This window comes from Amycolatopsis sp. NPDC114484 (genome assembly GCF_055633755.1).
In genome coordinates this window covers 55,953-149,039 of record NZ_JBVKDQ010000002.1, presented here as the reverse complement: position 1 = coordinate 149,039, position 93,087 = coordinate 55,953, and the positions used below count along the sequence as shown (strand labels likewise).

Annotated in this window: 88 protein-coding genes and 3 pseudogenes (1 of these 91 cut by a window edge); 47 read left to right on the top strand and 44 right to left on the bottom strand. The window is 70.3% G+C overall.

All coding sequences use genetic code 11. The features are described 5' to 3' along the window. Positions 1-113: 113 nt before the first annotated feature. Positions 114-1,364 (bottom strand): MFS transporter, encoded by a 1,251-nt coding sequence (locus ACZ7SW_RS06540; protein WP_470229388.1) that lies wholly within the window; start codon positions 1,362-1,364, stop codon positions 114-116. 237 nt (positions 1,365-1,601) lie between these two features. Between ACZ7SW_RS06540 and ACZ7SW_RS06535 the strand changes: the two genes are divergently transcribed. Then, on the top strand, positions 1,602-2,774 hold the full coding sequence (locus ACZ7SW_RS06535; protein WP_470229387.1) for a serine/threonine-protein kinase: 1,173 nt from the start codon (positions 1,602-1,604) through the stop codon (positions 2,772-2,774). A 72-nt stretch (positions 2,775-2,846) separates the two neighbouring features. On the opposite strand, the gene ACZ7SW_RS06530 is transcribed toward ACZ7SW_RS06535, so the two are convergent. The 3 genes from ACZ7SW_RS06530 to ACZ7SW_RS06520 all read right to left on the bottom strand — a co-directional run bounded on the left by ACZ7SW_RS06530 (position 2,847) and on the right by ACZ7SW_RS06520 (position 6,578). Continuing rightward, entirely contained in the window at positions 2,847-4,898 is a 2,052-nt protein-coding gene (locus tag ACZ7SW_RS06530; RefSeq protein ID WP_470229386.1) for a M3 family metallopeptidase, read from the bottom strand. Positions 4,899-4,989: 91 nt separating this feature from the next. Continuing rightward, positions 4,990-5,706 (bottom strand): histidine phosphatase family protein, encoded by a 717-nt coding sequence (locus ACZ7SW_RS06525; RefSeq protein ID WP_470229385.1) that lies wholly within the window; start codon positions 5,704-5,706, stop codon positions 4,990-4,992. Positions 5,707-5,735: 29 nt separating this feature from the next. After that, a complete protein-coding gene (locus ACZ7SW_RS06520; protein ID WP_470229384.1) occupies positions 5,736-6,578 on the bottom strand; it encodes an undecaprenyl-diphosphate phosphatase in 843 nt (280 codons plus the stop codon). Positions 6,579-6,739: 161 nt separating this feature from the next. Here ACZ7SW_RS06520 and ACZ7SW_RS06515 point away from each other — a divergent pair, with 161 nt between their 5' ends. From ACZ7SW_RS06515 to ACZ7SW_RS06500, 4 genes are all read left to right on the top strand, one after another. Beyond that, on the top strand, positions 6,740-7,702 hold the full coding sequence (locus ACZ7SW_RS06515; protein WP_470229383.1) for an aldo/keto reductase: 963 nt from the start codon (positions 6,740-6,742) through the stop codon (positions 7,700-7,702). Between the two features lie 98 nt (positions 7,703-7,800). Beyond that, on the top strand, positions 7,801-8,814 hold the full coding sequence (locus tag ACZ7SW_RS06510) for a YncE family protein (RefSeq protein ID WP_470229382.1): 1,014 nt from the start codon (positions 7,801-7,803) through the stop codon (positions 8,812-8,814). Further along, complete coding sequence (locus ACZ7SW_RS06505; protein ID WP_470229381.1) at positions 8,811-9,035, top strand: DUF5703 family protein; 225 nt, start codon at positions 8,811-8,813, stop codon at positions 9,033-9,035. Before ACZ7SW_RS06510 ends, ACZ7SW_RS06505 begins: the two co-directional genes overlap by 4 nt. Positions 9,036-9,053: 18 nt before the next feature. Next, the gene (locus ACZ7SW_RS06500; RefSeq protein ID WP_470229380.1) at positions 9,054-9,635 is read left to right on the top strand and encodes a dihydrofolate reductase family protein; all 582 of its coding nucleotides are present in this window, start codon (positions 9,054-9,056) and stop codon (positions 9,633-9,635) included. A 63-nt stretch (positions 9,636-9,698) separates the two neighbouring features. On the opposite strand, the gene ACZ7SW_RS06495 is transcribed toward ACZ7SW_RS06500, so the two are convergent. The 4 genes from ACZ7SW_RS06495 to ACZ7SW_RS06480 are packed head-to-tail and all read right to left on the bottom strand — an operon-like array spanning position 9,699 to position 13,270. After that, the gene (locus ACZ7SW_RS06495; RefSeq protein WP_470229379.1) at positions 9,699-10,427 is read right to left on the bottom strand and encodes an SRPBCC family protein; all 729 of its coding nucleotides are present in this window, start codon (positions 10,425-10,427) and stop codon (positions 9,699-9,701) included. Further along, on the bottom strand, positions 10,420-11,022 hold the full coding sequence (locus ACZ7SW_RS06490) for a winged helix-turn-helix domain-containing protein (RefSeq protein ID WP_470229378.1): 603 nt from the start codon (positions 11,020-11,022) through the stop codon (positions 10,420-10,422). The genes ACZ7SW_RS06495 and ACZ7SW_RS06490 overlap by 8 nt, the downstream gene beginning before the upstream one ends. A gap of 32 nt (positions 11,023-11,054) precedes the next feature. After that, positions 11,055-11,948, bottom strand: coding sequence for an alpha/beta fold hydrolase (locus ACZ7SW_RS06485; protein WP_470229377.1), 894 nt, complete (start codon positions 11,946-11,948; stop codon positions 11,055-11,057). After that, the gene (locus ACZ7SW_RS06480; protein WP_470229376.1) at positions 11,948-13,270 is read right to left on the bottom strand and encodes a M20/M25/M40 family metallo-hydrolase; all 1,323 of its coding nucleotides are present in this window, start codon (positions 13,268-13,270) and stop codon (positions 11,948-11,950) included. Before ACZ7SW_RS06480 ends, ACZ7SW_RS06485 begins: the two co-directional genes overlap by 1 nt. A 456-nt stretch (positions 13,271-13,726) precedes the next feature. Between ACZ7SW_RS06480 and ACZ7SW_RS06475 the strand changes: the two genes are divergently transcribed. The 15 genes from ACZ7SW_RS06475 to ACZ7SW_RS06405 all read left to right on the top strand — a co-directional run bounded on the left by ACZ7SW_RS06475 (position 13,727) and on the right by ACZ7SW_RS06405 (position 26,831). Next, positions 13,727-14,587 carry a TetR/AcrR family transcriptional regulator gene (locus tag ACZ7SW_RS06475; RefSeq protein ID WP_470229375.1) on the top strand — a complete coding sequence of 287 codons (861 nt, stop codon included), beginning with the start codon at positions 13,727-13,729 and terminating at the stop codon, positions 14,585-14,587. Beyond that, the gene (locus tag ACZ7SW_RS06470; protein ID WP_470229374.1) at positions 14,587-15,480 is read left to right on the top strand and encodes a beta-keto acid cleavage family enzyme; all 894 of its coding nucleotides are present in this window, start codon (positions 14,587-14,589) and stop codon (positions 15,478-15,480) included. Before ACZ7SW_RS06475 ends, ACZ7SW_RS06470 begins: the two co-directional genes overlap by 1 nt. Then, positions 15,473-16,414 (top strand): 3-hydroxyacyl-CoA dehydrogenase NAD-binding domain-containing protein, encoded by a 942-nt coding sequence (locus tag ACZ7SW_RS06465; protein WP_470229373.1) that lies wholly within the window; start codon positions 15,473-15,475, stop codon positions 16,412-16,414. The genes ACZ7SW_RS06470 and ACZ7SW_RS06465 overlap by 8 nt, the downstream gene beginning before the upstream one ends. Next, positions 16,407-16,832 (top strand): thioesterase family protein, encoded by a 426-nt coding sequence (locus tag ACZ7SW_RS06460; protein ID WP_470229372.1) that lies wholly within the window; start codon positions 16,407-16,409, stop codon positions 16,830-16,832. The genes ACZ7SW_RS06465 and ACZ7SW_RS06460 overlap by 8 nt, the downstream gene beginning before the upstream one ends. 80 nt (positions 16,833-16,912) lie before the next feature. Next, a complete protein-coding gene (locus tag ACZ7SW_RS06455; protein WP_470229371.1) occupies positions 16,913-18,505 on the top strand; it encodes an ABC transporter substrate-binding protein in 1,593 nt (530 codons plus the stop codon). Continuing rightward, complete coding sequence (locus ACZ7SW_RS06450) at positions 18,502-19,458, top strand: ABC transporter permease (protein ID WP_470229370.1); 957 nt, start codon at positions 18,502-18,504, stop codon at positions 19,456-19,458. The genes ACZ7SW_RS06455 and ACZ7SW_RS06450 overlap by 4 nt, the downstream gene beginning before the upstream one ends. Then, positions 19,455-20,351, top strand: a complete 897-nt coding sequence (locus ACZ7SW_RS06445) for an ABC transporter permease (RefSeq protein ID WP_470229369.1) — start codon at positions 19,455-19,457, stop codon at positions 20,349-20,351. Before ACZ7SW_RS06450 ends, ACZ7SW_RS06445 begins: the two co-directional genes overlap by 4 nt. Next, a complete protein-coding gene (locus ACZ7SW_RS06440) occupies positions 20,348-21,913 on the top strand; it encodes an ABC transporter ATP-binding protein (protein ID WP_470229368.1) in 1,566 nt (521 codons plus the stop codon). The genes ACZ7SW_RS06445 and ACZ7SW_RS06440 overlap by 4 nt, the downstream gene beginning before the upstream one ends. Before the next feature lie 10 nt (positions 21,914-21,923). Beyond that, entirely contained in the window at positions 21,924-23,024 is a 1,101-nt protein-coding gene (locus ACZ7SW_RS06435) for a serine hydrolase domain-containing protein (RefSeq protein ID WP_470229367.1), read from the top strand. A gap of 14 nt (positions 23,025-23,038) precedes the next feature. Next, a complete protein-coding gene (locus ACZ7SW_RS06430; protein WP_470229366.1) occupies positions 23,039-24,004 on the top strand; it encodes a cobalamin-binding protein in 966 nt (321 codons plus the stop codon). A 44-nt stretch (positions 24,005-24,048) separates the two neighbouring features. Next, the gene (locus tag ACZ7SW_RS06425; RefSeq protein WP_470229365.1) at positions 24,049-24,540 is read left to right on the top strand and encodes a hypothetical protein; all 492 of its coding nucleotides are present in this window, start codon (positions 24,049-24,051) and stop codon (positions 24,538-24,540) included. Between the two features lie 291 nt (positions 24,541-24,831). After that, a complete protein-coding gene (locus ACZ7SW_RS06420; RefSeq protein WP_470229364.1) occupies positions 24,832-25,236 on the top strand; it encodes a hypothetical protein in 405 nt (134 codons plus the stop codon). Positions 25,237-25,517: 281 nt separating this feature from the next. Beyond that, positions 25,518-26,111 carry a hypothetical protein gene (locus ACZ7SW_RS06415; RefSeq protein ID WP_470229363.1) on the top strand — a complete coding sequence of 198 codons (594 nt, stop codon included), beginning with the start codon at positions 25,518-25,520 and terminating at the stop codon, positions 26,109-26,111. After that, a complete protein-coding gene (locus tag ACZ7SW_RS06410) occupies positions 26,108-26,311 on the top strand; it encodes a DUF6186 family protein (protein ID WP_470229362.1) in 204 nt (67 codons plus the stop codon). Before ACZ7SW_RS06415 ends, ACZ7SW_RS06410 begins: the two co-directional genes overlap by 4 nt. Before the next feature lie 40 nt (positions 26,312-26,351). Next, a complete protein-coding gene (locus ACZ7SW_RS06405) occupies positions 26,352-26,831 on the top strand; it encodes an SRPBCC family protein (RefSeq protein ID WP_470229361.1) in 480 nt (159 codons plus the stop codon). On the opposite strand, the gene ACZ7SW_RS06400 is transcribed toward ACZ7SW_RS06405, so the two are convergent. The 5 genes from ACZ7SW_RS06400 to ACZ7SW_RS06380 all read right to left on the bottom strand — a co-directional run bounded on the left by ACZ7SW_RS06400 (position 26,828) and on the right by ACZ7SW_RS06380 (position 32,825). Then, the gene (locus tag ACZ7SW_RS06400) at positions 26,828-27,604 is read right to left on the bottom strand and encodes an SDR family oxidoreductase (protein WP_470229360.1); all 777 of its coding nucleotides are present in this window, start codon (positions 27,602-27,604) and stop codon (positions 26,828-26,830) included. The two genes, ACZ7SW_RS06405 and ACZ7SW_RS06400, sit on opposite strands and share 4 nt — an antisense overlap. A gap of 77 nt (positions 27,605-27,681) precedes the next feature. After that, on the bottom strand, positions 27,682-28,032 hold the full coding sequence (locus tag ACZ7SW_RS06395) for a hypothetical protein (RefSeq protein ID WP_470229359.1): 351 nt from the start codon (positions 28,030-28,032) through the stop codon (positions 27,682-27,684). A gap of 77 nt (positions 28,033-28,109) precedes the next feature. Continuing rightward, positions 28,110-29,051, bottom strand: a complete 942-nt coding sequence (gene ligD, locus ACZ7SW_RS06390) for a non-homologous end-joining DNA ligase (RefSeq protein ID WP_470229358.1) — start codon at positions 29,049-29,051, stop codon at positions 28,110-28,112. Between the two features lie 33 nt (positions 29,052-29,084). Further along, complete coding sequence (locus tag ACZ7SW_RS06385; protein ID WP_470229357.1) at positions 29,085-30,650, bottom strand: hypothetical protein; 1,566 nt, start codon at positions 30,648-30,650, stop codon at positions 29,085-29,087. A 135-nt stretch (positions 30,651-30,785) separates the two neighbouring features. Then, on the bottom strand, positions 30,786-32,825 hold the full coding sequence (locus tag ACZ7SW_RS06380) for an MDR family MFS transporter (protein ID WP_470229356.1): 2,040 nt from the start codon (positions 32,823-32,825) through the stop codon (positions 30,786-30,788). Positions 32,826-33,160: 335 nt separating this feature from the next. Between ACZ7SW_RS06380 and ACZ7SW_RS06375 the strand changes: the two genes are divergently transcribed. After that, on the top strand, positions 33,161-34,552 hold the full coding sequence (locus ACZ7SW_RS06375) for an amino acid permease (protein ID WP_470229355.1): 1,392 nt from the start codon (positions 33,161-33,163) through the stop codon (positions 34,550-34,552). A gap of 103 nt (positions 34,553-34,655) precedes the next feature. On the opposite strand, the gene ACZ7SW_RS06370 is transcribed toward ACZ7SW_RS06375, so the two are convergent. Both ACZ7SW_RS06370 and ACZ7SW_RS06365 read right to left on the bottom strand, forming a co-directional pair. Beyond that, entirely contained in the window at positions 34,656-35,117 is a 462-nt protein-coding gene (locus tag ACZ7SW_RS06370; protein WP_470229354.1) for a nuclear transport factor 2 family protein, read from the bottom strand. Between the two features lie 12 nt (positions 35,118-35,129). Beyond that, entirely contained in the window at positions 35,130-36,041 is a 912-nt protein-coding gene (locus ACZ7SW_RS06365; protein ID WP_470229353.1) for a pyridoxamine 5'-phosphate oxidase family protein, read from the bottom strand. A 103-nt stretch (positions 36,042-36,144) separates the two neighbouring features. On the opposite strand from ACZ7SW_RS06365, the gene ACZ7SW_RS06360 reads away from it, so the two are divergent. Then, on the top strand, positions 36,145-36,708 hold the full coding sequence (locus tag ACZ7SW_RS06360) for a CGNR zinc finger domain-containing protein (protein ID WP_470229352.1): 564 nt from the start codon (positions 36,145-36,147) through the stop codon (positions 36,706-36,708). A 4-nt stretch (positions 36,709-36,712) separates the two neighbouring features. Here ACZ7SW_RS06360 and ACZ7SW_RS06355 read toward each other — a convergent pair whose 3' ends face one another. Beyond that, positions 36,713-37,273, bottom strand: coding sequence for a TetR/AcrR family transcriptional regulator (locus ACZ7SW_RS06355; protein ID WP_470229351.1), 561 nt, complete (start codon positions 37,271-37,273; stop codon positions 36,713-36,715). Between the two features lie 36 nt (positions 37,274-37,309). On the opposite strand from ACZ7SW_RS06355, the pseudogene ACZ7SW_RS06350 reads away from it, so the two are divergent. After that, positions 37,310-38,131, top strand: a pseudogene (locus tag ACZ7SW_RS06350) (DMT family transporter); the annotation flags it as partial. Between the two features lie 22 nt (positions 38,132-38,153). On the opposite strand, the gene ACZ7SW_RS06345 reads toward ACZ7SW_RS06350, so the two are convergent. Continuing rightward, complete coding sequence (locus ACZ7SW_RS06345) at positions 38,154-40,463, bottom strand: glycoside hydrolase family 15 protein (RefSeq protein ID WP_470229350.1); 2,310 nt, start codon at positions 40,461-40,463, stop codon at positions 38,154-38,156. Between the two features lie 567 nt (positions 40,464-41,030). Between ACZ7SW_RS06345 and ACZ7SW_RS06340 the strand changes: the two genes are divergently transcribed. Then, a complete protein-coding gene (locus tag ACZ7SW_RS06340) occupies positions 41,031-41,489 on the top strand; it encodes a single-stranded DNA-binding protein (RefSeq protein WP_470229349.1) in 459 nt (152 codons plus the stop codon). Positions 41,490-41,681: 192 nt separating this feature from the next. Here the strand turns inward: ACZ7SW_RS06340 and ACZ7SW_RS06335 are convergent, their stop codons facing one another. The 3 genes from ACZ7SW_RS06335 to ACZ7SW_RS06325 all read right to left on the bottom strand — a co-directional run bounded on the left by ACZ7SW_RS06335 (position 41,682) and on the right by ACZ7SW_RS06325 (position 47,290). Continuing rightward, positions 41,682-45,398: a S8 family peptidase gene (locus ACZ7SW_RS06335; RefSeq protein WP_470229348.1), complete on the bottom strand. Its 3,717-nt coding sequence runs from the start codon at positions 45,396-45,398 to the stop codon at positions 41,682-41,684. Between the two features lie 88 nt (positions 45,399-45,486). After that, positions 45,487-46,686, bottom strand: coding sequence for a CU044_5270 family protein (locus ACZ7SW_RS06330; RefSeq protein ID WP_470229347.1), 1,200 nt, complete (start codon positions 46,684-46,686; stop codon positions 45,487-45,489). Then, the gene (locus ACZ7SW_RS06325) at positions 46,679-47,290 is read right to left on the bottom strand and encodes an RNA polymerase sigma factor (RefSeq protein ID WP_470229346.1); all 612 of its coding nucleotides are present in this window, start codon (positions 47,288-47,290) and stop codon (positions 46,679-46,681) included. Before ACZ7SW_RS06325 ends, ACZ7SW_RS06330 begins: the two co-directional genes overlap by 8 nt. A 311-nt stretch (positions 47,291-47,601) precedes the next feature. On the opposite strand from ACZ7SW_RS06325, the gene ACZ7SW_RS06320 reads away from it, so the two are divergent. Next, positions 47,602-48,237 carry a hypothetical protein gene (locus tag ACZ7SW_RS06320; protein WP_470229345.1) on the top strand — a complete coding sequence of 212 codons (636 nt, stop codon included), beginning with the start codon at positions 47,602-47,604 and terminating at the stop codon, positions 48,235-48,237. 120 nt (positions 48,238-48,357) lie between these two features. Here ACZ7SW_RS06320 and ACZ7SW_RS06315 read toward each other — a convergent pair whose 3' ends face one another. From ACZ7SW_RS06315 to cmtR, 3 genes are all read right to left on the bottom strand, one after another. Continuing rightward, entirely contained in the window at positions 48,358-49,098 is a 741-nt protein-coding gene (locus tag ACZ7SW_RS06315; protein WP_470229344.1) for an SDR family oxidoreductase, read from the bottom strand. A 282-nt stretch (positions 49,099-49,380) separates the two neighbouring features. Continuing rightward, on the bottom strand, positions 49,381-49,998 hold the full coding sequence (locus ACZ7SW_RS06310; RefSeq protein ID WP_470229914.1) for a cation efflux transmembrane domain-containing protein: 618 nt from the start codon (positions 49,996-49,998) through the stop codon (positions 49,381-49,383). Between the two features lie 47 nt (positions 49,999-50,045). After that, positions 50,046-50,369, bottom strand: coding sequence for a Cd(II)/Pb(II)-sensing metalloregulatory transcriptional regulator CmtR (cmtR, locus tag ACZ7SW_RS06305; protein WP_470229343.1), 324 nt, complete (start codon positions 50,367-50,369; stop codon positions 50,046-50,048). A 44-nt stretch (positions 50,370-50,413) separates the two neighbouring features. Between cmtR and ACZ7SW_RS06300 the strand changes: the two genes are divergently transcribed. Beyond that, complete coding sequence (locus tag ACZ7SW_RS06300; protein ID WP_470229342.1) at positions 50,414-51,220, top strand: helix-turn-helix transcriptional regulator; 807 nt, start codon at positions 50,414-50,416, stop codon at positions 51,218-51,220. Between the two features lie 46 nt (positions 51,221-51,266). Here ACZ7SW_RS06300 and gcl read toward each other — a convergent pair whose 3' ends face one another. The 8 genes and pseudogenes from gcl to ACZ7SW_RS06260 form a co-directional block, all read right to left on the bottom strand. Further along, a complete protein-coding gene (gcl, locus tag ACZ7SW_RS06295; protein WP_470229341.1) occupies positions 51,267-52,961 on the bottom strand; it encodes a glyoxylate carboligase in 1,695 nt (564 codons plus the stop codon). 2 nt (positions 52,962-52,963) lie between these two features. Then, entirely contained in the window at positions 52,964-53,854 is an 891-nt protein-coding gene (locus ACZ7SW_RS06290) for a 2-hydroxy-3-oxopropionate reductase (RefSeq protein WP_470229340.1), read from the bottom strand. Continuing rightward, positions 53,854-54,678 carry a hydroxypyruvate isomerase family protein gene (locus tag ACZ7SW_RS06285; RefSeq protein ID WP_470229339.1) on the bottom strand — a complete coding sequence of 275 codons (825 nt, stop codon included), beginning with the start codon at positions 54,676-54,678 and terminating at the stop codon, positions 53,854-53,856. Before ACZ7SW_RS06285 ends, ACZ7SW_RS06290 begins: the two co-directional genes overlap by 1 nt. A 737-nt stretch (positions 54,679-55,415) precedes the next feature. Beyond that, a pseudogene (locus ACZ7SW_RS06280) lies at positions 55,416-55,496 on the bottom strand (2-dehydropantoate 2-reductase N-terminal domain-containing protein); the annotation flags it as partial. A 294-nt stretch (positions 55,497-55,790) separates the two neighbouring features. Then, positions 55,791-56,750: a sucrase ferredoxin gene (locus ACZ7SW_RS06275; protein ID WP_470229338.1), complete on the bottom strand. Its 960-nt coding sequence runs from the start codon at positions 56,748-56,750 to the stop codon at positions 55,791-55,793. Between the two features lie 241 nt (positions 56,751-56,991). After that, the gene (locus ACZ7SW_RS06270) at positions 56,992-58,179 is read right to left on the bottom strand and encodes a cupin domain-containing protein (protein WP_470229337.1); all 1,188 of its coding nucleotides are present in this window, start codon (positions 58,177-58,179) and stop codon (positions 56,992-56,994) included. Between the two features lie 271 nt (positions 58,180-58,450). Next, a complete protein-coding gene (locus ACZ7SW_RS06265; protein WP_470229336.1) occupies positions 58,451-59,458 on the bottom strand; it encodes a pyridoxamine 5'-phosphate oxidase family protein in 1,008 nt (335 codons plus the stop codon). 9 nt (positions 59,459-59,467) lie between these two features. Beyond that, positions 59,468-59,767: a hypothetical protein gene (locus tag ACZ7SW_RS06260; RefSeq protein ID WP_470229335.1), complete on the bottom strand. Its 300-nt coding sequence runs from the start codon at positions 59,765-59,767 to the stop codon at positions 59,468-59,470. A gap of 122 nt (positions 59,768-59,889) precedes the next feature. Between ACZ7SW_RS06260 and ACZ7SW_RS06255 the strand changes: the two genes are divergently transcribed. Further along, on the top strand, positions 59,890-60,624 hold the full coding sequence (locus ACZ7SW_RS06255; protein WP_470229334.1) for a GntR family transcriptional regulator: 735 nt from the start codon (positions 59,890-59,892) through the stop codon (positions 60,622-60,624). A gap of 258 nt (positions 60,625-60,882) precedes the next feature. On the opposite strand, the gene ACZ7SW_RS06250 is transcribed toward ACZ7SW_RS06255, so the two are convergent. Beyond that, complete coding sequence (locus ACZ7SW_RS06250) at positions 60,883-61,068, bottom strand: hypothetical protein (protein WP_470229333.1); 186 nt, start codon at positions 61,066-61,068, stop codon at positions 60,883-60,885. Between the two features lie 220 nt (positions 61,069-61,288). Further along, positions 61,289-61,930 carry a GntR family transcriptional regulator gene (locus ACZ7SW_RS06245; protein ID WP_470229332.1) on the bottom strand — a complete coding sequence of 214 codons (642 nt, stop codon included), beginning with the start codon at positions 61,928-61,930 and terminating at the stop codon, positions 61,289-61,291. 93 nt (positions 61,931-62,023) lie between these two features. Between ACZ7SW_RS06245 and ACZ7SW_RS06240 the strand changes: the two genes are divergently transcribed. Next, positions 62,024-65,359: a molybdopterin-dependent oxidoreductase gene (locus ACZ7SW_RS06240; RefSeq protein WP_470229331.1), complete on the top strand. Its 3,336-nt coding sequence runs from the start codon at positions 62,024-62,026 to the stop codon at positions 65,357-65,359. 71 nt (positions 65,360-65,430) lie between these two features. Next, positions 65,431-66,774: an NADP-specific glutamate dehydrogenase gene (gdhA, locus tag ACZ7SW_RS06235; protein WP_470229330.1), complete on the top strand. Its 1,344-nt coding sequence runs from the start codon at positions 65,431-65,433 to the stop codon at positions 66,772-66,774. A gap of 355 nt (positions 66,775-67,129) precedes the next feature. On the opposite strand, the gene ACZ7SW_RS06230 is transcribed toward gdhA, so the two are convergent. After that, positions 67,130-67,351: a hypothetical protein gene (locus ACZ7SW_RS06230; protein WP_470229329.1), complete on the bottom strand. Its 222-nt coding sequence runs from the start codon at positions 67,349-67,351 to the stop codon at positions 67,130-67,132. A 278-nt stretch (positions 67,352-67,629) separates the two neighbouring features. On the opposite strand from ACZ7SW_RS06230, the gene ACZ7SW_RS06225 reads away from it, so the two are divergent. Then, on the top strand, positions 67,630-68,463 hold the full coding sequence (locus ACZ7SW_RS06225) for a DUF6597 domain-containing transcriptional factor (RefSeq protein WP_470229328.1): 834 nt from the start codon (positions 67,630-67,632) through the stop codon (positions 68,461-68,463). 155 nt (positions 68,464-68,618) lie between these two features. Here the strand turns inward: ACZ7SW_RS06225 and ACZ7SW_RS06220 are convergent, their stop codons facing one another. The 3 genes from ACZ7SW_RS06220 to ACZ7SW_RS06210 all read right to left on the bottom strand — a co-directional run bounded on the left by ACZ7SW_RS06220 (position 68,619) and on the right by ACZ7SW_RS06210 (position 69,917). Further along, positions 68,619-68,957, bottom strand: a complete 339-nt coding sequence (locus ACZ7SW_RS06220) for a P-II family nitrogen regulator (protein ID WP_037805822.1) — start codon at positions 68,955-68,957, stop codon at positions 68,619-68,621. After that, the gene (locus ACZ7SW_RS06215) at positions 68,954-69,346 is read right to left on the bottom strand and encodes a hypothetical protein (RefSeq protein ID WP_470229327.1); all 393 of its coding nucleotides are present in this window, start codon (positions 69,344-69,346) and stop codon (positions 68,954-68,956) included. The genes ACZ7SW_RS06220 and ACZ7SW_RS06215 overlap by 4 nt, the downstream gene beginning before the upstream one ends. Positions 69,347-69,542: 196 nt before the next feature. Next, the gene (locus tag ACZ7SW_RS06210) at positions 69,543-69,917 is read right to left on the bottom strand and encodes an alpha/beta fold hydrolase (RefSeq protein WP_470229326.1); all 375 of its coding nucleotides are present in this window, start codon (positions 69,915-69,917) and stop codon (positions 69,543-69,545) included. Positions 69,918-70,091: 174 nt separating this feature from the next. Here ACZ7SW_RS06210 and ACZ7SW_RS06205 point away from each other — a divergent pair, with 174 nt between their 5' ends. From ACZ7SW_RS06205 to ACZ7SW_RS06195, 3 genes are read left to right on the top strand one after another with little or no spacing between them, the layout of a single operon-like run. Further along, a complete protein-coding gene (locus tag ACZ7SW_RS06205) occupies positions 70,092-71,288 on the top strand; it encodes an FAD-binding oxidoreductase (RefSeq protein WP_470229325.1) in 1,197 nt (398 codons plus the stop codon). A 19-nt stretch (positions 71,289-71,307) separates the two neighbouring features. Further along, positions 71,308-71,910 carry a dihydrofolate reductase family protein gene (locus tag ACZ7SW_RS06200; RefSeq protein WP_470229324.1) on the top strand — a complete coding sequence of 201 codons (603 nt, stop codon included), beginning with the start codon at positions 71,308-71,310 and terminating at the stop codon, positions 71,908-71,910. 11 nt (positions 71,911-71,921) lie between these two features. Further along, the gene (locus ACZ7SW_RS06195; RefSeq protein ID WP_470229323.1) at positions 71,922-72,302 is read left to right on the top strand and encodes a PPOX class F420-dependent oxidoreductase; all 381 of its coding nucleotides are present in this window, start codon (positions 71,922-71,924) and stop codon (positions 72,300-72,302) included. Here ACZ7SW_RS06195 and ACZ7SW_RS06190 read toward each other — a convergent pair whose 3' ends face one another. Both ACZ7SW_RS06190 and ACZ7SW_RS06185 read right to left on the bottom strand, forming a co-directional pair. Beyond that, a complete protein-coding gene (locus ACZ7SW_RS06190; RefSeq protein ID WP_470229322.1) occupies positions 72,303-72,458 on the bottom strand; it encodes an ATP-binding protein in 156 nt (51 codons plus the stop codon). A 65-nt stretch (positions 72,459-72,523) separates the two neighbouring features. Further along, entirely contained in the window at positions 72,524-73,510 is a 987-nt protein-coding gene (locus ACZ7SW_RS06185) for an outer membrane protein assembly factor BamB family protein (RefSeq protein ID WP_470229321.1), read from the bottom strand. On the opposite strand from ACZ7SW_RS06185, the gene ACZ7SW_RS06180 reads away from it, so the two are divergent. Next, positions 73,439-73,702 (top strand): hypothetical protein, encoded by a 264-nt coding sequence (locus ACZ7SW_RS06180; protein ID WP_470229938.1) that lies wholly within the window; start codon positions 73,439-73,441, stop codon positions 73,700-73,702. The two genes, ACZ7SW_RS06185 and ACZ7SW_RS06180, sit on opposite strands and share 72 nt — an antisense overlap. Before the next feature lie 174 nt (positions 73,703-73,876). Here ACZ7SW_RS06180 and ACZ7SW_RS06175 read toward each other — a convergent pair whose 3' ends face one another. Continuing rightward, entirely contained in the window at positions 73,877-74,800 is a 924-nt protein-coding gene (locus tag ACZ7SW_RS06175) for a LysR family transcriptional regulator (RefSeq protein WP_470229320.1), read from the bottom strand. An 83-nt stretch (positions 74,801-74,883) separates the two neighbouring features. Here ACZ7SW_RS06175 and ACZ7SW_RS06170 point away from each other — a divergent pair, with 83 nt between their 5' ends. The 3 genes from ACZ7SW_RS06170 to ACZ7SW_RS06160 are packed head-to-tail and all read left to right on the top strand — an operon-like array spanning position 74,884 to position 78,261. After that, positions 74,884-75,591 carry a succinate dehydrogenase cytochrome b subunit gene (locus ACZ7SW_RS06170; protein WP_470229319.1) on the top strand — a complete coding sequence of 236 codons (708 nt, stop codon included), beginning with the start codon at positions 74,884-74,886 and terminating at the stop codon, positions 75,589-75,591. Position 75,592: 1 nt separating this feature from the next. Next, positions 75,593-77,521: a fumarate reductase/succinate dehydrogenase flavoprotein subunit gene (locus tag ACZ7SW_RS06165; protein WP_470229318.1), complete on the top strand. Its 1,929-nt coding sequence runs from the start codon at positions 75,593-75,595 to the stop codon at positions 77,519-77,521. Continuing rightward, positions 77,518-78,261: a succinate dehydrogenase/fumarate reductase iron-sulfur subunit gene (locus ACZ7SW_RS06160; protein ID WP_344275688.1), complete on the top strand. Its 744-nt coding sequence runs from the start codon at positions 77,518-77,520 to the stop codon at positions 78,259-78,261. Before ACZ7SW_RS06165 ends, ACZ7SW_RS06160 begins: the two co-directional genes overlap by 4 nt. Before the next feature lie 68 nt (positions 78,262-78,329). On the opposite strand, the gene ACZ7SW_RS06155 is transcribed toward ACZ7SW_RS06160, so the two are convergent. After that, positions 78,330-79,214, bottom strand: coding sequence for a DUF2382 domain-containing protein (locus ACZ7SW_RS06155; protein ID WP_470229317.1), 885 nt, complete (start codon positions 79,212-79,214; stop codon positions 78,330-78,332). A gap of 442 nt (positions 79,215-79,656) precedes the next feature. On the opposite strand from ACZ7SW_RS06155, the gene erm reads away from it, so the two are divergent. Both erm and ACZ7SW_RS06145 read left to right on the top strand, forming a co-directional pair. Further along, on the top strand, positions 79,657-80,418 hold the full coding sequence (erm, locus tag ACZ7SW_RS06150; protein ID WP_470229316.1) for a 23S ribosomal RNA methyltransferase Erm: 762 nt from the start codon (positions 79,657-79,659) through the stop codon (positions 80,416-80,418). A gap of 102 nt (positions 80,419-80,520) precedes the next feature. Continuing rightward, positions 80,521-81,990, top strand: coding sequence for an aldehyde dehydrogenase family protein (locus tag ACZ7SW_RS06145; RefSeq protein ID WP_470229315.1), 1,470 nt, complete (start codon positions 80,521-80,523; stop codon positions 81,988-81,990). On the opposite strand, the gene ACZ7SW_RS06140 is transcribed toward ACZ7SW_RS06145, so the two are convergent. Next, complete coding sequence (locus ACZ7SW_RS06140; RefSeq protein WP_470229314.1) at positions 81,972-82,589, bottom strand: TetR/AcrR family transcriptional regulator; 618 nt, start codon at positions 82,587-82,589, stop codon at positions 81,972-81,974. The two genes, ACZ7SW_RS06145 and ACZ7SW_RS06140, sit on opposite strands and share 19 nt — an antisense overlap. 132 nt (positions 82,590-82,721) lie before the next feature. Here ACZ7SW_RS06140 and ACZ7SW_RS06135 point away from each other — a divergent pair. Both ACZ7SW_RS06135 and ACZ7SW_RS06130 read left to right on the top strand, forming a co-directional pair. After that, positions 82,722-84,625 (top strand): annotated as a pseudogene (locus ACZ7SW_RS06135) (primary-amine oxidase). Positions 84,626-84,639: 14 nt separating this feature from the next. Beyond that, positions 84,640-85,560, top strand: coding sequence for a LysR substrate-binding domain-containing protein (locus ACZ7SW_RS06130; RefSeq protein WP_470229313.1), 921 nt, complete (start codon positions 84,640-84,642; stop codon positions 85,558-85,560). Here ACZ7SW_RS06130 and ACZ7SW_RS06125 read toward each other — a convergent pair. After that, the gene (locus ACZ7SW_RS06125) at positions 85,456-86,160 is read right to left on the bottom strand and encodes a TetR/AcrR family transcriptional regulator (protein ID WP_470229312.1); all 705 of its coding nucleotides are present in this window, start codon (positions 86,158-86,160) and stop codon (positions 85,456-85,458) included. The two genes, ACZ7SW_RS06130 and ACZ7SW_RS06125, sit on opposite strands and share 105 nt — an antisense overlap. 63 nt (positions 86,161-86,223) lie before the next feature. Between ACZ7SW_RS06125 and ACZ7SW_RS06120 the strand changes: the two genes are divergently transcribed. Next, positions 86,224-87,162, top strand: a complete 939-nt coding sequence (locus ACZ7SW_RS06120) for a beta-ketoacyl-ACP synthase III (RefSeq protein ID WP_470229311.1) — start codon at positions 86,224-86,226, stop codon at positions 87,160-87,162. Positions 87,163-87,409: 247 nt separating this feature from the next. Here ACZ7SW_RS06120 and ACZ7SW_RS06115 read toward each other — a convergent pair whose 3' ends face one another. Next, positions 87,410-88,690 (bottom strand): flavin-containing monooxygenase, encoded by a 1,281-nt coding sequence (locus ACZ7SW_RS06115; RefSeq protein WP_470229310.1) that lies wholly within the window; start codon positions 88,688-88,690, stop codon positions 87,410-87,412. Positions 88,691-88,916: 226 nt separating this feature from the next. On the opposite strand from ACZ7SW_RS06115, the gene ACZ7SW_RS06110 reads away from it, so the two are divergent. The 5 genes from ACZ7SW_RS06110 to ACZ7SW_RS06090 form a co-directional block, all read left to right on the top strand. Further along, positions 88,917-89,339: a RidA family protein gene (locus ACZ7SW_RS06110; RefSeq protein ID WP_470229309.1), complete on the top strand. Its 423-nt coding sequence runs from the start codon at positions 88,917-88,919 to the stop codon at positions 89,337-89,339. Next, positions 89,336-90,013 (top strand): DUF1028 domain-containing protein, encoded by a 678-nt coding sequence (locus tag ACZ7SW_RS06105; RefSeq protein WP_470229308.1) that lies wholly within the window; start codon positions 89,336-89,338, stop codon positions 90,011-90,013. Before ACZ7SW_RS06110 ends, ACZ7SW_RS06105 begins: the two co-directional genes overlap by 4 nt. Continuing rightward, positions 90,013-91,137 carry a M20 family metallopeptidase gene (locus ACZ7SW_RS06100; protein WP_470229307.1) on the top strand — a complete coding sequence of 375 codons (1,125 nt, stop codon included), beginning with the start codon at positions 90,013-90,015 and terminating at the stop codon, positions 91,135-91,137. Before ACZ7SW_RS06105 ends, ACZ7SW_RS06100 begins: the two co-directional genes overlap by 1 nt. A gap of 28 nt (positions 91,138-91,165) precedes the next feature. Beyond that, a complete protein-coding gene (locus ACZ7SW_RS06095; RefSeq protein ID WP_470229306.1) occupies positions 91,166-92,572 on the top strand; it encodes an aspartate ammonia-lyase in 1,407 nt (468 codons plus the stop codon). A gap of 154 nt (positions 92,573-92,726) precedes the next feature. Then, positions 92,727-93,087, top strand: the beginning of a protein-coding gene (locus tag ACZ7SW_RS06090; protein WP_470229305.1) for an MFS transporter. Its footprint extends 983 nt past the window's final position; only the first 361 of its 1,344 coding nucleotides appear in the window; it begins with the start codon at positions 92,727-92,729; its stop codon lies off the right edge, out of view.

Below are 93,087 nucleotides of genomic sequence, written 5' to 3'. Positions count from 1 at the left end.
GGAGGGGACATGCGCAAGGTTCGAAACAGAGGGGTTGGAAAAGCCCCCGGGCGGGTCCGTAAGCCCAACTAGGGGAGGGGGGCCCCCCTCCTGCCCCCCCGCGCCCCGGTGGGTCAGCCGACCTGTTCCCTGGCCGGAGCGGGCGCGCCGAGCGCGAACGTGGTCGACCGCGTGGTCAGCGAAATCAAGGCCGCGGCCAGCGTCGACACGGCCAGGAAGCCGAACGCCGCGGCGAACCCGAACCGGTCCGCGAGCCAGCCCATCACCAGCGGCGCGAGCACGCCGGCGAGCTGGCCGCCGGTGTTGACCAGGCCCATCCCCGCCCCGACCAGGTCGCGCGGCAGCACGCGCAGCGGCAGGCCGACGATGCCGATCGAGGCGAGGCCGCTGATGAACATCGCGACGGTCTGCAGCACGGTGAACCCGGTCGCCGAATCCGACAGCAGCATCGCGACGAGCACCCCGGCCGCGGCGACCAGCGCGGGCACCACGAGCCAGCGCGGCCTGCGGTCGAAGTACCGGCTCATCAGCCAGCCGCCGAGCAGCACCGCCGCCGCGCTGACCAGCTGCGGGATCGCCGCCGAGATGCCCGCCGCGACCAGCGACAGGCCCTTCGTCTCGACCAGGTACGACGGGACCCAGGTGATCATCCCGTAGGCGAGCATGTTGAAGCAGGCGAACATCGCCGCGCAGCGGATCACCAGCCGGTTCCGCAGCACCTGCGACACCGGCGCCTTCACCGGGGCGACGCGCGCCTCGGGTTCGGTCAGCTCGCGCGGCAGCGGCGGCGGCAGCAACCGCCACAACAAGAGTCCTACTGCCAGCCCGGCCACCGCGACGATCCAGAACGTATGCCGCCAGCCCGCGGCGACCACCAACGGCGCGACCAGCAGCGGCCCGAGCCCGGCCCCCACCGAGTTCGACGCCAGCAGCAACCCGGCGCCGCGGCTGCGCCCTTCCTGCGTCGTCCGTTCGGCGAGCGCCTTGAACGCCGCGCCGGGGAACAACGCCTGCGCGAAGCCGAACGCCGCGCGCAGCACCAGCAGCACGACCAGGCCCGGCGCGAACCCGGTGGCGGCGGTGAACACCGACCACGCCACCAGCGAAATCACCAGCAACGGCCGCGCGCCCACGCGGTCGGCGAGCAGCCCGCCGGGCATCTGCCCGAGCAGGTAGGCGATCGCGAACGCGGAAACGACCAGGCCCTGCGTGGTTTTGGAAAGCCCGAACTCGGCTCCGATCAGCGGCAGCGCGACCGCGATCATGACGCGGTCGATGTAGTCGATGATGAAGACGCCGACCAGCAGCGCCAACGTGGTCCGTTCGGTCCGCCGCACGACCGGGGCGGAACTGCGAATGCTCACCGTCGGATCCTCCTTGATTCGGCGATGCCGCATTGTGCGGTCATGCACCCCCTCCGCGGCTTCGTCGGATCCGCCGAATCCCGGGCCCGGGCGTCAGCGGATCCGACGAAGAAGGGGTTTCGCCGAGGTGCGGACACGGGGAAACCGGCGGCCGGAACCGGCCGTCCGGCACCGGGAGACGCCCGGGTTCTCTACCCTGGCGAAGCTGGCGACCACGAGCGCGCGGGGACGGTGGGCATGGCCGAGGGACGACCGGACGCGATGATCGGCGGCCGTTACCGGCTGCTCAGCGAACTCGGGTCCGGCGGGTTCGGGCGGGTGTGGCGAGCCCATGACGAAACCCTCGACATGACCGTCGCGGTGAAGGAGATGCGGCTGCCGCCGTCGTCCAGCGACGCCGAGCAGGCCGACCGGCTCAAGCGGGCCGAGCGGGAAGCCCGGCACGCGGCCCGGCTGCGCGACCATCCGAACATCGTGGCCGTCCACGACGTCGTGGTCGAGGACGGCGTCCCGTGGATCGTGATGCGCCTGGTCGACGGCCAGACCTTGGCCGACCGCCTCGCCGGCGGCCCGCTCTCTCCCGAGCAGGCGGCGCCGATCGCCGCGGCACTGGTGGACGCGCTCGGCGCCGCGCACGACGCGGACATCGCGCACCGGGACGTCAAACCCGGCAATGTGCTGCTGACCGGGAGCGGCCAGGTGCTGCTCGCCGATTTCGGGATCGCCACCCACGAGGCCGACACCCATCTGACCTCAACCGGCATGTTCATCGGCTCGGTCGAGTACACCGCCCCGGAGCGGCTGGAAGGCCACGGCCGCGGTGCGGTCAGCGACCTGTTCTCGCTTGGGGCCACCCTCTATCACGCCGTCGAGGGCGTCTCCCCGTTCAGTCGCGACACCGCGAAGGCGACGATGGCGGCCATCCTCTTCGAAGACCCCCCGCCGCCTCGCCGCGCGGGCGCGCTGACCGGGCTCATCACCGGCTTGCTGGAGAAGGATCCGGCCGCCCGTCCGTCCTTCGCCGAGGCACGGGACCTGGCCGCCGCGGAGAACTCGCCGCGGCGCGGAACCCTGGTCCAGACCGTCCAGCAGCCGGCCGAGCGGAAACCCGGGCCGGAGATCCCGCGCCCGGACCGCACGCGAATCATCGCCGGGAGCTGCGTGAGCGCTCTCGGCGTGGCGCTGGCCGTCGTCACCACGATCGTGGTCCTGACGGGCGCCACCCACGCGGCCACCCGCGGCGAGGCCGTCTTTCCCCCGGCGTTGATCGCCGGGATGACCGCGTTCCTCGTGGGAGTCGGCCCGCGCACCTGGCCGATCCGGCGCGCCAGGACGATCGCCTTCGGCGCGAGCATGGCCACGTTCGCGGTGCTGCTCGCGCTGTGGTTGCCGAACATCGCCGTCGGCTGAGGTCTTCCGAGCCGAACGCCAACGGCGGGCCGGTCGCCCCAGCCCCGCCGTATAGGTCGTTATACACCCAGCTTACGCGCCGGCGAGCCCCCGGCGCTTCAGCAGCGGCTCGATCTCCGGGGCGCGGCCGCGGAACGTCGCGAACGCCTCCATCGGGTCGACGCTGCCGCCGAGGCCCAGCAGGGTCGACCGGAAATGGTCGCCGTTTTCCCGCTTCAGGCCGCCGTTCTCGGTGAACCACTCGACGGTGTCCGCGTCGAGCACCTCGCTCCAGATGTAGGAGTAGTACCCGGCGCTGTAGCCGCCGGAGAAGACGTGGTTGAAGTAGGTCGTCCGGTAGCGCGGCGGGACGCTTTCCAGTGCCACGCCCGCCTTTTCCAGCGCCTCGGCCTCGAACCGCTGCACGTCCTCCACCCGGTCGTCCGGGCCGAGGCGGTGCCACGCGAGGTCGAGCAGCGCCGCGGCGAGGTACTCGGTCGTGCGGAAGCCCTCGCCGTACTGCTGCGCGGCCTCCAGCAGTTCGACCTGCCCGGCCGGCAGCGGCTCCCCCGTCTCGTGGTGCTTGGCGTAGTTGGCCAGGATTTCCGGCCAGAACATCCACATCTCGTTGACCTGCGACGGGTACTCGACGAAGTCGCGCGGCACGTTGGTGCCGGTGAACGTCGGGAACTCGACGCCGGACAGCAGCGAGTGCAGCGCGTGCCCGAACTCGTGGAACGCGGTGCGCACCTCGTCGAGCGACAGCAGGGTCGGCTCGCCCTCGCGCGGCTTGGTCACGTTCAGCACGTTGACCACCACCGTGCGCCGCCCGAGCAGCCGCGACTGGTCCACGAAGTTGTTCATCCACGCGCCGCCGCGCTTGGAGGCGCGGGTGTAGTAGTCCATCAGGAACAGGCCGAGCCCGCTGCCGTCGGCGTCGAAGACCTCGAAGACCCGCACCTGCGGGTGGTACTTCGGCAGGTCGTGCCGCTCGGCGAAACTCAAGCCGTACAACCGGTTCGCGGCCACGAACACGCCGTCGTGCAGCACCCGGTCCAGCTCGAAGTACGGCCGCAGCGCGGCGGTGTCCAGCTGGAACCGCTCGCGTTCCACCTTCGCCGCGTAGAAGGCCCAGTCCCACGGCTGCAGCGTCGCGCCCGGCACGTCGGCTTCCAGCAGCTTCTGCAGTTCGGCGGCCTCGGTGCGCGCGTTCGCGACCGCCACCGGCGCGAGCCGCTCCAGCAGACCGCCGGCGGCCTCGACGGTTTTGGCCGTCTCGTCCGCGATCACGTACGCCGCGTGGTTCGGGTAGCCCAGCAGCGCGGCCCGTTCGGCCCGCAGCCGCGTGATCTCCTCGACGATCGCGTTGTTGTCGTAGGCGTTTCCACGGTTGCCGCGCGACACCGAAGCGGTGAAGACGCGCTCGCGCACCGCGCGGTTCTCCAGCGACGCCACGGCCGCCTGCGCGGTGGGCAGCGTCAGGGTCAGCACGTACTTGCCCTCGAGACCGCGCTCGGCCGCCGTCTGCGCCGCCGCCGCGATCGCGCTTTCGCCGAGCCCGGCCAGTTCCGCGGCGTCGTCGAGCACGACGGCGAGTTCGTTGGTGTCCCGCAACAGGTTCTGCGAAAAACGGGTCTGCAGCGACGAAAGCTGCTCGTTCAGCGCGCGCAGCTTCGCCTGGTCCTCCTCGGGAAGCCCGGCGCCCGCGCGGCTGAAGTCGGTGTAGCGGCGCTCCAGCAGCCGCAGCTCCTCCGCGCTCAATCCCAGCTCGGCCCGCTTCCGGTACAGCGCTTCGATGCGGGCGAACAGCCGCGGGTTCAGGTGGATCGCGTCCTCGTGCGCGGCCAGCTTCGGAGCGAGCTCGGCCTGGATCTCCTGGACCTCGTCGGTCGCGTTCGAGCCCGAGATGTTGAAGAACGTGCCGGACACCCGCGTCAGCAGCGCCCCGGCCCGCTCCAGCGCCGCGATCGTGTTCTCGAAGGTCGGCTCGGCCGGGTCGTCGGCGATCCGCTCCACGTCGGCGGCGTGCTCGGCGAGCCCGGCCTCGAAGGCGGGCCGGTAGTGCTCGTCGGCGATGCGGTCGAACGGCGGCAGCTCGTAAGGCAGCTCGCTGGGGACGGCGAACGGGTTGTCCGGGGAAATCATTCGGGTTTGCGCTCCTGGTTCTCCACAGGGTTCTCCGCGTGGTTCCGCCCACCCTACGGGGTTTGGCATCCGACGGAAGGACTGTCGATCGTCAGCGGCCCGTGCTTCCGCCCACGACCGCGTCGCTGGAACCCTTCTTGGCGCGGCCCCGTTTCTTGGGCTGAGCCTTGGGGACAGGCGGCACGATCCCGGCCAGATCGCCGCCGTGCTCGTTCACCCGGAGCACGAACGGCCGCGTTTCGGTGTAGCGCACGACCGACACCGCGGCCGGGTCCACGACGATCCGCTGGAAGGCGTCGAGATGCTGGCCCAGCGCGTCGGCCAGGATCGACTTGATCACGTCGCCGTGGCTGCACACGACCCACACCGCGTGGTCGCCGTGCTCGGCGGTGATCCGGGCGTCGTGCGCGCGGATCGCGGCGACCGCGCGCGCCTGCATCTCCGCGAGCCCTTCCCCGCCCGGGAAGACCGCTGCCGACGGGTGCGCCTGCACCACGCGCCACAGCGGTTCCTTCACGAGGTTTTTGAGCTCCCGCCCGGTCCACTCGCCGTAGTCCACTTCGGACAGCCGCGGCTCCACGACCTTCTCCAGGCCCCGCGCGGCGGCCAGCGGCGCGACGGTCTGCTTGCAGCGCAGCATCGGCGACACCACCAGTTCGGCGACCGGAACCCCGGCGAACCGCTCCACGAGGGCGGCGGCCTGCGCCCGGCCGGTGTCGTCCAGCCCGACCTTCGGCGTGCGCCCGGCAAGGACGCCCGAACCGTTGGCCGTGGACTTTCCGTGCCGCAGCAAGATGACCGTACTCACGACGCCACCCTAACCGGTGATCTGCCGGGTCAGCCGCCCGCGGGTCCCGCGTTCGGGTCGAGCACGCCGCCGAAGACCAGGCCGAACAGCACGACGCCGAGCACGACGCGGTAGATCACGAACGGCACGAAGCTGCGCTTCTTGATGTAGGCCATCAGCCAGGCGATCACCAGGTAGCCGACGCCGAACGCGACCAGCGTGGCCAGGATCGTCGGCCCCCACTGCGCGTTGTCGCCGTTCTTGCCGATGTCGGTGAGCTTGTACAGCCCCGAGCCGAACACCGCGGGCACCGCGAGCAGGAAGGAGTACTCCGCGGCTTCCGAACGGGTGTAGCCCATCAGCAGACCGGCGCTCGTCGTGCCGCCCGAACGCGAGACGCCCGGGATCAGCGCGAGCGCCTGCGCGAAGCCGTACACCAGGCCGTGCGGCACGTTCAGGTGGTCCAGCGTCCGCTGCTGCTTCGCGGTGCGGTCGGCGAACAGCAGGATCAGGCCGAAGACGATCAGCGTCGTGGCGGTGATCCGCAGGTCGCGGAACACCCGGTCGATCTCGTCCTGCAGGAGCAGGCCGAGCACGACGATCGGCAGCGAGCCGACGATGATCAGCCAGCCCAGCCGCGCGTCCGGATCGCGCCGCCAGTCCGGGCGGTAGAGGGAAAAGAACCAGGCGCGCAGGATCCGGCCGATCTTCGGTCCGAAGTAGAGGATCACCGCCAGCTCGGTGCCGATCTGGGTGACCGCGGTGAACGCCGCGCCCGGATCGCCCCAGCCCGACAGCGCCGCGACGATCCGCACGTGCGCGCTCGAGGAGATCGGCAGGAACTCGGTGAGCCCCTGCACCAGGCCCAGGACCAGGGCCTCGAACCATCCCATCAGGCCGCTCCCGCCGGTTCGCCCGCCCGCACGGGGCGCAGTCCGATTCGCACGGTCGCGAACCTATCGGGTGGTTCCTGAGAACTCCCGCGAGGGCGCCGGTGCGACACGAGGTCACCTTCGTCCGGCCGAGGGGGGTGCGCCCACTAGGCTCGGCGGTCGTGGAAAAGCGACAGCTCGGCCGGTCGGGACTGCGGATATCGCGGATGGCCCTCGGCACCATGACGTGGGGCGGCGACACCGATCCGGACGAGGCGGCCAGCCAGCTGGTCGCGTTCGTCGACGCGGGCGGCACGCTCGTGGACACCGCCGACCTGTACGCCGGCGGCGAGGCCGAGCGGATGCTCGGCGAACTGCTGTCGGACCTGGTCCCGCGCGAGGACATCGTGCTGGCCACCAAGACTGTCGCCCGCCGCGGGGACGGCCCGTTCGGCGGCGGGGCCTCGCGCGGGGCGCTGCTGTCCGCGCTCGAAGGCTCGCTGCGGCGGCTTCGCACCGACCACCTCGACCTGTGGCAGCTGCACGCGTGGGATTCCTGCGTGCCGATCGAGGAAACGCTGTCCGCGCTCGATTACGCGGTGACGAGCGGCAAGGTGCGCTACGTGGGCGTGTCGAACTACGCGGGCTGGCAGCTCGCCACCGCCGCCTCGCTCGCCACGGTGCCGCTCGTGTCCGGGCAGTTCGAGTACTCGCTGCTGGAACGCGGCATCGAGCGCGAGGTCGTCCCGGCCGCGGCGCACCACGGGATCGGCGTGCTGCCGTGGGCTCCGCTCGGCCGCGGCGTCCTCACCGGGAAGTACCGCACCGGCACGCCGGCGGACTCGCGCGGCGCGTCCGCCGAGTACGCCGGATACGTCGAACACCACCGCACCGAACGGGCCGCGCGGATCGTGCAGGCCGTCGTGACCGCGGCCGAAGGGCTCGGCACGTCGCCGCTCGCGGTGGCGCTCGCCTGGGTCCGGGACCGGCCCGGCGTCGCCGCCCCGGTCGTCGGCGCGCGCGACACCGGCCAGCTCACCGGGTCGCTCGCCTCCGAGGACCTCACGCTCCCGCCCGCGATCCGCAGCGCGCTGGACGACGTCAGCGGCGTCGACTTCGGCTATCCGGAACGGGGCACCCGGTGAGCCGGAGGTGTCGGGTCGGTGACACGGGCGTGACGGTTCGGCGTTCCTGGAGGATGCTGGAAGGACCCGTTCGCCGGAGCTTTGCTGGAGGTTTCAAGGTGCGTCGGCCCACCGCCGCGTCGCGGATCGCGATCCCGCTGGCCGGTGCGCTCGCGCTGTCCGCCTGCTCGTCCTCGGCCGAGCCGAAGGACAATCTGCAGGTCGTGGCCAATCCGACGGCCGCGAAACCGGCCGTCTCCCCCGCCCGCGCGGCGCCTCCGGCCGGGCAGGTGCTGCCGATGCCGGTGGTGTCCGCGATCGCGACCGACCCGCAGAGCCACACTCTCGTCGTGGCGCTCTCGCAGCCGCCTGAGCTGCGGCTTTACGATCTCGGCTCGCTCGGGGCGCCGAAGAGGACCGTCGCCCTGCCCGGTCCGGCGGAATCGCTCAGCGTGTCGGGCGGCCAGGCGCTCGCCGGGGTCCCGGGCAAGGGCGTGCTCGCCCGCGTCGCGCTGCCGAGCGGGCAGCTGATCGCCGAGAAGGTCGCCGGGCAGCCCGCCGCCGGGGTCGCCGACGGACCGGACACCCTCGTCGCGGTCCGCGACCGCAAGGCCGTAGAGGTGCTGGCGAACGGCGCGGTCGCGAAGACGATCACCGGCCAGCTGTACAGCGCGGACGACGTGGTCAACACCGGCAACGGCGTCGTGGTCCTCGACCGGCTGCGCACCGCCGTGTTCAGCGTGGACGTCCAGGCCGGGACCATGGACGAAGGCCTGCGCGCGGGCGACGGCGCGGCCAACGCGGTCGCCGACTCCTACGGCCGCGTGCTCGTCACCGACGCGCGAGCGGGCGCGCTGCTCGCGTTCTCCACCAACCCGCTGATCCTCCGCCAGCGCTACCCGGTGCCGGGCGGCGCGTACGGCATCGCCTACGACGCGAAGCGCGGCCTGGCGTGGATCACCCTGACCGCCCGCAACGAGGTCGCCGGCTACGACGTCCGCGGCGGAGAGCCCGTCGAGAAATACCGATTCCCGACCGTGCGCCAGCCGGACACGGTGGGCGTCGACGACCAGAGCGGCCGCGTGTTCGTCGGCTCGGCCGCGGGAGAAGGGACCCAGGTGATCCAGCCATGACGACAGTCGACGAGGCGGTGGTCGAAGGGGATTGGGAGTATCGCCGCCTGCGCCTGCCCCCGGCGGTGTCCCGGCGCGCGGCGATGATCCAGCTCTCCATCCACGCGGAGTTCGCGGGCTGGGAACTGCGCACTGTCCGGCTGTACGCCGACGGGACGCGGAGGATCTGGCTGCGCCGCAAGCGGTCGGCGGCCGACCACTCGTCGGGGCTCGCCACCTGACCTGGTTAGCTGTCCATTATGCGTAAATTGGTCTACCTCGTCGCGTCCACGCTCGACGGTTTCATCGCCGCCCCGACCCGGGAAGACCCGACCGGCTCGGTGTTCCCGTTCGAAGGCGACCACGCCGAGCCGCTGATCCGCGAGTACCCGGAGATGGTGCCGGCGCACGTCCGGTCCGCGCTCGGCGTCGAGGACGTCCCGCACCGGCATTTCGACACTGTCGTGGAGGGCCGGGTCTCCTACCGGATGGCCGTGGACCTCGGTGTCACGGACGCCTACACGCACCTGCGGCACTACGTCTTCTCCCGCACCATGACCGAGGCTCCCGGCCCTGCCGTGCAACTGGTCGGCACCGACCCGGTCGAGAAGATCCGGGAGCTGAAGAAGGAAGACGGCAAGGACATCTGGCTGTGCGGCGGCGGCGCGCTCGCGGGTGCGCTGCGCGACGAGGTGGACGAGATCCACCTCAAGCTGAACCCGATCGTCCTCGGCTCCGGCGCGCCGTTGTTCGACGCCGGGTTCTCGGTGGACCGCTACAAGCTGGCGGAGAGCCGGATCTTCGGCAGCGGCGTGGCCCTGCTGCGCTACGTCCGCCCCTAGCGCTTTTCCTGAGGCGCGTTGACGAATGGGCGGTGCCGGTCTTCGGCGCCGCCCATTCGCCCGTCAGCTGAGCGAGGCCATCCACTCCGCCCACTTGGCTTCCTCCGCCGCCGCGTCCGCGTCCGGCGCGACGATGTGGTGCGTCGCCACCAGCGGGCCGCGGAAGCCTTGCATGAAGCAGAAAAGCCCCTCGCCGGTACGGATCCCGACCGTCTGGTCGTTCACCGCGTACAGCACACCGTCAGACCCGGCCAGCCGGACTTTCGCGCCGACGGTCAGCTCTTCGACGCCCAATTCCTTCGCCAGCGCGGCCCACAACGCGGGCCAGTCCGCGATCACCGCGGACCCGAACGCGGTGACCGGCGTCGCCGTGCGGCCCGGGAAGTGCCGCACGAACTCCACCAGGTTGCGGAAGAACAGCGCGCCGCCCGCCCGCATGGCCTCGAACTCGTCCGCCCAGTCGTCGTCGGGCAGGAAGCCGCTTGTGACGCAACGGATCACCGAACTGCCGCCCTCGCGGCCCTCGACGAGGAATTCGTACGCGATCCGCCGTCCGTCCGGCTCCGGCTCGCCGCCGTAGGCCAGGCGGTTCGGCGGGTCCCACGCGGTGATCTCGTGCGTCGGCTCGTAGGCGGCGAACGCTCCGCGCACCGCGCCGCCGACCCCGCCTTCGACCTCGTTGCGGCCCATGAACCAGGAGTCGATGCCCGGCCCGGTCGCGATCGCGGCCCAGACCCGCTCCGGCTCGACCGGGACCTCGGCGACGTCGATCTCCCGGAATTCCTTACCCATGCTCGTTTTCCTCCCCCGTCGGCACACTCGGGTGCACCGCGAGCACCACCCGGTGCGGACGGCCGTTTTCGGCCTTTTCGTCGTGGTACTTCCCCACCAGAGCGGTCACCGCGGTCGCCAGTTCCTCCGCGAAAGCGGCCCGGTCCGCCGCCGACGCGAACCGGACCTCGCCGTCGAGCGCGAAGGTGGCCACCCGTTTTTTCGCTTTCGCCGCACCGGTGATCAGGATTCCGACGTCGCGCACCAGCCGACCCGCGACCGCCAGCAGCCAGCGCGCGGACAGCCGGTCCGGCGACTGCGCCGGGTCGGGCTGCACGGCCGCGAGCGCGGACGGCGAGATCACGTACGACGACGCGGTCGCCCGCATCATCCGCTCCGTGACGTTGCCCTTGCGCCGCTCCTCGACCAGCTCCACGAGCCCGTGCTTCTCCAGCGCGCGCAGGTGGTAGTTCACCTTCTGCCTCGGCAGGTCGACGCGAGCCGCGAGCATCGTCGCCGACGCCGGCTGCGCCAGTTCGGCCAGCAGCCGGGCCCGGACCGGGTCCAGCGACGCTTCGGCCGCCGCCGCGTCCTCGATCACCGCAACAGGAAACATGCGTCCTATCGTGCGGCTGAACACTCACCTTGTCAAGACAGGTTTTGTTGTCGGTGGACCTCGTTGACGACCGCGGCGATCCGCGGGACCACCTGCGCGGCGGCCTCCAGCGGGACGACATGCCCCACGCCGGGCAGCACCACGGCGTATCCCCTGGCCAGCCCGCGCACGAACTGCTCGACGTCGGCGGGCGCGACGATCCGGTCCCGCTCCCCCACGATCGCTGTCACCGGCAGGTCGCCGGCCAGCGTCAACGCGGCCTCGCGCGCATAGGCGTCGAGCGCGGGCCGGAACTGCGAGATGGTGCGCGGCCAGTTGCCGCGGATCATCTTGACGGTCAGCTCGACGAGGTCCGGGTCGGGATCGTCGCCGAACAGCCACCAGCGCAGCCCGGCGCTCACCGCGCGGCTGGTGTGCTCGCGGAACACGCCGTACAGCTTCGCGCCGAGCACCATTTCCAGGTCCTGCGCGACTTTTCCGAGCGCATTGGGCCACGCCGCGGACGCCTCGGTGGCCAGCCGCCCCGAGGACGTCGACAGCAGCACCAGCCCGCCGACGCGCGCGGCGAACAGCTCCGGATGCCGCTGGGTCAGCGACATGACCGCGAGCCCGCCCATGTCGTGCCCGACGAGCACGACGCGGCCGTGCGGCACGGCCTGCTCGATCACCTCGGCGAGGTCGTCGGCGAGCTGGCCCATCGTCGCGGTGCCGCGCGCGGCCCGGCCGGATTCGCCGTGCCCGCGGTGGTCGTAGCTCAGCACCGCGATCCGATGCTCGGCCGCGTCCGGCAGCACCGGGGCGATCCGGCCCCAGCTGCGCTGGTCGAGCGCGTAGCCGTGCAGCAGCACGACGGTCACGGCCGCCGCCGGGTCGCCCCTGCGCACGAGGTGCAGGGGCGTGCCGTCGGCGAGCCGGAACTCGGGCATCAGGACGAGCGGAGGAACCGGTCAAGCACGCGGACGCCGAACTTCAGCGCGTCCACCGGGACGCGCTCGTCGACCCCGTGGAAGAGCCCGGAGAAGTCGAGGTCGGCGGGCAGTTTCAGCGGCGCGAAGCCGAAGTTGCGGATGCCGAGCTGCTGGAAGGACTTCGCGTCGGTGCCGCCCGACAGCATGTACGGCAGGGTGCGCGCGCCCGGGTCCTCGGCGAGCACCGCGGCGGTCATCGCGTCGACGAGCGCACCGTCGAACGTGGTCTCGACCGGCGGCAGCTCCATCCATTCCTTTTCGATGTCCGGCCCGAGCAGCTCGTCCAGCTCGCGGTCGAACGCCTCGATCCGTCCCGGCAGGATGCGGCAGTCGACCGCGGCCTCGGCCACCGACGGGATCACGTTCGACTTGTAGCCGGCGGTGAGCATCGTCGGATTCGCGGTGTCGCGCAGGGTCGCGCCGATCATCCGGGAGATGTTGCCCAGCTTGGCGACCGCGCCCTCGAGGTCGTCCTCGGGGAAGTCCCAGCCGGTGATCTCGGTGACTCCGGCCAGGAACTCGCGCACGGAATCGGTCAGCACCAACGGGAACTGGTGCTGACCGAGCTTCGCGACGGCTTCGGCCAGCTTGGTGACCGCGTTGTCGCGGTGGATCATCGAGCCGTGGCCCGCGGTGCCGCGCACGCGCAGCTTCATCCAGCGGATGCCCTTCTCGGCCGTCTCGATCACGTACGCGCGGACGTTGTCCTTCAAGGTGATCGAGAAGCCGCCGACCTCGCTGATCGCCTCGGTGACGCCCTCGAACAGCTCCGGCCGGTTCTCGACGAGCCACTGCGCGCCGTACTTGCCGCCCGCTTCCTCGTCGGCGACGAACAGGAACACGAGATCGCGCGGCGGGACGATATTGTTGATCTTGTAGTGCCGGGCCAGGGCCAGCGTCATGCCGACCATGTCCTTCATGTCCACCGCGCCGCGGCCCCACACGTACCCGTCCTGGACCGCGCCGGAGAACGGGTGCACCGACCATTCCGCCGGGTCGGCCGGGACGACGTCGAGGTGGCCGTGAATCAGCAGCGCGCCCCGGCCCGGGTCCGCACCGGGCAGCCGCACGATGACGTTGTGCCGGTCCTTGCCGCCCGACTCGACGTAGGTGATCTCATACCCGGCGTCAGTCAGCTTCTCCGCGACGTACTCGGCCGCGGCCCGCTCGCCCACGAGGGTTTCGGGGTCGCCGGTGTTGGTGGTGTCGATGCGGATCAGCTCGCTGGTAAGCGTGACAGCCTCGTCCGCGGCGGCGTCGATCAAGTTCGGTTGGGTCACCGGCCATTCCTATCATCCGCCGCGCCCCGACGCCGCCGTCCCGGCGAGTGGAACCGCCGCCGGTGCGGCGCGGCCCGAACGTCCGTGAGGGGAACCCTGAGGGAATCTGATTCCTTCAGGGTTCCCCTCACAGCCCTTCGGCCACCCGCGAAACCGCCGCAAACGCACCCGACCCAGCGGTGCACCCAGCCCCTCCCCCGCACCCCGATACGAAGCCTCCCTGCGGTCGGCGGGTGCTTGTCAAGGCATCTTTCCCGCCTTGACAAGCACCCGCCGACCGTCAGCACAATCCAGCTTCGGGGTGCCCCACCGCACCACTACGGCCACCCTGACCGACTGATCCGCCAGTCAAGTACGGATCGCAACTCCTTGGCACGAAACAGATAACTCGAACCGTTACGCATCCAACCCCACCAGAGTTGCGATTTTCGCAACGCAGCATTAGCGTCTCCGCCCATGGACGAAACGGACCAGCTGAGAGACCGGGTACGCCAGCTGATCCACTCCATGCCCGTGGCCCAACGCGAATTCGCCGCCGCCATCGGCCTCGACCAGACCAAACTCTCCAAAGCCCTCAACGGCACCCGCCGCTTCTCCCCGCACGAGCTGGTCCGCGTAGCCGAATACTCCGGCGTCACGGTGAATTGGCTGCTCAACGGCAGCGACGACGCCAAAACCGTCACCGCCGTCCCAGCCCCCGCCGCGGGGACCGCGAGCGACCCCGACGACCCCGCGCACTCCGAGCCAAGACGGCGGATCCTCGAAACCGCCTGGCAGCTCATCGCCGAACGCGGCTACCACCGGGTCCGCATCGCCGACATCGCCCAGGCGTGCGGCACCAGCACCGCTGCCATCCACTACCACTTCCCCACCAAGACCGAAGTCCTCGACGAAGCGTTGCGGCGCAACGTGAAGCTCGCGTTCGACCGGCAGGTCGCCGAGCTGCACGCGGTGCCCGGCGCGCACGACCGGCTGCTCAAGCTGGTCGAACTCCAGCTGCCCACCGAGGGCCTGCTGCGCGCCGAATGGTCGGTGTGGCTGCAGGTCTGGAACGAGGTCGCGCTCGACCCGCGGCTGCGTTCGCTCTACACCGATTCCTACGACCGCTGGTACCAGACCATTCTCATGACCATCCGCACCGGCCAGGAGCAGGGCGTGTTCCGCCTGGCCGACCCCGAGGCCGCCACCGCCCAGCTCACCGCGCTGATCGACGGCCTCGGCATCCAGGTGCTGACCGGGCGCCCCGGCAGCACGGTGGGCGCGATGCGCGCGCACCTGAACGACTTCATCGACCGCTCGATCGTCCAAGGAGCCTGATGAACCACGAGGTCATCGTCACCTGCGCGCTCACCGGCGCAGGCGACACCACCCGCCGGAGCCCGCACGTTCCGGTCAGCCCGGCGCAGATCGCCGAGAGCGCCGTCGAGGCCGCCGACGCCGGCGCCGCCGTGGTGCACATCCACGTCCGCGAACCCGAAACCGGAGCCCCGTCACGGGACGTCGCGCTGTATCGCGAGGCTGTGCGGCTGGTGAAAGAGTCCGGTGTGGACGTTGTCGTCAACCTCACCGCGGGCATGGGCGGAGACCTCGTCATCGACGCCGAGGACCCGCTCAAGCCGGTCGACGGCACCGACCTCGTCAACGCGCACGACCGGCTCCCGCACGTCGAAGAACTGCTGCCGGACATCTGCACGCTCGACTGCGGTTCGCTCAACTTCGGCGAGGGCAACCAGCTTTACGTGTCCACTCCGGACATGCTGCGCACCGGCGCGAAGCGGATCCAGGAGCTGGGCGTGAAGCCCGAACTGGAGATCTTCGACACCGGCAACCTCTGGTTCGCCACGAAAATGGTCGAAGAGGGCCTGATCGACCCGCCGCCGCTGTTCCAGCTGTGCATGGGCATTCCGTACGGCGCGCCGCCGGATCCCGGGCTGCTGCAGGCGATGGTGCACCTGCTGCCGGAAGGCGCGCAGTGGGCGTCGTTCGCCATCGGGCGCGACCAGATGCCGTGGGTCGCGCAGTCGGTGCTGCTGGGCGGGCACGTCCGGGTCGGGCTGGAGGACAACCTCTATCTGGCGCGCGGCGTCAAGGCGACCAACGGCCAGCTCGTGGAACGCGCGGTGGACATCGTGCAGAAGCTCGGCGCGGAGATCGCCAGCCCGGACCGGGCGCGCGAGATCCTCGGGCTGAAGGAGCGCGCCAATGCCTGAAGACACTGTGGACACTGTCGCCTGCATCGGAGCCGGAGTCATCGGCGGCGGCTGGGTCGCGCACTTCCTCGCCCAGGGCTTCGACGTCCGGGCCTGGGACCCCGCGCCGGACGCCGCCGAGAAGCTCGAACGGCTCGTCAACGCGGCGTGGCCCGCACTCACCGAACTGGGCCTCAAGCCGGGCGCGAGCCGGGACCGGCTCACCGTCACCGCGACGCTCGCGGAAGCCGTCGACGGCGTGGGCTTCGTCCAGGAAAGCGCGCCGGAAGACCTGGCGCTCAAGCAGAAACTGCTCGCCGACATCGACGCGGTCACCGCGCCCGACGTCGTGATCGCCTCCTCCACCTCCGGTTACGGCATGACCGAAATGCAGGTCGCCGCGAAGACGCCGGAACGGCTCGTGGTCGGGCATCCGTTCAACCCGCCGTACCTGATCCCGCTGGTCGAGGTCGCGGGCGGGAAGCTCAGCGCGCCGTGGGCGGTCGAGCGGGCCGCCGCGTTCTACCGGCACGTCGGCAAGTCCGTGATCACGATGGACCGCGAGGTGCCCGGGTTCATCGCGAACCGGCTCCAGGAAGCGCTGTGGCGCGAAGCCCTGCACATGGTCGCGAACGGCGAGGCGACGGTCGAGCAGATCGACCTCGCGATCACCGACGGGCCGGGCCTGCGCTGGCCGGTCCAGGGCCCGATGCTCACCTTCCACCTCGCCGGCGGCGAGGGCGGCATGGCGCACATGCTGGACCACTTCGGACCGTCGCTGAAGTCGCCGTGGACCCGGCTCGAAGCGCCCGAACTCACCAAGGACCTGCGCGACGCCGTGGTCGCCGGCTGCGACGACGAGGCGGACGGGCGGACGATCGCCGACCTGATCGCCGAACGCGACCGGGCGGTCATCGCGATCCAGCGCGCGGTCGGGCAGGCCCGTCGTGACTGAATACCGCGACCGGGTCCGTCCCGAGTGGATCGACTACAACGGCCACCTCTCCGAGCCCTATTACGTGCTCGTCTTCGGCGACGCGACCACCGCGCTGATGGACATCGTCGGCCTCGGCCCCGGCTACCGCGAGAGAACCGGGGCGTCGCTGTACACAGTGGAGGCTCACGTCCGGTACCTGCGCGAAGTCGGCGCGGACGCCGAACTCGAAGTGACGACCTCCGTGCTGTCAGTCGGCACGAAAAAGGTGCGGCTCTGTCACGAAATGCGCGTCGGCGGCGAACTCGTCGCCACCGAAGAGCTGTTGTGCCTGCACGTTTCCGGGGGCCGCGCGACGCCGTTCCCCGCCGAAATCTCCACCGCGCTCGACGCCCGCCTCGCCCCGGTCCCGGACTACGCGGGACGTGCCATCGCCTGATCCCCTCCCCACCGTGTCGTGAGCGGCAATCCCGGTGCTCACCGGGATTGCCGCTCACGACACCCGCTCGAAAGTCACCCATGGAAGCCCGATGTAAACCGACCAACGTTTCCCGCCGCCGATTCCTCACCGCCGCGCTCGCCAGCGCCGCGCTCGCGGGCACAGCTCCCCTGCTGGCCGCCTGCGGCTCCACCGTCGCCGCGGCCGTGCCCTCCGGGCCGCCCAAACGAGGCGGCACCCTCCGCGTCGGCGTCACCGGCGGAGGCGCGTCCGACACGCTCGACCCGCACATCCCCGCCACGAACCCGGACATCGCCCGGGTGCTCAACCTCTACGAGCCGCTCCTGCTGCGCGATCACGACTACCGGCTCCAGATGCTGGTCGCCGAATCGCTGAAGTCCTCGCCGGACGCGCGCACCTGGACCGCCGTGCTGCGCTCCGGCGTCCGCTTCCACGACGGCCGCCCGGTGACCCCGGCCGACGTCGTCGCGACCTTCCGCCGGATCACCGACCCGAAGGACCCGAAGAGCGGCGCGGCCGGGCTGACCATGCTCGGCGAGGTCGTGGCCACCGGCGACCGGACCGTCGAATTCCGGCTCACCGCCCCGAATTCCGGGTTCGACGATCTGCTCGGCCAGTACAGCCTCGGCATCGTCCCGGCCGATTTCGACGTCAAGCGGCCGATCGGCACCGGACCGTTCAAAGCCGACACCTTCACCGCCGGGCTGCAGAGCACCTTCGTGCGCAACGAGCACTACTGGCGGCCGGGCGAGCCGTACCTGGACCGGTTGTCGCTCATCAACTTCGCCGACGACGACGCCCGGATCAACGCCCTGCTCTCGTCCCAGGTGGACGCCATCGACCAGGTCCCCGTGGCGCTCGTGGACGTGCTCCGCAGCGACCCGCGCATCCAGGTGCTGCGGTCGGAAACCGGGACCTGGCTGCCGTTCACCATGCGGGTCGACCGGCCGCCGTTCGACGACGTCCGCGTGCGCCAGGCGCTGCGCCTGGTGGTCGACCGCGAGCAGATGATCAACCAGGTGCTCAGCGGGCAGGGCCGGGTCGGCAACGACCTGTACGCGCCCTTCGACCCGGCGTACAACCGCCAGCTGCCGCAGCGGAAGCAGAACATCGCCGAGGCGAAGCGGCTGCTCGCGGAAGCGGGCAAGCCGAACCTCGACATCGAACTGGTCACCGCGCCGATCCAGGCCGGCGCGGTCGAGGCGGCGCAGGTGTTCCAGCAGCAGGCCAAGGCGGCCGGCGTGAACGTGCGGATCCGGAAGATCGACACCACCACGTTCTATGGCGAGAACTACCTGTCCTGGGACTTCGCGCAGGACTTCTGGTACACGCGCAACTACTTGCCACAGGTCGCGTCCGGTTCGCTGCCGAAAGCGCCGTACAACGAAACCCATTGGAAAGACCCGGAATTCGCCGGCCTCGTCACGCGGGCGAGCGCCACGGTGGATCCTAAAGAGCGCACCGCGCTGCTCCAAAAGGCCCAGCAGATCGAGTACGAACGCGGCGGGCTGATCGTCTGGGGCTTCGTGGACCAGGTCGACGCCTATCAGTCCTATGTGGCCGGATTCGTGCCGGACCGGACCGGGATCTCGCTGTCGGGCTACCAGTTCCGCCAGGTCTGGCTCGGCACGGCGGAAGGCGGCGCGGCATGACCCGGCTGATCCTCAAACGGCTTCTCGTCAGTCTCGTGGTGCTGTGGCTGGTCACGCTGCTGGTGTTCGTCGCGACGCTGCTGCTGCCGGGCGATCCGGCGCGGGCCATCCTCGGCCAGCAGGCGACACCCGAGCGGATCGCCGCGCTGCAGCACCAGCTGCACCTCGACGAACCGGTCTGGCAGCGCTACCTCTCGTGGCTCGGCGGCCTGTTCACCGGCGACCTCGGCACCTCGACCTCGACCCAGGGCCCGGTCACCACGCTGCTGGCGGACCGGGTGTCGGCCTCGCTCGTGCTGCTCGTGCTCGCCGCGGTGATCGCCACGCCGCTCGGGCTCGCGCTCGGCACGTGGAGCGCGATGCGCCGCGGCCGGGCCAGCGACCAGGTGGTGTCCGGGGTCAGCCTGGTGATCGCCGCGCTGCCGGAGTTCGTCATCGGCGTGGCGCTCATCGTCCTCTTCGCGACCACGGTGTTCCGCGTCCTGCCTTCGGTCACGCTCACGCCGCCGGGCGAGGCGGTATGGGCGCAACCGAGTCAGCTCGTCCTGCCGGTGCTCACCCTCGTGCTCGTCGTGACGCCGTACATCACGCGGATGATGCGCGCGACGATGAACGAAGTCCTCGACTCCGGTTACGTGGAAATGGCGCGGCTCAAGGGAATGCGCGAGCGGACGGTGCTGCTGCGGCACGCCCTGCCGCACGCGGTCGGCCCGGTCGCGCAGGTCGTCGCGATCCAGCTGGCGTGGCTGGCCGGCGGCGTCGTGGTGGTCGAATTCCTGTTCCGCTACCCCGGCGTCGGCCAGGCACTGATCGACGCGGTCGGCAAACGCGACGTCGCCGTGGTCCAGGCGGTGACGCTGCTGATCGCCGCGGTCTACATCGTGGTGAACCTGCTGGCCGACGTGATCGGCATCCTCGCCGATCCCAAGCTCCGGACGGAGACAGTGCGATGACCGCGGTCGAAGAAGAACAGGTGGTGCCCGCCGTCCCGGAAACGCCGCCGCGCGCGGCCGGGCTGATCCGCACCGCCTGGGCGTTCCCGCAGGCCAAGGTCGGCACCGTGCTGGCCGGGGTCGTGATCCTCGTGGCGCTGCTCGGCCCGTGGCTCGGCCCGGTGCTCACCGGGCACACCACCACGGATTTCGCCGGGAAGCCGTTCAAACCCGACGGTCTGATGGGCACCGACGGTCTCGGCCGCGACGTCCTCACCCGTTTCCTGGCGGGCGGCACCACGCTGCTGCTGTACGCCGTGCTCGCCACCGCGCTCGGCATCGTGCTCGGCGCGCTGCTCGGCATGATCGCCGGATACGGCGGAGGCTGGCTGGACAGCCTGCTGATGCGCGGCAACGACGTGCTGCTGTCGTTCCCGCAGCTGGTCATCGCGTTGCTGGCGATCGCGGTGATCGGCCCGAAGGGCTGGTTGCTGGTGCTGGTCATCGGGCTGACGCACGCGCCGCGGACGGCACGGGTCGCCCGGCAGGCCACCGTGTCGGTGCGCAACCACGACTACATCCGCGCCGCCGAGATGTACGCCGTCCCGCGCGGCCGGATCCTGCTGCGCGAGATCCTGCCGAACATCACCGGCCCGCTGATGGTGGAGCTGGGCCTGCGGCTGACCTACTCGATCGGCTACATCGCCTCGCTGTCGTTCCTCGGCCTCGGCATCCAGCCGCCCGCCGCGGACTGGGGCCTGATGATCAACGAGAACCGGATCGCGCTCGTCGTGCAGCCGTGGGGCGTGCTGCTCCCGGTCGTCGCGATCGCGGTGCTGGCCGTCGGCACGAACCTCGTCGCCGATTCGCTCGCCTCGGCCGCGGCCGGGCGGACCCGGGAGGCACGAGCATGACGACCGCTCTGGAAGTGACTGGACTGGCCGTGCGCACCGCGGCGGGCCGTCCGGTGCTGCATTCGGTGTCCTACGAGATCGCGCCCGGCGAGGTCCTCGCGCTCGTCGGAGAATCCGGCTCCGGCAAGACAACCGCCGGATTGGCCGCGCTCGGCCATTTCCGCCGCGGCCTGGTGTCCGGCGGCGGCAAAGTGGTGCTGCACCCGCGCGACGGCGAACCGGTCGACGTGCTGACGCTCGACGACGCCGCGCGCCGCGAGTTGCGCGGCAGCGCCGTCGCGTATATCCCGCAGGACCCGGCTTTGTCGCTGAACCCGGCGTTGCGGGTCGGGCGGCAGATCGCCGAAGTGCTGGAAACACACGGGTATCCGGGGTCCGCCGAGGACCGGGTGGCCGAGGTGCTCGCGGAGGTCGGGCTGCCTTCCGACGCGGCCTACCAGCGGCGATACCCGCATCAGCTGTCCGGCGGCCAGCAGCAGCGGGTCGGCATCGCGATGGCCTTCGCGTGCCGCCCGAGCGTGGTCGTGCTGGACGAGCCGACAACCGGGCTCGACGTGAAGACCCAGGCGCTGGTGCTGGAAACCGTCCGGCAGCTGACCTCCGAGCACGGTGTCGCGGCGCTCTACATCACGCACGACCTCGCCGTGGTGGCGCAGCTCGCGGACCGGGTCGCCGTGATGTATCAGGGAGATCTGGTCGAATGCGGCGTCGCTGACGAGGTGTTGCGGCGGCCGAAGCACGCGTACACGAAGCGGCTTCTCGCGGCAGTGCCCGACCTCGGCGCGGAGCCCGCCGCCGCTCCCCCGCCGGACGACGCAGTGCTCGCCGCACGCGACATCCGGCTGTCCTACGGGCAGCAGAAGGTGCTGCGCGGCATCGATCTCGCCGTGACACGCGGGGAAAGCGTGATGCTGCTCGGCGAATCCGGCTCTGGCAAAACCACGCTGTCGCAGTGCATTGCCGGACTCAACCGCGGCTTCACCGGCACCGTCGCGCTCGAAGGCACTCCGCTCGCCCCGGCCGCCCGGCAGCGCAGCACTGACGAGCTCCGGCGGATCCAGTACGTCTTCCAGAGCCCGTTCTCGTCGCTGAACCCGCGCAAGACGATCGCGCAGTCGATCGAGGTTCCGTTGGTGCGCTTGACTTCCCTCTCCCGCGCTGAGCGCCGGAAGCGCGTCGCCGAGACCTTGGACCGGGTCCGCCTGCGGCAGGACCTCGCGAACCGGCTGCCCGACCAGCTCAGCGGCGGCGAACGGCAACGCGCCGCGATCGCCCGCGCGCTCGTCACCACGCCGGACGTCCTCGTGTGCGACGAGATCACCTCAGCGTTGGACGTCTCGGTGCAGGCCACCATCGTGGAACTGCTCGGCGAACTGCGCCGCGAACTCGGCATGGCGATGCTGTTCGTGACACACAACATCGCCCTCGCCCCGGAGGTGGCCGACCGGATCGCGGTCCTGCGCGGCGGCGAGATCGTCGAGGAGGGCACCGTCGAATCGGTGCTGCGCTCCCCGTCGCACGAGTACACCAGCGAACTTCTCGCTACGACGCCGAGGCTGTGAGGAGCCGACAATGACTGTTCACGGGGCAGTAGAGCCCGGTTACGAGGGCGTGCGGGAAGCGTTCGGCGACATCATCGAAGCGACCACCGGCGGAGCCGCGTTCAGCGTGTTCCGCGACGGCGCTCCAGTGGTGGAGCTGTGGGGTGGCTCGGCGGCGGACGGCGTGCCGTGGACCGAGGACACCCGCGCCGTGCTGTTCAGCGGCACCAAAGGCGTCGTCGCGACCGTCCTGGCGATCCTGACCGCGCAGGGGAAGCTCGACCCGGACGAACGCGTCGCCCGCTATTGGCCGGAGTTCGCGGCGGCGGGCAAGGAAAACGTGCCGGTCTCGCAGGTGCTGTCGCACACCGTCGGGCTGCCCTACGTCGAGCCCGACCTGCCCATGCTGGACAACGCGGCGAACGCGGACGCCCTCGCCGCCCAGCGTCCATTGTGGACTCCCGGCACGAAGGTCGCCTACCACGCGCTGACCTACGGCTACCTCGCCACCGAGCTGGCCCGGCGCGTGACCGGCGAGGACCTCGGCGCCCTCGTCCGCGACCTCCTCGCCGAGCCGCACGGCCTCGACCTGCGGCTGGGCTCCCCGCCGACGCTCCCGGTCGCGACCCTGCGGCGCGCGCCCGGCTACCGGATCAGCACGTTCCTCCAGGACGAGGAACGCCGCCGGATCGTCGAGCGGATGTACCGCGGCCTGCTCGACTCCGGCGACTCGATGAACTCGCCGGAGTACCGCGGCGCGACGCTCGCGGCAGGCGGAGCAGTCGGCACCGCGACCGCGATGGCCCGCCTCTATGACCTGTTGTCGTCGGGCAAGCTCGTCCCGGAGGACATCCTCGCCCAGGCCACCCGCACCTGGTCCGAAGGCATCGACGCGATCAACGACCGCCCGCTGCGCTTCGGCCTCGGCTTCGAGCTGGCCGACCCGATCGGCACCTACGGCCCCGCCGACGCCGATCCCGCCGCCTTCGGCCATTCCGGCGCCGGCGGCGGCCGCCACGGCGCGTGGCCGGCCCGGGGTCTGTCGTTCTCCTTCGTGACGAACGAACTCCAGGCCGAAGACGTCGACCACCGGGCTTCCTCGCTGCTGGCGGCGCTGCACGAGGCCGCCTGACCTACCGTGGGCGCATGCGGATCGTGTCCCTGTTGCCCGCCGCCACCGACCTGGTCGCCGTCCTCGGCAAGGCGGGCGACCTCGTCGGCCGCACCCACGAATGCGACTGGCCCGCCGAGGTCGCGTCCGTGCCGGTGGTGACCGCCGCGGACCTCGACTCCGACACCCTGACCAGCCGCGAAATCTCCACCGCGGTCGGCGCGTCCCACCAAGGATCGTCGCTGTACTCGGTCGATCTGGAGCAATTGGCCGCTCTCGCGCCAGACCTCGTGCTCACGCAAGACTTGTGCGAGGTCTGCGCGGTGTCCTACACCCGCGTCGCGGCGGCGGTACGGATGCTCGACGCCGGACCACGCGTGCTCAGCCTCGAACCGCGCACCTTGGGCGAGATCCTTGGCTGCCTGACCACCCTGGGCGACGCGCTGGGCGTCCCGGATGTCGCCGCTGCCCGAACAGCCGAACTCCGCACACGGCTCGCCGCGGTCCGTCGCCAAGCCGCCGGACTCCCCCGGCCGCGGGTCGTCGCCCTGGAATGGCTCGACCCGCTCTGGCCCGCCGGACACTGGGTGCCCGAGCAGATCACGGCCGCGGGCGGCACGCCGCTGCTGGCCGGAGCGGGCGAGCACACCAGACCGATGACGTGGGACGCCGTGGTCGCCGCCCGCCCGGACTTCCTGCTCCTCCTCCCCTGCGGCTTCTCGCCGGACCGCACCGAGGCCGAACTCGACGTCCTCACCTCGCGGCCAGGCTGGACCGCCCTGCCCGCGGTCCGGAACGGCCGCGTCTGGCTCCTCGACGGCCCGGCGTACTTCAACCGCCCCGGTCCGCGAGCAGTACGCGGCGCGGAGATCCTCGCGACGGTGCTGCACGGCATTCCGGCTGATCCCCCGATCAGCTCCGCGGAAGCCCGGCGGATGTCATCGAATGTCACCAACTGTCACCTAGCGGTGCCACCCCCCTTCGGCCGTAAGTTCGGGTAAGCGGACGGAGCAGGCGATGAACCTGCTTGCCGAGGGAGGGATCAATGACCGCAGAGCCGGACGGTCACGACGAGGACGAGCCCGCAGCGGGCCAGGGCGCTCCGGTGCCTCGCGAGCGACTGCTCAGCACGGAATGCCGTTGCTGCGGAGCAGCCGTCGAAGTGGCCGGGACTGGACGGCCCCCTAGGTACTGCTCGGCGGCGTGCCGACAGAAGGCGTGGGCACTGCGGAAGGCGGCCGCGCAGCTCGGCCAGGACCCGCCCGGACCGGCCGTGGTGCGGGAGGTCATTGCCCGCGAGCGCACCCGGACGGTGCGGGAGGTCCGCCCGCCGAGGCACGTGGCGGAGTGGATCGACCACCTCCAGGCCCTCCACCTCCAGCTAGTCGGCGCGGAGGCGCGTGGCCGGACCGGCGAGTGGGTGCTCCACCAGGAACTCGCCGCCCAGCTGTCGCTGACGCTCGCCGCGCTCGCCAGGATGGACCGGTCGATCGACTGGGCGCATCTTCCGGCGGGGCCTCGCCGGAAGAAAGGCTGAGTTTCGTCAGAACGAAACGCCGCCGGCAAACCGGCGTAATGATGCTCCCCGGGGCCGCTTACTCCAAGGTCGGGATTTCGCGTGCCCGGCGTGAGAGTGGCGGAGTGCCTGCCGCGACCAGGGACCCCGCCCGCCCAGGAAGGAGCCTCGGCCGGACATGGTGAAGAGCGCACAGCCGGGTTTTCATGACGGAGTCCCGGCGACGAAGCAACCAGCTGGGAACCGGAGCGCCGGAGTTCGCTGCCGGGCGATGCGCGCTCGCGGGCGGCGGACCTCGCGCCAGCAACGAGCATGACCGCCCGCGAAGATCGGGCGCACCGGCTCGACGTCAACCAGGAAAACCACTCTGCCGCCGGACCGCGCCGCCGCGCGCCTGCCGGGAGCGGCCGCGATAGCGCAGCCGCACCATGGGCAGTCATCGACGGCTGGGTCCGCGACGGCAAGATCCGGCGAGACGCCCTGATCGCGCTCTCCCTGGTGCTGATCGCTGTCGTAGGCATCGCAGTCGCGGTCACCGGTGCGTTAGGCCCGCTGATCGGCGGCCTCGCGGGAAGCCCGGTCGCCCGGGTCGTCGCCGGAGGCATGTCCTTGGCCGGGCTGGCGGGCTACGGCGGCATGCGGCTGCACCGGCGGCGGGCGCGTCGGCGCGCACCAGCCCGAGGCAGGCCGGACAACCCACCCGACGACGGGGCGTGAGCCCCCGCCCAGCTCGACAGGAGCACGGGCGGGCCGGTGCGAACATCCGCTTCCGCCGCATACTGGTCGCTCGGGCACGAAGCGTTCGCCAACCAGCCGCGCGCTGCCGTCGGCGTTCCCGAGCCGAAGCACGCGGCGGGGCGTGGGCGTTGTGGGTGGCGATGCCGGTTCTTCCCGGCCTCGCCACGCACAAGTCCCGAAAAGATCGCCCATCCGGGAAGCCAGCCGCCCCCTTTCTTGTTGTCCTCCAAGCAGGACCGGCACGGAATGGGGTGCGTCGCATGAGCTCTCCCGAACGGCACGCGGCGGACTACCCGGCTCCTCGGCCGGCCGTCGATCTTCCGATCGCCGCCCTCCTCATCGCCTCCCTCGCCCACTGGATCCGCGGCGCCCCCGCCGACGGCGTCATCTTCTTCGCCGCCGCGATCCTCCTGATCTTCACCGAACGCCACAGCTCCGCCCCGGACGCCCTCCTGGCACCGACCACCCGGCTCCCCGGAACCTCCCTGATCGCCGCCGTCGCGCTCGTAGCACTGGTCTTCGGCCGACAGACCGTGCCGATGTTCCTCACCGTCGCCACGATCGGCGTCGGCGCGCTGGTCGTGGAATGGCGGGACCCCTCGCTCCCACCACAACCGGTCCCGCGCCGCGGCTGGTTGTGGGTCGCGCTGGCGATCTCCTGGTGCCTCTGGGAACTCGTCTCCTTCGTCTACGAACAAGCCGCGGGCGGCCTCTCGCTCACGCACCCCACGATGAGCGACCTCGTCGACCCGATGCTCGGCAACCGCGTCGTGCAGGCTCTCGCGCTCGGCGTCTGGGTCGCCGCCGGGCTGGCGATGCTGCGCGCGGCCGCCGCGGCGAGGAGAACGGCATGAGCAGCAGGCTGATCACCGAAATCGGCTTCGGCGCGATCGTGGCCGCCGCCGTCCTGCTGTGGCTGGGCAGCCACCTGTTCCCGAAGAAGATCCCACCGCTGACCAGCGTTCTCTCCGCGCTGATGCGCAAGCGATCGACCCGGATCGCGCTCGTGCTGGCGTGGTGGTGGGTCGGCTGGCATTTCTTCGTCCAGAGCTGAGCCCGGAGAATCATCGATTATTTCTGCTATAGTCGATGACATGACCACCACCGAACGCCTCGAAGTCTCGCGGCTGATCCCCGCCCCCGCCAGCGCCGTCTTCGCGGTCCTGGCCGATCCGCAGGGCCACGTCGACATCGACGCCTCCGGAATGCTCATGGGCGCCGAAGGCGAACCGGTCACCCAGGCCGGAGACCGGTTTGTGGTCCACATGGACCGGGAAGCGCTAGGCGACCGGCCCATCGGCAAATACGACGTCGAGGTCATCATCACGAAACTCGTCCCGGACGAGGAGATCGCCTGGACCGTCGAGGGCAGCCTCCGCCCGCACGTCCGCCACATCTACGGCTACCGGCTCGAACCCGCCGACGGCGGCACGCGCGTCACGTCCTACTACGACTGGTCGGAACTCACCGAGGAGTGGAAGGAGCGCCTCACATTCCCGGTCGTCCCCGAGTCCGCGCTCAAGGCGACCCTAGGCATCCTGGAGCGCACCGTCCGCCGCCGCGCCGCCGGCTAGCGGTACCGCAACGCGGTCGGCTTGCCCTGCTCCGCCAGATACTGCTCAAAGGTGACCACGCCGTCGGCGTGTTCCGGGGCCAGATTCGCACCGGCCGCATAACCCCGGCCGATCCGCCCCGGCACCGGCACCGAAACGAGCCGTTTGCCCTTCCCGGACGCGGCGAGCAGGGCATGCGCGAGATCCGCCGTCGTCCGCACCTGCGGCCCGCCGAAATCCGCGACCCGGCCCCGCGGTTCGCCCCGCGCCAGCTCGAGCAGCCGCGCCGCGACGTCGCGCACGTCGACGGGCTGGAAGCGGAACTTCGGCACCGGCACGACCGGCAGCCGCGCGGCGCCGGCGAGGATCGTCCGCACCAGCGAGTGGAACTGCGTCGCCCGCAGAATCGTGTGCGGCATCCCGGAATCCGCGATCACCTTCTCGGCCGCCAGTTTCGCCTGGTAATAGCCCATCGGGATGGTGTCCACGCCGACGATCGAGACGTACACCAGATGCGGCGTCTGCCCGCTCCACCGCGCGGCCTCGACGAGCGTCCGGACCGTCTCGACCTCGCGGCGGTAGTCCGTCGCGCAATGGAGCACGGTGCCGACCCCGGCGACCGCGACGTCGATGCCCCGGCCCGTGCGCAGGTCGCCGGCCGCCCATTCGACGCCTTCGCTGGATCGCCGCCGCCGGCTCAACGCCCGCACCGGCGCCTCCGCGGCCCGGAGCCGTTCCACGACCACCCGGCCCAGCTGTCCGGTCCCGCCGGTGACGAGGATCTGCTCGGCCACGTGGTCCTCCCGCTGCCGCACCGCCCGGGCTCAGCCGGCTCTCGTCCGCCATCCTGGCACGCCGGGCGCTGTGCGGGTCAAAACCTCGAACGCCACCGCACGGTCGGCTCGTCCGCGCTGTCCCGGCGCGGCTGGTCTTTCCGCAACAGCACCGACAGCCGCCCGTACGCGGTGATCAGCTCGGACGTCGTCTCATTGCCCCGGCCCGCGCGGGCGTGCTCGAACCCCTGGCGCAACGCGGCCAGCGCGGCCGGTTCGGCGGTCGCGAGCAGGCCCGCCGCTTCGGCAACGGTCTCGGCGAGCCCGTCGAGCATGGCTTTGGTTTCCGGCCGTCCGGGCGCGACGGTCAGCACCGGCGACAGCACGCGCAACTGGTGGTGCAGGCGATAAAGCACGGCGAGCGGATCGGCCTGCCCGGCACTGTCCATCGCGCTCTCCTCCGCTCCATCCCCGGGGAGACGAGGCGGAGGCTCCCCCATGACGCCAGGCGCCCGAATGACTTCGCTCAGGAGTCTTCCGCCTCCAACCCGTCCCGGTCGGCCCACTCCAGCAACGGCTCGAGCGAATACGCCACGTCGTCGATGCCCGCGTGCAGATCGCCGAGTTCGGCGAACCGCGCGGGCACGGTCGCGATCGTGCAGTCGTGCGGATCGACGTCGTCGACCTCGTCCCAGCGGATCGGCGTGGACACCAGCGCCTCGGGTACGCCGCGCACCGAATAGGCGCTGGCGATCGTGTGGTCCCGGGCGTTCTGGTTGTAGTCCACGAACAGCTTCCTGGGGTCGCGGTCCTTGCGCCACCAGGTGGTGGTGACCTCGTCCGGAACCCGCCGCTCGACCTCGCGGGCGAACGCCAGCGCCGCCCGGCGGACGTCGGAGAATCCCCAGCGCGGCTCGATCCGCACGTAGATGTGCATCCCGCTGCCGCCGGAGGTCTTCGGCCAGCCGCGGATGTCCAGCTCGTCGAGGATCTCCTCGGCGACGTGCGCGACCCGGCGCACTGTGCCGAACCCGCATTCGGGCATCGGGTCCAGGTCGATCCGCCATTCGTCCGGCCGCTCGGTGTCCGCCCGCCGCGAGTTCCACGGATGAAACTCCACAGTGGACATCTGCACCGCCCACGCCACGTGCGCCAGCTCAGTCACGCAGAGCTCGTCCGCGTGCCGGTTGTAGCGCGGGAACTGCACCCGCACCGTCTCCAGCCACGGCGGCGCACCGTTCGGCACCCGCTTCTGGTGCACCTTCTCCCCGGCCACCCCGGACGGGAAACGGTGCAGCATGCACGGCCGCTCCCGCAGCGCGCGCACGATCCCGTCGCCGACGGACAGGTAGTAGCGGACGAGATCGAGCTTCGTCTCGCCGCGCGCCGGGAAGTAGACCCGGTCCGGGCTGGACACCCGGACCGTCCGGTCCCCCACCTCGAGCTCGACGGCCTCGCCCTTCGCCATGGAACCGACCGTATCCGGAAACCGCCCGGTGCGTCAGCGGTCGAACGGCACGAGGGTGAAATGCCCGACGCCCTTGGCCGCGGAGTGCACCGTCCACTGGTCCGGACCGTGGCCGGGACCCGGGTCGTACAGCAGCCGGTAGTCCGGTTTCCGCAGCGGCAGCCGCTTGAACCAGTGGTAGTTGATCCGCAGGATCGTCTTGCTGAAGAAGCCGTCCTCGGCCAGCCGCTTGTTCACGATCATCGTGACCTGGCTGCGGTCGGAGAAGACGTCGAGGATCTGGCAGTCGCAGTAGTAGGCCAGCGTGCCGATCTCGCCCGGCCCGGCCACCGACTTGCCCTGCAGCCGCGCGCCGAGTTCCTTGCCGACCCGGGCGTAGTCGGTCGAACTCGCCCAGTTGCCGAAGATGACCGGCGACGGCCACGGCACGCCCTGCGCGAGGTCCACGCCCACGTTGGCGAGCGCGACCGCGCCGCCCAGACCGAGCGCGACGAGCGGCGGGACGCGGTTGAGCTTCGGCCGCTTCTTCGTTTCGGCGTGCCAGACGCCGATCATCAGGACCGCGAACGAAGCCGTGCTGACGATCGGGGTGACGTAGTACCAGTGGTACGGGCCGACGCCGAGCGTCGAGTAGACGATGTAGTAGATGACGCCGCCCGCGCCGAGCGCGACGACCGGGGCCAGCGGCGGGAAGTCGTCCCAGCGGCGCGCGAAGCGCAGGGCCAGCCAGCCGAGCAGCACGGTCACGCCGACCAGCGCCGAGGCGAAGGCGACCATCACGGTGAACGGCAGGTACAGGAAGTACATCATCGGGCCGCTGAAGTAGCCCCAGGCGCCGAAGAGGCCTTCCTGGTCCTGCTTGATCACCAGCGTGTCCGGGATGAACGAACCGAGCGCGAACCAGCTCGTGAGGAACCACGGGGCGGACACGATCACCGCGGTGGCGACCGCGGTCCAGAACTTCTTCCGGATCGCCGCGGTGGAGAAGGCGATCACGAGGACGAACACGACCAGGTCGAGGCGGGTCAGCACGGTCAGCGCGGCGACCGCGCCGAACAGCACCGGGCGCTTCTCCAGCGCGGCCACGACGAGCCACAGCAGGACGGTCGGGACCAGCAGCACCTCGAGGCCGGTGGCCGACAGCAGGAACGGGTTGGCGATCACCAGCAGCAGGCCGAGCACGCCGACCCACGGCGACAGTCCGAAGCGGCGGGTCAGCCGCGCCCACGCCCAGCCGATCGCGGCGCTGCTCAGCACGGTGAGCGCGCCGAGCGCCAGCACCGGGTGCGCGGAGCCGCTGATCCGGGTGACGAAGGTCAGGAACCCGAGCAGCAGGACGTCGAGCGGCGACGTCGCGGAGTTCGCGACCGAGCCGGGAACGAGCGCCCATTCCCCGTGCAACGCGAGATTCTTCGCGTAGGACAGGGTGATGTACCCGTCGTCGGTGAGGCTCCCGCGCACGAGCAGGAACGAGAGCAGGCCGAGCACGGCGGCGGCCAGAGGCAGCCACCAGGCGAGGCGGGACCGGACAGGAACGCGCGCGCTTTCCGCGCCGTCCGGTTCGTCCGAAGTCGCGAGCACAGATTCATCCACCGACATGATCCCGGAACAGTAGAGGGTGTCCGACAACCAGATGCTAACGGGCTGTCCGAAACGTCGGCGCCGCCGCACCCGCTCCCCCGGCGGTACCGGTTTCGCAACGGTTCCCCGCCGCGCGCCGGATTTCCCGGGGTTTCACGCGAGTGCGTGCCGTCCGCCCGCGCGGTCGGCGCCCTGGTCGAGGATCCGGGTCGCCACACGGGTGATCGCGGCGTCCAGTTCGGACCGGTCGCCCGCGCCCCAGTCGCCGAGGCGCTCGGCGATCCAGTCGTGCCACGCGCGGACGAGCTTGTCCCATTCGCGTTTCCCGGATTCGGTGAGCGACCAGCTGTCGCGGGCGTAGTTCAGGTGCCCGGTCAGTTCCAGCCGCGCGAACGCCGGTTCGAGCACCTGCGCCGGGACCCCGTGGTCCTCGCCGATCGCCTCGAGCGTCGCGGGTCGCCCGCCGCGCTGCCGGAGCTGGACCTGCAGAACGCACCACAGGCCGCCGACGTCCAGCTCCGAACCCGCCCGCGCGACGATCGCGGGCGCGGCCTTGCGGCGTTCCCGGAACAGCAAAGTCGCGATCGCCCGTTCGAGTTCCCGGTCGTGTTCGTGCGCTTCGGGCATGGCGAATCCGTCGCCGAGGTCCGGCGCGGCGGCGCGGGCGGTGTCGCGCAACGGCATTTCCTTGAGGAAGAACGCGAGCACGAAGGCGACCAGCCCGACCGGCGCTGCATAAAGGAACACGACGTGCAGCGAATCCGCGTACGCGCTGATCACCGGTTCCGAAATGGTCGCGGGCAACTTGTGCAACGCCAGCGGAACCTGGACGGCTTTCGGGTCGACGCCCGGCGGCAGCGGATGTTCGGCGAGCGCCTTCGCCAGATTCGGGCCGAGCTGATTCGCGTAAATGGTGCCGAAAATGGCCGCGCCGAACGAACTGCCGATCGAACGCAGGAAGGTCACCCCGGACGTCGCGACGCCGAGATCCTTGTAGTCCACCGTGTTCTGCACCGCGATCGTCAGCACCTGCATGCCAAGGCCGATCCCGAGACCGAGGACCGCCATGTAGAAGGCGGATTCCCAGAACCCGGTGTGCGGGCCGAGCCGCGACAGCAGGTACAGCCCGACCGTCATCACCGCGGACCCGACGAGCGGATAGATCTTGTACTTCCCGGTGCGGCTCACCAGCGTGCCGGACAGGATCGAGGCGACCAGCAGCGCGAGCACCATCGGCAGCAGCCGCACGCCGGACGTCGTCGCCGAGACGCCCTGGACGTACTGCATGTAGGTGGGCAGATAGGACAGCGCGCCGAGCATCGCGAACCCGACCACGAAGCTCATGATCCCGGCGACGGTGAACACCGGGTTCCGGAACAGCCGCATCGGCAGCATCGGCTCCGGCGCGCGCAGTTCGACCGCGACGAACGCGCCCAGCAGCACCACCGAGCCCGTGGCCATGCCGATGATCACCGGCGAACCCCACGCGTACGTGGTCCCGCCCCAGCTCGTGACGAGCGTCAGCCCGGTCGCGGCGAGACCGATCAGCAGGATGCCGAGGTAGTCGATCACCGGCTTGACCGCCGCGCGCACGCTCGGCATCGCCGACGCCGCGACCGCGAGCACCACGACGGCGAGCGGGATGTTGACGTAGAAGGCCCAGCGCCACGACAGATGGTCGACGAACAGCCCGCCCAGCATCGGCCCGGCCACGGTGACGACGCCGAACACCGAACCGAGCGCGCCCTGGTACTTGCCGCGTTCGCGCAGCGGGACGACGTCGGCGATCAGCGCGGTCGAGGTGACCATCAGCCCGCCGCCGCCGAGGCCCTGCACCGCGCGCCAGATGATCAGCCAGGTCATGCTGTCGGCGAAGCCGCAGAAGAACGAGCCCACGCCGAACACGACCACCGACAGCTGGAACATCAGCTTGCGGCCGAAGAGGTCGCCGAGCTTGCCGACGACGACCGTCATGATCGTCTCGGCCAGCAGGTACGCGGTCACGACCCAGGACAGGTGCCCGGCCCCGCCGAGGTCGCCGACGATGGTGGGCAGCGCGGTCCCGACAATGGTCTGGTCCAGCGCGGCGAGCAGCATGCCGAGCACGACCGCGCCGAACACCGCGTGGATCTTGCGCCGGGAAAGCGCCGCCGGCGCAGGCTCTTCCCGGGTCTCCTCCGCCGTGGCCGTCATCGGCTCCTCCTCGCGCGCCGTGCCGGGGCCGCTCCCGGCGCGTCCACGTAAGCACCTCGGTCCACTGTGGAATAGCCGCCCGGCCGCAGCGTCGCCCGTTCCGGTGACTGTCGCGGGGCGCGGGAGCCGAATACCCTTGAGGACGTCCAGGATTACCCGAAAGTCTCCGGCCGGACCGTCCACCGTGGACATCCGCGCAGCTCGGGCGCGATTTCCGGAATTCAAACGGGCCCTGCCCGATTTGGCCGGTTCCTCCACGGTGATCTGGAGCACACCTTAAGTCCAGCCTAGGTGTGCTGCGTCACGCGGCCCGGTACCGCTAGCGTCACGCAACCATGGAATCCACAGTGGTCGCCAAAGAGGGCGACAACTACACCAAGGCACTGGGCAATCGCCAGGTGCAGATGATCGCGATCGGCGGGGCGATCGGGGTCGGGCTCTTCCTCGGCGCGGGCGGGCGGCTCCACGAAGCGGGACCGTCGCTGGTCCTTTCCTACGCGCTGTGCGGCATCGCGGCCTACTTCGTGATGCGGGCCCTCGGCGAACTCGTCATGCACCGGCCCAGCTCCGGCAGTTTCGTGACCTACGCCCGCGAGTTCATCGGGCCGTGGGCCGGGTTCGTCTCCGGCTGGATGTACTGGCTGAACTGGGCGATGACCGGGATCGCGGAGATCACCGCGGTCGCGATCTACGTGCACAAGTGGCTGCCGGACGTCCCGCAGTGGATCACCGCGCTCGTCGCGCTCGGCGTGCTGATGGCGGTCAACCTGCTGAGCGTGAAGCTGTTCGGGGAACTGGAGTTCTGGTTCTCCGTGGTCAAGGTCCTCGCGATCATCGTGTTCCTGGTGACCGCGCTCGGGCTCGTGTTCACCGGCGCGAACATCGGCGGCACCACCGCGGGCGTGCACAACCTGACCGACCACGGCGGGTTCTTCCCGGCGGGCGTCGGCATCGCGCTGATGACGCTGCAGGCGGTCGTGTTCGCCTACTCCGCGATCGAAGTCGTCGGCATCGCGGCCGGCGAGACCAAGGACGCGCGCAAGGTACTGCCGAAGGCGATCAACGGCGTCGTGTGGCGGATCGGCGTCTTCTACGTGGGTTCGGTGCTGCTGCTCGCGATGCTGATGCCGTGGCCGTTCTACAACGGCGGCGAAAGCCCGTTCGTCACGGTGTTCTCCCGGCTGGGCATCGGCGGCATCGGCGACGTGATGAACGCCGTCGTCCTCACCGCCGCGCTCTCCTCGTGCAACTCGGGCCTGTACTCCACCGGCCGCATCCTCCGCGCACTCGCCGACGAGGGCGAAGCGCCGAAGTTCGTCGGCAAGATGAACTCCCGGCACGTGCCCTACGGCGGGATTCTCTTCACGTCGGTGGCCTACGTGCTCGGCGTGGTGCTGAACTACATCGTGCCCTCGAAGGCGTTCGACATCGCCACCGCGATCGCCTCGCTCGGCGTCGTCGCGACCTGGGCGACCCTGGTGTTCTCCCAGATGCGGATGCGCCAGGCCGCGTTGCGCGGCGAACTGGAACGGCCGAGCTACCGCATGCCCGGCGCGCCCTACACCGGCTGGGCCACGCTCGGATTCCTCGTACTGGTCGTGGTGCTGATGGGATTCTCCGACGGAGCCGAGAAGATCGCGTTCTACTCGATCCCGGCGATCGTCGTGGTGCTCGCCGTCGGCTGGCGGCTGGTGTCCCGCAAACGACAGGCGCGCACCAGCGCCTGAGCGGAGCCCGCGTTCCCCCATCCCCGCGAACGCGGCACCGGCCCGGCCGCCCCTCCGTTACCACCGGAGGGGCGGCCGGGTTCTTTCCCTCCCCACAATTCCTTCACCACAGCGGGAAATCGACCCCGTGTTCCGCTTCGGGCCGCGGCCCGAAGACGCGCCGCTCGGCCTCGTCGATGCGCCGGTCGTTGATCGACGCCTCGCGCCGGCTCATCAGGCCGTTCTCGGCGAATTCCCACAGTTCGTTGCCGTAGCTGCGCCACCACCGCCCGTCCGCGTCACGGCTCTCGTACTGGAACCGGACCGCGATGCGGTTCTCCCGGAACCCCCAGAGCCCTTTGCGCAGCGCGTAATCCTGCTCGCGCTCCCACTTCGCGGTGAGGAACTCGACGATCGCGGCGCGGCCGACGACGTGCGTATCCCGGTTGCGCCACACGGAATCAGGCGTGTACGCGAGCGAGACTCTCTCCGGATCCCGGGTGTTCCAGGCGTCCTCGGCGGCTTGGACCTTCTTCAGCGCGGCGGACAGGTCGAACGGCGGGAACGGGGGCCGCGATTCGGTCATGACAGGGTCCTTTCAGTTGATGAGCTGGGGATTGCGCGGGTACGGCGTGTGCGCGACCTGACGCGGCGCCGGGCGGCCGGAGACGATGCGCCGCACTTCGAACCGGACGATCCGGCCGGTGAATCCGTCATCGCCGGAGCGGCCCGCTTCACCCCACTCGATCGCGGCGGTGCCGGAGACCTGCAAGATGTGGCCGGTGTCGAAGTCGAAGAAGAGCAACGCGGCTTCCGGGTTCGCGGCGATATTGCCGAGACTGTTGAACAGGTTGTTGCCGGGATAATCGGGCCAGCACAGGGTCTTTCCCGCAACGCGGACGAATCCGGGCGCGCCGCCGCGATGGGACGCGTCCGCGCCGTGGCCGGGGTTGATGGTGCCGAGGAAAAACGTGTCGGCCCTTTTGATCAGCTCAGTGTCGTCCGGGCTCGGTTCCGCGCGCTCTTGTGCCGATGCCGCTGGCTCGGCTTCTTCAGCCAGCACGCGCTGCTGGATGTATTGCGGGCAGTTGCCGTACGCCTGCTCGATGTCAACGATCAGGTGGTCCTCGGCCGCGGTCGAGAGACTGCCGTTGATCCGGACCCGGCGCCGCGTGGCGAACTCGATGCTCGTCATGCCGAGCTTCTGCCCGGCCGGGAGCCGGTGCAGCGGATCGCCTTCCGGGAGCGCGCGGCGGATCGCGAGCGTGGTCGCTGATCTGGTTTCGAGAAAGCCGGGCGGACCGGCGATCGGCGACGTCCACAGCTGTCCGGCAACGTCGCGTCCGGTCACGACGAGGAGTGTTCGTTCGGCCAGGAATCCCGCCATACCCGCGGAGATCCCGGCCGGTTCGGCCATCCGGGACAGGCGCGCGGCCTGGCGCTCGACGCCCGCCTCGCGCTGGACAGCCAGCTCGCCCGGGTGGAAGGCCTGCTGGATCGCCGGGTTCATGCCACCTCCTTTTCTCACGGGTTAAACCATGATGTTCCGTGAGAAGTTGTAGCAGCCGCTTCTCACGGATGCAACCCGTCCCATCCGTGATACGGTCTCGGCCATGGGGATGCTGCCGGACGAGGTCGTGCCGGTCCGCCTGATGGCGACCGTGCGGGCCGACACGAGCGGGCTCCACGACGACCTCCGCACCCGGGAAGACCTCGACGCCTGGCTCGACGACGTCGGCATCGAGCGCGGGCCGCGGCCGTCGTCCGCCGCCGAACTCGCACTGGCACGACGGCTTCGCGACGCCGTCCGCCGTCTCGCCGCCCAAGTCACCGCCGACGACCGGCAGACCCCGGCCGTCGACCTGGACACCGCCCTGGGCGACTTGAACGACCTCGTCACCCGCCTGCCCGTCCCCCAATTGACTTTCGTGGCCGGGAAATTGCAGGAGAGTTCCTCGCGCGGCACTTCGCCGGTCGTCACGGGATTAGCCCGCGTGGCGCGGGAATCGATCGCACTCCTGGGCGGGCCGGACGCGGCGAAACTGCGCGCCTGTTACGCGCCGGGTTGCGTGCTCTACTTCATGAAGACGCATCCGCGCCGCGAATGGTGCTCCGTCGCCTGCGGCAACCGAGCGCGCGCCGCACGGCATTACGAGAAGGTCCGGTCGACGCGCTGACCCCTTAGTCCAGCAGCATCACCGCCGTTTCCGCCGCGCGAGTGAAGACGTCCTCCGCGACGCGCATCCCCGCCATCACGACCGCACCCTCGTGCAGCAACATGATCTGCTCGGCGACCTTGCGCGGATCCGAAACGCCCGCCGACTCGGCCAATTCGACGAAAACGCCGAGCATCCACCTTTTGCTCTCGGTCACCACCGCGTACGCCGGATGCGCGGGATCGCTGATCTCCGCGTGCGCGTTGATCATGCTGCAGCCCTTGCCGCCGTACTTCTTCGCCCAGGCTTCGGACGCGTCGAACGCCGCCGCCAACCGGTCCCGCGGAGCCGCTCCGGCCTTCTCCAGCCATTCGCCCAGGAACTCGCGCCAGCGCGCGTCCCGGGCGGACAAATACTCCACGACCAGCCGGTCCTTGGAGCCGAACCGGTCGTAGAGCGTCTTCTTCGTGACCCCTGCCTTCGCGGCGATGACGTCAACGCCGACCGCGTGGATCCCGCGCTCGTAGAACAACTCCGACGCGGCGCTCAGCACCGCTCGCGCCTTCGGGGTCCAGTCGATCGTCATGGCCCCAGTGTATACCGATCTGTATAGTCCGGTGCCATGGGTAAACAGATCGGTATAGTCGGAGCGGCGATCCTGTTCGTCGTGTGCTGGTCGTCGGGGTTCATCGCCGCGAAACTCGGCGCGGCGGACGCGCCCGTGCCGACCGTGCTGATGTGGCGGTTCCTCCCGCTCGCGCTGCTGCTGGCGCCTTTCCTGCGCCTGCGACCGGTCGGCGAGCTGGGCAGGCACGTCCTGATCGGCCTGCTGTCCCAGTCGGGCTACCTGCTCACCGTCTACTGGGCCATCGGCGAAGGCGTCAGCACCGGCACGACGGCACTCATCGACGGCGTGCAACCGCTGGTCGCCGCCTCGCTCGCCGGTCCGCTGCTCGGCGCCGCGGCGACCGGACGGCAATGGCTCGGGCTCGCGCTGGGACTTGTCGGCGTCGTCCTGGTCAGCTGGTCGGACGCCGCGTCGCATGCCCCGGCCTGGGCGTATCTGATCCCGTTCGCCGGGATGCTCGGGCTGGTCGCCGCCACGGTGCTCGAACGCCGCGCTCGCGTCCCCGCTCCCCCGTTGCGTGCGCTGGCCATCCATTGCGCCGCCTCGGCGGTGGTCTTCACCGCCCTCGCACTGGCGACCGGGACCGCGGCGCCGCCCGCGTCCGGGCACTTCTGGTTCGCCCTCGCTTGGCTGGTCGTGCTGGCGACCTTCGGCGGGTACGGGTTGTATTGGCTGCTCGTCGGGCGGATCGGCATGACCGCGGTGAACAGCCTGATGTTCCTGATCGCGCCGGTCACATCGGTGTGGGGCACGCTGTTGTTCGGCGAGCCCTTCACCGTCCTGACCGGCGTCGGGCTCGGGCTGGCCCTGGTCGCGGCGGTCGTCGCGAACGGGCGGGTCAGCCGCCGTACCGTTGCCGGACCACCGACGGAGTCTCCAGGTTCTTCCCCGCGTCCATGTTCTGCGCGAGCCGGAGGTACTGGCCTTCGGCCCACATCAACGGCGCCGCGCTCCCGGTCGGACGGCCCAGCCCGAAGCACGCGACATCGGAGCGATCCCACACCTGCTCGGGAATGAAGTAGCCGTCGTTCGCCGCGTCCGCCATCGACTTCAGGTACGCCGCCGCCGGACGCCCGTTGGCCAGTTCGTACTCGCCGCGCTCGCCCGACAGGACCGGCCAGAGCCGCCCGAACCGCTGCGGCCCGTTCGCCGGCCAGCCGGTGCAGTTCGCGGTGCTCTCGCCGTAGTTGTCGTGCGGGTAGCGGTGGAAGTAGATGTCGCCGTTCGGGGTCGTCACCCGCATCGGCGCGTTCCCGTCGCGGGCCGCCGCCGTCGGGGCCACCGACTCCGCGACCGCCGGGTCCGCCGGTGCGCGGAGCCCCAGCCGGACCAGGTCGAGGAACCCGAAGTCGACCACGTCGTGCTCGTAGAAACACCCTTCGTCGAAGCAGATCTGCCCGGCGTCGTTCGGATCGGTGCCTTTGTCCAGCCGCTCGTAATAGGTATGGTCGCCCCAGTACCCGGTCTTCGTCCGCGTCCAGCCGTCGAGCTGCGCCCGCCACGAGTCCGCAGTGGACTCCCACTGCTGCGCCGCCGCGGCGTCGCCGTTCGCCCGCGCGATCGCCCCGGCCGTGACGAGCCCGGCGACCTCCGCCGCGATCGACGACGGCGACCGGCCGTACTGCTCCTCCCACCGCTCGGTCGTCGCGGGCCCGCTGGCCCGGATGTGCTCGGCCGTCACCTTGACCCGTGCATACGTCGCCGCGTCGGTGAGCCCGGTCGTCCAGGCGAGAATGATCGCGTCGGAATCCTGGTCGAGCTGCTCGCAGCAGCCGAGCTGCTGCGGCGTCGCCCCTGGGACGCCGCTCACCGGGCTGTACCGGGGGAACGCGCCGGCCGGGTACGTCGTCCCGTCGCCTTGCGTGGGCGCGGAAATCCACTGCGAGGACCACAGGAACTGCGCCATCCGCTTGGCCTGCGCCGCGTCGCCCGCCGCGAGCAGCCCGGTCGCCTGCTGGTACAGATCCCGGCCCCACACGCGGTGGTACCCGTCGTTGAGCACGTCGCCGTTCACGACGTCGCCCCACGGCGTGGCCAGCCCCGCGACACTCGCGCCGCGGTGCGCCTTGTCCTCCGCCGCGTGCAACGCCATCAGCGCGACGTAATACGCCCTCCGCTGCCGCTCGTCGCCCGCCACACTGCCCGGCGCCGCCTTCAGGCCGCCGACATACCCCTCCCATCCGCGCCGATACGCCTGCTCCAGATTGTCGAACCCGCTCGCCAGCGACCCGTCCGCGGCCGCCGCCGCGCCTTGTGCGCCGCTCCCGTAGCCGAGCGCGACCGAGAACGTCGTGTCCTGCCCGACCGGAATCTGTCCACATTGGACTACATTGCCGTGATCAGTGGAATCGAATTGATTCGCAAGACGTTGATGTGTCCGCAAGTCTACCAGGCAATCGCTCGCGGCGCCCGAATATCCGTTGTCATGCGAGACGAACCCGGTCGAGGCCCGCAACGCCGACGCGACAGTTGTCTTGGCTCCGAACAGATCCTCCGTCCCGCTGGCCGTCAGCCCGGTCCCGTCCCACGCCGCGGTGTCATTCGCCGCACCGCCCGCCATTGACGGATTCGCCAGCAGGTAAACCTGGTACTGCCCGCCGTCGAGCGACTGAAACCGCGTGCGGGCAAGAAGAGTCGGCCGTCCAGAGTCGGTGACGTAAGTCGTGGTGATGCGATAACGACCGTTCTTGGCGGTGTTCGTGACCGTGTACTCGAGCGCCTTCTCGTCCGGCATCGAAACGACGTGCCCGGTCGCGTCGCGCTCCAGGTCCACAAAGGACTTCCCGTCGGTGACGACGTACTGCATGTCCTGCATGTTGGCCACGTCCGCACGCGGATAGAACACCTCGGACGCGACGCCCTTCGCGACGGTGAACCACAACGGGCTCGCCGTCCCCGCGGCCGTCCCGAGGGCGGATTTGTCCCCGGTTGTCCAAGATGACGGCCCGCCGCAGCAATCTCCCGGCGCGCCTCCGGCCGCCGAACGCGCCCCGGCCAGCGCCGTTCCTTGCCCGCTTCCGCCCGCTCGGGCTTCCGCTGCCGGACCGGGCTTCGCGCCCACTTCCGCAGGTGCTATCGCCTGCCCCGCCACCGAAATCCCCACGGCCGCGACCACCGCCGCCGCCCGTCCCCGCTTCCCACCGACCATGCCGCTCATGCTGCCCGCAGCCCCTCCCCGGAACAACAGCCGAACGGTGGGAACCGCTCCGCCAACGCCGCGCGAACCGGCGGCAGTCCCACCCGATGGAGTGACCGGGAAGCCCCGGAAACTGTCGTACCCGGATGGTCTCCTGATTCCCGAAGCGGCGCCCGCCCCGGGCCCGCGCCGAACAGAGGAGCGTCGCCGTGGCCGGAGAAACCGTCCTCGCCGTCATCGGAAACCCGACCGCTGAACCGGAACCCGTGCGGAGTCCGTCCCGACGTCTTCGAACTGGGCTACCGCCGATTCCCCGGACGGAAGGGAACGTCGGCGCGACGACGTGCTCCATGACAAAGCGTCCGATCGGCCCGGCTTCCTCCCGCAAGCCGCAGCACCGCTGCCGCTCTTCGACGGCGGCGCATCCGCCAACCGCGCGCGACATGAGCGACTCCGCAATGGGTCTCGTTCGCCATAACTGAACACGAAATACTTTTGCCAACCGGAAAATGGTCGAGTCTCATCGATCAGCACATTCGCCGCCATGGACTTGGCGGCACCAGATCAAGGAGTTTGAGCATGGCTGGAGAAACTGTCATCACGGTGGCCGGGAATCTGACTTCGGACCCGGAGCTGCGGTTCACTCCGTCCGGGGCGGCGGTCGCGAATTTCACGGTCGCGTCGACGCCTCGCACGCTTGACCGGCAGTCCGGCGAGTGGAAGGACGGCGAGGCGCTGTTCCTCAGGTGCAGCGTTTGGCGGCAGGCAGCGGAAAATGTTGCCGAGAGCCTCACCCGGGGCGCACGGGTCCTGGTCACCGGACGTTTGGCGCAGCGGTCGTTCGAGACCAAGGAGGGCGAGAAGCGCACCGTGGTCGAGTTGCAGGTGGACGAGATCGGCCCGTCACTGCGGTATGCCACTGCCCGGGTCACCAAGGTCAGCCGGAACAGCGGCGAAACCAGCGGGCCGAGCGGGGAGGCATGGGGCGCCGCACCGGCCCCGGCCGGAATCGGCGCGGGCGGCGAGCCGCCGTTCTGATCGCTCTGGTGGTGTCGCTGGCCGGGTGGCCCCGGTCAGCCATCCGGTCAACCGAAATCTCGAACCGAAGGGAACAGTGCCGCGAACATGCTTCTGATACCGGAAAGCCGCCGCATACCCCGGACAGCCTCCCCGCCACCGGCCGGCGGCCGGTGGCGGGGGTTCGCCCGGCTCGGCGAACCCCCGCACCGCTCAGCCGATCTGGTAGGCGCGAATAATGGTCTGGCTCACCGCGTTGCCCTTGTCGTCCGCGGCCTTCGCGCGCAGCGAGGCGAACCCGCTCGCGGGGTTGCGGACCTTGGCCGTCCATTGCGGACCGTCCGGGGTCAGCTCGACCGGTTGCCAGGTGGCGCCGTCGTCGTAAGAGATCTCCGCCGACAGCTCGGTGACCTTCGGCGGCGAGTCCTGCCGGGTCACCGTCACCGGGAAGCTGATCTCCTTGCCGCCCGGCACGATGTTGCGCAGGTCCGCCGGCGGGGCGAACCCGACGGCGAGCATGCCCAGCGGACCGTCCGCCGACCAGGACGGGGCGACCGTCCACTCGCCGCTGAACTTCGTCGAGGTGGGCCACCAGGGCTTGTCCCTGGTCACCTCCGTGGTGATCCGGTACGTGCCGAACCGCGCCGGGGCCTGGAAGACACCGCGTCCGGGCGAGTTCTGGGTGCCGAGCAACTGGCCGTCCAGGTAGGCCGAGGTGGTGCCCCGGTCCAGTTCGTAGGTGTAGTCCGCGCTGCCGCTGTGCCCTCCCGAGTCGGAGAACACCGGCACCGTGACGTCGAGCAGCCAGTCCTTGTTCCGCCACACCCACGGGCGGCCCGACCCGGTGGGCCCGGTGAAGGAGGGGCCGATCACCGCGGCGTTCCAGTCGACGCGATAGGACTTGCCCGCCGCCAGGGTGCGCGGTCCCTCGACGAGAGTGCCGCCAGGGGCGGCGTTGGCGTCAGTGAACTCGACGCCCTGCACCTCGAGCCGCCAGTCCCCCGGGGTGAAGTAGCGCCGTTGCTCGGACTGGGGCGCGACGCTCATCCCGCCCCGCTCGACCTGCCCTTCCGGGCCCGCCACGACCGCGGACACCATCGGGACGAATTCCTTGGCGTAGCCGTGGTAGGCCATCGTCATCGCGGCCACGTCCGCGGCCCTGGCCTCGTGCACCAGGTCGGCGGGGACGCTGCCCGCCGACGGGTAGTACAGGTCGTACTGGTAGTCGCTGCGGTCCCGCGTGGTCAACGAGGAGGTCAACCCGCCGGCCTTGGCCAGTGCCACGTAACGGTCGCCGGTGTATCCGTCCAGCTGAAGTGCCGGCAGCGACCACGTGCCGGGCACCGCGCCGAGCAGTTTGGCCGAGGCGACGGGGTCGACGAGGCGGAAGGCCGCGAGACGACCGCCGGCCGCCTTCACGTTGTCGATGCGCTCGCCGGCCTCGACCACCGGCATGCCGTCCGGGAAGTCCAGCACCACCAGCTTGTCCTTGGCATCCACTTTGGACAGATCGGTCTGCGTACCGGTTCCGCCGTAGACCGTGCCCAGACGCAGGGTGGAGGGCGGGACGCGGTCGGAGAACCGGGTGAAGCCCGCGTTCACCGCCAGTGGTCGCGTCCCTTCGGCGGTGAGTTCCAGCCACGGCTGGTAGAGCTGCACGTCCTCGGTGAACCGGAAGTACTTCGAGCTGACCCCCGGGGTGGAATAGGCGTAGAGCCGCTGGAACTGCGCGCCGGCGGCCAATCCGAGCGACACCGGCTCGCGCGGCCCGTCGGGGCGGGTTTCCAACCGGGCGCCCAGTCCGCCGTCGAGCGCTCCCGTCTGGTCCGTGCGCACCGTCACCGGTTTGGCTTGGCGGGCGTCGAAGGACACCTTCGTATCGCGGGTCACCTTGACGACCGGGTTGGCGAACGCGGTGATCTCGGGCGGTCCGCCCGGGTTGCGGGCCGTGAGCCCCGCACTCAGGGTGTACTCCCCTGGCGGTACCCGCAGCGGCTTCCCGGCATAGCCCAAGAAGTTCTGTCCGGTGTGGACGTCGACCGCGACGGAGGTCTGGAGGTCCTGCTCGCCGGGATCCTTGCCGTCCCTGCCCAGCAGGTTCGCCGACAGGTCGTACAGCTCCTGCTCGTCCTTCACCCCGATCGGGGTGCGCACCCGCGTCTTGCCGTCCGCGGTGCTGGCCAGCAGCAGACCCGTGTAAGTCCCTGGCTTGCCGGACCTGGCGGTGAACGCGAGGTCCGCGGCGGCCTTGCCGCCCGCGGGCACGGTGACCGAGTTCGCCGAGAGCTTCGCCAGATTCGCCGCGGGAGGCTGTCCCTGCTTGTCCGCCAAGCTGAGCGCCAGGTTCAGCGTGATCGGGGTGGTCCCGGGGTTGGTGTAGGTGACGGTGCGCTTGCCGGGCTTGTCGGACCACCGCACGACGGTGTTCACCGTCGCGGGCTCGGACCGCACAGTCCGGGTCACCGCGGCGGCCACGTCGAGCCGGCCGCCGCCGATCGCGGTCACTCCGATCCCCGGCAGTTCCTTGGCCGTGCCGACCAACCCGGACTTGAGTTGCTCGCCGGTCCACTCAGGGTGCTCCTGGGCCAGAATGGCTGCCGCTCCCGCGGTGTGCGGAGTCGCCATCGAGGTGCCGGAAAGCGTGGTGTAGTGCTCGTCCACCGGTTTGCCCAGCGCGGTCCCCTTGGCGCGCGCGGCCACGATATCGCTGCCCGGTGCGCCGATCTCCGGCTTCGCCGCGCCGTCGCCGACGCGCGGGCCGCGGTCGGAGAACGACGACAGCGCGTCGGATTTGGTCACACTGCCCACCGCCAGCGCCGCGTCGGCCGTGGCCGGGGAGCTCACCCCCTCGTCCTGGCCCGAGTTGCCCGCCGCGACCACGAACAGCGTGCCGTACTGGCGGCTCAGCTTGTTGACCGCCTGCGAGCTGGGATCGGTGCCGTCGGTCGGGTAGGTGCCCAGGCTCAGGTTGACGACCTTCGCCTTGGCCTCGCGCGCGGCCCACTCCATGCCGGCGATGATGTCGGACTCGCGGCCCGAGCCGCCGTCGTTCAGCACCTTGCCGATGGCCAGCTGCGCGTCCGGGGCGACCCCCTTGTACCGGCCGCCCGAGGCAGCGCCGGAGCCGGTGATGACGGAGGCGACGTGCGTGCCGTGCCCGTGGCCGTCGACCACGCTGCCCTTGCCGCTGAAATCCTTGCTCTGCGAGACTTTCCCGGCCAGGTCAGGGTGCTCCGCGTCCACGCCGGTGTCCAGGATCGCCACCGTGACGCCCTTGCCGGTGTAACCGGCCTGCCAGGCCGCCGGCGCGCCGATCTGCGGCACGCTCCGGTCCAGCGAGGCGTGCACCTGGTGGTTGAGCCAGATCTTGCCCGGCCCGCCCGAGAGCGCGGCCGGTCCTGCCGCGCTCAGCCCGGCCCAGAACCCCCTGGCGTCCTTTTTGGACTCGCCGAGTTCGTTGTAGCCCAGTCCGTCGAAGCTGCGGCCGCGCTGGGCTCCGGCGGGCGCGGCCGAGCGGGCGGCCACGCCGTCCGGGTACTCGGCCAGCAACGGCAGCGTGTCGGTGGCGGCGTCGTCGTAGCCTTGGCGGAGCAACCCGGTGACGTTGAACAGTTCCCGGTCGAGCCGGCCCGATTCGAGGAGAGGAATGGCCGAGCCCGGCACCAGATACGAGTTGGTGCTGTCGCCGAACTGGACGTACGGCTGGTGTCCGGAGCCGTGGTCGTCCTGCAGGGCCAGTGACCAGTGGCCGCGCGCGTCCTTGCGCGCGCTGACCCGGTCACCGGTGATCAACGTGACCTGGCGGCTGGCGCCGTCCCCGGCCGCCGCCCGTGCGTCGGCTGCGGCCGCTTGGCCGGGCACGGCCGCCAAGGTCGCCGCCGCACCGGCCATGGCCAGCACGACGGCGGTCAACCGTCTCCGTGATGTCATCAGTACTCCTTTGTGAGGTGATTGCCGGAGGAGCCGGAAATTTCGGATGGTTCGCCGGGAAGGGAGGTCCGCTGGTGGCGCGGCGGGGTCACTGCCCGGGCGGGACCGCGCCCTGCTTGTCGGCGACCGCGGTCCGGACCGAACTGGAGAAGGTCACGGTGCCGGGCTTGATGCCCGCTTTCGTGATGTCGTTGTCGTCCGGCTTGAGCTGGGTCCGGCGTTCCCCGATGAATTCGCCGGTAGCGGGGTCGACGATGACTTCCAGGCGGAAGGTGCCGTCCACGGGGTCCACGCCCAGCGCGACGCCCGTGCGGCCGTCGAGGTTGGCCACCTGCTCGGTCACCTTCAGGCCGGGGATCTTCGCCACCGCGCGGTAGAGCGACTCCTTCAAGTCGGCGGGCACCGTGCCGGTTTTGAGCAGCCGCGCGGCGATGTCCAGCACCCCGCCGAACTTGGGTTTGTTGACGACCGAGAGGTCGGCCGCCATGAGGTCGTAGAGTTTCTGCGGGTCGCGCGGCAACTCGTTCAGCCGCTGTTCGGTGGGTGCGCCCCATTCGTCGTCGAACCGGCCGACGAAGGCCATGGCCTTCGCGGGGAACTTTCCGCTCGCGGCGCGCCATTCGCCGCTCGGCCAGTATTCGCTGAGGTCGGCCTCGCGGCCGCCGTTGATCTTCTCGGTGCCCGCCTTCAGCGTTCGCTCGTCGCCGATGAGCCATCTCCGGCTCCCGGTGGGCGCGGTGGTGAGCAGCCATTGCCCGGCGAAGTCGCTGGGCTGCCAGGTCTGGGTCAGCTGCTCGCCGGCGAAGGCGGCCGGGATCCTGCTGTCGTTCCACAGGAGCCAGGTGCGGGTCGCGATGTAGCGGAACTTGCCCGCCGGGATGGGAGTCTCGCCGAGGACGTGGATCTTGTCGGCGGCGGTATACAGCGCCTGCTTCACCGACAAGAACTTCACCCCCGGCGCGGCCGCCGACGTCTGGACCGAGGGGTCTCCGTGGTCAGCTCCGGTGATCGCCGCAGTGGCACCGACGGCGACGACCACCGCCGCGGCAGCCGCACTGACCCACCAGCGCCACCCGGTGCGGGACACCGGCTTGCCCTTGACCTCGGTCAGCGGGATCGTTTCCGTCGCTGGAGCGCTCTTTCCCTCGATGAACGAAACCGCGTTCCGCAGCGCATTGTTGGCTGCGGCCAGGGGCCGCTGGCCGGCGAGTTCGTCGGCGCGCAGCGAGTTCAGTGCCTCGTCCAGCTCGTCGTTCGTCCACAAGCGACGGATGTTGTCGTCAGTCATCGATGCGCTCTCCTTCCAGGCGGTGCGGGGTCTTGGGCGTGGCTCGGGCTCGGAGCAGCCGTCTGACCCGGTGCAGCCGGGAACGGACAGTGCCTGCGGGAATGCCCAGGACCGCACCGATCTCGCTGGCGTCCAGCTCTCCCCAGCTGGCCAGCAGCAACACGTCCCGGTCCCCCGGGGCGAGGTCGGCCAGCGCGGCGGCCAGTTCCCGGACCCTGGCCTGGGCGTCGACCTGGTCGGCCACCCGGTCGGCATGACCGTGGGCGACCTGGGCGCCGTGGGCGTGGGCGGTCATCCTCAAGTACCGGGCTTCGGCCCTGGCGTGCTGGCGCAGCAGGTTGGTGGCGATGCCGAACAACCAGGCTCGGGCGCTGGCCCGGGCCGGGTCGTAGCTGGCCCGTCGCTGCAACGCGATCAGGAACGTGTCGCTGACCAGGTCGTCGGCCACCGCGGGCCCGGCGCGGCTGGCCAGATACCGGCGCACGTCCCGGGCATGCCGGTCGAACAAGCTCTGGAAGATCGGCTGAAGGTCGTGCCCGCACAAGTCCGGTCGATCGTCGCCGTCCACCGCGCCTGCCGCGGCGTACCGCTCAGCCCTAGTCACATCGGATATTGGCCGGAGCCGGCGGAAGTGTTCATGCCGACCGCGCGACGCGAAGGCCCGGACCGCCAGTCCGGCTTGTTCACCAGGAGGGCCGAGCCGGGCCGAAGCTTCACCAGCAGAGCCGAGCCCGGCCGAAGCCCGTGACGTCAGCGAGCCGGACCGCCGCGCGCCCGGTCCCCACGCCCACCGGCCGCGCGCCGCGGCACCCTTGGCAAGTGGTCTGGTCCTTTCGCACAAAGGTCCATACCACTGCCCGGAAAGCCGACTATCGGCCCTGACCGGCCGGAAATCCCGCTGGTAGCTTCCGATCCATGCCCGCATCTCGCCGGACCAAGGCCGGAATCAAAGTCCTCGCCGCGATTTCCGTACTGCTGCTGGCTCCGCTTTCGGCGCCAGCCGCGCAGGCAGCTCCCGCCGGGCGCCCCGGCGTCAGTGTGCAAGACGAATGCAGCACCCCGTCGATCAACCGGCTGCAGAAATGGCTGGCCAGCGGCGAAGGAACGACTGTCCCGCCCACCGGCAGCCTCCTCGTCCCGGAAGGCGACGGATACGCGGCGAAGATCGTCTTCCAGAACAACGAATGGCACGTCGCCGTGGTCTGGCTGGGCAACCAGTTCGACGCCCAAGCCGATCTCAGCCATTCCACCGGATTCTGGCTGACCTACAGCGCCGACGACGACTTCTACGTCCAGTTGCGCCCCGCCTCCCATTGGAGCGGCGGTGACAAATGGCTCACTCGCATCCCTTCGACCGGGGGCCAGCTGGTCCGCACCTTCTTCCCGTTCGACCCCGGCTCGTGGACCTGGCTTCCCGAACTGGGCCAGCCGCAGTACTCCTTCGCCTCCGCGCTGACCGAAGCCCGCGGCCTGGTCTTCGTCGGCAAGACCCCCAACAGCCTCGACTTCCGCGAACTCCTCATCGACGGCTACCAGCCGCCCTGCCTCTGACCCCGCCCCGGACCAGACCCGCCGAAGTGCCGCGACCCGGCAGTCCAGGAGCGGCGACCCAGCTTCCTCCCCGGCTGCCGGGTCGCCGCGTGGGCGCGACAGCCGCCGAAGACAGCGCCGCTAATTCTGCACAGTCGGCCTGATGGTGATGTCGCCGATCTCCACGTCGTCCGGCTGCTCGATCGCGAACCCGATCGCCCGCGCCACCGCGGCCGGGTCCAGCGCGAACTCCTCGACCCGCCGCCGGATCGCCTCCCGCTCCCCCGCGTCGTCGATCGAATCCGCCAGTTCCGTCCGGACGAACCCGGGCGACACCGACGTCGTCCGGAGAACTCCGTCCGTGGACTCCTGCCGAAGCGCCTCCAGGATCGTCCGCACGGCGTTCTTCGTCCCCGCGTAAACCGCCTGCGAGGGAACGATCTTCAGCCCGGCCGTCGACACTGTCGTCACCAGATGACCCCGGCCCTGCCGCCGGAAAACCGGCAGCGCGGCGGCAATTCCGTTCAGCACCCCGCGGACGTTCACGTCGATCATCGCCGACCAGCCGTCGACATCGACGTCCGCCACCGGGCCCAGCTTGGCGATCCCGGCGTTGCCCACCAGCACGTCGAGCCGGCCGAACTCCTCGACCGTCCGCCGCACCAGCCGGTCCAGGTCCGCGCGCCGGGTCACGTCGGTGACGCACGCGACCGCGCGACCGCTTCCGGAGCGAATTTCCTTCACCAGCGCGTCGAGCCGATCCTCGCGGCGCGCGCCCAGGACCACCGCCGCTCCCCGTTCGGCCAGCAGCCGCCCGGTCGCCTCGCCGATTCCGCTGCTCGCCCCGGTGACGGCGACGACTTTCCCGGCCAGTACCGACATTTCCACCCCTGACATTTATCCGGACACGTGTCCGTAAAGCTTACCGGACACGTGTCCGCAACGGCCAGGGGCATCGGCGGCATCAACATCGGCCGGAGCGCAGTCAAGGAAGCGTGAGCGCCGCCGAAATCCAGCCCCGCACCAGGTCATGCTCGACCGACCCGAACGACCACCGGAGAAAGGCCCGCAGGTGAACGACCTAGCCGCCGCACTGACGCTGATCGGCGTATTCATCGCCTTCGCCATGACCTTGCGCGCCCTCCAGCGGCGCCTGACCCGCGATCAGCAGCAGTGCTCGCCCCGCCAGGACTCGATCCCCTCGCGGACCGCGACCGCCGCGATCACCAGCGCTGCGACCGGATCCGCCCAGTACCAGCCGAACAGCGCATTCACCAGCAACCCGGCCAGCAGCACGCCGAAAAGGTAAGTGCAGAGAAGCGTCTGCTTCGAATCGGCGACCGCGCTCGCCGAGCCGAGTTCCCGCCCGGCCCGGCGTTGCGCACCCGAGAGCACCGGCATCACGACCAAGGACACGGCGGCGAGCACGATGCCCACTGTCGAGTGCGAAGCCGCGCTACCGAACAGCGACTGCACCGAATCGACCGCGACATACGCCGCCAGCAGGAAGAACGACACTGCGATCACCCGCAGCGCAGCCCGTTCCCGGCGCTCCGGGTCCGCACTGGCGAACTGCCACGCCACGGCCACCGCTGACAGCACCTCAGCCACCGAATCGAGCCCGAACGCGACAAGCGCCGACGAGGATGCGAGCGTCCCGGCCGACACCGCGACGATCGCCTCGACCACGTTGTACGTGATGGTCCCGGCAACCAGCCACCGCACGCGCCGATGCAGGACCGCCCGCCTCGCGGGATCCAGCGACGACTCGCCTACCCGCAGGCCCGCCTCGCTCCGGGTATCCGCAGGACAGCACGATTCCTCGGCAGTCACCGCGCCTCCTCGTCGCACGCCTCCGTCGGAGCGACGGCCAGAACCACCTTCGTCAGCTCCGCCAACGCATGCGCGAGATGCGGATCGGCGATCGCGTACCGGACCTGTCGACCCTCGTATGTCGCGAGCACCAGCCCGCACCCGCGCAGGCACGCAAGATGATTCGAGACGTTCGACCTGCTCAGCTCCAGCTGCGAAGCCAATTGCGCCGGATACACGACCCCGTCCAGCAGTGCCACGAGAATCCGGCAGCGCGTGGGATCCGCCAACGCCCGGCCGAGCCGGGCGAGCGCGAGTTCGCGAGTCTCAGAGGTCAGCACAGCCGCAACAGTACAGCGCTCACTGAATCAAATATACTGGCCGGGTGGACAACCTCCTCGGCGACTTCCTCCGCGCCCGGCGAGAGCGGATCTCCCCTGCCGACGTCGGGCTGCCGGACAACGGACGGCGTCGCGTACGAGGACTGCGCCGCGAAGAACTCGCGCTCCTGGCCGGAATCAGCAGCGACTACTACATCCGGCTGGAACAGGGACGCGACCAGAACCCGTCGCCCCAGGTGCTCGACGCGTTGGCCCGGGCCCTCGGCCTGGACGACGCCTCGCGCCAGCACCTGCACCAACTCGCCGCGCCAGTGCAGCCAGGCCGCGCCGAGCCACGCGTGCCCGCGAGCATCGCCGAACTGATCTCCACCTGGACAGCGAATCCGGCATACGTCCAAGACCGTCTCACCAACGTCCTCGCCGCAAACCCCATCGCCACAGCGGTTTCACCGAACTACGCGGTCGGCCGGAACCTGCTCGGCGCGGTCTTCCTCGACCCGGCCGAACGAGACCTCCGCCGCGACTGGGACCAGACAGCAGCTGACGGCGTCGCCGGTCTGCGCGCCGCTCTCGGCCCGGATATCGCCGACCCGGCGGCAGCCGAACTCATCGCCGACCTCGCCGCCCACAGCGAAGAGTTCCGGGAGCTCTGGGCCCAGCACGACGTCAAACCCAGGACCGGCCACCTCGTGCGCTTCCGCCACCCGGCCGTCGGAGACCTCGATCTCCACAGCGACAAACTCGACATCCCCAGTCCGGCGGGCCTGCAGCTGGTGGTCTTCCACGCGACACCGGGCACCCGCGACGCCGAGACGCTCGTTTCCCTGGCAGCCCTGGTTCCCGCGCACTAGCAACGGAAACCGGGCCGGGGCACGCGAGGCCCCGGCCCGGTTCCCGTCACTCGGCCGCTTCGAACTCGCGCACCGCGTCCAGTGCGGCGCCCATCGCGGCGTTTCCCTCGCGTTCGATCATGATCTCGACCAGCACCGGCCGCCGGGTGCGTTCGGCTTCCTTCCGCGCCCATTCGAGCGACGACCGGATCTCGCCCGGGTCCTCGACGCGCGTGCCGGAGCAGCCGTAGGCCTCCATGATCTTCACGTTGTCCGCGCCGCGGTCGTCGTAGTGGATGTCGACCTGGTAGTTCATCTCGTACGGCAGCTCGGACTGGCGGATCAGGCCCAGGTACTCGTTGTTGAGCATGACCAGCACGAACCCGACGTCGTACTGCGCGGCGACCGCCAGCTCCTCCACCAGGAACTGGAACGAGTAGTCGCCGACCACGCCGACGACCTCCGCGTCCGGCCGGGCCTTCTTGACGCCGATCGCGGCCGGGATCTCCCAGCCGAGCGGGCCGGCCTGGCCGCACACCTGGTAGTGCCGCGGCAGGTGCGCGCGCTGGAACTGCCCGGACCAGATCTGGTACAGCCCGATCGCGGTGACGAAATAGGTCTCCGGCCCGTAGAACTCGTTGAGTTCCTTGAAGACCCGCGGCGCCTTGATCGGCGTGCAGTCGAAGTCCTCCTTGCGCGGCAGCTCCGCCTTGAGGTCGCCGAGCCGCTTGACCCACGCGCGGTCCCGCGCCGGAGCGGTGCGCGCGTCGAGCGCCGCCAGCAGCGCCTCCAGGAACTCGCGCGTGTGCGAGACGACGCCGAGGTCCGGGCCGAAGACCTTGCCCAGCTGCGTCGGCTCGATGTCGACGTGGATGAACTTCCGGTCGCCGCGGTACACCGACAGCTCGCCGGTGTGCCGGTCGCCGAACCGCGCGCCCAGCGCCAGGACCAGGTCGGACTCGAGGAACGCGGCATTGGCCCAGCGCTGCGACGTCTGGATGCCGGCCATGCCGGCGAACAGCTCGTGGTCCTCGGGGAAACTGCCCTTGCCCATCAGCGTGACGCCGACCGGCACGCCGAGCCGTTCCGCGAGCCGGCGCAGCGGATCGCTGGCCTCGCCGAGCACGACGCCGCCGCCGGCCAGGATCAGCGGGCGTTCGGCGGCGAGCAGCATGTCCAGCGCCCGCTCGACCCGCGCCGGGGACGGTTTGACCGTGCTGACCGGCAGCGCGGAGTCGATCGACGAATCCCACTCGATCATCTGCTTCTGCACGTCGATCGGGAGGTCGATGAGGACCGGGCCGGGCCGTCCGGACCGCGCGATCCGGAACGCCTCGCGGAAGATCCACGGCAGCTGCGCGGCTTCCTTCACCTGGACCGCCCACTTCGTGACCGGCCGCGCGATTTCGACGATGTCGACCGCCTGGAACGCCTCCTGGTGCAGCTTCGTCGTCGCGGCCTGCCCGGTGATGCACAGGATCGGGACGGAATCCGCGTGCGCGGTGTAGAGCCCGGTGATCATGTTGGTGCCCGCCGGACCGGACGTGCCGATCGCGACGCCGACGTTGCCGGTCGTGCGCGCCCAGCCGTCGGCCATGTGCGTCGCGCCTTCTTCGTGGCGCACCACCAGATGGTCGATGCCGCGGCCCTGCATCGCGTCGTACAGCGGCAGGATCGCCGCGCCCGGGCAGCCGAAGGCGACGTCGATCCCTTCGTCGACCAGCACGTCGACGACTGCCTGCATAGCGGGGACTCGGGCCATGGTCAAACCTCCTCGGACGAGCGGCCGGACAGTTCTTCGACGACCTTCAGCAGCGCGGAGTGGTCCAGCGAGCCGTAGCCCATCGCCCGTCCGGCCGCGACCAGCTGGGCGACCAGGCCGGTCAGCGGGAGCGCCACGTCGGACTGCCGCGCCGCGGCGAGCGCGATGCCCATGTCCTTGTGGTGCAGGTCGATCCGGAAACCCGGCTCGAACTGCCGCGCGACCATCGACTTCCGTTTCAATTCCAGGATCCGGCTGCCGGCGAGACCGCCCGCCAGCACGTCGAGCCCGGTGCCCGCGTCCACCCCGGACGCTTCCAGCAGCACGATCGCCTCCGCGACCAGCCCGTAGATCCCGCCCACCACCAGCTGGTTGGCCGCCTTCACGACTTGGCCGGCGCCGTGCGGGCCGACGTGCACCACGGTCTTGCCGAGCGCGTCGAACACCGGCTTCGCCGCGGCGAAATCGGCCTCGTCGCCACCGACCATAATGGACAGTGCGGCCTGTTCGGCCCCGGCCTGACCGCCGGACACCGGCGCGTCGAGCACGCGGATCCCCTTGGCCGCACCGGCTTTCGCGACCTCGATCGACGTCTCCGGCCGGATGGTGCTCATGTCGGCCAGCAGCGTGCCGGACGCGATCGTGTCGAGCACCCCGCCCGGGGCGAGCACGACCTGCTCGACCTGCGGGTGGTTCGGCAGCATGGTGATCACGACCTCGGCCCCGGACACCGCGTCGGCGACGTCCTTGGCCGCTCGGCCGCCCGCCGCTTCCAGTTTGGCCAGCGCGTCGGCGTTGAGGTCGAACCCGCTCACCTCGTGTCCGGCGGCGGCCAGGTGCGCGGCCATCGGCGTGCCCATCACGCCCAGTCCGATGAACCCGATCCTGCTCATCAGTTTCCCCTTCGCTCGTACGGCAGCCAGGCCAGCGAGTCCACAGTGGAACCGTCCGGTTTGTATTCGATGCCCACCGGCCCGGCGTAACCCGCCGCCTGCAGCTTTTCCAGATGTCCTTCGAGATCCAGCTCCCCCGTGCCCGGCTGGTGCCGGCCCGGCGCGTCGGCGATCTGCACGTGCCCGGTGCGCGGGGTGTGGCGGGCGATCACGGTGTCGAGGTCGTCGCCGTTGACCGCCAGGTGGTAGAGGTCCGCGAGCAGCCGGACGTTGTCCAGGCCCAGCTCGTCGAGCACCGCGACCGCGTCGGCCGCGGTCTTCAGCGGGTACGCCGGGGTGCCCGACAGCGGTTCGAGCACCAGCTGCGCGCCGATGCCCTCGGCCGCCTTCGCCGCGGTCGCGAGGTGCGTGCGGGCCAGATCGTCCTGTTCGGACGGTGCGACCCCGTCGATCCGGTTGCCGTACAGCGCGTTGAAGCTGCGGCAGCCGAGCCGTTCGGCGAGCCCGAGCGCGACCGTCAGGCTCGTCGCGAACTCCGCTTCGCGGCCGACCCACGACACGAGCCCGCGCTCGCCCGCGGCCATGTCGCCCGCGTAGAAGTTCAGCCCGGTCAGCTGGACGCCCGCCTCCTCGATCGACCGCGCGAACCGGTCGACGTCGGCCCCGGACGGGTCGGCGCTGTCGAACGGCCACCAGTACTCCACCTTGGTGAAGCCCGCTGCCCGAGCGGCCTGCGCGCGCTCGAGCAGCGGGAGTTCGGTGAACAGGATCGACAGGTTGGCGGTGTAGGGCAGCGAGTGCCGCTCCCCGGCGGGACCGGTCATGAGTACCTCGGCTCCTCACATCTCGATCAGCTAATTTCGCTTTGTGGAAGTTTTCTTCCGTAGTTCGAGAATAGCTGGATGCGGAGGCTTCGGTCAACGGGCAGGAGGCAGGTTTCCCGGGCACACGGGGACGGCAAGATCCACAGGGGCGAGCTTCGCCTCGGAGACGTCGGGGCGCGCACGCCTTGTCCGGCGCTGGTCGCACGCGTGTCGCGGAGAAGGATTTAGGCTTGATCGTCCACAGTGGTCATTTTCTAGTCCATAGTAGACAGTTGCGAGATTTTCGGTTCAGGCGAAGGGAATCGGCTCGGTCGTGCGATTGAGCAGGCCGATCGCGTCGATCTCCAGCGGTTTGCCCGCTCCCAGGTCCTGCAGCATGGACGTCTTGTGGCGCCGACGTGCCACGCGCCGTCGATCCGCTTCCTCACCGAGACCCGATCGCCTGCTCGACGGCGAACACGCGACTGGTCGCCCCGCCGGGATCGACCGCCTCGACGCGGTGGCCCGCCAGCGGATGGCCAGCCAACCCGTGGAAATACCACCACGGAAGGCCGTCCCGCGCCGCGACGAGCGCCGTGTTCTCTTGCCGCAGAGGCTCCAGAAGAGCACCGCAGTCCGGGTACGAATATGCTTTGAGGCCAAGGAAACGTAGTCGACCGGCCCGATGTCGCGCGGGCCCGGCGTAAGGTGCGGACACGCCGTGAAGTCGCCGCGAGGTGCGCCCCGCGGGCGATGAGGTGGACTTCAGTGCCGCCGCGATGGAGGGCCGCGCCGACGTACGCGCCGATCGCTCCCGCGCCCAGAACCGCCACCCGCATGGCGGCTCCCGGTCCGGATCCCGCCGACGTTAGATTGCATACAGTATCCCGGCTACTGGCGGCCGGGGCCACGCTTTGGTCATCGGAAGCGGCGATGACGAACCGCGATGCCGAACGACTGTCCACGCCGGGAAAGGGAGGACTCCCGCGGACAGCCCGGTGAGACGGCGCGGTCAGGTCATTCCGCGAGCCTGCGCGAGGTTCGCCAAACGACCTCGTGCAAGGTCGCCGTGCGGGTCAATCTGCTTACCGCTCAAGGAAATAACGTGAATTCCGCACCGCGCAGCAGCGAGATCAGACCTCGCGCACCGACTCCGCCACGAACCCGGACAACACCAGCCGCGCGGTGCACCGGTTGCCGCCGGAGGCTGTCGCCGTCTTCCGGCGCACCACCACCTCGTACCGCCGCCCGCCCGCGTCGACCAGCACGCTCCGGTCGTCGCCGCGCGATTCCTCCGCCACGGCGAGCACCGCGTCGAGGCCGCGCAGACCAGTACGGCCGCGGATCTCGATCTCGGCGAACTGCGACCACGCGCTCTCCGCGGAGGTGCGGCCGCGCAGATTCTCGAACCGGACGTTGCCGCCGAGCGCCTCCTTCGCCACGAGTTCGGCTTCGGGCACCGCGAGGCTGCCGTGGAGGTAGCCGTCCGGCACGGTCAGCAGGTTGCCCGCCCAGCGGTCCCCGCCGACGTGGCTGACCTCCCACACCCGCCCGGGGTGGTTCTGCGCCAGGCTGGCCACCAGCGGGCGCCCGAAAACCGCGCAGCACATGTCCTTGCTGCCGTGGGTGCAGACGAGGAAGAGCGGACCGGACACCGGCTCGCCGTGCCCGCGACGTCCGGCGGCGACCGCTTCGAGGTCGAGGTGCGCGAGTTCGTCCAGGTCGGCGACGTCGAGCCGTTCCGTCCAGCGGTTCCCGGGCCGCCCGCTGGCGACGTAGATCGCGCGCGGCGCGCCCGGGGCCCGCACGTGCCGCCCCGGCTTCCGGATCAGCAGCGGGCGCAGGCCGGCGGCGCGCGCGGCATCGAGGCGCTCGGCGGGGAACACGGCGGGGAACACGGCGGCCAGCACCTCTTCGAGCGCGTCCGGACCCCAGGAACCCGGCTGCTCGACCAGCAGCCAGGACATCATGCGCGCGGCGGTCCCGGCGGGCTCGCCGCCGAGCTCGCGAGTCAGCGCGGCGCATCCGGGCGCGGCGTTCCGGCCCGGGAAGCACATTCCCGGCCCGGAGTGCCGCACGTCGGGCTTAGGCATGCCTAAGTATAGCTGACCCCGCGCCGTGCCCTCCCGAGGCGACCGTCCACGGCACGCCACCTCACTCGATCGGGCAATTTTCGCGCGGGATCGACGTAGCGAACTGCGGCCAGAACGCTCGGCACAGCCACTTCCCAAGAGCATCCGCGCCGTCCTTGAGCCACGCCCGATTTGCTCCGCCAAGCTTGGGCGGCCTAGCCGTGCCGCCAGTCCTCCCGAGCGCGTCCGGCCAGCCCACCGCTCAAGCCCGAGCCACGAGCCCCTGCACGACCAGCTCCCCCAGCAGCGCCCGCACCGTCGCCGCGGGCACGCCCGGCGCGGCGTCGACCAGCACCTTGAACGGCTGTGGTCCGCACCCGAGCAACGCGGCGAGCACCGGCCGCGCGGCCTCGGCGAAGACCAGCCGCTTCCCCGCCCCGACCAGGGCCACCGTGCCCTCGCCTGCCACCAGCGCGGCGCGCGGGACGAGCAACCGGACCTCGAACTCGTCGTCCGGCGGCAGCAGGTCCGCCGTCGCCGCCCACGGCAGGCCGATGCGGGTCTGGGCCGGAGCCTGGGCGTCGCGGTCGGCGAGGACCCGGTCGACCACGTCGCCCGCGGTCAGCTCCGCCAGCCGCAGGCGCAGCGCTTCGGCCCGCTCGGCCCGGACGTCCGGACCGGCGAACCGGGGAAGGTCCGCGCGGAACAGCTCGTCGGACCGCAGCTGGTCGGCCAGCCAGGCCACGAGGTCCACGCCGGTGGCGGCGTTGAACCCGATCGTCAGATGCAGGGATTCCTCGCCGACGGCGGACACGTCGTGCCAGTGCCCGCGCGGCAGGTAGAGGACGTCGCCGTCCTCCAGGAGGAAGTCGTCGTGCGGCTCGCCCTCCGGACGCTGCGGAAGCTCGACGTCCCGCTGCAGCGGCGAACGCCGGGTGACGCCGTGCAGCCGCCACCGCTTGCGCCCGGAGAGCTGGATGATGAAGGCGTCGTGGTCGTCCCAGTGCACGTCGAAGCCGTGCGTGGTGCCCCAGCCCGCGTACAGGTTGACCTGAATGCGCTCGCGCAGGTCGTGTTCGAGCCGGCCGGCCAGCTCGCCGACTTCGTCGACCAGTTCGTTGACCGAGTCGAGCACGAGCGTCGCGCCCGCGCGCAGGTGTTCGGCGAACGGAGCAGGAAGCACGCGCGGAACCTGGCCGTTGCGCCGGGTCGAGACCATTTCGGTGTAGGTGTGCGCGGGGACGACGTCGCCGTCGAGCGCGAGCCGCAGCCGGGGGAATTCCAGCCGGTGCTGGCGCAGCACCCGGTCCAGCTCCGGCCACGGGAGCAGGGACGCGAACCGGCCCCGTTCCCCGGGGAACCGCCGCGGCGCCTTGCCGAGGACCTCTGCGAAGAACTGGCCGGCCTCGAGCGGTGCCACGAGGCCGGCCAGTCCGGGAATCTCCGTCATGGAGCGGGACAACGGCTAGTCGTTGCCGTCGTTGTCGGCGACGGCGCCGTTGGCCTTGCCGCGGTCCACCGCGGCGGTCAGCGGTTCCACGCTCAGCAGCAGGCCGCTGGCGGCCGCGTCGGTGTCGGTTGTCATGCGTTCTTGAGCCATCCGGACCTCGCAACGTCGACGACTGGGCCCGCCTCACGCTACGGGGAGATCGCCGGGGCGGACATCGGTCATTTGAGTGCTCTTCCCTGGCGCCGCAACCACCCTCGGCAGTTCCGGCAGGTCACAGATTCCGCTGGTAATCCTGCTCGAGACCGGCTCGCAGCAGCTTCTCGTCCACCCCCTCGCGCACCAGCTTCGCGGCCTCGCCCGAGGTCTCGTTCAGTTTCAAGTGGTCGGTCCAGATCGCCGACGAACGCGGCAGGCCGGCAGGATCGACATGCCGGTCGGCGTCCCACAATCCGGCCTCGCGCACCGCGGCGCTCTGCGCGAGCCGGACCGTCTCGACTTCCACCTTCAGCACCGCCTTGGGAGTGCGATTGCGCTCGGTCATCGACTCTCGCAGGCCTGACTCAGTGCTGATGACTGCCTTTCCGGTGATCTCCACCGTGCGGGTATCGCCGGGGGCGACGACCACTATCGCCACCTCGGGGCGTTCGACGACGTTGTGGAAAGTGTCAGTGCGCCGGTTGCCCGGCCGGTCGGCGAACGCGACCGTCGTCGGCCCGATCATCCGGGCCACCCCGGGAGGATCGCCCTTGGGACTGGCGTCCGCGCGCCCGGAGCCGTCCCGCGACGTGATCACCGCGAACCGTGCCGTGGCAAGGAAAGCAGCCGCCGCGGGCCCGAGGACCGAGCCCTCCTCGACGACTTCGGCGTCCTCCGCCGTGGGTGGACCCCACAGGTTCGAACGGAGCACCGCTTTCCCGCAGTGCAGGAACGCTTCCTCGACGAGGAGACCGTCTTCGGCGACGGTTCCGTTGATCCGCAAGGTCTCGCGCCATCCGGGGACGAGCACCAGCAGCGCGGCACCGGTGCCCGGCGCCGCATTCGCCGGGACGGGGAGCTTGAGCCGCGACTCGGTCTCCGCCGTCGCGAACCCCGCAGTCCCGCCGACCATCGCGGCCCGCTGGCGGCGCCCGGCGTCGACATAGCCGAGCACGGCGGCGGGGCTGTGGGCGAGCAGCACGCGGCAATGCGGGTCGAGGTGGTCGATCGACTTCATCATGACCGGCAGCGGCCGTTCGCCCACTACCCGTTCCAGGTCCGGGACTGCTCGGATGATCCCCATGGAGTTAGGTTAACCTAAGAAGCTGCCGTCCGGTTCACTGCGGACGTTCGAGCAGCCGGGCAGCGCGGAGCTGGCTCCGCTGCCGGGCACGAGCGGCGCGGGCTTCACCCACCGCCAAGCGCGAGCGACCAGCACCTCGGGATCCACTCCGCTGCCAGCCGAGAACGGTGCCGCACCAGGCTCACTCCACCGCCGGGCACGAGCGGCACCGGCGAGCGTCGAACTCGCTCCACCGCCCGCCGTGAGCGGCAACGCGCCCCACCAGGCCCGTTCCGCACCAGAACCCGGCCCGCCCGGCACCCAGATCACCGCCCCGCCCCCGGGCGAACATCGCACACCCGATCCAGAATCCCGGTATTTTGCATACCAAATCCTATATCCTAAAAACTGAGTTCCTCGAATCCCGCCGCAGATCCCACCCGAGGTGCACCGTGACCGAGTCCGTTTCCCCCCTGCCCGAACGCGGGCCCACCGGCCGCCGGACGGCCAAGGGGCCGCTCGCCGGCAAGAGCGGCAACCGGGTGGAGCGGCCCGCGCCGTTGCGGCAGGTCGTGTACGACGCGCTCGCCGAGCTGATCATCAACCGCACGCTCGAACCCGGGCAGCATCTCGTCGAGGCCGATCTGGCCGAGTACCTGGGCGTCAGCCGCCAGCCGGTACGCGAGGCGCTGCAACGGCTGCAGAGCGAGGGCTGGGTCGACCTCCGTCCGGCGCAGGGCGCGTTCGTGCACCTGCCCACCGAGGAGGAAGCTGACCAGCTGCTCGGCGTCCGGGCGGTCCTGGAGACCCACTCCGCGCGGCTGGCCGCGGCGTGCGCGACCGACGAGGACGTCAAGCGCCTGTGGGAACTGCAGGAGGTCGGCATGAAAGCCCTCGCCGCGGACGACAGCGAGCGGCTCGTCGCGGCGAACGCCGACCTGCATTCCTACATCACCGAGCTGACCGGCAACGCGGTCCTGTCCGAGCTGATCGGCCTGGTCGACCGCCGCGTGCGCTGGTACTACACGCCGATCGCGCGGCCTCGCGGGCGCGACGCGTGGCAGGAGCACGCCGCGCTGATCGAGGCGATCGCGGCGCACAACGTCGAGAAGGCGGAGAAAATCATGGCGCAGCACACCGAACGCACGCGCCAGGCGTTCCACGAACGGCCGGAAGCGTCGGAGTAAGCGAAAAATCCGGGGGCGACGGGGCGGATGCCAGCCGTCCTGTCGCCCCGGGCCCGCGGGGTAACTCAGCTGCCCGCCGCCGGAGCGGTGCGGGCGATCCGCGTGCCCGCCTTTTCCGTTGTCCCGCGGCCGGAACAGCGTCATCACCGCGGGCAGCAGCGCGATGCACCCGGCCAGCACACCGGTGTAACCCCACGCGGCGATCACCCCGGCTGTCAAGCCGCCGCCTCCGACCAGTTTCGCGCTGTAGACGATGCCCTAGTTGGTCGTGTTGTGGTTCCCGCAGAAGTAATCCGGCACCATCCCGGCGAACAGCGTTGCGCCGGGATGGTGAGCCATCCGGTCCGGAAGGAGGAGATGGTGCTGGTCACTGGTGCCGGTGACGGAGCCGCGGAACTGACCGGCCACCGCTTCGCCCGCGGCGGCCCGGCGTGGAACGGCCACGCATGCCAGCAGCCCGCGACCGGCGGTGGTGGCGGTGTTGCGGCATCTGACCTGATCCAGCCCTGCGCGGATTGTCACTGGACCGCGGGAGCGCAAACCCGGCTCAGCTGCTGGCTAGAGAGCGAGCGGGCTGGTGTTCAAGGCCGGGCGTCTTCAAGCGAAGCGGTCTGTGTCCGCGCGAACTGTCCTGACTGGACAGTGACGCCCGTCCGAACACCCGTCAACCAGACGCCCAATCCGCCCGGATGTGCTTCAGATGCGCCCGCACCTGCCCCTCCAACCGACCCCAATCCCGAGCCGCCACCGTAGCCAGCATCTCGCGGTGCTCCCGAGCCGAATCCGCCAGCCGCCCGTGCTCGGCGAGTTTTTCCAGGCCGTACAACCGTGTCTGGTCGCGCAGGTTGGCGATGGCGTCCGTCAGCCGTCCGTTTCCCGCCAGGGACAGCAAGTCCAGGTGGAACCGGCGGTCTGCCTCCAGGAAACGCGCGACATCGCCATCCCCGGCCGCGGCCTCGATCTCGGCGGCCAGGCCGTCCAGCCGCGTGAGGTCGTCGGGGCCGGCGGCCGCGGCGGCCGACAGCGTCGCCGGGACCTCCAGCAACAGCCGCATCTCGTAGATCTCGTCCAGGTCGCGTTCGGTCATCGCGACGACGCGATAACCACGGTTGCGGACCGGTTCCAGGAGGCCCTGGTTGACCAGCGTCAGCAACGCCTCGCGCACCGGGCTGCTCGACACTCCCAGACGCGTCGCGAGCGCGGCGGCCGAATAGATGTCGCCGGGGCGCAGTTCGCCGGACACCATCGCCTGCCGCACCACTTCGAGAACTTGTTCGCGCAGGTTGGTGCGCTGCAGCTGCGTCACGGGGCGCTCCTCCGCTCTCCCGGGCTTGACTTCGCCCGCTTCCGTACCGCATCGTACCTTAGTAACCGGTAGCCGGTTACTAAGGAGTAACTAATGCTTGAGGTCCGGGGTTACTGCACTTTGTGCCGGTCGCGCTGCGGCGCGGTCTACACCGTCGAGAACGGCGCGCTGCGCGGCGTCCGGCCGGATCCCGCGCATCCGACCGGGGCCGCGCTGTGTCCGAAGGGCCGGGCCGCGCCTGAACTGGTGCACTCCCCCGAACGGCTGCGCGGGCCGTTGCGCCGCACGACGCCGAAGTCCGATCCGGATCCGCGGTGGCGCGAGATCAGCTGGGACGAGGCGCTTTCCGAGATCGCCGGGCGGCTCGGCGACATCCGCGCCGCCAGCGGGGCCGAGGCGGTCGCGTTTTCGGTGACCTCCCCCAGCGGCACTCCGATGTCCGACTCGATCGACTGGGTCGAGCGGTTCATCCGGCTCTTCGGCAGCCCCAACATCCTGTACTCGACCGAGATCTGCAACTGGCACAAGGATTTCGCGCACGCGTTCACGTTCGGTTCGGCGCTGCCCGCCCCGGATTACGCGGGCACGGAATTCGCGGTGCTGTGGGGGCACAATCCGGCCAAGGCGTGGCTCGCTCAGTCTGCCGCACTGGCGGGGGCGCGGACGCCGAGACTGGCGGTCGTCGATCCGCGGCGGACTGCGAGCGCGGTGCAGGCAGAGCATTGGCTCCGGGTCCGGCCAGGCACCGACGGCGCGCTCGCGCTCGGGGTCGCCCGGGCGTTGCTCGAGCGTCGCGGCCATGACGAAGCGTTCGTGCGGTCGTGGACTAACGCTCCGCTGCTGGTCCGAGTCGACACTGGACGGTTTCTGCGGGCAGCGGAAATCGATCCCGCGGCGGCCGGATTCGCGGTGTGGGACGAAACGACTGGCCGAGCCGAGCCGTACGACACGGATTATCCAGCGGACGGGCCGGAAAGGTTTGCACTGCAGGGAAAACGCCGAGTGCGCACGTTGGCCGGTCCGGTCGACTGCGTTCCCGCGTTCGAGCATTACGCACAGGCCTGTGCCGCGTGGCCGCTCGACCGGACCGAGGCGGTGACGACCGTCGAGGCCGCAGCGATCGAAGCTTTCGCGGCCGACCTCGCCGAGGCGAAGTCCGTTACGTACGCGGCATGGTCGGGTGTCGGCCAGCACGCGAACGCGACGCAGACCGAGCGCGCGATCGCCACTCTCTACGCGCTCACCGGCAGCTACGACTCCCCTGGCGGCAACGTCGTCCTGCCGAAACTGCCGGTCGCACCGGTCACGTCGCCGGATCAGCTCGCACCCGAGCAGCGCGCGAAAGCCCTTGGCCTGCAGGAGTTTCCGCTCGGTCCGCCCGCGCAGGGCTGGGTGACCGCACGCGACTTTTGCCGAGCGGTCCTCGACGAGAAGCCTTATCCAGTCCGCGCATTAGTGTCGTTCGGCGGAAATCTCCTGCTGTCCCAACCGGATCCCCGGCGTACCGCGGAAGCGTTGCGGCGCTTGGAGTTCACGGTGCATCTTGACCTCTTCGAGAACCCGACCGCGCGGTTCGCCGATCTCCTGCTGCCGGTCCAGACGCCCTGGGAGCACGAGGCGGTGAAGGCGGGCTTCGAAATCACCAGGGCGGCGCAGGAACACGTGCAGCTGCGGCCGCGGATGGCCGATCCGGTCGGCGAGTCGCGTTCGGACACTGAGGTCGTGTTCGAGCTGGCTGAGCGGCTCGGGCTCGGCGCGGAGTTCTTCGACGGCCGCATCGAGGACGGCTGGGATCACCAGCTGGCACCGCTCGGCCTCACTGCCGCACAGCTGCGCGAGCGGCCCGGCGGCGTCGATCTGCCGCTTCAGACTGAGTACCGCAAATACGCCCAGCGCGCGGAAAACGGCGCGGTGACTGGGTTCGCGACGCCGACCCGGCGCGTCGAGCTGTATTCCGAGCGGCTCGCCGAGCATGGCCAGCCCGCGGTCCCGGACGCCGAGCCGCCCGCGCCGGATCCTGGGCACCCGTTGATACTGACGTGCGCGAAGAACGGGTACTTCTGCCACAGCCAGCATCGCGGGATTTCGTCGCTGCGCAAGCGTTCTCCCGAACCGGCCGTCGACCTGAGCGCGGAACTCGCGGCGGAGCGCGGAATCGAGGACGGGCAGTGGGTCCGCATCACGACCGCCGCCGCGGACGTCCGGATGCGGGCACGGATCGACCCCGCGCTGCATCGCGACGTGGTCGTGGCGGAGTACGGCTGGTGGCAGCCGGCTCCCGACCTCGCGCTGCCCGGTTCGGACCCGCTCGAGGACGGCGGGACCAACTACAACCTGCTCGTCGGCGACGACGCCCACGACCCGGTGAGCGGGTCGGTCCCGTTGCGCTCGACGTTCTGCGACGTCCGGCCGGACGGCACGCGGCCGTGGACCGGGCAGCGGGAGTTCGTGGTCGAGCGCGCCGGGTTCGAGACCGAGGACATCCGCTCGGTGCGCCTCAAGCCGGTCGACGGCCGTGCGGTGCCGGAGTTCCGCGCCGGGCAGCACATCACGGTCGCCTGGCCGGACGCACCCGCGCTGACCCGCAGTTACTCGCTCACCGGGCCCGCTGAGGCGCCGGACGGCGGGTACGCGATCGCGGTGCGGCGGGTGCCGGGCGGGCAGTTCTCGCCCGCAGTGCACGACCGCGTTCAGCCGGGGACGCGGTTGCTGGTCACGGCTCCCTCCGGCGGGTTCGCGCTGCCGACTGTCCACTCGCGACCGATCGTGTTGCTGGCCGCCGGGATCGGGATCACGCCGTTCCTGAGCTACCTCGAGACCCTCGACCCGGCGTCGGCGCCGGAGATCGTGCTGCACCACGGCAGCCGCGACCGCTCTCGGCACGCCTTCCGCGAGCGCATCGCCGGGTTGGCGAGCCGCCTGCCCACCGTCCGGATCTTGGACCACTACAGCCGTCCTGGTCCGGAGGAGCGGTGCGATTTCACCGGCCGGATCACCGCTGACCGGATCGAGGACGACCTCATCCGGCGACGGGCCCGGTTCTACTTGTGCGGTCCCGAAATCATGCTGGACGAACTCACCGCGGACCTGGTGGAACGAGGCGTGCCGCGCTTCGACATCTTCACCGAGAAGTTCCACGCCTCGCCCGCGCCGGTCCAGATCCCGGACGGCGCCACGGCCACCGTGCGGTTCGCGCGGTCCGGCCGCGAGGTCACCTGGCGGGCGGGCGACGGGGATCTGCTGCGGTTCGCGGAGGCGTCCGGGGTCGCGCTGCCCAGCGGATGCCGGCTCGGGCAGTGCGAAAGCTGCGCCGTGCCGGTGCTCGGCGGAACCGTCGCGCATCTGGTCGCCGTCGCCGACGATCTGCCCGCTGACCAGTGCCTTGCCTGCCAGGCGGTACCGACTAGCGACGTGGTGCTCGATGCGTGAGCCTGGTCACCCCTAACTCGCAAACCCCTTCGGGGGTGCGAAATCCGGCGCCAGGACGGCATCATCGGCGGATGGCTCTCGACCAGACATCGCGCGAAGTGTACGAGGACATCGTCCGGAAGAACCCGGCCGAGCCGGAGTTCCACCAGGCCGTGTTCGAGGTGCTCGAAGCGATCCGGCCCGCGCTGCGGCGGGATCCGGACCTGCGCGACGCGGCGATGCTGGAGCGGCTGTGCGAGCCGGAGCGGCAGGTGATGTTCCGGGTGGTCTGGACCGACGACGCGGGCGCGGTGCACGTCAACCGCGGCTTCCGGGTCGGGTTCAGCTCGGCGCTCGGGCTGTACAAGGGCGGGCTGCGCTTCCGCGGCGACGTCACGCTCGGCACGGTCAAGTTCCTCGCCTTCGAGCAGATCTTCAAGAACGCGCTCACCGGGCTCGGCATCGGCGCGGGCAAGGGCGGGTCCGACTTCGACCCGGCCGGCCGCAGCGACGGCGAGATCATGCGGTTCTGCCAGGCGTTCATGACCGAACTGGTCCGGCACATCGGCCCGGAGACCGACGTCCCGGCGGGCGACATCGGCGTCGGCGGGCGCGAGATCGGCTACCTGTTCGGCCAGTACAAGCGGCTCACCAACCGCTACGACGCGGGCACGATCACCGGCAAGAACCCTTTGCTGGGCGGCATTCCGGCGCGTCCGGAGGCCACCGGCTACGGGACGGTGTACTTCCTCGAAGCGATGCTCGGCTCCCGCGACGACTCGTTCTCCGGCCGCACCGCGGTGGTTTCCGGTTCGGGCAACGTCGCCTACCACGCGATGGCGAAGCTCCGGGAACTCGGCGCGCGGCCGATCGTGTGCTCGGACTCCGGCGGGTACATCCACGATCCGCGCGGGATCGACCTGGAAGTGCTGCACGAGCTGAAGGTCGCGCGGCGCGGGCGGCTCTCGGAGTACACCGACCACGTCCCGTCGGCGAATTACGTCACGGACGGCACGCCGTGGGAGGTGCCGTGCGACCTCGCGCTCCCGTGCGCGACGCAGAACGAGCTGGACGAGCAGTCCGCGTTGCGGCTGGTGAAGAACAACGTCCGCGCGGTCGCCGAGGGCGCGAACATGCCGTGCACGCCGGGTTCGCTGCAGGTTTTCCGCGAGGCCGGGGTCGCGGTCGGACCCGGCAAGGCCGCGAACGCGGGCGGGGTCGCGGTGTCGGCGCTGGAGATGCAGCAGAACGCGGCGCGCGAGCGGTGGACGTTCGAGCGCACCGACCGGACGCTGCGCGAGATCATGACCGGCATCCACCGGACCTGCCTCGAAACCGCCGACGAGCACGGGGTCGCCGGGGACTACGTGAGCGGGGCGAACATCGCGGGGTTCCGCAAGGTGGTCGCGGCGATGGACGTCTGCGGGTACATCTGAGCCCGTCCGGCCCGGTCCGCGGCGGCGTCGGCAGCCGCGGCTTCGTCGGCAGTTTTCGTTCGCCAGAATTTTGTATGCAGTATTTAGTCGAAGGTGTGCCGGTCGGCTGAATGGTGCCTGTGGTTCACCGTGGACAGGATTCTTCGCGGTCTGGGCACCGCGGGACCGGTCTGGGCAACCGGGACCGGTCGTGTGCCGGTGGCGGTGGCGGGTGAGCGGCCGCCCGGGTGCCGAGACCGTCGTGTCTCGATGCTGGGACCGTCGGGGGCGGTGCCGGGATTCGCCGGGCGGCGGGGAAACCGGGCCGACGCCGCGTCCGGGTGCGGGCGTCCGGTCGAGAACGCCGGGCGGCCGGTTACCGCGCGGAGGAGAAAGTCACCAGGAGATAAAGGAAAACCAGCAGCCCGGCGACGCCGAAAACCGCGGCGACCGCGCTGCGCACCCAGGTGACCAGACCGGTGGCGGTGCGCTGCCGGTAGCTGGTGAAGCGCGCGTGGGTCTGGCTGGCTCTGTCCAGCAGCCCTCCCACGAACAGACCCGCGCCCAGGACAAGCACAATGATGAGCAACGTCGGCATGACCGGGCGCCTCCTTCGGTAGCGCGGTTTTCCCAGGTTCCGACAGCGAGAATCCCCGAGCCGTCCGCCTGGCGGCTACGGGAGAAGGTCTTCCGGTCCTGGGACTTGTGGCCCGGCGCCTGCGGGCGAACGACCACCGCAACGCCACCGCAACGACCGCCGCGGCGAGACTTTCCCATACCGCGCTCTCGCCGGGAAAAGCATTTCCGCGCGAGAGAAGGGGTTCGAAACCCGTGCCGGTGCTTGACGCGCGTCCGGCGAGAAGCTTCGGTACGGGGATGACCGCGTATGTAGAGCGTCCGCCGGTGCCGAGCCTGGCGGGAGTCGTGCGCACAGTGTGGATCCAGCGCACTGGCGACGCGCCGTACGTGCAACGGCATCTGCCGACCGGCGGCGTCGAGATCCACTTCCCGGTCGGTGGGCGTCCGCTGCTGCTCGGGCCGTTGACCGGACCGCGGATCGAGGTCATCCCGGCGCACACGACCGTCGTCGGCGTGCGGTTCCGGCCCGGGGCCGCGCCTCCCCTTCCCGCCGGGCTCGACGAACTCGCCGACCAGCACCTCGGGCTGGCCGAGTTGTGGGGCCGGACCGCGGATCGACTGGTGGAGGCGGTCGCCCTCGCCGCGACGCCCGAGCTCGGGCTGGCCGCGCTGCAGGCGCACCTCGTGCAGGAGTTCCGCCGGACCGGCGCACTGGACCCGCTCGTAGGGGAAGCGGTGCAGGTGCTGATGCCGTGGGATCCGGTCGGCGTCGACGCGGTCGCCGCGCACCTCGCGCTCTCGGCGAGCCAGCTGCGCCGACGGTGCCTGCAGGCGGTCGGGATGAGCCCGAAGGTGCTCCAACGGACGTTGCGGTTCCAGGGATTTCTCGCGCTGGCCCAGGCCGGCGCGATCGCGACCGGACGTCGGGGCGCGGACGGGATGGCCAGCCTCGCGGTCGACGCCGGTTATGCCGATCAGGCGCACCTCAGCCGGGAATGCCTCCGGCTGACCGGGGTCACGCCGAGGCAGCTGCTCGGGGGCGAGCTTGACCGGTGTGCTTGCGGGCACGATCATTCCGCGTCCTACGCGCCGTTTCTCGCGGGCCGCGGGCGTTCTCTGTCGCGCGGTTGAGCAGAGCCGCGACCTGCTGTCTTCCCGACTGGCCTCGCAAGCCGCAGGCATTCGCTGTCGCACGGTCGCGGGGAGCCGCCGGGAAGACGATCGCTCCGGAGGGTGCGGAGAACCCGGCCCGGCCGCTGGAAACGCTGGTGCCGGACCGCTGAGGCCTACAGCGCGTCGCGGCCGCGCTCCCCGGTGCGGACGCGGACGACGGTCTCCACCGGGGTCACCCAGATCTTGCCGTCGCCGATCTTGCCGGTGTGCGCGGTGTCCAGCACCGTCCGCAGCGCGGCGTCGACCTGGTCGTCGTCGAGCAGGATCTCCAGGCGGTACTTAGTGATGAAGTCGACCTCGTACTCCGCGCCCCGGTAGATCTCGGTGTGCCCCTTCTGCCTGCCGTAGCCGCGGACCTCGCTCACCGTCATCCCGGCGATGCCCAGCTCCTGCAGGGCGATCCGGACGTCGTCCAGCACGAACGGCTTGACCACGGCGGTCAGCAGCTTCATCGGTTCTCCTCGCGCGCGGGCCGGTGCGATCCCGGTCCGCCGACGAGCGCGCTCCCCCGGCGTCCGGACTGGACTGCCAGCTCGTACGCGCCTTCGGCGTGCTCTGCCTCGTCGACGCCGTCGATCTCGGCTTCGCGGTCGATCCGGAATCCCATGAACTTGTGCATGACCCAGCCGAGCAGGAGGGTCACCGCCAGCGAATACCCTAGTACCGCCAGCGTTCCGACCGCCTGGCCGACGGTGGCGAGGCAGACGAAGGTCATCGCCATCACGTTCAGCACGCTCCGGGCGCGCACCATCCCGCCGTAGAACAACGCGAGACCCGGCGTCATCAGCATGACCAGCGCCGCGCTGCCCAGCAGCCACGCTGTGCTTCCGGTATCGACCACGGTCGGACACTCCTCGTCTCATCGCCCGGCCGCTGGAAGTTAACCGGGCGGTGTTACCGGAGTGTTTCCGTCGTGCTTCCGGGAGCGACCCGCGGTCCGGCGAAACGGTCGAAACGGAGCGAAAGGACGGCGGTTGCCTGCGCGGTGACCGGAAATACTTCGCGGAGGGGACAAAACGGGTCGACGGCGGGAGGCGTCAGTGCAGGAATTCGTCGACGAGCGCGAAAGACGCCGCAGTGGCTTCGACCTGAGGAATATGCCCCGCCCCCGGCACGGTCGCGACCTTGCTCCCGGTGATCCGTGCGGCGAATTCGTCCGCGTAGACCGCTGCTCGCCCCGGACGATCTGCGCCGGCGCGCTGATCCGGTGCAGGCGCCGTTCGAGGCCCTTGTCGGGAATGGGCCAGCATCGCTTGCGCCGCTTCGCCTTCGGGGTCGGCGAACAGCAGCCCCGGCAGCGCGGCGGGAGGGGCGGCGATCCAGTTCGCGACCGGGTGCTCGTGGCCGATCGGGTCGAGCAGGACCAGCCGGGAGAACCGGTCCGGGCAGGCGGCGAATTCGGCCGCGAGCATTCCGCCGAAGTACTGTCCAATGAGGACTGGGGGCGCATTTCCAGTTCGTCCGCCGCCCAGCCAAGCAACTGCTCCACGCGACGAGCGCTTTCCCGAACACGCCCAGCCCCCCGTGCGGCAGGCGTGCGCGTTTTGTTCAAGAGCGGCGGTCCCGCGCCCCCTAGCGTCAACTCCGTGATCGACCAGACCTCACGAGACGCTCTCCCCCGGCTCGTCCTCCGCTGCCATTCGGTCTCGGACGTCGTTCAGGCCATGGCCTCCGCGGCCGAGACCGGCGAACGAGTCGTGCCGCGCGGTGGCGGGCATTGCTTCGTGGACCGGTGCCCGGCCGACGGGATCGTGGCGGATCTGTCCGGAATGGACCGGATCACGGTCGACGGCAGCGGCGTGGCGACGATCGGCGCGGGTGCTCGTCTCGGCGCGGTGTACGCGACGCTGCATGAATACGGGCGGACGATTCCGGCCGGGTGCGGCGACACGGTCGGCATCGCGGGGCTGACGCTCGGCGGCGGGATCGGGCTCCTCGGCCGCCAGTACGGGCTGACCTGCGACCGGCTCGTCGGCGCGCAGGTGGTGCTCGCCGACCGGAGCGTCGTGGAGTGCGACGAGCGCCGGGAATCCGAGCTGTTCTGGGCGTTGCGCGGCGCGGGCGGCGGGCAGTTCGGCATCGTCACGGAGTTGCGGTTCGCGACCCTGCCGGAGCCGTCGGTCTGCCGGATCGAAGGACGCTGGGCAGTGACGGAAACCCTCGTCACGGCCTGGCAGGACTGGGCGCCCGACGCACCCGACGGACTGACCGTGAACCTCGCTGCCGAAGGCGGACACGCGACGCTTGCCGGGGCCTCCACCCTGCCGCCCGAGACGACCCGGGAGCTGCTCAGGGAGTTCACCGCGCGGGCCGGTGTTCTGTATGCAATAGACATCCGACTGGATGTTCCCTACAGCATGGTGAAGCCGACATTCAGCGCGACGGACCCAGTCCGCACGAGCCGGATCCGGTCGGAGTTCTTCTCACGCACCATGTCGGAGCGCACCACGGGCGAACTTCTCAACGGGCTCGAAAACCACCGGCGGTTGGCGTTCACGGCGATGGGCGGGGCGTACAACCGGGTCGCGGCGGACGATACCGCCTTCGCCCATCGGGGTGAGCGGTTTCTGCTGGAGCAGGTTGGAGACCCGGGCGATCCGTGGGTCGACGAGGCCTGGCGCACGGCGCATGCGGAGGGATCCGGCCGGGTCTATCCGAACTTTCCCGACCTCGCGCTCGAGGATCCGGCCCGGGCGTACCACGCGGGCAACTACCCGAGGCTCGCCGCGCTCAAGAAACGCTTCGACCCGCACCGGGTCTTCGACTTTCCCCAGGCTCTGTAAGCGACTATTAAGGACCGTCATGACCAAAGTGTTCAGTGCCCTCTCCGTCTCGGTCGACGGCTACATCAGCGGCCGTCTCCCGGAAGGAGCCGACGAGGTCGGGAGCGGGCTCGGCGACGCGGGAGCGCTGTTCGACTGGTACTTCACCGGCGACACACCCAGCAAAGTCTTCGACGGGTTCCGCCTTTCCGAACCCAGCGCCCAGGTTTTCGACGCGCTCGCCGACCGCGTCGGGGCGTCGGTGGTCGGGCACACGACCTACGACCACTCAAGCCACTTCGGCGGCAGTGGTCCGCATCCGACGGCTCCGTTGTTCGTGGTCAGCCACCAGCCGGTGCCGGAGCTGAGCGAGGCGCAGACCCAGGCGACCAGCGTCGAAGAGGCCGTCGCCGGCGCGCGGGCGGCGGCGGGCGACAAGGACGTCGCGCTCATGGGCGGGGTCCTGGTCACCGAGGCGATCAAGGCCGGGCTGGTCGACGAGGTCGTCCTGCACCAGGTCCCGATCCTGCTCGGCGGCGGGCGGAGCTTCTTCCGGGAGCTCCCGGAGCACGTCCGGCTCAGGCTGGTCGAAGCCGTCCCGGCACCCGGCGTCACCCACCTTCACTACGAAATTCTCCGCTGAAAGGAACTCTCATGCTGAACCCCGATGTCCGCCGCGTCCTCGACGGCACCCCGATCGCCCACCTCGCGACCGTGCTCCCGGACGGGTCGCCGCACGTCGTCCCGGTGTGGATCGGCACGCACGGCGACCGGATCGTCTTCCTGACCGGCCCGGACAGCCGCAAGGCCCGCAACCTCCGCCGCGACCCCCGGGTGGCGATTTCCCTTACCCCGCCGGACAATCCGTTCGAGCCGATCATCATCCGCGGCCGGGTGGCCGAATGGATCGAGGGCGACCCGGCGTGGGAGATCGTCGACGAGGTGGCCAAGAAGTACATCGGCCAGCCGTACACGCGTGAGCAGGTGCGCGTCGTCGGCCTGATCGAACCGGAGCGGCAGTCGGTGGGGATGTAGTCAGAAAGCGACCGAGGAGGCCAGTTCCCGTTGCGACTCAGTGCGGTTCGGTGAGTCGCAACGGAGGAGGATGCGGTCGAGAAGCGTGGTGGCGAGGACTTCGTCTACGAAGACCTCGCCCCATTCGCTGAAGGGCTTGTTTGAGGAGTACCGCACGCCCACTCCCGCATGTTTCGCAAGAGCGGGCAGAAGAACCCCGCCCGTTACGGGGTGAAGCGCGCCTATTCCAAGCACGCGCTGTTCCTCATCGTGATTGCGAGCAAGGTGCCCTTGGTTAGCGCGAACAGCTGGTCAGCGGCGGCACTGCGCAGCGCCCAGATTCTCCGTGCCACGCTGGTGCGCTCGGCGACCCGGCCGTCAGAGGTCAGGTGAAACAGCGACCCGGAGCCGCTGGCGACCAGGAACCCGTCCGCTGTCGGAACGACATCGCCGACGAGTCGCTCCCCGACATCGGCACGCCACCGCAGACGGCCCGCGGCGGGGTCCACCACGGTGTAACCGCCGCGCAGCTCGCGCAACCACAACAATCCTCCGGCATGCTCCGGTGCCGCAGCCGCAAGATCAGTCCCGGCCCGGACAAACTCGTGGACCGTGTCAGCGGACAGGACGATCTCAGCCAGCACGCGCCGGTCGCAGCGCAGCAGGAAACGATCGGGACCGATCACTGAGACAACGGAACCGGCGTCGTTGTCCGCGAGCGGCTGCGGCAACCGCCACGCGGACAGCTCCCGGCCGTCACGCCGCTCGATCAAACGAACCCGGATGTCGGCCGGTTCACCGATCAGGAAGCCGTCCCCAGCGGGCACCGGCAGCACTGTGTGGATCCGACGCTCGGTTTCCCAGCGGAGCCGCCCCGTCGCGAGGTCGAACGCGCGCAGCGGCGTGTACCCGCGCCAACCGCCGGCAAGCACCACGTTCGCCGAAACCACCAGATGCCCGGGGACAGCGGGAACGTCCGCGGCCCAGACCTGCCGCCCGGTCGCGAGATCCAAACAGGACAGCCGAGGGTTGTCCTGCGGGATCACCAGACAACGATCACCGACGATGGCAACCGCACGCGGCCACGTGCCGACCGGAACATCCCACCGCACAGAACCATCAGCCGGGTCGAGGCTCACCAGCCGGGTGCGGCGCTCATGAACGACGACATGACCGCTCGCCACCGCAAAGCCCGAGGCAACACCGCGCTGGTCAGCGGACGCTCCCATCCGATTTCGATCACCGCGTCAGACCACCACGATCGTCTGACCATGGGCAACCGCATTAGTCGCACCGCGGGCTCGTGGTGGCTGGGTGCACTGCTTCTCGCTGATCTCAAGCACCGTCCAGTGATCGCCGGCCGCGCTTACTGGCTTGCGCCGCCCGACGACAAGCACCGGCGGCAGGTGGTGTCGGTGTAGCGGCTAACGCGCTCGGGAGGGAACCGATGGCCTACGCCGAGCAAGGCTTCGACGCAGCACCGTCCGCGATCGGCGTCGGCACCCTGTACCGGCACTTCCAGACCCAGGCAGCACTGCGAAAAACCGCGAGCGCGGCGGCTGATCAACCTGGTGCTGTACTCGCTGGCCCGCTGATCACCGGCCCACGAGCGGACGCGTGCCCGGCGGCAGCTGCGCCACCCCGCCGCCGAGGTAGCGCACCACCGCCTCCTGCAGTGCCCGCACGGCGCGCGGCTGCTCGACATCCCGCCGGTATGCCAGCCGCACCACCCGGCTCAGCCCGGGTTCGGTGAACCGCGTGCGGCGGAACCGGTCGCCGACCACGGTGCTCGGCACGACGGCCAGGCCGAGCCCGGCGCGCACCAGCTCCAGGACCGCGTCCATCTCGCCGCCTTCGATCGCGAAGAGCGGGTCGAATCCTTCGGCCCGGCAGGCGGCGACGGTCGCCTCGCGCAGGTCGTAGCCCTGCCGGAACATCACCAGCGGCCGGTCCCGCAGCGCGCCGATCGGCATCCGGCCGCGCACCGGCGCGGGCGCGTCCTTCGGCGAGATCACCACGAGGTCCTCGACGAACAGCGCCCGGCTCTCCAGCCGGGAATCGTCGTGCACCCGGCTGTCCACGATCATCGCCAGGTCCAGGCCGCCTTCCGACAGCGCGGTCTGGAGGTCGCGGGACCCGCTTTCGTGCAGCACCAGCTCGATCCCCGGGTAGTCCCGGCGGAACGCGGCGAGCATCGCCGGCAGCAGGCCGGTGCACAGGCTCGGGGTCGCGCCGAGCCGCACCCGGCCGCGGCCCAGTTCGTCCAGCTCGCGGATCGCCCGGTACGCGGTCTCCGTCTCGGCGAGGATCCGGCGCGCGATCGGCAGCAGCGTCTCCCCCGCCTCGGTCAGCGTGACGTTGCCGCGGATCCGGTGGAACAGCCCCGCGCCGACATCCCGTTCCAGCGCGCGGATCTGCTGCGACAGTGAGGGCTGCGCCACACGCATGCGTTCGGCGGCCCGGGTGAAATGCCGCGTCTCGGCCACTGCCAGGAAGTACGCCAGCTGCTGGAACTGCATGACCGCCAGCATAGGCGCTGCCTCTGGTTTCGAGAGAAATCATGTGTTTGCCCTCTCGTCAGCGCGGACTTACCGTCAGTTGCGTGGCACTCGCACCCGCTCCGCCCCGCCGTCGCCCGGCACTCGTGCCGTTCTGGCGTTCGACCATCGGCAAGAAGGCCGTCATGGCCGTCACCGGGCTGATGTTCGTCGCGTTCCTGTTCGTGCACATGGCCGGGAACCTCAAGGTTTTCCTCGGACCGCGGCATTTCGACGACTACGCGGCCTGGCTGCGCACCATCGGCGAACCGGTGCTGCAGAACGCCTGGTACCTCTCGATCCAGCGGGTCGTGCTCCTGATCGCGTTGGTGCTGCACGTGGTCGCGGCGGTGCAACTGTCCAAACGGGACCGGCGAGCCCGCCCGGTGAAGTACGCGCACGGCCAGCGGCGCAAGGCCAGCTTCGCGACGCACACCATGCGCTGGGGCGGTGCGACGCTCGCGCTCTACCTCGTGTGGCACATCCTCGACCTCACCGTCGGCGTGGCCAACCAGGACTTCCGCGACGGCCAGCCGTACCACAACATCGTCGCGGACTTCCAGGTCTGGTGGGTCAACCTGATCTACATCGTCGCGCTGCTGATGCTCGGCCTGCACATCAACCACGGCTTCTGGAGCGCGGCGCAGACCCTCGGCATCACCAGCAAAACCCGCGACCGGGCGCTGAAGACCGCGGGATCCGTGCTCGCCGTCGTGATCACCGGCGGCTTCCTGATCGTGCCGATCGCCGTGATGGCGGGATGGGTGGCCTGACATGAGCGACTACACGGTCGGCGAGCCGATCGCCGACACCCGGGCCCCGGACGGCCCGATCGAGAACCGCTGGGACAGCCGGCGCTTCGGTGCGAAGCTGGTCAACCCGGCCAACCGGCGGCGGCACCGCGTGATCGTGGTCGGCACCGGGCTCGCCGGGGCGTCCGCCGGCGCGACGCTCGCCGAACATGGCTACCACGTGGTCCAGTTCTGCTTCCAGGACTCGCCGCGGCGCGCGCACTCGGTCGCCGCGCAGGGCGGCATCAACGCCGCGAAGAACTACCGCAACGACGGCGATTCGGTCTACCGGCTCTTCTACGACACGGTGAAGGGCGGCGACTTCCGGTCCCGGGAGTCCAATGTGTACCGGCTGGCGCAGGTGTCCGCGCAGATCATCGACCAGGCGGTGGCGCAGGGCGTGCCGTTCGCCCGGGAGTACGGCGGGCTGCTCGACACCCGCTCGTTCGGCGGCGTCCAGGTCCAGCGCACGTTCTACGCGCGCGGCCAGACCGGACAGCAGCTGCTGCTCGGCGCGTACCAGGCTCTCTCCCGGCAGATCGACGCGGGCGGCGTGGAAATGCACCCGCGAACCGAGATGCTGGACCTGGTCGTGTCCGGCGGCAAGGCGCGCGGGATCGTCGCGCGGGACCTGGTGACCGGCGAGGTGACCACGCATCTCGCGGACGCCGTCGTGCTCGCGACCGGCGGCTACGGCAACGTCTTCTACTTGTCCACCAACGCGAAGGGCTCCAACACCACCGCGATCTGGCGGGCGCACAAGCGCGGCGCGTACTTCGCGAACCCGTGCTTCACGCAGATCCACCCGACCTGCATCCCGCGCTCGGGCGAGCATCAGTCGAAGCTGACGCTGATGAGCGAATCGCTGCGCAACGACGGCCGGATCTGGGTCCCGAAGCAGCCGCGCGACCCGCGGTCTCCCCAAGAGATCCCGGAGTCCGAACGGGACTATTACCTGGAGCGGATGTACCCGAGCTTCGGCAACCTGGTGCCGCGCGACATCGCTTCGCGGGCCGCGAAGAACGTCTGCGACGCCGGTTTCGGCGTCGGTCCCGGCGGGCTCGGCGTGTACCTGGACTTCGCGGACGCGATCGAGCGGATGGGCCGTCCGGCGGTGGAAGCCAAGTACGGCAACCTTTTCGACATGTACGCCCGCATCACCGCGGAGAATCCGTACGAGGTCCCGATGCGGATCTACCCGGCGATCCACTACACGATGGGCGGTCTGTGGGTCGACTACGACCTGCAGAGCACCGTGCCCGGCCTGTTCGTGATCGGCGAGGCCAACTTCTCCGACCACGGCGCGAACCGGCTCGGCGCGTCCGCGCTGATGCAGGGCCTCGCCGACGGCTACTTCGTGCTCCCGGCCACCCTCAACGACTACATCGCCCGCGGCAGCTTCCCCGCGCTCGACCCGGCGGATCCGGCGGTCGCGGAAGCGGAAACGGCCGTGCGCGACCGGCTCGAACGGCTGCTGTCGGCGCGCGGCTCCCGCAGCGTGGACTCGTTCCACCGCGAACTGGGCCACCTGATGTGGGACCACTGCGGGATGTCCCGCTCCGCCGAGGGGCTGCGGAAAGCACTCGACCGGATTCCCGGACTCCGGGCGGAATTCTGGCGGGACGTCCGCGTCCCCGGCACCGGGGCCGAGCTGAACCAGGAACTGGAGAAGGCCGGCCGCGTCGCCGATTTCCTGGAACTCGCCGAACTGCTGCTGCTCGACGCCCTGGTGCGCGAGGAGTCCTGCGGCGGCCATTTCCGCGAGGAGCACCAGACCGAAGACGGCGAGGCCCAGCGCGACGACGAGCGGTTCTCCTACGTCTCGGTCTGGGAGTACGGCGAGAAGCCGGTGCTGCACCAGGAAATCTTGAACTTCGAGCACGTCCACCCCACCCAGCGGAGCTACACGTGAAACTCACCCTGCGGGTCTGGCGCCAGTCCGGCCCGGACGACGACGGCAGGCTGGTCGAATACCCGGTCGACGACGCCAGCCCGGACATGTCCTTCCTGGAGCTCCTCGACGTCCTCAACCAGCACCTCATCGAGGATGGCGCCCAGCCCATCGCCTTCGACCACGACTGCCGCGAGGGCATTTGCGGCTCGTGCGGCGTGGTGATCAACGGCCGGGCGCACGGCCCCGAACGCACCACGACCTGCCAGCTCCACCTCCGCTCCTTCCGCGACGGCGACGTGCTGGACGTGGAACCGTGGCGCGCCAAGGGTTTCCCGGTGATCAAGGACCTGGTGGTGGACCGCTCGGCGTTCGACCGGATCATCGAGGCGGGCGGCTACGTCACCGCCCCGACCGGCAGCGCGCCCGAAGCGCACGCGACGCCGGTGCCCAAGCCGGACGCGGATCTCGCCTTCGACAACGCGACCTGCATCGGCTGCGGCGCTTGCGTGGCGGCCTGCCCGAACGGGTCGGCGATGCTGTTCACCTCGGCGAAGGTGGCGCACCTGAACTCCCTGCCGCAGGGGCAGCCGGAGCGCGCCCAGCGCGTGCTGGACATGGTGGAAACCATGGACGCGGCGGACTTCGGCGGCTGCACGAACACCGGCGAATGCGTCGCCTCGTGTCCCAAGGGGATTCCCCTGACGAGCATCGCGAACCTCAACCGCGAGTTCATGAAAGCCAGCCGCTCGCGGCGATAGCCGAGACGTCCGTGAAGGGAACCCTGAGGGACTCTGATTCCCTCAGGGTTCCCTTCACGGACTTCGGGTCAGGACTTCTTGCCCCGCCTGGTCTCGTCGTCGATGTCGATCTGCTCCTTGCGGACCTTCCCCCGGACAGTCTGTTCCTCGGTCACCTGCTCGGTGCCGAGGCGCACCCGCTCGACCGGCACGGTCTCCTTCTGCACCACCGGCTTCTCGGCGTGCAGCACGACGTCCTGCTCCGCCTCGCCGATCTCCGCCTCGCCCACGGCCTTGGCGTCGGTGATCGGCTCCCGCTCGATGCGGACTTCCTCGTGCGTGACCGGCACGGTCACCTGCGCCTCCTCAGTCACCACGTACTTGCGCAGCCGGACGTGACCGGTCTCGACCTCCTCGGTGCCGACCCTCAGCCGCTCCTCCGAGCGCACCACGTCGCCCGTGCCGGAGGCGTCGTGGCGTCCGCCCTTGGCCGCGGCGGTGTCCTGGCCGGTCGGCTGTCCCTTGCCCGCGGTGCCGCCCGCCGCCGCGTCGCGCCCCCGGCCCGCCGCACCGCCAGCCATGCCGCCAGCCGCGCCGCCTGCCGCCATGTCGCGCCCGCTGTTCCGGCCGCCCGCGAGGTTCTCGCCGTTCCCTGCCCGCGGAGCCGGCAAGCCGTAGTACTTGTACAGCTCGACGCTTTCCTTTTCGGAAAGGTGGCCTTCGGCGTCGATGCGCGGCGCGTCGGACACCTGGTCCTTCGCCACCTGCACGTGCAGGCCGTCGTTCTCCATGCCCGCACCCGACAGCGGCACGAAGCTCTCCTTCTGGCCGAACAGCCCGGTTTTCACCGTCACCCACTCCGGCCGCCGCGTGTCGTCGGCGAGATAAACCGTGCCGACCTTGCCGATCTTGCTGCCCGAATTGTCCACCACGGTGCTGTCGACGAGATCCTGCGGCTGGATTGCGCGTACCATTGGTCCACTCCATTTCCCCGAATCGGAATTCCTTCTGCGGCTCCCACTCTCCGGCTGGTCACCAGCCCGCGCAAGCGCCATACCCCTCAGCCGAGCGACCCCGTTTCGTGTCAGTTTGCGACCCGCGATCACCGGGTACTTCCGTCGTAAGAGGACCGTTCGCGACCCGGTCCGGCGAAATGGGCGAAGAATTGTCCCGCCGCCGGATCAGGAAAGGCCGCGGCGTTATTCCGGGGTTCCGCCGCGAAACCCGGACGCGGCCGGACGGGCCGCTCGGCTAGGCTCCCCGCCCATGGGTGCCACCTTCGCCGCGTACGCATTGACTCGCCTGCGCAACGCCTGAGCGCCGGAAGCACACCGCTCCGTCGCGCTCTCCCGTTGTCCATCCGGGACGCCTTCCCTGGCGCCCGGGTCGCTTCCTCATGCGCGGAGTCCGCACCCCATGTCTGCCCATTCCTTCGGCGGACGGCACGAGCTCGGCCAGAACTTCCTGGCCGACCCCGCCGTCATCGCCGCCGTCCGCACCGCCGCCGACCGCACGACGGGTCCCCTCGTGGAACTCGCCGCGGGCGACGGCGCACTGACCCTCCCGCTCAGCCGCACCGGCCGGCCGCTGACCGCGGTCGAACTCGATCCCCGCCGCGCCCGCCGCCTGGCGCGGCGGACCGGCGACCACGTCGAGGTCGTCCAGGGCGATCTGCTCCGGCACCGGCTGCCCGACGTTCCGCACACCGTCGTCGGCAACCTTCCCTTCCACCTGACCACCGCGACCCTGCGCCGGTTGTTCCGGCAGCGGCACTGGGAACTCGCGGTGCTGCTGGTGCAATGGGAAGTCGCCCGCCGCCGCGCCGGAATCGGCGGCGCCTCCCAGATGACCGCCGCCTGGTGGCCGTGGTTCGAATTCGCCGTCCCCGCCCGGGTCCCGGCACACCCGTTCCGGCCGCGCCCGGCCGTGGACGGCGGGATCCTCGTGATCACCCGCCGCCCGCACCCGCTCGTCGCCGACCAGGCGGCCTACCAGGAGTTCGTCCGCGAAGTCTTCACCGGACGCGGTCGCGGACTAGGCGGGATCCCGCCTCGCACCGGCCGGCTCAGCGCCCGCGCGGCCCGGACCTGGCTTGCCCGGCAAAGGCTGTCCCCGCAAGCATTCCCCCGCGATCTGACCGCCGAACAATGGGCCTCTCTCTGGAACCTGGCCCAGTGACCCTGCATCGATCCGCCAGATGCACGGCAGCGAAAAGCTCCGCTTTCGCCGACCACGGGACCTGGCGATAGTGAACGGAAGCGACGAAAGGCGGTTCCGGGAATGAACCACGGCGACTGGGTGCGCGAGGCCGCGCGGCTGCGGCCCCGTACCGCGGCCTTTGTGGACGGTGACTGGCTGAACGCCAAGTCAGGCAAGACTTTCGCCGACGTCAACCCGGCCACCGGGCACCCAGTCGCGCACGTGGCCGAAGGCGGCCAGGACGAGATCGACGCCGCGGTCACGGCCGCGCGCCGAGCGTTCGAGGACGGCCGCTGGTCCCGGCTCGCGGCAGCGGAACGCAAGAAACGCCTGCTGAAACTGGCCGACCTCATCGGTTCGCACGGGCGGGAACTGGCGCTGTGCGACACGCTTGACGTCGGCCGTCCGATCTCCGACACGTTCGGCCAGGACGTGCCCGCGACCGCCGAGTGTTTCGCCTGGTACGCCGAAGCGCTCGACAAACGCTACGACGAGGTCGCGCCCAGCCCCGCAGGCAGCTTCGCCGCGATCCGGCGCGTGCCGCTCGGGGTGGTGGGCGCGGTCGTGCCGTGGAATTTCCCGCTCGACATCGCCGGGTGGAAGCTCGCCCCAGCGCTGGCCGCGGGCAACAGCGTGGTCCTCAAACCCGCCGAGCAATCCCCGCTGTCCGCGCTGCGGCTGGCGGAATTGGCCGCGGCGGCGGGAATTCCGGACGGAGTGCTCAACGTAGTACCGGGCTTCGGCGAGACCGCGGGACAGGCGCTCGGCCGGCATCCGGACGTCGACGTCCTCGCCTTCACCGGATCGACGCCGGTGGGCGGGCTGTTCCTGCGCTACGCCGGGGAGTCGAACCTCAAGCAGGTCTGGCTCGAATGCGGCGGCAAGAGCCCGGTCGTCGTGTTCTCCGACGCGGATCTCGACGCCGCCGCGGACCTGGTCGCGTTCGGTTTCTGCGCGAACTCCGGCCAGGTCTGCTCGGCCGCCACCCGGCTGCTCGTCCAGGCATCCGTGGCCGACGAATTCCTCGCCCTGCTCCGGGAAAAGGTCGCCGGGTGGGTGCCCGGGGATCCGCTGGACCCGGCCACGAAACTGGGCCCGATGATCGACGAGGCCGCGGCAGCCCGGGTGCTGGCCGCCGTCGAAGCCAGCGGCGGGACCGTCGTCGCGGGAGGTGCCCGCCGGGGTGCTTTCCTCGACCCGGCCATCGTCACCGACCTGGCCGCCGACGACCCGCTCGGCACCGAGGAACTGTTCGGACCGGTGCTCGCATCGCTCCCGTTCGAGACCGAGGCTCAGGCGATCCGGCTGGCGAACGACACCCCGTACGGCCTCGCCGCCTCAGTCTGGACCCGCGACCTCGCCCGCGCGCACCGCGTCTCCGACGGGATCCACGCCGGGACGGTCTCGGTGAACACAGTGGACGCCCTCAGCACCGCGACCCCGTTCGGCGGCTTCAAGCAGTCCGGCTTCGGCCGCGACCTCTCCCTGCATTCGTTCGACAAGTACACCGGCCTCAAAACGGTCTGGACGGCCTACGAGACCTCCGCCTGACCGAGGTCGCACCCGGTTTCCGCAGCCAGGTACCCCAGCAAGAGCTCCCGCGCCCTGGCTGCGGACAAACTGGTGTTGCGCCCGGCGAGATGCAGACCGTACGCGTCCTCCAGCGCCACCGCGTTCGCCGCGATGTCCGCCGCGGGCGAGCGCAACTGGAACACTCCGGTGTCCCGGCCGTGCGCGAGCGCCGCCGAGTACAGCGACACCTCGCGATCCCATAACGCGGTCATCAACACCGCATGCGCCGGATTGCGCGCGGCGTGGACGTGCATTTCGTACAGCACGCGGCTCAGCGGATCCCCCTCCCCCGCCGGAAGCCCCGCACCGACCAGCCGCACCAGCCGCCGCGCCGGATCTTCCCCCGCCTCCGCCGCGCGCGCTCGCGCCCAGTAGAACCGGTCGACCGCGTCGCGGTGCAGCTCGAACAGCAGGTCGTCGAGGTCCGGGTAGTAGTAGCTGACCGAGCCCGCCGACAGCCCGGCCTCCTCGGCGACGTCGCGCACGCGGAGACCGGCCAGCCCCCGCGTCCGGATCGCGCGGCCGGCCGCCGCCACCAGCTCGTCGCGCCGCCGCGCCTGGTCCTTGGGTCGTGCCACGTCCAGGATTATTGATGACGTGCATCGAAAAACCCAGCACGGGTTCCGGAGAACCCACCCCCTAAGGGCCTTGCCAGGCAGAGCGCCAAGACGCATTCTTTGCGACAGACCGCAAAGAACGAGGAGACGCGCATGGCCCACCCCCTCACGCGCCTGACCGAAGACGAGGTCGCTCGCAACCGCGCGCTGCTGGCCGAGGCCGGGATCGCGACCGAGAGCACCCGGTTCGCGCTCGTCTCGCTGCTCGAACCGGCGAAGGCGGCCGTGCTCGCCTGGCGGCCGGGCGACCCGGTGGACCGCCGGGTCCGCTCGCTGCTCCTGGACCGGCGGACCGGTGCGGTGCGCGAGGCGGTCGTGTCGCTGACCAGCGGGGAGGTCGTGGCCGATCGGGCGGTGGACGTCGTGGCCGAGGGGCAGCCGCCGATCCTGCACGAGGAGTTCGACCTGGTCGAGAAGATCCTCTGGGAGGACGAGGCGTGGAACGCGGCGATGCGCCGCCGCGGCGTCGCCGAACCGCGTTCGGTCCGGATCTCCGCGCTGAGCGCCGGATGCTTCGACATCCCCGGCGAAACCGGGCTCCGGCTCGTGCGCTGCCTCGCCTTCCTGCAACTGAACAAGGACGACAACCTCTGGGCGCACCCGATCGACGGCGTCGTGGCCTACGTCGACCTGATCGCCGGCCGCGTGCACGACCTCATCGACGAGGGCCCGGCCGACATCCCGCGCACCGCCTACGACTACCACCTCGACGGCCCGGCGCGCGACACGCAGAAGCCCATCGTGATCACCCAGCCCGAGGGCCCGAGCTTCGCCGTCGACGGCGATGTCGTCACGTGGGAGAAGTGGCAGTTCCGGATCGGTTTCAACGCGGTCGAAGGCCTTACCCTGCACCAAATCGGCTTCCAGGACGGAGAACGGCTGCGTCCGGTGGTCTACCGCGCCTCGGTCGCCGAGATGGTCGTCCCTTACGGCGATCCGAGCCCAGTGCGGTTCTGGCAGAACTACTTCGACGCTGGCGAGTACTCGCTGGGCAAGGAAGCCAACTCGCTGACGCTGGGCTGCGACTGCCTCGGCGAGATCCGCTATTTCGACGCTGTCCTGCACGACGACGACGGCCAGCCGCACACCATCGCGAACGCGATCTGCATGCACGAAGAAGACGCTGGCGTGCTGTGAAGCACACTGACCACTACAACGGCAGTGTCTCGACCCGTCGGCAACGGCGGCTGGTCATCTCGTTCTTCGTGACGGTCGGCAATTACGACTACGGCTTCTACTGGTATCTCTACCTCGACGGCACCATCGAACTCGAGTGCAAGGCCACCGGCATCGTCTTCGCCTCGGCGTTCCCGGCGGACGACCCGGAGTATCCGTGGGCCGCCGAAATCGCACCCGGCGTCGGCGCGCCGTTCCATCAGCACCTGTTCTCCGCCCGGCTGGACATGATGGTCGACGGCCTCTCGAACGCCGTCGACGAGATCGACGCGCAGCGCGTCCCGATCGGCCCGGACAACCCGTACGGCAACGCCTTCACCCGCAAGATCACCAGGCTGGCCAAGGAATCGGACGCTGCCCGGCTCGCCGACGGCAACCTCGGCCGCACCTGGCGGATCAGCAATCCGGAGTCGCGCAACGCGCTCGGCAAACCCGTCGGTTACACGCTGCACCCGGAGGGCCTGCCGCCGCTGCTGGCCGATGACGCGTCGTCCATCGCCCGCCGCGCCGCCTTCACCCGCAAGCACCTGTGGGTCACCGCGTACGCCGAAGACGAGCGCTTCCCGGCGGGCGAGTACGTCAACCAGAACGACGGCAAGACCGGCATCGACACCTGGATCCAGGCCGACCGCGACCTCGACGGCGCCGACCTCGTCGTATGGCACACCTTCGGCCTCACCCACTACCCGCGCACCGAGGACTGGCCGATCATGCCTGTCGACCACACCGGCTTCACGCTCAAACCCAGCGGATTCTTCGACGCCAACCCGGCGCTGGACACGCCCGCGCCGAAACCGCAGCATCCGGATTGCTGCCGCTGAGGCAGGATGTCGGCATGAGCGAGCCTTCCTTCACCCTCGTGCAGCTGCGCTATTTCGAGGCGGCGGCGCGGCACTTGAGCATGACTGCCGCGTCGAAGGAGCTGATGGTGTCGCAGTCGGCGGTGTCGACGGCGATCGCTCAGCTGGAGAAGGAAATGGGCGTGCAGTTCCTGCTGCGCCACCACGCTCGCGGGCTCAGCCTGACCACCGCCGGCGAGGAGTTCTACAAGCGGGTGCTGGATTTCCTGGCGCACGGCGCGGAACTGGTCGAGACGGCGCGGCAGTCCGGCACCGATCTGGTCGGCACGCTCACCGTCGGCTGCTTCACCACGCTCGCGCCGTTCCGCCTGCCGAGTCTGCTGGCCGAGTTCGAAGCCCGGCATCCGCGCGTGCACGTTTCCCTGCGCGAGGGCGAGCACAAGGCGCTCAAGAGCGCTTTGCGGGCTGGCGAGACCGAGCTGGCGATGCTGTACGGCTACGACCTCGACGACGACATCGACCGCGAGGTGGTCGGCACTGCCGCGCCGTACGCACTCGTGTCCGAGGAGCACCGGCTCGCTCGGCGGAAGAGCCGCAAGGTGTCGCTGCGGGAGCTGGCCGAGGAGCCGATGGTGCTGCTCGATCTGCCGCACAGCCGGGAGTACCTGCAGTCGATCCTGAGCGACGCCGGGGTGGCGCCTCGGGTCCGGCATCGGACCAGCGGGTACGAGACCGTGCGGGCACTGGTGGCTTCCGGGCACGGTTTCGCGTTGCTCAACCAGCGTCCGCCGGACGACACGACTTACGCGGGCGCGAGCGTTGTGCCGCTCGCGCTGACTGACGATGTTCCGTCACTGGAGATCGTGCTCGCGACCATGCGCGGGGTCCGGCTTACCCGCCGGGCGCAGGAGTTCCGGGAGCTGTGCCGCGTGCTGTACTCCGCCCCGGGAGTTTGATCCGGCGTCGAACAGCCGCTCCAGCGCACGGCGCGCGCGGGCCGGGGCCTGGCGGTCGCCGTGCAGCTGCAGGAAATGGTTGAGCGCCAGCATGATCGCGACGATCTCGTAGAGCAACTGGTCGAGGTCTGTGTCCGCGGGCAGCTCTTCCAGGCTCACCGCACGCCAGATGTTCACGCGCAGCTCCCGCTGCCAGAGCTCGCTCACCCTGACGACGGCATCGCGCACCGGTCCGTCCCGGCCGTCGAACTCCGCCGCGGCCGCGGTGAAGAAGCAGCCGCCGGGCAGTAGTTCGCGTTCCAGGTAGGAGATCCACGCCTCGCAGGCCGCGCGGAGATACGGCAGGCCGCGCGGCACGCCGCGGGCCTGTTCGGGCACCTCGCAGACGAACAGCTCGGCGGCCGCCTCGATGACGGCCAACTGGAGGCTCTCCTTGGTGCCGAAATGCCCGATCACGCCTGCCTTGCTCATCCCCAGTTCGGCAGCGAGCCGCCCGATGGTGAGCCCTTCCAGGCCCTCCGCGGAGGCGATCACCAGGCCGGCGTCGAGGATGCGCTGCCGGGTGTGGCGGGACTCGGCCGCCGACTTCCGAGGACTCATGCGCTCACTATAGATTACGAACGATCGGTCGCTATAGTGCGACCAGACCCTGAGGAGGGACAGATGCCCGGCTCCCGCATCACCGCGCTCGGCCACCACCGGCCCGCCCGCGTGCTGACCAACACCGACCTGGAAGGCATGGTCGACACGACCGACGAGTGGATCCGCCGCCGCACCGGCATCGCCACGCGGCACCTCGCGGACGGCTCGGTCGCCGATCTGGCCACCGAGGCCGCGGCGAAGGCGCTGGCCGCGGCCGGTCTCGAACCGGGCGACATCGGCCTGGTCACCGTCGCCACGTGCAGCGCGATGGACCGCTGCCCGTCGATCGCCGCCCAGGTCGCGGGCCGCCTGGGCATCCCGGCCCCGGTCTGTTTCGACCTCAACAACGGCTGTGCCGGCTTCTGCACCGCGCTGGCCACCGCCGACCACGCGGTCCAGGCCGGAGCCGCCCGGCACGCGCTGGTCGTCGGCGCGGAGAAGATGTCGGACGTCACCGACTGGACCGACCGCAGCACCTGCGTCCTGCTCGGCGACGGCGCGGGCGCGGCCATCCTCAGCTCGGCGGACACCGCGGCGGTCGGACCGGTGGTCTGGGGCTCCGACCCGACACGCAGGAACCTGGTCCGGCTCGTGGACGAATGGCAGCCCGCGTTCGCTCAGGACGGCCAGGCCGTGTTCCGCTGGGCCACGCAGGAACTGCCCGCCGTCGCGGCGGAAGCCTGCCGTCGCGCGGGCATCGCCACCACCGACCTCGCCGGAGTCGTCACCCACCAGGCCAACCTGCGCATCATCGAGGCGCTGACCGGCCGTCTCGATCTGCGCGAGGACGTGGTGATCGGCCGGGACGTGGTCGATTCGGGAAACACGTCGGCGGCGTCCGTCCCGCTCGCACTGTCCACAATGGTCTCGCGCGGCGAACTTCCGGCGGGTGAACCGGTGCTGCTCTTCGCGTTCGGCGGCGGGCTCTCGTGGGCAGGCCAGGTCGTGGCCTGTCCATGAAAGACCTGGTCTGCCTGCACGCCGCCGCGGGCAGCCCGGCGACGTGGGATCCGCTGCGCACCCCGGCATCCGCGGCACCGAACGGCTCCGGTCCTAATCGAGCGCCTGGTGCTCGAAGAGGCGCTGGTGCCCCCGCGCGACGCCGACGACGCGCCGCCGGATTGCCTCTCGACCAATCCGGGTACGCCTTGCTCGAACAGGCGTTACCGGAGGCGAAAACGGTGCCGGTCGGCGTCGGGCACCGGATTCATTCCCGGGCTCCGGAACGCTGGCTGTCCGAGGTCTCGGATTGGCTCTGATACCCGCGCTGAATCGCGACGTGGTCGGCCACGAACTTCGCGTCGTGCCACACTCCCCAGATAAAGCTCGATCCACGCCGAGCCAGCCACGGCAGCCCGATGAAGTACACGCCCGGCTCCACGGACACGCCGCGGCGGTGCTTCGGCCGTCCGTTCTCGTCGAAGGCGTCGACCTGCAGCCAGCTGTAGTCGACCGCGAACCCGGTCGCCCAGACGATCGAGGTCACTCCGGCCGCGCCCAAGTCCAGCTCCAGCACCGGATCCGTGACGCACGCCGGGTCCGGGCCCAGCTCGCGGGCGGACGGTTCCTCGGGCAGGTCGAGCCCGTTGCGAGCCGCGTAGGCGTCGGCTTCGTCAAGCAGGGCAAGGTAATTCTCGTCGCCCGCGGCGATGTTCTTCGCCAGGTCTGTGGCGAAGCTGAGCTTGCCGTCGGCGTACGCGCCGGTCATGCCCACGAGCGTGATGCCGAGCCCGGCCAGCGCTCGGAAGTCCACGGTGTGCCCGCCGCGCGCGCCGCTGACCGCGATGGTCACGTGTTCCGCTCCGGCGGGCGGCGTCTCGGCGTCCCACTTGCCCAGAACGCCGAGCCACCAGCAGAAATCCCGGTCGCGGTAGCTGCGCGGCGGACGGTCGTGCGGCCCGACCGACAGGTACACCTCGCGTCCCGCGCGGCGGAGTTCCTCGGCGATCTGCACGCCTGACGAGCCCGCGCCGACCACCAGCACCGCGCCTTCGGGGAGCTGTTCCGGGTTCCGGTAGCCGCTGGAGTGCAGCTGCACCGGACCGGCGCCGGCGGGCACGATCGGCGGGATCACCGGGCGCTGGAACGGGCCGGTCGCGGCGATGACGAACCGGGCGTCGACGGTTCCTTCCGAGGTCTCGACGCGGAACCCGGGCCTGCCCTCGTGCCGCCGCACGGACGTCACCTCGACTCCGGTGCGGACCGGCGCGGCGATCTTTTCCGCGTAAGCCTCGAAATAGTCCGCGACCTGATCCTTCGACGCGAATTCGCCGGGAGCCACGTCGGGGAATTCCAAGCCGGGGAACCGGTCGTGCCACGCCGGGCCGTTCGCGACGAGCGAGTCCCACCGTTCCGAGCGCCAGCGTTCGGCGATCCGGTTCCGTTCCAGGACGAGATGCGGCACGCCGCACTCGCTCAGGTGCTCGCTCATCGCCAGGCCGGCCTGTCCCCCGCCCACGACGAGGGCCTCCACCTGTTCGCTCGACATCCCAGACCTCCGCTCCGGCTCCAGCGCGGTTCAGCGCCGTCTCCCCGGATCCTCACGGCCCGCCCTGCCCGTGTCCAACAGATGTTTCCGGCGCTCAAGATCTGTTTTCCCGATGCAGAATACATCAGCGGAACCGATGCATTGGTCCGGAAAGATCTACTGGACAGAACCTCGGCCGCGCGGTCAGGCTGAGGCGTCCGACGACCGCCGCAGGGAAGGCCACGCAGTGACTGTCCACCGTCGCATCCGCCCGTTCAACACGCGGGACACCTACCCGGAGCAGAACCTCGACAACGACCTCTGCCAGGCCGTCGTCGCCAACGGCACGGTCTACGTCCGCGGCCAGATCGGGCAGGACCTCGACACGAGCGAATCGGTCGGGATCGGCGACGTCGCCGCGCAGGCCGAACAGGCGATGGCGAACATCAACATGCTGCTGGAAGAATCCGGCAGCCGGATGGAACACCTGGTCAAGCTCACGATCTACCTGGTCGACCCGCGCTACCGCGAGGCCGTCTACCGCACCGTCGGACGCTGGACCAAGGGCGTGCACCCGATCTCGACCGGCGTGGTCGTGTCGGCGCTCGCCCGGCCGGAATGGCTCTGCGAGATCGACGCCATCGCGGTGATCCCGGAGGAGGAGAAGTGACCTTTTCGATCGTCGCCCGCGACACTTCCGGCGGCACTGCCCGGTTCGGCATCGCGGCCAGCTCGTCCAGCCCGGCGGTCGTCGCCCGCGTCGCCCACCTGCGTCCGGGTCTCGGCGCGGCGGCCTCGCAGAACATCACCGACCCTCGCCTCGGCGGACGGCTGCTGGACCGGCTCGCCGAACACGGGGATCCGGAGAAGGCGCTCACCGAGGTCACGTCGGCAGCGGACCACATCGAGTACCGGCAGCTGACCGTGCTCGGCCGCACCGGGCCCGGTTTCGCTTACAGCGGTTCGAAAACTCTGGGCACGCACGCGTCGGCGACGGCGGACGGCGTGGTCGTGGCGGGCAACATGCTGGCTGGCGACCACATTCCGCAGTCCATGGTGGACGCTTTCACCGAGGCGACCGGCGAACTGGAACAGCGCCTCGTCGCGGCGATGCGGGCCGGGCTCGCGGCCGGCGGCGAGGAGGGCCCGGTGCGGTCCGCCGGGCTCGTCGTGGTGTCCACTGCGGACTGGCCGGTCACGGATCTGCGCGTGGACTGGGCCGACGAACCGATCGAGCAGCTCGCCGACCTCGTCGACGTCTGGCTCCCCCAGCGCGACGACTACGTCACCCGCGGCCTGAACCCCGCCGCCGCGCCGTCCTACGGCGTGCCGGGAGACGAGTGATGGCCACTCCCAAAGCGGCCGCCCGCGCCGTGGTCGACCGGCACGCCGACGAGCTGATCCAGCTGTCCGAGCGGCTGCACGCCGACCCGGAGACCGCGTGGGAAGAGCATCGCGCGGCCGCGGCGGTCCCGGGGCTGCTCGACCGGGCCGGGTTCGCCGTCACGTCGAAGTACCTCGGCCTGGACACCGCGTTCCACGCCAGCTTCGGCTCCGGTCCCCGGCGGATCGCGCTGTGCGCCGAGTACGACGCGCTGCCCGGTCTCGGCCACGCGTGCGGGCACAACCTCATCGCGGCCAGCTCCATCGGTGCCGCTTTGGGGCTCGCCGCGGTCGCCGACGAGATCGGCGTGACCGTCGAGGTCTACGGCACTCCGGCGGAGGAGGGCGGCGGCGGGAAGATCGAGCTGCTGGAACGCGGCGCTTTCGCTGGCGTGGACCTCGCGATGATGGTGCATCCGGCACCGGTGGACGTCGCCGAAGCGCGGCCGTTCGCCGTCAGCCACTCGAAGATCTCCTACACCGGCAAGTCCGCGCACGCCGCCGCTTATCCCGAAGCCGGGGTCAACGCGGCCGACGCGTTCACCGTCGCGCAGGTCGCGATCGGCCTTCTGCGGCAACAACTTCCGGCATCGGCGCGGGTGCACGGCATCGTGACGCACGCCGGGGACGCCCCCAACGCGATCCCCGAACACGCGTCCGGCAGATGGTACGTGCGCGCCGAGACGTTGGCGGAACTGTCCGAATTGGAGCCACGCGTCATGCGGGCTTTCGAGGCCGGCGCGCTGGCCACCGGCTGCGAGCTGAGCGTGGAGCCGGAAAGCAAGCCCTACGCCGAATTCCGCGCCGACGAACAGGCTTTGGCCGCCTACCGCGCCAATGCCCTCGAACTCGGCCGCGAGTTCGCCACGGGCGGCACAGCGTCCCGGATGAACCGCGCGTCCACCGACATGGGCAACGTCTCGCAGGTCGTGCCCGCTATCCACCCCTACCTCGGCATCGGGTCGCTGCCCGCGATCAACCACCAGCGCGAATTCGCCGCGCACTGCGTCGGCGGCACCGCGGAACGGGCCCTGCTCGACGGCGCCACCGCGCTGGCGTGGACCGGCGTCGACCGAGCCTCCTGAAATCCCCTCCGCCCCGGGAAGGACACCGATGTCCCGCACCCGCTCCGAGCACGACATGCTCGGCGAGGTCACCGTGCCCGCCGACGTCTACTACGGCGCGCACACCGCCCGCGCGCTGGTCAACTTCCCCATCACCGGCGAAACCCTCGCCGACCGGCCGCACCTCGTCGCCGCGCTCGCCACCGTCAAGGAGGCCGCCGCGCGTGCCAACGCGGAAGTCGGCGCCCTCGATCCCGAACGGACCGCCGCGATCGTCCAGGCCTGCGCCGAGATCCGCGACGGCCGCCTGCACGACCAGTTCGTCGTCGACCTCATCCAGGGCGGTGCCGGGACCTCGACGAACATGAACGCCAACGAGGTCATCGCCAATCGCGCCCTGGAACTGCTCGGCCACGCCCGCGGCGACTACGCGCGACTGCACCCGCTCGACCACGTCAACCTCGGCCAGAGCACCAACGACGTCTACCCCACCGCGGTCAAACTCGCGCTCGACCGGCATCTCGCCGAACTGCTCGCCGCGCTCGCCGGACTGCGGGAAGCGTTCGCGGACAAGGCGATCGAGTTCGCCGACGTCCTCAAAATGGGCCGCACCCAGCTGCAGGACGCCGTCCCGATGACCCTCGGCCAGGAGTTCGGCGCGTTCGCCGCCACGCTCGGCGAGGACGAGCAGCGGCTCGCCGAAGCCCGGCTGCTGCTGCACGAACTGAATCTCGGCGGAACGGCGATCGGGACGGGACTCAACGCGCGTCCTGGGTACCGGGAGCGGGCTGTCGCGCACTTGCGAGAGCTGACCGGGATCGCGACCCTGGTCTCCGCGCCCGACCTCGTCGAGGCGACCCAGGACGTCGGGGTGTTCGTGCAGCTGTCCGGCGTGCTGAAACGCGTGGCGGTCAAATTGTCCAAGATCTGCAACGATCTCCGGTTGCTCTCGTCCGGGCCGCAGGCCGGCTTCGGCGAGATCGCGCTGCCCGCCCGGCAGGCCGGGTCGTCGATCATGCCGGGCAAGGTCAACCCCGTCGTCCCGGAGGCGGTCAACCAGATCGCCTTCGAGATCATCGGTCACGACGTCACGATCACGCTCGCGGCCGAGGGCGGGCAGCTGCAGCTCAATGCCTTCGAGCCGATCATCGCGCGGGCCCTGACCGCCGGTCTCGACCACCTGACAGCCGGTGCCCGCGTGCTCGCCGAACAATGCGTACGCGGCATCACCGCCCGCAGAGAACACCTCGCCGACCTCGTCGCCACCTCGACCGGGCTGGTCACGGCGCTCAGCCCGGCACTCGGCTACGAAACCGCCTGCACGCTCGCGCTGGAAGCGCACCAGACCGGCCGTCCGGCGCTGGAACTGGTGCGGGAACGACGGCTGCTGACCGACGACCAGGTCGGCGCGCTCACCACCCCGCAGGCCCTCACCGGCGGGCCCTCCCGCACGTGAACGCTGTGTTTCACCGCCGTCAGACCCTCGTGTCGGCACAGCTCAGCGCCTCTGCATAACACGAACAGATGCATTGCTTTGCTTATTACTTCTTGTTAGATGCCGTGGGCCGCTCTTAGCGTCCTCCCGGAGAACCGGTCCAAGGAGGCCATTCATGACCGCATCCGACGCCTCTCCGGCGCCAGACCTGGCCGACCAGAGCGCCGATCCCGCCACGCTGCGCCGCAGTGTCGCGGCCGGCGCGGTCGGCGTCTTCGTGCACTGGTTCGACTGGGCCGCCTACGCCTACCTCGCCGGCACCATCGCGTCAGTGTTCTTCCCGGCGGGCAATTCCACCGCCGGGCTGCTCGCGGTGTTCGGCGTCTTCGCGGTGTCGTTCGGGATCCGGCCGGTCGGCGCGCTGATCTTCGGGCCGCTGGGCGACAAGATCGGCCGCAAGCGCACGCTGTCGGTGGTCATCTTCGTGATGTCCGGCGCGACCCTGGTGATCGGCCTGCTGCCGGGCTACTCGACGA

Coding starts and splice junctions, on each gene's coding strand:
- ACZ7SW_RS06535 (WP_470229387.1), top strand. CDS start 1,602: ATGGCCGAGGGACGACCGGACGCGATGATCGGCGGCCGTTACCGGCTG.
- ACZ7SW_RS06530 (WP_470229386.1), bottom strand. CDS start 4,898: ATGATTTCCCCGGACAACCCGTTCGCCGTCCCCAGCGAGCTGCCTTAC.
- ACZ7SW_RS06520 (WP_470229384.1), bottom strand. CDS start 6,578: ATGGGATGGTTCGAGGCCCTGGTCCTGGGCCTGGTGCAGGGGCTCACC.
- ACZ7SW_RS06505 (WP_470229381.1), top strand. CDS start 8,811: ATGACGACAGTCGACGAGGCGGTGGTCGAAGGGGATTGGGAGTATCGC.
- ACZ7SW_RS06500 (WP_470229380.1), top strand. CDS start 9,054: ATGCGTAAATTGGTCTACCTCGTCGCGTCCACGCTCGACGGTTTCATC.
- ACZ7SW_RS06495 (WP_470229379.1), bottom strand. CDS start 10,427: ATGGGTAAGGAATTCCGGGAGATCGACGTCGCCGAGGTCCCGGTCGAG.
- ACZ7SW_RS06490 (WP_470229378.1), bottom strand. CDS start 11,022: ATGTTTCCTGTTGCGGTGATCGAGGACGCGGCGGCGGCCGAAGCGTCG.
- ACZ7SW_RS06485 (WP_470229377.1), bottom strand. CDS start 11,948: ATGCCCGAGTTCCGGCTCGCCGACGGCACGCCCCTGCACCTCGTGCGC.
- ACZ7SW_RS06475 (WP_470229375.1), top strand. CDS start 13,727: ATGGACGAAACGGACCAGCTGAGAGACCGGGTACGCCAGCTGATCCAC.
- ACZ7SW_RS06470 (WP_470229374.1), top strand. CDS start 14,587: ATGAACCACGAGGTCATCGTCACCTGCGCGCTCACCGGCGCAGGCGAC.
- ACZ7SW_RS06465 (WP_470229373.1), top strand. CDS start 15,473: ATGCCTGAAGACACTGTGGACACTGTCGCCTGCATCGGAGCCGGAGTC.
- ACZ7SW_RS06455 (WP_470229371.1), top strand. CDS start 16,913: ATGGAAGCCCGATGTAAACCGACCAACGTTTCCCGCCGCCGATTCCTC.
- ACZ7SW_RS06450 (WP_470229370.1), top strand. CDS start 18,502: ATGACCCGGCTGATCCTCAAACGGCTTCTCGTCAGTCTCGTGGTGCTG.
- ACZ7SW_RS06445 (WP_470229369.1), top strand. CDS start 19,455: ATGACCGCGGTCGAAGAAGAACAGGTGGTGCCCGCCGTCCCGGAAACG.
- ACZ7SW_RS06440 (WP_470229368.1), top strand. CDS start 20,348: ATGACGACCGCTCTGGAAGTGACTGGACTGGCCGTGCGCACCGCGGCG.
- ACZ7SW_RS06435 (WP_470229367.1), top strand. CDS start 21,924: ATGACTGTTCACGGGGCAGTAGAGCCCGGTTACGAGGGCGTGCGGGAA.
- ACZ7SW_RS06430 (WP_470229366.1), top strand. CDS start 23,039: ATGCGGATCGTGTCCCTGTTGCCCGCCGCCACCGACCTGGTCGCCGTC.
- ACZ7SW_RS06425 (WP_470229365.1), top strand. CDS start 24,049: ATGACCGCAGAGCCGGACGGTCACGACGAGGACGAGCCCGCAGCGGGC.
- ACZ7SW_RS06420 (WP_470229364.1), top strand. CDS start 24,832: ATGACCGCCCGCGAAGATCGGGCGCACCGGCTCGACGTCAACCAGGAA.
- ACZ7SW_RS06415 (WP_470229363.1), top strand. CDS start 25,518: ATGAGCTCTCCCGAACGGCACGCGGCGGACTACCCGGCTCCTCGGCCG.
- ACZ7SW_RS06410 (WP_470229362.1), top strand. CDS start 26,108: ATGAGCAGCAGGCTGATCACCGAAATCGGCTTCGGCGCGATCGTGGCC.
- ACZ7SW_RS06405 (WP_470229361.1), top strand. CDS start 26,352: ATGACCACCACCGAACGCCTCGAAGTCTCGCGGCTGATCCCCGCCCCC.
- ACZ7SW_RS06395 (WP_470229359.1), bottom strand. CDS start 28,032: ATGGACAGTGCCGGGCAGGCCGATCCGCTCGCCGTGCTTTATCGCCTG.
- ligD (WP_470229358.1), bottom strand. CDS start 29,051: ATGGCGAAGGGCGAGGCCGTCGAGCTCGAGGTGGGGGACCGGACGGTC.
- ACZ7SW_RS06385 (WP_470229357.1), bottom strand. CDS start 30,650: ATGTCGGTGGATGAATCTGTGCTCGCGACTTCGGACGAACCGGACGGC.
- ACZ7SW_RS06380 (WP_470229356.1), bottom strand. CDS start 32,825: ATGACGGCCACGGCGGAGGAGACCCGGGAAGAGCCTGCGCCGGCGGCG.
- ACZ7SW_RS06375 (WP_470229355.1), top strand. CDS start 33,161: ATGGAATCCACAGTGGTCGCCAAAGAGGGCGACAACTACACCAAGGCA.
- ACZ7SW_RS06370 (WP_470229354.1), bottom strand. CDS start 35,117: ATGACCGAATCGCGGCCCCCGTTCCCGCCGTTCGACCTGTCCGCCGCG.
- ACZ7SW_RS06365 (WP_470229353.1), bottom strand. CDS start 36,041: ATGAACCCGGCGATCCAGCAGGCCTTCCACCCGGGCGAGCTGGCTGTC.
- ACZ7SW_RS06360 (WP_470229352.1), top strand. CDS start 36,145: ATGGGGATGCTGCCGGACGAGGTCGTGCCGGTCCGCCTGATGGCGACC.
- ACZ7SW_RS06355 (WP_470229351.1), bottom strand. CDS start 37,273: ATGACGATCGACTGGACCCCGAAGGCGCGAGCGGTGCTGAGCGCCGCG.
- ACZ7SW_RS06345 (WP_470229350.1), bottom strand. CDS start 40,463: ATGGTCGGTGGGAAGCGGGGACGGGCGGCGGCGGTGGTCGCGGCCGTG.
- ACZ7SW_RS06340 (WP_470229349.1), top strand. CDS start 41,031: ATGGCTGGAGAAACTGTCATCACGGTGGCCGGGAATCTGACTTCGGAC.
- ACZ7SW_RS06335 (WP_470229348.1), bottom strand. CDS start 45,398: ATGACATCACGGAGACGGTTGACCGCCGTCGTGCTGGCCATGGCCGGT.
- ACZ7SW_RS06330 (WP_470229347.1), bottom strand. CDS start 46,686: ATGACTGACGACAACATCCGTCGCTTGTGGACGAACGACGAGCTGGAC.
- ACZ7SW_RS06320 (WP_470229345.1), top strand. CDS start 47,602: ATGCCCGCATCTCGCCGGACCAAGGCCGGAATCAAAGTCCTCGCCGCG.
- ACZ7SW_RS06315 (WP_470229344.1), bottom strand. CDS start 49,098: ATGTCGGTACTGGCCGGGAAAGTCGTCGCCGTCACCGGGGCGAGCAGC.
- gcl (WP_470229341.1), bottom strand. CDS start 52,961: ATGGCCCGAGTCCCCGCTATGCAGGCAGTCGTCGACGTGCTGGTCGAC.
- ACZ7SW_RS06290 (WP_470229340.1), bottom strand. CDS start 53,854: ATGAGCAGGATCGGGTTCATCGGACTGGGCGTGATGGGCACGCCGATG.
- ACZ7SW_RS06285 (WP_470229339.1), bottom strand. CDS start 54,678: ATGACCGGTCCCGCCGGGGAGCGGCACTCGCTGCCCTACACCGCCAAC.
- ACZ7SW_RS06275 (WP_470229338.1), bottom strand. CDS start 56,750: ATGCCTAAGCCCGACGTGCGGCACTCCGGGCCGGGAATGTGCTTCCCG.
- ACZ7SW_RS06270 (WP_470229337.1), bottom strand. CDS start 58,179: ATGACGGAGATTCCCGGACTGGCCGGCCTCGTGGCACCGCTCGAGGCC.
- ACZ7SW_RS06265 (WP_470229336.1), bottom strand. CDS start 59,458: ATGGGGATCATCCGAGCAGTCCCGGACCTGGAACGGGTAGTGGGCGAA.
- ACZ7SW_RS06240 (WP_470229331.1), top strand. CDS start 62,024: ATGCTTGAGGTCCGGGGTTACTGCACTTTGTGCCGGTCGCGCTGCGGC.
- gdhA (WP_470229330.1), top strand. CDS start 65,431: ATGGCTCTCGACCAGACATCGCGCGAAGTGTACGAGGACATCGTCCGG.
- ACZ7SW_RS06230 (WP_470229329.1), bottom strand. CDS start 67,351: ATGCCGACGTTGCTCATCATTGTGCTTGTCCTGGGCGCGGGTCTGTTC.
- ACZ7SW_RS06225 (WP_470229328.1), top strand. CDS start 67,630: ATGACCGCGTATGTAGAGCGTCCGCCGGTGCCGAGCCTGGCGGGAGTC.
- ACZ7SW_RS06220 (WP_037805822.1), bottom strand. CDS start 68,957: ATGAAGCTGCTGACCGCCGTGGTCAAGCCGTTCGTGCTGGACGACGTC.
- ACZ7SW_RS06210 (WP_470229326.1), bottom strand. CDS start 69,917: ATGCTCGCGGCCGAATTCGCCGCCTGCCCGGACCGGTTCTCCCGGCTG.
- ACZ7SW_RS06200 (WP_470229324.1), top strand. CDS start 71,308: ATGACCAAAGTGTTCAGTGCCCTCTCCGTCTCGGTCGACGGCTACATC.
- ACZ7SW_RS06195 (WP_470229323.1), top strand. CDS start 71,922: ATGCTGAACCCCGATGTCCGCCGCGTCCTCGACGGCACCCCGATCGCC.
- ACZ7SW_RS06180 (WP_470229938.1), top strand. CDS start 73,439: ATGAACGACGACATGACCGCTCGCCACCGCAAAGCCCGAGGCAACACC.
- ACZ7SW_RS06185 (WP_470229321.1), bottom strand. CDS start 73,510: ATGGGAGCGTCCGCTGACCAGCGCGGTGTTGCCTCGGGCTTTGCGGTG.
- ACZ7SW_RS06175 (WP_470229320.1), bottom strand. CDS start 74,800: ATGCAGTTCCAGCAGCTGGCGTACTTCCTGGCAGTGGCCGAGACGCGG.
- ACZ7SW_RS06165 (WP_470229318.1), top strand. CDS start 75,593: ATGAGCGACTACACGGTCGGCGAGCCGATCGCCGACACCCGGGCCCCG.
- ACZ7SW_RS06155 (WP_470229317.1), bottom strand. CDS start 79,214: ATGGTACGCGCAATCCAGCCGCAGGATCTCGTCGACAGCACCGTGGTG.
- erm (WP_470229316.1), top strand. CDS start 79,657: ATGTCTGCCCATTCCTTCGGCGGACGGCACGAGCTCGGCCAGAACTTC.
- ACZ7SW_RS06145 (WP_470229315.1), top strand. CDS start 80,521: ATGAACCACGGCGACTGGGTGCGCGAGGCCGCGCGGCTGCGGCCCCGT.
- ACZ7SW_RS06130 (WP_470229313.1), top strand. CDS start 84,640: ATGAGCGAGCCTTCCTTCACCCTCGTGCAGCTGCGCTATTTCGAGGCG.
- ACZ7SW_RS06125 (WP_470229312.1), bottom strand. CDS start 86,160: ATGAGTCCTCGGAAGTCGGCGGCCGAGTCCCGCCACACCCGGCAGCGC.
- ACZ7SW_RS06120 (WP_470229311.1), top strand. CDS start 86,224: ATGCCCGGCTCCCGCATCACCGCGCTCGGCCACCACCGGCCCGCCCGC.
- ACZ7SW_RS06115 (WP_470229310.1), bottom strand. CDS start 88,690: ATGTCGAGCGAACAGGTGGAGGCCCTCGTCGTGGGCGGGGGACAGGCC.
- ACZ7SW_RS06100 (WP_470229307.1), top strand. CDS start 90,013: ATGGCCACTCCCAAAGCGGCCGCCCGCGCCGTGGTCGACCGGCACGCC.
- ACZ7SW_RS06095 (WP_470229306.1), top strand. CDS start 91,166: ATGTCCCGCACCCGCTCCGAGCACGACATGCTCGGCGAGGTCACCGTG.